Here is a 112,734-nt window from a genome sequence, read left to right as displayed (position 1 = left end):
AGTTTCTCGGATTACTGGTGGCTGTGGTTGCAGGACGCCTCTGCCGAATTCGGCCTGAGTGTTCAAGCCTGAGGAATGACCCATGAGCCGCGCCCCTGATACATGGATTTTGACTGCCGACTGCCCCAGCGTGCTCGGCACGGTGGACGCGGTCACCCGCTACCTGTTCGAGCAGGGTTGCTACGTCACCGAGCACCATTCGTTCGATGATCGCCTCTCGGGCCGGTTTTTTATTCGGGTGGAATTCCGCCAGCCCGACGGCTTCGACGAGCAGGGTTTCCGCGATGGCCTGGCCACTCGCGGTGAAGCCTTTGGCATGATCTTCGAGCTGACGGCGCCGAACTACCGGCCAAAAGTGGTGATCATGGTCTCCAAGGCCGATCACTGCCTCAACGACCTGTTGTACCGCCAGCGCATCGGCCAACTGTCGATGGACGTGGTCGCGGTGGTGTCCAACCACCCCGATCTGAAACCTTTGGCCGACTGGCATCAGATTCCCTACTACCATTTCCCCCTCGACCCCAACGACAAACCGTCCCAGGAGCGTCAAGTGTGGCAAGTGGTGGAAGATACCGGCGCCGAACTGGTGATCCTTGCGCGCTACATGCAAGTGCTGTCGCCGGAGCTGTGCCGCAAGCTGGATGGCAAGGCCATCAATATTCACCACTCGTTGTTGCCGGGGTTCAAGGGCGCCAAGCCTTACCACCAGGCGTACAACAAGGGCGTGAAACTGGTGGGCGCCACGGCGCATTACATCAATAACGATCTGGACGAAGGCCCAATCATCGCCCAAGGCGTGGAAGTGGTGGATCACAGCCACTATCCCGAGGATTTGATTGCCAAGGGGCGGGACATCGAAGGGCTGACATTGGCGCGGGCAGTGGGGTATCACATTGAGCGACGGGTGTTCTTGAATGCCAATAGAACTGTGGTGCTCTGACTGACGCCATCGGGGGCAAGCCCCCTCCCACCTTTTGAATTGTGAATACCTTCAAATGTGGGAGGGGGCTTGCCCCCGATGAGGCCCAACAAACAACACAAGAAACAGCATCTGTACCCGAGCATTTAACGCGCTGCCCCCAAGGGCAACGTAGTTCCATAAAAACAACAGCGAGGTGAAAGCATGTCTGGTAATCGTGGTGTCGTGTATCTCGGCAACGGCAAGGTCGAAGTACAGAAAATCGACTATCCCAAAATGCAGGACCCCCGTGGCAGGAAGATTGAGCACGGCGTCATCCTGCGCGTGGTTTCCACCAACATCTGCGGCTCCGACCAACACATGGTGCGCGGCCGCACCACTGCCCAGACCGGCCTGGTGCTCGGTCACGAGATCACTGGCGAAGTGATCGAAATGGGCAAAGGCGTCGAAAACCTGAAAATCGGCGACCTGGTCTCGGTACCGTTCAACGTCGCCTGCGGCCTGTGCCGCTCCTGCAAGGAACAACACACCGGCGTGTGCCTGAGCGTCAACCCGGCCCGTCCGGGCGGTGCCTACGGCTACGTCGACATGGGTGACTGGACCGGTGGCCAAGCCGAATACGTGCTGGTGCCGTACGCCGACTTCAACCTGCTGAAACTGCCGGACCGCGACAAGGCCATGGAAAAAATCCGCGACCTGACATGCCTTTCCGACATTTTGCCGACCGGCTATCACGGCGCCGTGACCGCTGGCGTTGGCCCGGGCAGCTCCGTCTACATCGCCGGTGCCGGTCCCGTGGGCCTTGCGGCTGCCGCTTCCGCACGCTTGCTCGGTGCGGCCGTGGTGATCATCGGCGACGTCAACCCAATCCGTCTTGCCCACGCCAAGGCGCAGGGTTTTGAAATTGCCGACCTGTCCACCGACACACCGCTGCACGAGCAGATTGCTGCGCTGCTCGGCGAGCCCGAAGTGGACTGCGCCGTCGATGCCGTAGGCTTCGAAGCACGCGGCCACGGCCACGACGGCGTCAAGGCCGAAGCCCCGGCCACCGTGCTCAACTCGCTGATGGGCGTGGTGCGTGTAGCGGGCAAGATCGGTATCCCTGGCCTGTACGTCACTGAAGATCCAGGCGCCGTCGACGCCGCCGCCAAAATGGGCAGCCTGAGCATTCGTTTTGGCCTGGGCTGGGCCAAGTCCCACAGCTTCCACACGGGTCAGACGCCGGTGATGAAGTACAACCGCCAGTTGATGCAGGCGATCATGTGGGACCGGATCAACATCGCCGAGATCGTTGGCGTGCAGGTGATCAGCCTGGATGACGCGCCGCGTGGGTACGGCGAGTTCGATGCGGGTGTGCCGAAGAAGTTTGTGATTGATCCGCATAAGTTGTTTAGTGCGGCGTAAACGATAGATAAGGGCGACCCTCGGGTCGCCCTTGTTTTATACGATTTCAATCCACTATAAGCATCCCAGTGATGGCGATGCCTATAAGGGCGAGGCAAGTAACGAGTGTTGGTATGACCATCCAATACTTGAGGCGAGGTGGTATTTTCTCAACGTCCTCAACAAGTACCATCCCCCTCCATTGAAATATTTTGGGGATGAGAATAACGGTTGCCATAGCGAATACGCGTTGGGGTCTTCCTTCAAAATGCGCATGACGAAAGGTGTGCCTGCATCCGACTATAAAAGTGCTGTATTTCATATAGCGCTCAGCGGCATCAAGTTTTTTGTACATGGCAGAAAATATGATCGGGAAGCTCAATAACAAAAGGGTGAATGAGCCCACCGCAAAGTATTCTTGGTTCATTCAATTCTCCACAGCCTGATAGAGAATGTTACCCACCCATTCTCCACCCGTGCCTCCGAGCGTGCCAAACGCGAGTCCGCCCGCAGTACCGCCGACGATGGCGCAAACCAAAGCTCCGGCGCCAGCCGTTGGTATGCCAAAAACAATCGCGCAGGCGGCGATACCGACAAGAGGTCCAAGTGTTCCACCCGCAGATGCGCCGCCAACACTGCCCACCAACTTTGAGCCTTCAACATATTTCGCCCGTGTACATTCTTGCTCACGCCCGGTGGAACACGCCTCCGCTATCTCTATCGCCGTCGACCCCACATCCAGCGCAAGACCAATATAAGTGCCTTTCTTCAATATCTGCGACGCCCTGGCTACCCGCTTGATCGTCTCCTCGTACCCGCGAATCTCCCCGTAGTGCCAATAACTCTTACTGGAAATTCCCAGCATTTTTTTAATCGAACCTTCGTTTTTCAAGCCCGTCCCCAACCGTGCCAATCCTGAAAGTTGACCATCCAGCTTCGCAAACAAAGCCCTGCGCTTAGCCAGAAATTCATTTCTCGCACTCACGGTACCGCTCCTCAGGTACTGCTTATGCAACTCATCGATTTCCTTGAGCGTCTGCTCGACGTGCGTCAGGTGCTTGCTCCAAGCACTGCTCACGCTGCCGATGCCCAAAGACGCATGGGACATGATGGCCTGTAACTGATCGTAGTTTTTGATCAGGAATTGATCAGTGGCGGAGTGTGCCAACAAAGCATGTTTGATGTTAGCGGCTGACTGCATCAAGCGAGCTTCTTCAGCGGTACAAGCAGCGGTTCGGCTGTCCCCGATAATGACCAATTGCCCAGGCAGCACGACGGTGTTGCGAATGTGCTGGTTGAGGATGTCGAACTTGGTTTGGGTATTGGGGTTGAGCGAGAGGCTCAGTTTGAGTAACGGATAAGGCTGCGGCCGTTCATTGATAAATGCATAGGCTCCCTGCATAACGTGTACCTCCAGGACTGTGGCGCACGACTATAAGAAGGCGCTACAAGCGAGGTAAGACGCATGCAGGGGCGGTTTTAACGTTTCGGAAATGGACTACTTAAGTCCAGGCGCATGCCTACGATCCCATCAGCTGATGAAGATCAAATGTGGGAGGGAGCTTGCTCCCGATGACGGTGGGTCAGCTACACATAGGCTGCCTGACACTCTGTCATCGGGGGCAAGCCCCCTCCCCACACGGGTTTACGCTTTCAGCGGGTAGCCAGTGCGCCCTGGTACACGGTCGGGCCTGTCGGTTGCTTACTCAGCGACCCACCTTTGGTTTCCGCACTCACCATCAATTCCACCGGCTGGCTGATGCTCGCCTGCTGGCGCGGGTTCAAGCCGATGATGCCTTGGCCATCCTCCGGCAACAGCCCCAGCGAAACCGGCTGGCCACCTTCGGGCATGGCCCACAGCTCCAGGCTTTGGTCGGGTGCTGGGGCAGTGGCGGCGATGGGTTCGACTTCGAGGTAATCCTTATGCGCCCTGATTTGCGCAGCCGGTTGCTGGGTGGTGGTCACCAGGGTGGCGGCGGATTGGACGTTGTCTTGAGTGTAGAGTGCGCCGCCGAGGCCGCTGAGGAGGGCCACGCAGACGCCGATAAGCAGGCGGGGGCGGTTCCAGAATGGGGGCTTCTGTTCAATCACTGTGGGACGTGTCGCGCTCATTGAGATTTTCCTGACAGGGCTTTCACACTTGTCATTGACCCCGATGGGCGCGATGGGTTCCTGGCCCCGGTTCAGCTCACAGTGATGCCAATTGGCCTTGATACAGCACCGGCCCGGTTGGTTGACCGGTCGGCGAGCCGCCCCGAGGCTCCAGGCTCACGGCCAGGGTCAGCGGCGCTGTCAGCAGCGCTTGCTGTTCCTTGCTCAACTGGATTCGACCCTTGCCGGCAGCCGGTACCAGCCCCAGTGAGATGGGTTTGCCACCGGGCGGGATGACCCACAGCTCCAGGTCTCGCGTCGGCTCTACCGCAGCCAAGGCCAGCGGTTCGATTTGCAGGTGGTCGCTGAACGCCTGGATGTGCAGCGCCGGTTGCTGGTCGGCGGCGACCAGCGTGGCGTTGTACTCCACGGATGTGTCGCGCTGGTAAAGCAGGCCGACCAGCACCGCGAGGACGATCCCAAAGGCTGCCGCCAACAGGCGCAGGTTCATCCAGAACGGTTTTTGCGCCGGCACATGCAGCACTTGCGGCTCGATCCGCGCGTTGATGGCTGCCCATACATGCTCAGGCACCGGCCGCTCGGGCAGGCCGCCGGTCAGGCTGGCAAGCGTTTGCTGCCAATGACCCAGTTCGACGCGCAATGCGGCATCGTCCAGCAAGAGGGCATCAAAACGCCGACGGGCGGTGGCGGGCATCAGGCCGATGGCGTAGTCGGCGGCCAGGGCGCGGCGCAGGGCTGTGGTTTGGTAGTTCATGATTCGAGGCACCTGCGCAGGCGTTCCATGCCGCGGCGAATCCAGGATTTGACCGAGCCCAGCGGCGCGGCCAAGTGGTCGGCCAACTCCGAGCACGACAGGCCCTGGAAGTACGCCACCGTGATTGATTGACGCTGCATGCCGTCGAGGGTGTCGAGGCAGCGGTTGAGGGCGCGGGCGTCGCGTTCGCTGTCGAGCAGGTCGTGGGCGCTGGGGCCTTCGTCGAGCAAGGCGTCTTCTTGACCGTCGGCCAGGGGCTGTTCGCGGCGTTTACGCAGTTGGTCGATGGCCAGGTTGCGGGTGATGTTGATCATCCAGGTCATCGGCGCAGCCAAGTGGGCTTCGTAACGCGAGGCGTTGTACCAGATGCGTATGAAGGCTTCCTGCAGCACCTCTTCAGCCAGGTCCTGGCGGCCCATGAAGCGCATGGCCACGCCGTGCAGACGTGGCGATACAGTGCGATAGAGCGTTTCGAACGCTTGGCGATTGCCCAAGGCGCATTGGGCCAGCAGGGGCCGCAACGGGTCAGCATCGGTGAGGGTAATAGGGCTTCTCCAGGCTCTCTTTCGAGGGCGACGGGACTGCGCACGGTAGGCAGAGGTTAGTCCAGCTTGGGCATTCATTCCATCCTGCTCCGGGCGGGGTATGAAGCCTATACGTAGGGTAGGGCGATTCGGATGCGGGCATGGGAACAATCCTCCGGAATACCCAGTCAAACGCCTGCTTTCGCACCTATATCCAGAGGTTGTTTCAATGAAGATTTCACGCGGTTTCGCCCTTTCCTGTCTGATGACCCTGGCGGCAACCCCGGTGTTTGCCGCAGGCTTCAGCCTTGGCGACGCGGCCAATGCCATTTCCGGTATGCAGGGCGGCAGCAACAAAGCCGCTGCCGCCGCGCCGTCTTCCGAGACGGCCGGCCTGCTGAGCGCCCTGACCTCGCAACTCAATATCACCCCCGAACAAGCCGTTGGCGGTACTGGCGCCATGCTGGGCCTGGCCAAGAACAAACTGAGCGGCAACGATTACTCGCAGTTGGGCAGCAGCGTGCCTGGCCTGGATCAGCTATCGGGCAACAATGCCCTGGGCAGCCTCGGTGCCTTGAGCGGGATGCTCGGCCAGACCGGCGGCAGCAAGACAAGCGGCCTGGACGGCCTGCTGGGTAATGTGAAGAACACCAACGACCTCAACACTGCGTTCAGCGCGCTGGGCATGGACAGTGGCATGATCGGCCAATTCGCCCCGGTGATCCTGCAGTACCTGGGCGGCCAGGGTGCCAGCAGTTCCGTGCTGGGCAAGCTGGCCGAGGCCTGGGGCACCGGCAGCTAAGTCGATTCCGCGCGCAGTTGCCCGATGCGCGCGTCCTTCTCCTTCCAGAGCTGGTTGACCCAGTTCTGGACGGTCTGGCGAAACGCCGGATCGTTCTCGTAATCCCCCTGCCACAACGCCGGGTCCAGCTCACGGGTACGGATATCAATGATCACCTTCGGCACTGCGCCGCTGATCAAGTCCCAGAACCCCGGAATCTTCTGCTGCGGATAGACCACCGTGACGTCGAGGATCGCGTCCAGTTGTTCACCCATCGCCGCCAGCACAAACGCCACGCCGCCCGCCTTGGGCTTGAGCAACCGCGTGAAGGGTGAACGCTGCTGCGTGCGCTTGGCCTCGGTGAACCGCGTACCTTCCAGGTAATTGACCACCGTCACCGGCTGGCGCTTGAACAGCTCGCAGGCCTCTTTGGTGATTTTAAGATCCTGCCCCGCCAGTTCCGGATGCTTGGCCAGGAATGCCTTGCTGTAGCGCTTCATGAACGGGTAATCCAGCGCCCACCAGGCGAGGCCCAGGAAGGGCACCCAGATCAATTCTTTTTTCAGGAAGAACTTGAAGAACGGCGTACGCCGGTTAAGCGCCTGGATCAGCGCCGGAATATCCACCCAGGATTGGTGGTTGCTGATGACCAGATACGAGGTGTCACTGCGCAAGTCGTCGCCGCCGCGAATGTCCCATTGGGTGGGGATGCAGCGTGCGAAGATCAGTTTGTCGATCTCGGCCCAGGTCTCGGCGATCCACATCACCGCCCACGACATGTAGTCACGCGAGCGCCCCGGAGCCACCAGCTTGAGCAGGGCGAACACCAGCAAGGGGCCGATCAGGATCAGCGTATTGAGTAACAGCAGCAGGGTGACCAGACAGCCGGTGAGCAGGCGGCGCATAAGCAACTCTTGGGATCTTGTGGGCGGGCCATGATAAGAGAGCTGAGTCTAGAGGCCAAATCGCAAAACGCCTGACGAATGTTTCACAAGGCACCGGGTACGGTAGGAAGACTAACTAACAGTCACTTTTGCGGTCTAGAATCCGCCTACTTAATTCAAGGAAACCACCTACGTGAAATCTATCCTTGCCTTGCTTGCCCTCGTTGCGCTGCCCGTCATGGCCGCCGAGCCGACCCTTTACGGTCGCTACGAATACATCCAGTTGCCGGAGATCGGCGAAACCTTCAAGGCCAAGATGGACACCGGCGCGCTGACCGCCTCGCTGTCGGCCCGCGACATCGAAACCTTCACCCGTGATGGCGACGATTGGGTGCGCTTCCGCCTCGGCGGCAAGGACGCTTCCAACAAAGTCTACGAACACAAAGTCTCGCGCATCAGCAAGATCAAGAGCCGCGCCGACGAAGACGACGACAAGGACGAAGCCAGCGTGGCCAAGCGTCCGGTGATCGATCTGGAAATGTGCCTGGGCGACGTCAAGCGCACCGTCGAGGTCAACCTTACCGACCGCAGCAGCTTCAACTACCCGCTGCTGATAGGCGCCAAGGCCCTGCGTGAATTTGGCGCAGCGGTAAACCCGGCCCGTCGGTACACTGCCGACAAACCGGACTGCTGACAGACCCAAATGCCCCACATCCTGATTGTCGAAGACGAAGCGGCGATAGCCGACACGCTGATATTCGCCCTGCAAGGCGAGGGTTTCACCACCACCTGGCTGAGCCTCGGCCAGGAGGCGTTGGCCCATCAGCGCCAGAGCCCCGCCGACCTGATTATCCTCGACATCGGCCTGCCCGACATCAGCGGGTTTGAAACCTGCAAGCAATTGCGCCGCTTCACCGAAGTGCCGGTGATGTTCCTCAGCGCCCGCGATGGCGAAATCGACCGCGTGGTGGGGCTGGAAATCGGCGCTGACGATTATGTGGTCAAGCCGTTCAGCCCTCGGGAAGTGGCGGCGCGGGTCAAGGCAATCCTCAAGCGGGTCGGCCCTGGCGTTGCACCGCCAGTGTTCCAAGTGGATCTGGAACGCATGCAGATCCACTATCGCGGCCAGCCCCTGAACCTCACGCGCCATGAGTTCCGCCTGCTGCAAAGCCTGCTGGAGCAACCCGAGCGGGTGTTCAGCCGCGAGCAGTTGCTCGATGCGGTGGGCGTACCGGCGGATGCCGGCTACGAGCGCAATATCGACAGCCATATCAAAAGCCTGCGCAGCAAACTGCGTAGCGTGGCGGCGCAGGCCGAGCCGATCCAGACCCATCGCGGCCTGGGCTACAGCTACAGCCCGAGCAACAGCTGATGCGCCTGGGGCTGCGGATTTTCCTGGTGTACGCGCTGTTTATCGGCCTTACCGGTTACTTTGTGCTCAGCACCGTCATGAAGGAAATCCGCCCCGGCGTGCGCCAGTCCACCGAAGAAACGCTGGTGGACACCGCCAATCTGTTGGCCGAGATCCTGCGCGACGACGTGAAAAACCGCACCCTTGGCCAAAGCCACTGGCAGGAACTGCTCAAGGCCTACGGCAACCGCCAGCCGGGCGCGACCATCTGGGGCCTGCCGAAAAACCAGGTCAACCACCGCATCTACGTCACCGACGCCAAGGGCATCGTGTTGCTCGACTCGACGGGCCAAGCGGTGGGCCAGGACTACTCCAAATGGAACGATGTCTACCTCACCCTGCGCGGCGAATACGGCGCCCGTTCCACCCGCAGCGATGTGGATGACGCCACGTCATCGGTGATGCACGTGGGCGCGCCGATCCGCGACAACGGGCAGATCATCGGCGTGGTCACCGTGGCCAAACCCAATAGCTCATTGCAGCCTTATGTGGATCGCACCGAGCGGCGCCTGCTGTGGTACGGCGCCGGATTGGTCATCCTGGGCCTGCTGCTGGGCGCGCTGTTGTCGTGGTGGTTGAGCGTCGCGCTACGGCGGCTGACGGCCTATGCCGAGGCGGTCAGTGAAGGGCGGCGCGCCGAGTTGCCTCACTACCGTGGCGGCGAGTTGAAGCAGTTGTCCACCGCCGTGGAGCACATGCGCACGCAACTGGAGGGCAAGGCCTACGTCGAGCATTACGTGCACACCCTGACCCATGAATTGAAAAGCCCGCTGGCGGCGATTCGCGGCGCGGCGGAGCTGTTGCAGGGCGACATGACCCGCGAGCAGCAGCAGCGTTTTGTCGGCAATATCGACAGCGAAAGCGCACGCCTGCAACAGTTGATCGAGCGCCTGCTGAACCTGGCGCAAGTAGAACAACGCCAGGGCCTGGAAGAGCAGGCAAGTATCGCGCTGGCCGCCTTGGTCGACGAAGTGCTCAAGGCCCAATGTGCACGGATCGAAAGCGCCGGCTTGCGAGTGGAGCAGACGATCGCGGCGGATGTGAAGGTGTTCGGCGAGCCCTTTCTGCTGCGCCAGGCGCTGGGCAATCTGCTGGAGAACGCGTTGGATTTCACACCGCCGGGCGGCCTGTTGAAATTCGCGGCGCAGACGCACCACAACGCAGTGCAGGTGAGCCTGTTCAACCAGGCTGCGCCGATTCCCGACTACGCCTTGCCGCGTCTGAGCGAACGCTTTTATTCGCTGCCACGCCCGGCCAGCGGACGCAAAAGCACGGGCCTGGGTCTGAACTTTGTCGAGGAAGTGATGAAGCTCCACGGTGGCGCATTGCAGATCGGTAACGTCCCCGGCGGCGTGCGCGTGGAACTGCATCTCCACACAGTCTCCACATTGCCCACATAAACCCCCCACACGCGCAGCTCACTCTCCCTCCATCAAAACAGGGAGAGACCCATGAACCGCAGCCTGCTTTTCAAACTTGGCGCGATTGCGCTGCTGATTCTGCTGTTGCTGATTCCGTTGCTGATGATCAACGGCATCATCAGCGACCGCCAGCAACTGCGCGACGGCGTATTGATGGACATCGCCCGCAGCTCCAGCTACGCCCAGCGCCTCACCGGCCCGGTGATGGTGGTGCCGTATCGCAAAACCGTGCGCGAGTGGAAGCTCAATGAAAAGCTCAACAAGCGCTACGAAGAAACCCGTGAAGTGCGTGGTCGTTTGTACTTCCTGCCGGAGCGTTTTGAGCTCGATGGCAAGGTGCAGACCGAACTGCGCGCACGGGGCATTTACCAGGCGCGACTGTTCCATGCCGACAACCGCATCAGCGGGCGTTTTGTGCTGCCGGAGCAGTGGGGCATCACCGAGAACTATGCCGATTACCGTTTTGAACCGGCGTTTCTGGCGGTGGGCATCAGCGATATTCGCGGCATCGAAAACGCACTGAAACTGGAACTGGGCAGCCAGCGCCTGGAGTTCTCGCCGGGCAGCCAGGTGGGCTGGCTGGGCGAGGGTGTACACGTCGAACTGCCGGCGCAGGACAACAAGAAACCGGCCGCCATGGACTTCGCCTTTGACCTGCGCCTGCAAGGCACCGAACAACTGCAAGTGGTGCCGGTGGGCAAGACCAGCCAGGTGTCGCTGGCCTCCAATTGGCCGCACCCGAGCTTTATCGGCAACTTCCTGCCGGCTCAGCGCGAGGTTACCGACCAAGGTTTTACCGCCAACTGGCAGACCTCGTTCTTCTCCACCAACCTTGAAGAAGCCCTGCGCGGTTGCCTGTCCGAAAACAGCTGCGAGGACTTCAACAGCCGCAGCTTCGGCGTGAACTTCATCGACCCGGTGGACCAGTACCTCAAGAGCGACCGTGCGATCAAATACGCACTGCTGTTTATCGCCCTGACCTTTGCCGGCTTCTTCCTGTTCGAAGTGCTCAAGAGCCTGGCGGTGCACCCGATTCAATACGCCTTGGTGGGCGTGGCGCTGGCGTTCTTCTACCTGCTGCTGTTGTCGCTGTCCGAGCACTTGGGCTTTGCCCTGGCGTACCTGATCTCGGCGAGTGCCTGTGTGATGTTGATCGGCTTTTATGTGTGCCACGTGCTGCGCAGCGTCGTCCATGGCCTGGGGTTTTCGGCGGGGTTGGCGGCGTTGTATGGCTTGTTGTACGGACTGTTGAGCGCCGAGGATTACGCGCTGCTGATGGGGTCGTTGTTGCTGTTCGGCTTGCTGGGCACGGTGATGGTGCTGACGCGTAAGCTGGACTGGTATGGCGTGGGCAAGCGCAAGGAGGTTGAGCCGTTGGTGTTTGATCTGGAGGCGGTGCAATGATCGGGTTGCGCGAGGATCAGCAAATGAAGGCAACATTGGTGTCACGGATTGACCGGCTATTTTTTGTGGCGAGCGAGCTTGCTCCCGCTGGGGCGCGAAGCGGCCCTCAAGAAGGGGACTGCTGCGCAGCCCAGCGGGAGCAAGCTCCCTCGCCACGAAACCTCACATGGGTGGTTGGGTCTGCTGCATCGACGGCCGCTGGCTGACCTCGGCGTACCACGCAGCTAGCTTGGGATTATCCAACCGCCACTGCATGTCCGGATGGCGAAAGTCCAGATAACCCAAGGCGCAGGCCACGCTGATGGCGGCGATGTCGAAGTGGCTGGTCAGTTCGGCAATCGCGTCCTGCTCCAATTCGGCAAGGGCGCGACGGATCTTGTGGCGCTGCTCGTCGAGCCACGGGGTCCAGTGTTTTTCTACCGGGCGCAGGGTGGTTTCGTAGCGCACCAGCACGGCGGCATCCATGATGCCGTCGGCCATCGACGCCAGGGTCAGGCGGCGCCAGCGGGCCGAGCCATCACGGGGGATCAGCGGGTTGCCTACATGCTGGTAGTCCAGGTAATCGAGGATCACCCGGCTGTCGTGCAATACCGTGCCGTCCGCCAGGCGCAGGGCCGGGATCTTGCCCACGGGGTTGCCTTGCACCACCTGAGCATCCGGGTTAACCGGGGTCGGCATGCACCCTTGCAGGGCGACGCGATCCTGCTGGCCGGTTTCGATCAGCAGCACGCGGACTTTACGCACGAAGGGTGAAGCCGGGTTATGAAACAAGGTCATGCTGGGAGCGGACATGGGCATTCCTCTGAATAGGCTGGGGCTAGCCTAGAGGGTTGCGCGGTGGCTGGCGAGGGGGATTGTGGGGGTTTTTATGGGTCTCATCGGGGCAAGCCCCCTCCCACACTTGAACGTGTTCACAAATCAGAATGTGGGAGGGGGCTTGCCCCCGATGAGGCCCTCAGTCGCGCCGCTTGAACAACCCCCACGCACCTATGGCGGCAGGTATGCCCAGCCCGAGCCAACTCAACGAATCCCACAGCCCATCCCCCAGCAGCGCCGCAAACAACCCGGCGGCGCTGAGCAGGCCAATCCCCAGCGGAATGCCAAACACCTTCCAGAAATTCGACTGACGCGGCTTCATGCCTTGCCTGCCTTGCGTCGCACGATCCACAGGTAAATCCCGCTGATCAGCACCACGATGGTCAACACATCCAGCACCGCCCACAGGATCTTCATCGGCATGCCGCCGTAATCACCGAAGTGCAGCGGCTGGGACATGCCCATGGCGTCCATGTACCACGGGCGTTCGGCGATGGCGGTGACGGCCAGGGTACTGGCGTCGATCAGCACCGGCGTGAGCAGGTGCGAGGTCAGGTGCGTACTGCCCTTCATGAACACCGCGTAATGGTGCTCGCTGGAAAAGCGCGTGCCGGGGAAGGCGATAAAGTCCGGCCGCATGCCCGGCGCGGCCTTGGCGGCGATGGTCAGCAGTTCCGTTGCAGGCGCACGCAGGGTCAGCAGCGGGGCATTTTTGTAGGGTTCGATCAAGGCGTTGAGGCTGTCCTGGCGCCAGGCAGCGATGATCAGGTCGGCGCAGGCGCTGATCACGCCGGTCACGCCCACCACCAGCGCCCAGGTCAGGGTGACCACACCAATCAGGTTGTGCAGGTCGAGCCAGCGCAGGCGGGTGGATTTGTCCTGCCGCACGGTGGCGAACTTCAAGCGACGCATAAACGGCAGGTACAACACCGTGCCGGAGATGATCGCCAGCACAAACAGCACGCCCATGAACGCCAGCAGCAACTTGCCCGGCAGCCCGGCAAACATATCCACATGCAGGCGTAGCAGGAACAGCGTGAAACCGCCATTGGCCGAGGGCATTTCCACCGCATCGCCGGTGCGCGCGTCGAGCATGAAGGTGTGGGACGAATTGGGCTCGGTGCCGGCGGTGGCGGCCATGATCGCGATCACGCCGTTCTGATCGTCCTCGTCCCAGGCCAGGTATTGCATGGCTTCGCCGGGTCGATGGGCCTCTGCTTTGGCGACAAGCTGCTCCAGGTTGAGCTGCGGCGTATCGGCAGGCATCTGTGCCAGCGTGGGCTCGTTGCCCAGCAGATGGTCGATCTCATGGTGAAACACCAGCGGCAGGCCCGTGAGGGCGAGCAGCAGGAGGAATACGGTGCAGATCAGGCTGGTCCAGGTGTGGAGGAAGGACCAGCGGCGGATGTTTTCGCTTTTCATCACGGCTCCAAAAGGCAAAAGGGCCGCGGTTCAGGCGGCCCTTCATCAGCGGTTTTTCACCGTCTTAGAATTTGTAGTTCACGCTGGCGACCACGTTACGCTGGTCACCGTAGTAGCAGTAGAAGCCGTCGCAGGTCGACAGGTAATCCTTGTTGAAGATGTTCTTGGCGTCGACTGCCACGGTCACACCTTTCATGGAGCTGTTTACGCGGCCCAGGTCGTAGTGCACCGAGGCGTCGTATACGGTGTAGGAGCCCACATGACCGAGGTCGGTGTTGGCGGCATTGCCGTAGGTGTCGCCGACGTAGCGCACGCCTGCACCCACACCGAATCCGTCCAGCATGCCGCTGCGCCAGGTGTAGTCGGCCCAGCCGGTGGCTTGGTTGCGAGGCAGCTGGTTCAGACGATTGCCTTTTTCTGCGGCAACACCTTCAGTGATTTCACTGTCGTTATAGGTATAGGAACCCACGAGCTTGAGGCTCTCGGTAACGTCGGCGCTGGCTTCCAATTCAAGTCCACGGACTCGTACCTCACCGACTTGGCGAGTGATGCTGCCTTCGGTGACCGAGGTGTTTTGTTGGGTCAGGTCGAACACCGCAGCGGTGAACAACGCTTTTGTGCCTGGCGGCTGGTATTTGACACCGGCTTCATATTGCTTGCCTTCGGTGGGCTTGAATGCCCCGGTGCTGCCCACTTGTGTACCCGAGCCGGCCTGGAATGATTCAGCGTAGGAGAGGTACGGGGTGATGCCGTTGTCGAAGACATAGCTCAGCGCTGCGTTACCGCTGAAATGCTTGTCACGCTGAGTATTGGTTGCGTCGTTGAGGTTATGGAACGTGGTGCCGGTATGGACCCAGTCTTCACGCCCGCCGAGCGTCAGGCGCCAGTTGTCGAGAGCCATTTGGTCTTGAAGATAGAGACCGGTCTGCTGGGTCTTCTGGTTGTAGTCGTACATGGTGAAGTAGGTGACTTTCGAGAAGTCCTGCCCATACACCGGACGGTTGAAGTTGATGGTCGGCACGCCCGCCGAGCCCCACAGCCAGCGCGCATCGCTGTCGGAGCGCTGGTGGTCGAGGCCCAGCAGCAGGGTGTGATTGATTGCACCAGTCTTGAAGTCAGCCTGGAAGTTGTTGTCGACGGCGAACTGGCCGATGTTTTCATCGACCTTGCCAGCTGAACGACTCACGTTGCCATCGGTATCAACCGCAACTTCAGGGCCATTCGGAAAGAACGCGCCACCGGCGGTAATGCCCTGGAAGGACAGGTCGTTCTTGGTGTAACGCAGGTTTTGATGGAACTGCCAGGTGTCGTTCAGGCGCGTCTCGAAGGCGTAACCCAGCGCGTAGTAAGTGCGGTCGTAGAATTCCCAGTCCGGATCACCCAGGTTTTTGTGGTGGGAAATCTTGCCGGCCGGTGAACTCAACTTGGTGCCTTGCAATGGCAGGAACTGCCCGGTGATACCCGTATCGTCGCGGGTGAACTGGGTCAGTAGCGTGAGCCTGGTGTCGTCGTTGATATTCCACGTCAGGCTGGGTGCGACGTTGTAGCGCTTGTCCGGGATGTGATCGACAGCGGTGTTGCTGTCGCGCACCACACCGCTGACGCGGTAGAGGAACTGGCCTTCATCGTCGACCTTGCCGGTGCTGTCGAAGTTGATCTGTTTGTGGTTATTGCTGCCGGCTTGAACTTCAATTTCATTCGAGCTTTGTGCCTGAGGGCGGCGGCTGACCATGTCCAGCAAACCGCCAGGCGGAGTCTGCCCATAGACCGAAGAGGCCGGGCCCCGCAGGACGGCAATGCGCTCAAGATTCCACGTGTCGATTTTCGGCGTGGCGTAGTTGCCTTTAGGCAGTGGCAGGCCATCAAGGAATTGCGTCGGAACAAAACCGCGTACCAGCAGCCAGTCACTGCGCGAGTCGGAGCCATAGCCGCTGCTCTGCACGCCAGCGGTGTACCGCAGGGCATCGTTAAGGTTGAGAACGGAGCGGTCTTCCATTTGCTGACGAGTGATCACCGTGACCGAGCGAGGCAGTTCGGCGATAGGCGTATCGGTCTTGGTGCCAGCCGCTGTGCGGGTGGCGACGTAACCCTCCACCGGCCCCCAAGCGCTTTCGCTATCGCCCTGCCCAATGATGCTGGTCTCCGGCAACGCCACAACCCCCTCGGGAATCGCCACCAAGGTAAACGTCCCAGCGCTGCTCTGCTCCAACTGCAACCCGGTGCCACGCAACGCTTCGCGCAGTGCGCCTTGCGCATCGAACTGGCCTTTGACCGGAGCCGAGGTCTTGCCCGCCGCCAGCGCCGGGTTGAGGGTCAGCGCGAGGCCGGCCTGGCTGGCGATCTGGTTCAGGGTCGTGGCCAGCGATGCGGCAGGCAGGTTGTAGGCACGCACGCTGGACGCCTGTTCGGCGGCGAACAGCGAGGTGCTGGCCAGCGGGGCGCTGAGGGCAATGGCCACGGCTAACAGGCTGGGGCGCAACAAGGTGTCTAGCGTGCGGGACATGGGCGGCTCCTGAATGGAAATATTTCTCAATTGCCTAGGTGCCGAACGAGAATCGAAAAGTGATAGGGCAGCGCGAAAATATTTTTTTGGGGGGGTTGAGCACCTCATCGGGGGCAAGCCCCTCCCGCAAAAATGTGGGAGGGGGCTTGCCCCCGATAGCGATCGCCCAGCAACCACAGACCCTACGGCTTACTCTTGACCGTCACCCACCATGGCGTGTGCTGCTCGATCCGCACCGGCAGGGTCGGCAGCAGGGCGTTGAGCGCCAGCGTGGTGTCGTGCAGCGGGAAGCTGCCGGTGATGCGCAGGTCCGCCACGTTTTTGTCCACGCCCAGGTAGCCGGTGCGGTAGCGGCTGAGCTCATCCACCACATCGCCCAGGCGGGCGTTGTCCACCACCAGCATGCCGCGGGTCCAGGCGTCGGTGGCGGGGGTGACGGCAAGTGCGGGGCCGAGGCCGTCGCTGCGCATCAGCACTTGCTGGCCTTCCTTGAAAACCTGCTCTTGACGCACTGCTTCCGGCTGCGCCGCGACGGCTGATTGCAAGACGCTCAACCGTGTGGCGTCGTCCTCACGCTTGACGATAAACCGCGTGCCCAGCGCTCGCAGGCTGCCGTCGCGGGTTTGCACGTAGAACGGGCGCGCATCGTTGTGGCCGGTCTCGACGAGGATTTCGCCGTCCTGCAACACGATCAGCCGGCGTTTTTCATCAAAACGCACGTCGATGGCACTGTGGGTATTGAGGTTGATCCGGGTGCCGTCCGCCAGTTTCAGCGTGCGCTGTTCGCCGGTGGCGGTGCGCTGGTCGGCCAGCCAATAGTGGATCGGCACATAGCGCTCGCCGGCAAACAACGCCAGACCGCACACCAGCGCGATACTCGCCAGGCCAGTGCCGAGCTTGCGCACCCGCTGGCGAATGCCTTCGCGCGACTGCAGCAACGCCGCCCGCGCCGGGCCCGAGGCCACGCCGAAGCGTTGGTCGAGCATGCCCAGTTGGCGCCAGGCGCGAGCGTGTTCTTCATGGCTGGCCAGCCATTTGCTGAACTCTTCGCGTTCTACGGCGCTGCCGTCGCCGGAGTCCAGGGACAACTGCCAGGCAATCGCCGCATCCAGCACACGGGCCGACACCGGCTTTGCGCTTATCGCACTCACGTTGGCTCGCCATACAGCGCGATATAGCACTGGCGAATGCCCTGGGCCAGGTACTGGCGCACACGAGGCACCGACACGCCGAGGCGTCGGGCGATCTCTGCGTGACCCAGGCCGTCGAGACGGTTATAGAGGAAGGCGGCGCGGGCCTTGCTCGACAGCTTGCCGAGCAGGCGGTCGATGGCCTTGAGGTCTTCGAGGATCAGTTGCTGTTCTTCCGGGGACGGGTGTTCGCTTTCCGGGATCAGCATCAATTCCGTGAGATAGGCCTGTTCCAGGGCGGCGCGACGGAAGTAGTCGAACAACAAGCCTTTCGCGATCGCTACCAGAAATGCCCGAGGCTCGCGGGGTTCGCGCAACTCGTCACGGCCCAGCAGGCGCATGAAAGTATCCTGGCTCAGGTCTTCGGCGCGGCTCGGGCAGGCCACATTGCGCCGCAGCCAGGCCAGCAGCCAGCCACGATGGTCGCGATACAACGCGCCAACAAGCTCACTGTGTGGGGTCTGGGCCGACGACAAGGCATCACCGAATAAACAAGGGGTTTAAACTAACGAGAATTATTCGCGATTGTGTCAGAGGCGTGGGGTGGGCGCAATTGGCGTCCGTCGGGAGATGACATTAAAACGATGGCGCTCGTTTACGCCGTTTCCATTGGCTCAAACGCTCCTGCAGCGCCTGTGGGGAGTCGATGTGCTGCTGTCGCGCACGGCTGAACAGAATCAGCATCAGTTCCGCCGTGGCCAGGGCATCGGCGCTGGCGTGATGGCGTTCGCCCACGTGCAGCTGGAAATGGTTGATCCAGTCATCCAGCCCGGCTTCGCGGATATGCGCCTCGGGGCACAGCAGCGGGGCAATGTCGGCCACATCCAGAAACGGGTGCGCCAAGCGATAACCCAGGCTGTCCTTGAGTGCGCGGCCCAGCATGTGCTGGTCGAAGGGCGCATGGAAAGCCAGCAATGGGCTGTCGCCGACGAATGCCATGAAGTCCAGCAGCGCTTCTACCGGATCACTGCCGGCGGCGATGGCGCTGGGGCCGAGGCCGTGGATCAACACGCTGGGGCTGAGTTTTGTTTCTGCGCGTTGCAGGGTGCGCTCGAACAGCTGGGAGAAATCCACCGCGCCATCTTCAATCACCACTGCGCCGATGGACAGTACCTGATCACGGTTGAGGTTCAGGCCGCTGGTTTCCAGATCCACCACCACCCAGCGTTGGGCGCGCAATGGGGTGTCGCCCAGCGGCACCGGCTTGGACAGTTGCTCCAGGCGCCGTTGTTGCGCGGCATCGAGTCCGGGCTTTTTCGTACGTAGCCAGTCGAACCAACTCACAGCTGGTACCGCAACGTCAGGCTGCTTTGCAGACGCTGGGCCTGGCGCAGGGATTCACGCAGGATGCGGCGGTCGAGGTGGTTGAGGCTGTCGGGGTCGACGCGATTGGAATACGGCTGGTTCTCGCGGGTCTGCAACTGGTGCTGCTGCATGCGGGTTTGCTGGATAAAGTGGTACGCCTCTTCATACGCGGCGCCGTCCAGCGGCTCGATGACCTCCTTGGCCACCAACTGACGCAGGCGCTCCAGGGTGTTGTTGGCGTGAATACCATTGGCCAGCGCCAGCAGGCGCGCTCCATCGACGAATGGCGTAAGCCCCTGCACTTTGAGGTCGAGTGTGGCCTTTTCACCGCTTTTGCGTGTCAGCACGAATTCACGGAAACGTCCTACAGGTGGCCGTTGGCGCAAGGCATTCTCTGCAAGCATGCGTTGAAACAGCCGGTTATCCGCCACCTGATCCAGAACGCTTTGGCGCAAGTGCTCGCAACCCTGTTCATCGCCCCACACCACCCGCAGATCAAAATAGATGCTCGAACCCAACAGGTTTTCCGGCGTCGCCTCACGAATAAACGCCGCAAACCGCCGCGCCCATTCCGCCCGCGACAGGCACAGCTCGGGGTTGCCGGCCATGATGTTGCCTTTGCACAGGCTGAACCCGCACAGCGCCAGGCTCTGGTTGATCTGCTGCGCCAGGGGCAGCAACCGACCGCGAATCTCGGCGGCTTCCACCGCGTCCCTGGCCTCGAACAGAATGCCGTTGTCCTGGTCGGTGTACAGCGTTTGCTCGCGACGGCCTTCGCTGCCGAAACACAACCAACTGAAGGGCACGCCGGGGTCGCCTTTTTCGGCGAGGGTCAGCTCGATCACCCGGCACACGGTGTGATCGTTGAGCAGGGTAATGATGTGAGTAATCTGGGTGGACGACGCGCCATGGGCGAGCATCCGCTCGACCAACTGGCCGATCTCCCCGCGAATCGCCACCAGATTCTCCACCCTGGGCGCATTGCGGATGGTGCGGGCCAGGTGCACCAGGTCGACCCGTTGCAGGGAAAACAGGTCGCGCTCGGACACCACGCCACACAGGCGCTGGTCCTTGACCAGGCACACATGGGCGATATGCCGCTCGGTCATGGCGATGGCGGCGTCGAAGGCGCTGTGGTCCGGGGTCAGGAAGAACGGCGCCTGGGTCATATGACTGTCGATGGCCTGGCTGAAATTGCTGGTGCCGTCGGCCACCACATGGCGCAGATCGCGCAGGGTAAAAATCCCCAGAGGCGCCTGGTGCGCGTCGACAATCACAATGCTGCCCACTTGTTGCTCGTGCATCAGTGTCACCGCTTCGCGCAGCGGCGTGTCCGGGCTGCACATCACCGGGTGGCGCATGGCCAATTCGCCCAGGCGGGTGTTCAACGAATATTGAGTGCCGAGGGTTTCCACGGCTTTTTGCTGCACCTGCTGGTTGACCTGATCCAACAGGCTGCTGACGCCACGCAGGGCAAAGTCGCGAAACGGGCTGGAGAGGGCGAACAGCTTGATAAAGGCCGGTTTGTTCAATTGCAGGCAGAAGGTGTCTTCGGCGGCTTTATGCTCAGTGCGCGTGGCCCGTTCGCCCAGCAGCGCGGCGAGGGGGAAGCACTCGCCGGTGGTGATTTCAAAGGTGGTTTCTGCCGACTCCGGCCGCTCGCCCACGACGCGGCCTTGCTTGACGATGTAGAAGTGCTCCACCGGCCCGCCCGATGGCTTGAGAATGCTCTCGCCGGGGCCGAAGAAGCGTAATTGACACTGTTCAACCAAAAACGCCAGGTGCGCATTTTCCATTTGATTGAATGGCGGGAAACGTTGCAGGAATTGCAGGGTGCCGTGGATGTTCTGCAACACGGCCGTTTTACCCGCCTGCGTGAAAGCATCAGCTTTACTCATAACAGTGACCGCAGTTTTTTTGTCGTTATCGTCCCTCATGGTCGGCTCCTACGCGGTGGGTGCCCATTGGACGTAAGTCTAGGTCGATACAAACGGCACACACCTAGGGAAAAACCTTACATGAATATCGTCCAAACCCCGTAGAACACCCACTAGGCAAACTTTCCGACGAAGTGCACATTGATCGCCCTTCCGCAGATGTCTGACGAGTGTGCTGGGGATTGATGAAAACTGCTGAGAACCGTATGTCCGACCACGATATTTTGAGTGATGCCGAGCGCGAGGCGCTGAGCGCCGTGATGCTGGAGCCTGATTTACCGCCACAACGCGTGTTGATCGTCGACGACGACAAGGACGCACGCGAACTGCTGGCGGAAATCCTGGGGCTGGACGGTATTCGCTGCATGACCGCCGACAGTGGTGAGGCGGCGTGGGATTTATTGAAGTCGAGCAGTTCCATCGGTTTGCTGATCACCGACCTGCGCATGGCGCCCAGCAATGGCCTGGAGCTGATTCGCCAGGTGCGAGAATCCACCCGTGCGGCGCTGCCGATCATCATCATGTCGGGGGATGCCGAGGCGCCGGACGTGATTGATGCCATGCATTTGAGCGTGGTGGATTTTTTGCTCAAGCCGATTGATAGCGTGAAGTTGGCGAAGCTGGTGAAGCGGGAGTTGGGGATGGCTTCCTGAGCGTGTCGGTAGCTGTGCCGGCCTCATCGGGGGCCAGTCGAATCGTCGCACCGCCCCTCCCACATTTTTGACCGCAGCGCAGTTCAAGTGTGGGAGGGGGCTTGCCCCCGATGAGCATAGGTATCTACACAACTTCCTGTGGATGCTGAATCTATAGCAACTGGGCTGTTGTGGTGAGCGGGCTTGTCCCGCGCTGGGCTGCGAAGCAGCCCCATCAAAGCCACCGCGTTTTTTCAGAAAAACCAAGTTGCCTGGTTTTGGGGCTGCTGCGCAGCCCAGCGCGGGACAAGCCCGCTCACCACAGAGTTATGTATAAGCCTTTGAGAGTTGTGTAGATAGCTATGCCCCGATGAGGCCAGTCTGGTCACTACAGCCCCAAATAAAAAGCCCTGATCTCACGATCAGGGCTTTTTCATTTACAGGCCGTTTTTAGCCTTGAACTCCCGACGCCGACGGTGCAGCACCGGCTCGGTATACCCATTAGGCTGCTTAGTCCCTTCAATCACCAACTCCACCGCTGCCTGGAACGCGATGTTGCTGTCGAAATCCGGAGCCAGTGGGCGGTACAGCGCATCCCCGGCATTCTGACGGTCCACCACCGGCGCCATACGCTTTAGGCTTTCCATGACCTGGTCTTGGTTGACGATGCCGTGGCGCAGCCAGTTGGCGATGTGCTGGCTGGAGATGCGCAGGGTGGCGCGGTCTTCCATCAGGCCCACATCATTGATGTCCGGCACTTTCGAGCAGCCGACGCCCTGGTCGATCCAACGGACCACATAACCCAGGATGCCCTGGGCGTTGTTGTCCAGCTCGTTGCGGATTTCTTCGTCGGACCAATCGGTGTTGCTGGCCAGAGGAATGGTCAGGATGTCGTCTACCGACGCACGCTCGCGCTTGGCAAGCTCGGCCTGGCGGGCGAATACATCAACCTTGTGGTAGTGCAACGCGTGCAGCGCGGCGGCGGTCGGCGAGGGCACCCAGGCGGTGTTGGCGCCGGCCAATGGGTGGGCGATTTTCTGTTCGAGCATCGCCGCCATCAGGTCGGGCATCGCCCACATGCCTTTACCGATCTGCGCACGGCCTTGCAGGCCGGTGCTCAGGCCGATATCAACGTTCCAGTTTTCGTAGGCGCCGATCCATTTTTCGGCCTTCATGGCAGCCTTGCGCACCATCGCGCCCGCTTCCATGGAGGTGTGGATTTCGTCACCGGTACGGTCGAGGAAGCCGGTGTTGATAAACACCACGCGCTCGCTGGCCGCCTTGATGCAGGCCTTGAGGTTGACCGTGGTACGGCGCTCCTCGTCCATGATCCCGACCTTGAGGGTGTTGCGCGGCAGGTTCAGCACGTCTTCGATGCGACCGAAAAGCTCGTTGGTGAACGCAGCTTCTTCCGGGCCGTGCATCTTCGGCTTGACGATGTACACCGAGCCAGTGCGGCTGTTCTTGCGGGTGTTGTTGCCGTTGAGGCTGTGGGTCGCGGCGAGGCTGGTGACCAGGCCGTCGAGGATGCCTTCCGGCACTTCGTTGCCGTCTTTATCGAGGATCGCATCAATGGTCATCAGATGACCCACGTTGCGCACGAACAGCAGCGAACGGCCGTGCAGCGTCACGTCCTGGCCATCCACGCCGGTATAAACGCGGTCGGCGTTCATGGTACGGGTGAAGGTTTTTCCGCCCTTGGCCACTTCTTCGGCCAGGTCGCCCTTCATCAGGCCGAGCCAGTTGCGGTAGATCACCACTTTGTCGTCGGCATCCACCGCGGCGACGGAGTCTTCGCAGTCCATGATGGTGGTCAGCGCGGCTTCCATCAGCACATCTTTGACGCCGGCGGCATCGGTCTGGCCGACGGGCGTGCTGGCGTCGATCTGGATTTCGAAGTGCAGGCCGTTGTGTTTCAGCAGGATCGCAATCGGCTCGGCCGCAGGGCCCTGGAAACCGATCAACTGGGCATCGTCACGCAGACCACTATTGCTGCCGCCCTTGAGGCTGACAATCAGCGTGCCGTCGACGATCTTGTAACCGGTGGAGTCGACGTGGCTGCCGGCGCTGAGCGGCGCGGCTTCGTCAAGGAAGGCGCGGGCGAAGGCGATGACCTTGTCGCCACGCACCTTGTTGTAACCCTTGCCTTTCTCGGCGCCGTCGGCTTCGCTGATGGCGTCGGTGCCGTACAGCGCGTCGTACAGCGAACCCCAGCGCGCATTGGAGGCGTTGAGGGCGAAACGGGCATTCATCACCGGCACCACCAACTGTGGGCCGGCCATGCGCGCGATTTCGTCATCGACGTTTTGGGTCGAGGCCTGGAAGTCTGCGGCTTCTGGCAGCAGGTATCCGATGTCTTGCAGGAAGGCTTTGTAGGCCACCGGGTCGTGGGCCTGGCCGGCGTGGGTCTGGTGCCAGGTGTCGATGCGCGCCTGGAAATCATCGCGTTTGGCGAGTAGGGCTTTGTTCTTCGGTGCCAGGTCGTGGATGACCTTGTCGGCGCCGGCCCAGAACTGGTCGGCAGTGATGCCGGTGCCGGGAATGGCTTCGTTGTTCACGAAGTCGAACAGGACTTTGGCGACCTGCAGGCCACCGACTTGAACGTGTTCAGTCATTGCTTGCCTCACTCTGCACAGCTTAAGCGCTTTTTAGATTTTCATTATGTAGTGCCAAGTTGCGCATACTACATGATGACTTGCGGTTGTGAAAATTAGACTAAATACGTCGTTTAGCGACCCACTTTGGTCGTACGGTCACAGCGGAGAACGGGATGTTCTCAAAAAACTATTGGATTGTTCCAGATAAATATAAAAATGGTACACGATTTGTTTTCGGGGACTCCCGGGTCCACCTTGTAGATTGAATTCAGAGGGCTTCGCCATGGACCATCTTGTACTCACAATTATCGCCGCCGACAAACCCGGCCTGGTCGAGCGCATCGCGCAAAACATTGCCGCCCACGGGGGCAACTGGCTGGAAAGCCGCATGGCCCACATGGCCGGGCAGTTTGCCGGGATCCTGCGGGTCAGCGTACCCGCGGAAAGCCGCCAGGCATTGTTGGGGGCGCTGGAGGACTTATCCACACATGGCATTCGCGTGCTGGTGGGTGAGGGCAGTACCGGGCAGGCCTCGGCGTCCAAGCCGATTGTGATGACATTGGTGGGCAATGACCGCTCGGGCATCGTGCGTGAGATCACGGCCCTGTTGAGCCAGCAAGGCGTGAACCTGGAGCGCTTGAGCACGGATGTGCGCCCGGCCCCCATGAGTGGCGATCCGTTGTTCAGCGCCGAAGCGTTGTTGCAGGTGCCGCCGTCGTTGTCCCTGGAGCGCTTGCAGCTATCCCTGGAAACCTTGGCGGATGACTTGATGGTGGAGCTGCGCAGCGAGGAATAATCTGTCCACAAGGTTATGCATGGAAAACTTGCATGGGCCTGTGGATAACCTTGGGGTGAATGCCTGCAAGCCACGGCGGTTATGGCTTGCAGGATGCTGTACGTTATTTGATCAGCGTTTGCGCACGGTCAGCCAGGCATCGACGCTGTAGACGACCAGGCCAGCCCAGATAAAGGCGAAGGCGAGCAGCGTGCTGGGCGCCAGGTGTTCGCCGAACAGCAGCACGGCTTCGAGCAACACCAGGGTCGGCGCAACATACTGCAAAAAGCCCAGCGCGGTGTAGGGCAGATGCCGTGCGGCGGCGTTGAAGCACACCAGCGGGATCAATGTCACCGGGCCGGCGGCCACCAGCCACCAGGCTTCGGATGTACTCCAGAACTCAAGCTGAGCACTGTGGGCGGTCGGGTTGAACAGCAACCACGCGACTGCAATCGGCACCAGCATCCAGGTTTCCACCACCAGCCCCGGCAGCGCTTTGACTGGCGCCTGTTTGCGGATCAGGCCATAGAAGCCAAAGGTCAGCGCCAACACCAGTGACACCCACGGCAAACTGCCCACCTGCCACACCTGTTGCGCCACACCCACAGCTGCCAGCCCGACCGCTACCCATTGCAAACGACGCAGGCGTTCGCCGAGAAGCAACATGCCGAGCAGCACATTCACCAGCGGGTTGATGTAATAACCCAGGCTCGCCTCAAGCATGCGCCCGGTGTTCACCGACCATACGTAGGTCAGCCAATTGGCCGCAATCAACGCTCCGCTCAAGGCCAGGATCGCCAGGCGCCTGGGGTTGTCGCGCAGTTCGCGGAACCAGCCGGGATGCTTCCACACCATCAACAGCAGGCCGCCGAACAGCGCCGACCACAGCACGCGGTGCACGATGATCTCGGCGGCGGGTACGCTGGCGATGGCTTTGAAGTAGAGCGGGAACAAGCCCCAGATGACATAGGCGCTGAGGCCCAGGATGTACCCCTTGCGGGGGTTGGCGGCGTGCATTGCAGAGTCCTTGTTCTAGCAGTTAAAACAGTTTCAATGGTTCTTCGTTGAGGGCTGATAGTTGCTCGCGCAACGCCAGCACCTGATCGCCCCAATACCGCTCGCTACCGAACCACGGAAAACTGTGGGGGAACGCCGGATCGTCCCAGCGCCGTGCCAGCCATGCGCTGTAGTGCATCAGGCGCAAGGCGCGCAGCGGTTCGATCAGCGCCAATTCACGCGGGTCGAAGTCGTGGAATTCCTGATAGCCGTCCATCAATTCCGACAGTTGGCCCAGGCATTCCTGACGGTCACCGGCGAGCATCATCCACAGGTCCTGCACCGCTGGGCCCATGCGGCAGTCATCCAGGTCGACGATATGGAACATCTCGTCACGGCACATCATGTTGCCGGGGTGGCAATCGCCGTGCATGCGGATGTTCTTGTGCGGCGTGGCCTTGTAGACCTCTTCCACGCGCTTGAGCAGGTCGCGGGCCACAGACTCGTAGGCCGGCAGCAGGCTTTTGGGAATGAAATTGCCTTCAAGCAATGTGTTGAGCGAGTCGTGACCGAAGTTCTTCACGCCCAGGGCTTCGCGGTGTTCGAACGGGCGGGTGGAGCCCACCGCGTGCAAACGGCCGAGCAGTTGCCCGAGGCGATACAGTTGATCAAGGTTACCGGGCTCCGGCGCGCGGCCGCCACGGCGAGGGAACAGGGTGAAGCGGAAACCTTCGTGTTCGAACAGGCTTTCACCGTTGTGGATCAGTGGCGCGACGACCGGCACGTCGCATTCGGCCAGTTCGAAGGTGAAGCGGTGTTCTTCGAGAATCGCATCGTTGGTCCAGCGCTGGGGGCGATAGAACTTCGCAATCAGCGGTTCGCCGTCTTCGATGCCCACCTGATACACACGGTTTTCGTAGCTGTTGAGCGCCAGGACGCGAGCATCACTGAGAAAACCGATGCTTTCGACGGCGTCGAGCACCAGGTCAGGGGTGAGGGTTTCAAACGGATGGGCCATGGGAACTCCTGCGGGCAGCAGGGCGCCGCGTCCGGCCGAGTATGGTAACGCACCGGGCTTGAGATAGGGGGCGACTTGAGTATCGCCACCGGGGGCAAGCCCCCTCCCACATTTGAAATGCGTTCCCATGTGGGAGGGGGCTTGCCCCCGATGGGGCCCTATCAGGCGCCGACGATCCCGCCATCATCCCTGCGAATCGCCATCACCGAAGACCGCGGCTTCCCATTCGGCAGATGCTCCGGCCACGTCGAACCGCCGGTTTCCCCCGGATGCTGGATCCCCACAAACAGCGTTTTCTGATCCGGCGAAAAGCTGATCCCCGTTACCTCGCACGCCACCGGCCCGACCATGAAACGACGGATTTCACCGGTCGCCGGGTCGGCGCAGAGCATCTGGTTATTGCCCATGCCGGCGAAGTCACCCGCGTTGCTGTAGTCGCCGTCGGTGAGGATCCACAGGCGTCCGGCCTTGTCGAAACCCAGGCCGTCGGGGCTGTTGAACATGTTCTGCGGGTTGATGTTGGACGAGCCGCCCTTGGGCTTGCCCGCGTGTACGCCGGGGTTGCCGGCCACCACAAACAAATCCCAGCTGAAATCGGCCGCGCCGTGGTCATCGGCATTGGCTTTCCAGCGCAGGATCTGACCGTAGACGTTTTTCTCCCGCGGGTTGGGGCCGCCCACGGGTTGGCCGTCTTCGCCGCGCTTGGCGTTGTTGGTCAGGGTGCAATAGACCTGGCCATCGGAGGGGCTGACCACGATCCATTCCGGGCGGTCCATGCGCGTGGCTTTGACCACGCTGGCGGCCAGGCGCGCATGAATCAGCACTTCGGCCTGATTGGCAAAACCGGTGCTGGCGTCGATGCCGTTTTTCCCATGGGTCAGCTCAACCCATTGGCCTTTGCCTTTTGGATGGTCGGCATCGCCATCGCCCGCGTCGAAGATCGCCACATACAAGGTGCCGTGGTCGAGCAGGTCTTTGTTGGCCTTGGGGTTCTTGTGGTTGATCTTGTCGCGGCTGACGAACTTGTAGATGAACTCACCGCGCTCATCGTCGCCCATGTACACAACGGCGCGGCCATCGCGGGTTTCGGCGAGGGCGGCGTTTTCGTGTTTGAAGCGGCCCAGGGCCGTGCGTTTGGCCGGGGTGGATTGCGGGTCGAACGGGTCGATTTCCACTACCCAGCCATGGCGGTTGAGTTCGTTGGGGTTCTTGGCCATGTCGAAGCGCGGGTCGTGCAGGTGCCAGTTGATCTCTTTACTGGCGGCCACTACGCCGTAGCGTTTCTGCCCGGCGTCGAAGGTTTGTTGTGGGTTGCTGCTGCCGAAGCAGTCGGTGAAGTTCTCTTCACAGGTCAGATAAGTGCCCCACGGTGTCATGCCGTTGGCGCAGTTCTGGAAGGTGCCGAGGGCATTCTTGCCGGATTTGTCGGCGCTGGTTTTCAGCCAGTCGTGGCCGGCAGCGGGGCCGCTCAGACGGATCGGCGAGTTGCCGTGGATGCGGCGGTTGTAGCGTGAATCCTGGACGAACTGCCAGGTGTCGCCCTTGCGCCGCACTTCGATCACCGACACGCCTTCGCTGGCCTGGGCCTTGCGCACGTCTTCGGCCGATTGCGGCGCGCCGCCGTGGGCGTAGAGGTAGCGGTAGTTGGTGTATTCGTTGTTGATCGCCATCAGCGCGCGGTTGTCGTCGCCAGGGAAGGCGAACAGGCTCATGCCGTCGTTGTTGTCGCCGAATTGTTGCTCCTGGGCCTTGGCCGTGCCGTTGCCGGACGGGTCGAAGGCCGGCGCGCTCTTGTGCAGCGGCTGGCCCCAACTGATCAACACCGAGGCGCTGTAGCCCGGCGGCAAGGTGATGGTGTCGCTGGTCGCGGCGGCGATGCTGGCAAACCCCAGCAGCGGGCTGGCGGAAGCGGCATTCACGGCCAGGGCGCTGCGGCTCAACAGGTTGCCGCCCAGGAACATCGCGGCACCGCACAAGGCGCCGGCGCCGATAAAGCGGCGGCGGGTGAGGCCAACCATCTGCTCAAGGTCGGTGGCTTGGTTTTCTTCTAATAGGCTCATCTCAGGCTCCCTGCGGTTTTTGCAGACACCATAAGGAGCGGGTGTGACGAAGTTGTTGCAGTTTGAAGAACTCTGCGGCTCAGACTGGCGTACCGAGCAATACATGACTGGGGGCGAATTGCACGTGGATCGCCCGGCCTTCGGTGGCGTCCAGGGCCTTGAGTACGTCGGGCTGCGCCAGGGCGCATAAAACCGGGCCATTGGGCAGGGCGATGCGCACTTCGCTGGGGCCGTCCTCGGCGTGGAGAATGGCGTCGACCGTTCCGCTCATGCAATTGTGTCCGAGTGTTGCAGCGCTGTGCGACGCGAGCAATTCCAGCCAGCCGGCCTTGATCAGTGCGACGACTTCGACGCCAATCTCCAGCTCCAGCCGTTGCGTGCTGTCATGGGTGATTTGGGCTGTGAGGGTCAGCCCACCCGCGAGTTGCAAATGAATCAGATCATTGCGGCCGTGGCTTTCAATCGCGCTGACCTGGCCATGCAGCTGGTTGCGTGCACTGGTGCGCAGCATCAGGCGGCCCAACAGATTGAAGTCACTGGCGGCTTCGTCCGAACCCAGCACCTCGGCCTGTAACGCTTGCAGGCGTTGGTAGAGGCGCAACACCCGTTCGCCTTCGGCGGTGAGTTTGGCACCGCCACCGCCTTTGCCGCCGACACTGCGTTCTACCAGGGGTTTTTGCGCGAGGTTGTTCAGTTCATCGATGGCATCCCACGCGGCCTTGTAGCTCAAGCCAGCACTTTTGGCGGCGCGGGTGATGGAGCCCTGTTCGGCGATATGCCCCAGCAGGGCGATGCGCTGGGGGCGGCGGACGATATGTTGGCTAAGCAAAGTCGGGAGAGACATGGGCGTACGCTGTGTTGGGATGAGCGGACGTTGCGGCCGTGCGGCATGAGAGTCAAGTGCCAGGCTTGGGTGTGCGGGCCAGGCAATACACATCCACCTGCCGCGCTCCGGCGCTGATCAACAGCCGCGCCAGGCTGTGGGCGGTAGCGCCGGTGGTGAGTACGTCGTCCACCAGTGCGAAGTGGCGGTCTTGTACCTGCGCGTCAGGGGCCAGGGCAAAGGCGTTGAGCAGGTTGCGTTTGCGGCTCTTGGCGTCGAGGTTCTGTTGCGCCAGGGTTTCATGGGGGCGCAACAACACGTGTTCATTGCAGGGGATAGTCAGGTCGGCGCTGAGCCAGCGCGCCAGCATCAGCGCCTGGTTATAACCGCGCTCGCGCAGGCGCTGGCTCGCCATGGGCACCGGCAGCAGTGCGTCCGGGCGAATGAGTTCGTGGTTGTCGAAGCGATGTTGCAGGTATTTTCCCAGTAAGTGCCCCAGCAGATGCCCGAGTGGCCAGCGTGCCTGGTGCTTGAAGCGGCTGATCAGGGTGTCCACGGGAAAGCTGTAGGTCCAGGGCGCGATGACTTGTTTAAAGGCGGGCGGTTGTTTGAGGCATTGGCCGCAGACCAACCCGTCCATCGCCAGGGGCAGCGCGCAGATTTCGCAATGCTCCATCAGCCAAGGCAGCTCGGTTTCGCAGACGTTGCACACACAATCGGCTGTTTCTGTGGCTTCGTCGCAGAGTAAACAGGTTTGTGTGTTTTTTGACCAGATGTAAACTTGGTGCTTGTGCCCAGGTTGACAGTGCATGAATCTTCCTTAAATATGCCGAGCATCCGTGTCGCGCCTGTGGGTATTACCTTTCCCGCAGCGAGAGCCCAAGCATAATCAAGGAATCGCCCATGAGCGCCAGCATCACCGCCACCTTGCGTCACGATTGGTCCCTGGCCGAAGTCAAAGCACTGTTCGTGCAGCCGTTCAACGACCTCTTGTTCCAGGCGCAGACCGTACACCGTGCGCATTTCGACGCGAACCGTGTACAGGTGTCGACCCTGCTGTCGATCAAGACCGGCGCCTGCCCGGAAGATTGCAAATATTGTCCGCAGTCGGGCCACTACAACACGGGCCTCGAAAAAGAAAAGCTGATGGAGGTGCAGAAGGTCCTCGAAGAGGCCGCTCGCGCCAAGGCCATCGGTTCGACCCGCTTCTGCATGGGCGCCGCCTGGAAACACCCGTCGGCCAAAGACATGCCGTACGTGCTGCAGATGGTCAAGGGCGTGAAAGCCATGGGCCTGGAAACCTGCATGACCCTCGGCCGTCTCGACCAGGACCAGGCCGAAGCCCTGGCCCAGGCCGGCCTCGACTACTACAACCACAACCTGGATACCTCGCCGGAGTTCTACGGCAGCATCATCACGACCCGCACCTACAGCGAGCGCCTGCAAACCCTGGCCTATGTGCGTGACTCGGGGATGAAGATCTGTTCCGGCGGCATCCTCGGCATGGGCGAGTCCCTCGACGACCGCGCCAACCTGCTGATCCAGTTGGCCAACCTGCCGGAGCATCCAGAGTCGGTGCCGATCAACATGCTGGTGAAAGTGGCCGGTACGCCGTTGGAAAACGCCGAAGATATCGACCCGTTCGATTTCATCCGCATGCTCGCCGTGGCGCGCATCCTGATGCCGCAGTCCCACGTGCGCCTGTCGGCCGGTCGTGAAGCCATGAACGAGCAGATGCAGGCCCTGGCGTTTTTCGCCGGCGCCAACTCGATCTTCTACGGCGACAAACTGCTGACCACTGCCAACCCGCAGGCCGACAAGGACATGCAACTGTTCTCGCGCCTGGGCATCCTGCCGGAAGCCCGTGAAGAGCACGCCGATGAAGTGCATCAGGCGGCGATCGAGCAGGCCTTGGTGGAGCAGAAGAGCAGCGAGCAGTTCTACAACGCTGCTGTTTGATTCGGACCCTGTAGGAGCCGGCTTGCTGTGTTGAGCAGGCTTGTCCTGCGCGGGGTTGCGAAGCAGCCCCTCCGACATTCTCGACTGAGTTAATCCTGTTAAACCGAGGCCAGCATGTCTTTCGATCTCTCTGCGCGCCTCGCTGCCCGCCGTGCCGAACACCTTTACCGCCAACGCCCATTGCTGGCGAGCCCTCAAGGCCCTGAAGTGGTGGTCGACGGCCAACCGTTGCTCGCCTTCTGCAATAACGACTACCTGGGCCTGGCCAATCACCCGCAAGTGATCGAAGCCTGGCGCGCCGGTGCTTCCCGTTGGGGCGTGGGCGGTGGCGCGTCGCACCTGGTGGTCGGGCATGCCACGCCGCACCATGAGCTGGAAGAGGCGCTGGCTGACCTGACCGGTCGCCCGCGTGCGCTGCTGTTTACCACCGGCTACATGGCCAATATGGGCGCGGTCACGGCGCTGGTGGGGCAGGGCGACACGGTGCTGCAAGATCGGCTCAATCACGCGTCGTTGCTGGATGCGGGCTTACTGTCCGGGGCGCGCTTCAATCGCTATCTGCACAACGACGCGGCCAGCCTGGCCAAGCGCCTGGAGAAAGCCACCGGCAATACGTTGGTAGTCACCGATGGCGTGTTCAGCATGGACGGCGATTTGGCTGACTTGCCCGCCCTGGCCCGTGAAGCCAAGGCCAAAGGCGCCTGGCTGATGGTCGACGACGCCCATGGGTTCGGCCCGCTGGGCGCCAACGGCGCAGGCATCGTCGAGCATTTCGGCTTGAGCCAGGAAGACGTGCCCGTATTGGTCGGCACCCTGGGCAAAGCCTTCGGTACCGCCGGCGCGTTTGTGGCGGGCAGTGAAGACTTGATCGAAAGCCTGATCCAGTTTGCTCGCCCCTATATCTACACCACCAGCCAACCACCGGCGCTGGCCTGCGCCACGTTGAAAAGCCTGGAACTGCTGCGCACCGAGCATTGGCGGCGTGAACACCTCAGCGGCCTGATCCGTCAGTTCCGCCATGGCGCCGAGCAGCTTGGCCTGGACTTGATGGACAGCTTTACACCGATCCAGCCGATCCTGATCGGCGACAGCGCCAGGGCCGTGCGTTTGTCCCGGATGCTGCGCGAGCGTGGCCTGATGGTCACCGCGATCCGCCCGCCCACCGTGCCCGTCGGCAGCGCCCGTTTGCGCGTGACATTGACGGCGGCACACAGTGAGGCGCAGGTGCAGCTATTGTTAAACGCATTGGAAGAGTGTTTCCGCTTGCCAGGCGCCCTGGAGCCCGACCATGCGTGATCGACTGATATTGCTGCCCGGCTGGGGCCTTGGCGTATCGCCGCTGGAACCATTGGCCACCGCATTGCGTGGGCTGGACGAGCATCTGCACGTACAGATCGAGCCGTTGCCGGCGCTGGGCGCCAGCGATCTCGGCGAATGGTTGGATGAACTCGACGCCACCTTGCCGGACAACACCTGGCTCGGCGGTTGGTCACTGGGCGGCATGCTGGCCTCTGAATTGGCGGCGCGACGCGGTGAACGCTGCTGCGGCTTGCTGACCCTGGCGAGCAACCCGTGTTTTGTCGCCCACGACAGTTGGCCGAGTGCGATGCCCGCCGAGACCTTCGATGCGTTTCTCTCCGGGTGCCACGCGGACTCCCAGGTCACGCTCAAGCGCTTCGGCCTGTTGTGTGCCAAAGGCGCCGCAGACCCTCGCGGGCTCGCGCGGTTGTTGGTCAGTGGCGCGCCGAAGACGCCGTCCGCCGTGTTGATGACCGGTCTTGAACTGCTTGCGCAACTGGACACCCGCGAAGCCTTGCTGGCCTATCGCGGCCCGCAGTTGCATCTGTTTGCCGGTATGGACGGCTTGGTGCCCGCCGAAGCCGCCAGCGGCCTGCTGGCGCTGCTGCCCGATGTTGAAATCGGCCTGATTGAACAGGCCGGTCACGCGTTTCTTCTGGAAGACCCCCACGGTGTAGCGGGGGCCATCCAGGCTTTTTTGCATGAGTGTGTCGATGACTGATCTATCCCACCCCCCTCTGCCGGGTGCCTTGCCAGACAAGCGCCAGGTGGCGGCGTCGTTTTCCCGTGCGGCGGCCAGTTACGACAGCGTCGCCGAGTTGCAGCGTGCTGTGGGGCACGCGTTGCTGTCCCGCCTGCCGTCAGCCTGTGCGCCACGTCGTTGGCTGGATATGGGATGTGGTACGGGGTATTTCAGTCGCGTGCTGGGGGATTTATTGCCCGCCAGTCAGGGCGTGGCCCTGGATATCGCCGAAGGTATGCTCAACCATGCGCGGCCCTTGGGTGGCGCGCAGCACTTCATCGCGGGGGATGCCGAACGCTTGCCGCTGAACGCCGAGCGCTTTGAGCTGATCTTCTCCAGCCTTGCGGTGCAATGGTGTGCGAACTTCGATGCGGTGCTCAGCGAGGCCCATCGCGTGCTGCAACCGGGCGGGGTGTTGGCGTTTGCCAGTTTGTGCGTGGGCACATTGGATGAACTGCGCGAAAGCTGGCGCGCCGCCGATGGCCTGGTGCACGTCAATCGCTTCCGCACCTTCGAGGCTTACCAGCAATTGTGCGCGGCCAGCGGTTTGCGCGTGGTCAGCCTGGAGCGCCAGCCCCACGTGCTGCATTACCCGGATGTACGCAGCCTGACCCATGAATTGAAGGCCCTCGGTGCACACAACCTCAACCCCGGCCGCCCCGGCGGGCTGACCGGCCGGGCGCGGGTTGTGGCACTGGTCGAGGCTTATGAGCGGTTCCGCCAGGCCCAGGGCCTGCCGGCGACTTATCAAGTGGTGTATGCCGTACTGGAGAAACCTCAATGAGCGTCGCTTATTTCATTACGGGCACCGACACCGATGTCGGCAAGACCACCGTCGCCGCCGGCCTCCTGCATGCCGCCCGCCAAGCCGGCAAAAGCACCGCCGCCGGCAAACCCGTGGCCTCCGGTTGTGCCGTGACCCCCAACGGCCTGCGCAATGCCGATGCCCTGGCGCTGCTGGCCGAATGCTCATTGCCGTTGAGTTATGCCGAGGTCAATCCGGTGGCGTTCGAACCGGCTATAGCCCCTCATCTGGCGGCGCGGGAGGCCGGTGTTTCGCTGACGGTGCAATCGCTGCTCAAGCCCATGCAACTGGTTCTGGCGCGGCACGCGGATTTCACCTTGATCGAGGGCGCGGGCGGCTGGCGCGTGCCGCTGGCTGACCAGGCCAATCTGTCGGACCTGGCCATCGCGCTCAAACTGCCGGTGATCCTGGTGGTGGGCGTGCGTCTGGGCTGTATCAGCCATGCCTTGCTCACCGCCGAAGCCATCGCACGGGACGGTTTGGCGCTGGCGGGTTGGGTCGCGAACATCATCGACCCCAAGACCTCCCGCCTGGAGGAAAACCTCGCCACCTTGGCCGAACGGTTGCCCGCACCGTGCCTGGGGCGCGTGCCCAAACTCAAGCATGCCGGCGCCGAAGCCGTGGCGGAATACTTGCAGTTGGACTTGCTTGACTGATTTTGGCTATCGGTAAGGCATTGTGCTATTAGTGTTTTTGACGGGCGTTTTGCCACGTTCTCTGCTTCAATCAGCGTTCACGATTCTCTAAAGGCAGGCTTACGCCATGGAAATCTCTGGAAGCAGCGCGTTTTACTCGGGCCTGAATACCATTCAGTCCGGGCAAAGCCGTGTCGACCAGGCCGCTGGCAAGATCGCCAGTGCAGCCACCAGCCAACCTTCGGATGCCCAGAATGATCGCTTGCAGGCGGTCAACCGTGGCCAGCCGACCAACTCCGCCAGCAATATGGTGGAACTGGCCGAAGGCAAGTTTCAGGTGGAACTGGGCGTCAAAGTCGCCAAGGCTTCCGACGAAATGCTCGGTACTCTGATCGACACCTACGCCTGATCTAAAAGTGTGGGAGGGGGCTTGCCCCCCCGATGGCGGACTGTCAGTCAACATCTAAGTGACTGATCCACCGCTATCGGGGGCAAGCCCCCTCCCACATTTGTCATCCTTCACCATGATCCCTCTCTACACTCTCTTTGATGTGGCATCTCGCCGCAGGCCTTGTTGCGCCTGGGTTGATTCACGTCATGACAAACGGCGCTTGGACGACGCTTGACATCGCCAGGTCGTAAACGTATGTTTCAAACACCTGTTTGACCGCCACAACACATTCCACGCGGTTGTTCATTCCAGCTACATCAGCAGAGGTTTATCGCTATGCCTGACTACAAGGCCCCCTTGCGTGATATTCGCTTCGTTCGTGACGAACTGCTCGGTTATGAAGCGCACTATCAGAGCCTGCCGGCTTGCCAGGACGCTACTCCGGATATGGTTGACGCCATCCTTGAAGAGGGCGCCAAGTTCTGTGAACAAGTGCTGGCACCGCTGAACCGCGTGGGCGACATCGAAGGGTGCACCTGGAGTGAGTCAGGCGTTAAGACGCCGACGGGTTTCAAAGAAGCCTACAAGCAATTCGTCGAAGGCGGCTGGCCTAGCCTGGCCCACGACGTGGAACACGGCGGCCAAGGCCTGCCGGAATCCCTGGGCCTGGCGGTGAGTGAAATGGTTGGCGCCGCCAACTGGTCGTGGGGCATGTACCCAGGCCTGTCCCACGGTGCGATGAACACCATCTCCGAGCACGGCACCCCTGAACAGCAAGACGCTTACCTGACCAAACTGGTATCGGGCGAGTGGACCGGCACCATGTGCCTGACCGAGCCACACTGCGGCACCGACCTGGGCATGCTGCGCACCAAGGCCGAGCCTCAGGCCGACGGTTCCTACAAAGTCTCCGGCACCAAGATCTTCATCTCGGCCGGTGAGCACGACATGGCCGACAACATCGTCCACATCGTACTGGCCCGCCTGCCGGACGCGCCGGCCGGCACCAAAGGTATCTCGCTGTTTATCGTGCCGAAGTTCCTGCCCAACGCCGACGGTTCGGTGGGTGAGCGCAACGCGGTGTCCTGTGGCTCCCTGGAACACAAGATGGGCATCCACGGCAACGCCACCTGCGTGATGAACTTCGATGCGGCCACCGGTTTCCTGATCGGCCCGGCGAACAAAGGCCTGAACTGCATGTTCACCTTTATGAACACCGCGCGCCTGGGCACCGCACTGCAAGGCCTGTCCCACGCCGAGATCGGCTTCCAGGGCGGCCTGAAATACGCTCGCGATCGCCTGCAAATGCGCTCCCTGACCGGCCCGAAAGCACCGGACAAGGCTGCTGACCCGATCATCGTGCATCCCGACGTGCGCCGCATGCTGCTGACCATGAAAGCCTTCGCTGAAGGCAACCGTGCGATGGTGTACTTCACCGCCAAGCAAGTGGACATCGTCAAGTACGGCACCGACGACGAAGCCAAGAAACAGGCCGACGGCCTGCTGGCCTTCATGACCCCAATCGCCAAGGCGTTCATGACCGAAGTCGGCTTTGAAGCGGCTAACCATGGCGTGCAGATCTACGGCGGCCACGGCTTCATCGCCGAGTGGGGCATGGAGCAGAACGTTCGCGACAGCCGCATTTCGATGTTGTACGAAGGCACCACCGGTATCCAGGCGCTGGACCTGCTCGGCCGTAAAGTGCTGATGACCCAGGGCGAAGCGCTCAAGGGTTTCACCAAGATCGTGCATAAGTTCTGCCAGGCCAACGAAGGCAACGCCGCCGTTCAGGAGTTCGTGACACCGCTGGCTGCACTGAACAAAGAGTGGGGCGAGTTGACCATGAAGGTTGGCATGGCCGCGATGAAAGACCGTGAAGAAGTCGGCGCCGCCTCGGTGGATTACCTGATGTACTCCGGTTACGCGTGCCTGGCTTACTTCTGGGCCGACATGGCCCGCCTGGCGGCTGAAAAACTGGCTGCCGGCACCACCGAAGAGGCCTTCTACACCGCCAAGCTACAGACCGCGCGCTTCTACTTCCAGCGCATCCTGCCGCGTACTCTGGCGCACAAGGCAACCATGCTGTCGGGCGCCAACAACCTGATGGACATGAAAGAGGAAGACTTCGGCCTGGCTTACTAAGCCTCACCGGGTTTACCTGAAACCGCCGCTTCCTTTGGGAGCGGCGGTTTTTTTTTGGGGGTAAAAAAAACAGCACAGCGCTCAGGGATTGCCGCCGGCTGCCGTTACAGTGATGGCAATGTGATACATGGCAGGCAGGGTGTGCTTAACTGTTCCGCCCAAGGCATATTGCCATCATTTTTTGCGGGTCGGAGTTTTACCCTTGTCACGCGTGTCCGCTGTACGTTTCAGTCATTTTCTACCTTCGTTGCTGCTCTTGCTGGCCGGGCTCTCGGCTGCGTACGTCAAGGACCTCAACGTCTTCTTCACATCACTGTTCAACGTGTTGCCCACCTTGGTGCTGTTGCTCGGCGGTTCGTACTGCGCGGTGTATCGGCGCCAACGTGAGCTGTTTTTGATGATCACCGTGTACATCGCCTACTTCCTGCTCGATACCCAAACCGATTTCTATCGCGACAACGGCCGCGTGCGCGAAGACGCGGCGGTGGTGTTTCATCTGTGTTGCCTGTTGTTGCCGCTGCTGTTCAGCATCTACGCGCTGTGGCAGGAGAAAACCCATTTGTTCCGCGACTTCGTGGCCCGCTGCGCCGTGTTGCTGGCCATCGGCAGTGTGGCGCTGGCTCTGGAACAGAGTTTTCCGCAGGCGGTGCTGAACTGGCTGGCAGAGATTCGCTGGCCGGCGCTGCACGGCACTTGGATGAGCCTGATCCAGTTGTCGTATCCGATGTTCCTGATCGGTTTTCTCACCCTCGCCGCACAGTACTGGTACCAACCGCGCCCGCTGCATGCGGCGCAATTGGTCGGGCTGCTGGGGCTGTTCTGGATGTTGCCGAAGACCTTCATCCTGCCGTTTACCCTGAACATCATGTGTAGCCAGGTGATGCTGATGATTGCTGCGGGCGTGGCCCACGAGGCTTATCAAATGGCGTTCCGCGATGAACTGACCGGCCTGCCGGGGCGCCGCGCCCTCAACGAGCGCATGCAACGGCTGGGGCGCAACTATGTGCTGGCTATGACCGACGTCGATCACTTCAAACGCTTCAACGATACCCATGGTCACGACGTGGGTGACCAAGTGCTGCGTCTGGTGGCGAGCAAGCTGTCCAAGGTCAACGGCGGCGGGCGTGCCTATCGCTACGGCGGTGAGGAGTTCGCCGTGGTATTTGCCGGCAAGACCCTCGACGAGTGCATGCCGCACCTGGAAGAAATCCGCGAAATTGTCGCCAACTACGACATCAAGCTACGCAACGCGGACCGCCCTCATGACGATCAGCAAGGCCGTCAGCGCCGGGCGGGCAGCGGCGCGACGAGTGTGTCGGTGACCGTCAGCATCGGCGTGGCCGAGCGCCAGGCCGAGCAGCGCACGCCGGAAGAAGTCCTCAAGTCTGCCGACCAGGCACTCTATGCCGCCAAGGGCGCGGGGCGTAACTGCGTGATTGCCGCCGGGCAGACCCGCCGTGGCGCAGTGCGCATGGAAAGCGCTACCGGTTGAGTAATGGCGCTGTATTCAGCGGTTCTACAGTGATTGTTTGCGGCGTTCGCCAGCAGTAGGTTGAGACTATCTGCTGCCGGAGACATGACCATGCCTGAGTACAAAGCTCCCCTGCGCGACATGCGCTTTCTGATTGACAACGTGTTCGATTTCCACGGCCACTACGCCGCGCTGGGCGCAACCGACGCCAGCCCGGACATGGTCAGCGCGATCCTCGAAGAAGGCGCCAGATTCTGCGAGAACGTGCTCTCGCCGCTCAACCGCAGCGGCGATGAAGAGGGCTGCCATTTCGATAATGGCGTCGTTACCACGCCCAAGGGGTTCAAGGAGGCCTTCGCCCAGTACGTCGAAGGCGGCTGGCACGGTGTGGCGGCGGACCCGGCCTACGGTGGTCAAGGCTTGCCGCAATCCCTGGGTCTGGTGCTCAGTGAGATGATCGGCTCCAGCAATACCTCCTGGGGTATGTACCCCGGGCTGACCCACGGCGCCATGTCGGCGATCCACGCGCACGGCACCCCTGAGCAGAAAGACACCTTCCTGAGCAAACTCACGGCCGGCGAATGGACCGGCACCATGTGCCTCACCGAAGCCCATTGCGGCACCGACCTCGGCCTGATCAAGACCCGCGCCGTGCCACAGGCGGACGGCAGTTATGCAGTCACCGGCAGCAAAATCTTCATCTCGGCCGGCGAGCACGACATGAGCGCCAACATCATCCACCTGGTGTTGGCCAAACTGCCGGACGCGCCGGCGGGCACCAAGGGTATCTCGCTGTTTATCGTGCCCAAGTTCCACGCCGATTCCGGCGAGCGCAACGCGGTGCACTGCGGGTCCATCGAGCACAAGATGGGCATCAAGGCCTCGGCCACCTGCGTGCTGAACTTCGACGGTGCCAAGGGCTTTTTGATTGGCGAGGCCAACAAAGGCCTCAACTGCATGTTCACCATGATGAACCACGCGCGGCTGGGCACCGGCATGCAAGGCCTGTGCAACGGCGAGGCGAGCTTCCAGGGCGCGGTCAAATACGCCAACGACCGCCTGCAAATGCGCTCGCTCACCGGCGCCAAGGCTCCGGACAAGGCCGCCGATCCGATCATCGTGCACCCCGATGTGCGCCGCATGCTGCTGACCATGAAAGCCTTCAACGAAGGCAACCGCGCACTGACCTACTTCACCGCGCAATTGCTCGACACTGCGCACATGAGCAGCGACGCCGCTCAACGCCAGGACGCTGAAGACCTGTTGGCGTTTCTCACGCCCATCTGCAAGGCGTTTATGACCGACACGGGGCTGGAAGTGACCAACCACGGCATGCAGGTGTTCGGTGGTCACGGCTACATTCGTGAGTGGGGCATGGAACAACTGGCCCGCGATGCGCGGATTGCGCCGATCTATGAAGGCACCAACGGCATCCAGGCGCTCGACCTGCTGGGCCGCAAGGTATTGGGCAGCCAGGGCAAGTTGTTGCGCGGCTTCACCAAAATTGTGCATAAGTTCTGCGCCGCGAATGCTGAACATCCGCAGTTCAAGGCCTTTGTGGCGCAGCTCAATCAATTGAACGGAGAGTGGGGCGAACTGACCACCCAGGTCGGCATGGCCGCGATGAAAAATCCTGACGAAGTGGGCGCCGCTGCCGTGGATTACTTGATGTACAGCGGTTACATCATCCTCGCCTACCTGTGGCTGCGCATGGCGATCGCGGCGCAGGCCCATGACGATGTCGAGTTTGCCAAGGCCAAGCTGGCCACGTGCGAGTTCTACTTCAAGCGCCTGCTACCGCGTACGGCAACCCACCGCGCAGCGGTGAAAGCGGGCAGCGAATGCCTGATGAGTCTGCCGGCGGAGGCGTTTGCTTTGTAATGACTTAAAAATACCAATCAGTCACAAGTGGACCCTATGTGTCTGAAAAGTTGTTCGGGTACACTCGGAGCCTGTAAAACCGATCCTATCGAATCACTTTTCACGTTCCCACGAGGTTTGCCATGGCTGATTACAAAGCGCCGCTGCGTGATATGCGCTTCGTCCTCAACGAAGTTTTTGAGGTCGCCAGCACCTGGGCCCAATTGCCGGCATTGGCAGGCACCGTCGACGCCGAAACCGTCGAGGCGATCCTCGAAGAAGCCGGCAAGGTCACCGCCAAATCCATTGCCCCGATCAGTCGCAGCGGCGATGAACAAGGCTGCCGCTGGGACAACACAGCGGTGTTCACCCCGGACGGTTACCCACAGGCCTACAAAACCTACGCTGAAGGCGGCTGGGTCGGCGTCGGCGGCGATCCTGCGTTTGGCGGCATGGGCATGCCCAAGGCTGTGTCGGCGCAGGTTGAGGAGATGATCAACTCGTCGAGCCTGGCGTTTGGCCTGTATCCAATGTTGACGTCCGGTGCGTGTGTGTCGATCAACACCCACGCCAGTGAAGAACTCAAGGCGGCCTACCTGCCGAAGATGTATTCCGGCGAGTGGGCCGGGTCCATGTGCCTGACCGAGGCCCATGCCGGCACCGACCTGGGGATTATCCGTACCAAGGCCGAGCCGCAGACGGATGGTTCCTACAAAATCAGCGGCACCAAGATTTTCATTACCGGTGGCGAGCACGACCTCACCGAAAACATCATCCATCTGGTCCTGGCCAAGCTGCCGGATGCGCCGGCCGGGCCTAAAGGCATTTCGCTGTTCCTGGTGCCGAAGTTCATGGTCAACACCGACGGCAGCCTGGGCGCGCGCAACCTGGTGAGCTGTGGCTCCATTGAACACAAGATGGGTATCCAGGCGTCCGCGACCTGCGTGATGAACTTCGACGAAGCCGTGGGTTACCTGGTGGGCGAGCCTAATCGCGGGCTGGCGGCGATGTTCACCATGATGAACTACGAGCGTCTGGGTGTGGGTATCCAGGGCTTGGCGTCCGGCGAGCGTTCCTATCAGAACGCGATTGAATATGCCCGTGACCGCTTGCAAAGCCGTGCGCCGACCGGTGCCCAGGCGAAAGACAAAGTCGCTGACCCGATCATCGTCCACCCGGACGTGCGCCGCATGCTGCTGACCATGAAAGCCGCCAACGAAGGCGGCCGTGCGTTCTCCACCTACGTGGCAACGCAGTTGGACATCGCCAAGTTCAGCGAAGACGCCGCAGCCCGTGAACGAGCGGATAACCTGGTGGCATTGCTGACGCCGGTGGCCAAGGCGTTCCTCAGCGACCTGGGCCTGGAAACCACGGTGCTCGGCCAGCAGGTGTTTGGCGGCCACGGTTACATCCGCGAGTGGGGCCAGGAGCAATTGGTGCGTGATGTGCGCATCACCCAGATCTACGAAGGCACCAACGGCATTCAGGCCCTCGACTTGATGGGCCGCAAGATCGTGGGTAGCGGCGGGGCGTTCTACACCTTGTTCGCTGATGAGATCCGCCAGTTCATCGTTGAGTCAGGCCCTGGGTTGACCGAGTTCACTAAACCGCTGAGCGCGGCAGTGGATAACCTGGATGAACTGACGGCCTGGGTACTGGATCGCGCCAAGACCAACCCGAATGAAATCGGCGCGGCCTCGGTGGAGTATTTGCATGCGTTTGGATACATGGCCTACGCCTACATGTGGGCGCGTATGGCCAAGGCGGCGTTGGGCAAAGAGGCTGAAGAAGACTTCTACGCCAGCAAACTGGGGACGGCGCGCTTCTACTTTGCACGCCTGCTGCCGCGTATTCACTCGTTGAGCGCGTCGGTAAAGGCCGGGAGTGAATCATTGTTTCTGCTGGATGAGGCACTGTTCTAAGGGTTTGGAGGGCGTGTAAGCATTCTCTTACATGACGTGCTGCTATTCGTCCTCTATCGCCAAATTGGATCCACGGATAATCTACTTCACATGGACGTCGCGCAGGAAGCGCAAAGCAACAACACGGACACGTAGGATTCTGCCAGGACGGCGGAGTGAAATGGATGTCAGGGAAACAGTCTGCAAAGCCCCGCTTCGGCGGGGTTTTCTTTTGCCTGCGAAAAAGTCAGGCCGGCGCCTGCGGGGCATTCATCACGTCTTCGAGCAAGGTGCGCAACAACGCCACCGTCGCCTGTTGACGCTGCACATCACGGCAGACCAAGCCTACTTTCAGCGGCACCCGCGGTTCACTCAAGGGTTTCCACAGCAGCATCTGGCTGTTGTGTTCGTCCTGGGAGCGCCCCGGCAGCACGGTTGCCAGTTTGGTATGGGGCAGGCTGTCGAGAATCCCCACCATGGTATTGAGCTCAGCCTGTACTTGCGGTCGTCGCCCAAGATTGGCGAGCTGGCCCTGCCATATCTGCCTGATTTGAAACTCTTCCCCCAATAGCAACATTGGCAACTCGGCCGCTTGTTTCAGCGAGACTTTCTTGAATTCGCGCAGGGGATGATCGTCCGGGATCACCACTTTCAGCTCATCCTCATACAGCAGCACGCCGTGCAACCCCGGCTGACGCGGCGGCAGGTAACTGATGCCAATGTCCAGCGAGCCGTTGAGCAGCCGCCGTTCTATCTCAATCCCGGTGAGTTCATAGATCTGCACCACCAGGTGCGGCTGGGCCTTGCGCACCCGCTCAAGCATCTGCGGCACCAGGCTGGTGTGCACGGTTTGCAGCACGCCGATGGCCAAGGTGCGCAAGGCCTGGCCTTTGAAGTTGCGTAGCGCCTCGACAGCTTGCTGCATGCCATCGATCAACGGCAGCGCATGGTTGTACAGCGTGTGGGCGGCCAGGGTTGGCAGCAGACGCTTGCTGCTGCGCTCGAACAGGCTCACATCCAGGTTCTGCTCCAACTGGCGAATCTGCTGTGACAGCGCCGGTTGAGAGATCGACAGACGTTCGGCGGCACGGCCCACATGGCCTTCTTCATATACCGCGACGAAATAACGCAGTTGCTTGAAATCCATAAGACTTTCTTATCGAAAAAGCTGCAAAATCGAAATGGCCTGTGGCCTGTGAGACGCCTAGTCTAGCGCCTATTCGCAGGGCTTACAGGGCCGGATCGGGCAATGAACAGTGTTTGTGTTGATAGCGTTTACATAGGCAAGTCAAAAAATCCAAAGACAGTGTCGACACCAGGTTTGGTTGCTATCGGGACGGATCTGTGAACTTGTTCTCTATCCGCCGCCCCGCGCCAAGCCTGGACGATTTGGTCCTGGATGCGCCGCGCAATGATCCCTCCAGCGAATCCTTGATGCCCACGGTGGCGCGGCCGCAACACGTCTTTGTGCGTGGCCAGGGTTCCTGGTTGTGGGACAGTGACGACCGCGCCTATCTGGACTTCAGCCAAGGCAATGGCGCCAACAGCCTCGGCCACAGCCCGCAAGTGTTGATCAAAGCCTTGAGCGAACAGACCCACGCGCTGATCAACCCCGGCATGGGCCTGCATAACCGCGCCCAACTCAACCTCGTTGAGCGCTTGTGCCACCGCACCGGCAGCGACCAGGCTTATTTGCTCAACAGCGGCGCAGAAGCCTGTGAAGCGGCGATCAAGCTGGCGCGTAAATGGGGCCAACTGCACCGCGGCGGCGCCTATCGCATCATCAGCGCCAGCAACGGTTGCCATGGCCGCAGTTTCGCGGCGCTGGCGGCATCGGCCGGGACCTTGGAAAACCGTTTCGAGCCGCAACTGCACGGTTTCAGCCATGTGCCTTTCAACGAGCTGCCGGCCCTGCACGCTGCTGTCGATGCGCAAACCGTTGCCATCCTGCTTGAGCCGATCCAGGGCGCCAACGTAACCCCCGCGACCGAACACTACCTCAAGGGCGTGGAGCGCCTGTGCCGTGAACTGGGAATCCTGCTGATCCTCGACGAAGTGCAGACCGGCCTCGGTCGTTGTGGCACGTTGCTGGCCGAACAACAGTACGGCGTACGAGCCGACATCATCACCCTCGGCAAAGGCCTGGGCGGCGGCGTGCCTCTCGCGGCGCTACTGGCGCGTGGTAGCGCGTGTTGTTTCGAAGTGGGCGAACTGGAAGGTACCCATCACGGCAATGCATTGATGGCTACAGCCGGCGCGGCGGTACTCGACGCGGTGCTGGAACATGGTTTTCTTGAGCACGTGCGTGAATCCGGTCTTTATCTGGGCGAAGGCCTTGCCCGCCTGGCCTACCGCTACGAGCACGGCCAACTGCGCGGACAAGGTCTGATGTGGGGCCTGACGTTGTCGGATGATTCTGCCGATGCCGTGGTAAACGCCGCGCTGCAGGAGGGCCTGATCCTCAACGCCCCGCAACCTGACTGTCTGCGCTTTACCCCGGCGTTGACCGTGAGCAGAAGCAACATCGACGAAATGCTCCTGCGCCTGGCCCGCGCCTTCTCCCGCGTACGCACCGCACAACTGCAATGCCGCAAGGGCATCGCTGTTTAACCCCATTTTTCCTGAACCGTCTCGCGGTATACGCGGCGCCTCCAGCCTGATTCTTTTGGCTGGGGGCGTTTTTTTTTGTGTGAAATTTTTGGATTGAAAGCGTTGATTGATCGATTTTGAAAATAGTGGCTTTTTAGCGGGCGTCGGCAAGGACTGCCGATGGGGCGTGACGCTTTTTCGCGTGCTCCATTTCTAATCTGTACCACTGGGTGGTATGTTTTATAGGAAGGGATATCCATGAGGCTCAGGCTGTTTAAAACACGCAATTTCGCTGATGCGGCCAGCAAGGCCTGGATTTGTGATTTGGAGTTGAGTGAGGCATTCGGCGAAATGCTAAGAGGGCAAGCAGACAACCTGGGAGGCGGGGTGTGGAAAAAACGCCTAAACCAGAACAGACATCGGTCTATTGTCTTGGCCAAGGGCAGACATTTTTGGGTTTATCAGCTTCTGTATGCCAAACAGGATCAAAGCAATATCAGCCAGAAGGATTTGGTCGGGTTGCGTGCGATGGCGAAGAAATATGAAGATTTAACTGAATCGGATGTCCAGCAGCTACTGGACTTCAAGGAGTTTGTGGAGATACATCATGACCAGAAAATATGAAAGTGAAGCATTGGAGTCGGTTCATCAATCGGCCAAGGCGTTGTATTCGATTGGTGCGATCAGCAAGACCACCCTTCGAGAGTTCGACGAGATGTGCTTTGCAACTGCCCCCGTGCAAATCCCGGCCGAACAGATCAAACAACTGCGCGAAACCAACCATGTCAGCCAACCCGTATTCGCCCGTTACCTGAACACCAGCGCCTCCACGGTAAAAAAATGGGAGTCGGGTGAGAAACAACCCAGCGGCATGGCGCTCAAGCTTCTGAGCATCGTGCAAAAGCATGGATTGGAAATCCTGGCCTGAGGGTGGCCCAGTGCCAGATTCCACTGAACCCTCACGAGCGCCCAAGGTCGATTAGCTACACGGCTCACACGAGCCGATTTTTTGGAGCTGACCCATGGACATCATTCGTATCATCATCGCCATTCTGCTGCCGCCATTGGGTGTGTTCCTGCAAGTAGGCTTCGGCGGCGCGTTCTGGTTGAACATTCTGCTGACCTTGTGCGGTTACTTCCCAGGCATCATCCACGCGGTGTACATCATCGCCAAGCGCTGAGGCCGTTAGCCTTTGGCGATGAGCCGTGAGTTGCGCTCATTGCGAAAGGCCAGTTGCTCGATGGTCTGGGTGGCGTGTTCGGCTTCTTCCCGTGCCTGAAGGATGATGCCGTGCTGCTCGGACTTGCTGCACACCGGGTCGGCATTGCTCGCATCCCCCGTGAGCATGAAGGCCTGGCAACGGCAGCCGCCGAAGTCCTTTTCCTTTTCATCACATGACTTGCACGGCTCGGGCATCCAGTCGTAGCCGCGAAAGCGGTTGAAGCCAAACGAGTCGTACCAGATGTGTTGCATGCTGTGGTCGCGCACATTCGGAAACTGCACCGGCATCTGTCGGGCGCCGTGGCAGGGCAGGGCGGTTCCGTCTGGCGTCACGGTAAGAAAGATACTGCCCCAGCCATTCATGCAGGCTTTCGGGCGTTCCTCGTAGTAATCCGGCGTGACGAATATCAGCTTGCACGGATGGCCTTCGGCTTCGAGCTTGGCGCGGTATTCGTTGGTGATGCGCTCGGCGCGCACCAACTGCTCCTTGGTGGGCAACAACCCCACACGATTGAGCTGCGCCCAGCCGTAGAACTGGCAGGTGGCGAGTTCGACAAAGTCGGCTTCCAGCGCAATGCACAGCTCGATGATGCGGTCGATCTTGTCGATATTGTGCCGATGGGTGACGAAGTTCAGCACCATCGGATAGCCGTGGGCTTTCACTGCCCGAGCCATTTCCAGTTTTTGCGCGAAGGCTTTTTTCGAGCCGGCCAGCAGGTTGTTCACCTGTTCGTCGCTGGCCTGGAAGCTGATCTGGATATGGTCCAGGCCGGCCTTCTTGAAGTCGCTGATTTTCTGCTCGGTCAGGCCGATACCGGAGGTGATCAGGTTGGTGTAGAACCCCAACTTGCGCGCCTCGGCGATCAACTCCGCCAAGTCCTGGCGCACCAGCGGTTCACCGCCGGAAAAGCCCAACTGCGCGGCACCCATTTCCCGGGCCTCGCGAAACACCTTGATCCACTGTTCGGTGCTCAGCTCCTTGCCCTGCTCGGCGAAATCCAGCGGGTTGGAGCAGTACGGGCACTGCAACGGGCAGCGGTAGGTCAGTTCGGCCAACAGCCACAGCGGCAAACCGACAGCCGGTTTTTCAGGCAAGGGTGATCCAGTGCTCAGCACGGGCGACCTCCATGAATTGCTCAATGTCGTCACCCAGCTCAGGCACGCCGGGGAATTGCTGATCCAGCTCGGCGATGATCGCCGCCACGTCGCGCTCGCCGTCGATCAAACCGCCGATCAATGCGGCGCTGTCATTGAGCTTGATCATGCCCTCTGGGTAGAGCAGCACATGGCCCTTTTGCGCGGGCTCGTACTGGTAGCGATAGCCCTGGCGCCAGGTCGGTATTCTGCTGCGATCAAAGCTCATAAGGTGATCCCTTTATGCCAGACCCGCTGCTCGGTCACGCTGTGATACGGCGGGCGTTTGAGTTCGTAGGCCATGCTCATGGCGTCCAGCATGCTCCACAGGATGTCCAGTTTGAACTGCAGGATTTCCAGCATGCGCTCCTGGCCTTCTCGGGTGGTGTAGTGCTGCAGGGTGATCGCCAGGCCGTGCTCCACATCGCGGCGGGCCTGGCCCAGGCGGGTGCGGAAATATTCGTAACCGGCCGGGTCGATCCACGGGTAATGCTGCGGCCAGCTGTCCAGGCGCGACTGGTGGATCTGCGGCGCGAACAGTTCGGTCAGCGAACTGCTGGCGGCTTCCTGCCAGCTGGCGCGACGCGCGAAGTTGACGTAGGCGTCCACCGCAAAGCGTACGCCGGGCAGTACCAATTCCTGGGAACGCAATTGATCCGGGTCGAGGCCGACCGCCTGGCCCAGGCGCAGCCAAGCTTCGATGCCGCCGTCTTCACCGGGTGCACCATCGTGGTCGAGCAAGCGCTGGATCCATTCGCGACGAATCTCGCGGTCCGGGCAGTTGGCCAGGATCGCGGCGTCCTTCAGCGGAATATTGACTTGGTAGTAGAAGCGGTTGGCGACCCAGCCCTGGATTTGTTCGCGGCTGGCGCGGCCTTCGTACATCGCCACGTGGTACGGGTGATGGATATGGTAGAAGGCACCCTTGGCGCGCAAGGCGGCTTCGAATTCGGCGGTCGTCAACGGTGTGTCAGTCATATCGTCTGCTCCTACAATTCAATGCTCATGCCGTCGTAAGCCACTTCGACATTACGTCGCACCAACTCCGCGCGCTCGGGAGAGTCTTCATCGAGGATCGGATTGGTGTTGTTGATATGGATAAGCACCTTGCGCTGCTCGGGCAACTGCTCCAGCACTTCGAGCATGCCGCCGGGGCCGTTTTGCGCCAGGTGGCCCATCTCGCGCCCAGTTCGGGTGCCGACGCCACGGCGCTGCATTTCATCGTCATCCCACATCGTGCCGTCTACCAGCAGACAGTCGCTGCCGGCCATGATCTCCAGCAGCGGCGCGTCGACCTTGCCCAGGCCCGGGGCGTAGAACAGTTTGCCGCCGGTGCGCAGGTCTTCGACGATCAGGCCGATATTGTCGCCGGGGTGCGGGTCGAAGCGGTGCGGCGAGTAGGGCGGCGCAGCGCTGCGCAGCGGCAGTGGAGTGAAGCGCAGGTTGGGGCAGGCCGGGATGGTGAAACTGGCGTCCAGCTCGATGCGGTTCCAGGCCAGGCCGCCGTTCCAGTGGGTGAGCATGGTGAACAGCGGGAAGCCGGTGCTCAGGTCTTCATGGACCATGTCGGTGCACCACACCTGGTGCGGGCAGCCTTCGCGCAGGCTCAACAGGCCCGTGGTGTGGTCGATCTGGCTGTCCATCAGGATGATCGCGCTGATGCCGGTGTCGCGCAGGGCGCGGCCGGGTTGCATCGGCGCAAAGCCTTGCAGCTGTGCGCGGATATCCGGCGAGGCGTTGCACAGCACCCAATTCACGCCATCGTCGGAAATCGCGATGGACGACTGGGTACGTGCGTGGGCCCGCAGGCTGCCATCACGAAAGCCTGCGCAGTTCACGCAGTTGCAATTCCACTGCGGAAAACCACCGCCGGCGGCGGAACCTAGAATCTGGACAAACATGATTGCTCCATCACGCAAAGCTCAAAACAAAAACGCCCCGGGCGAACCGAGGCGTTGTATTACCCAGCGGATTAGCGGCTGGCGAAGTACATGGTGACTTCGAAGCCGATGCGCAGATCAGTGTAAGCAGGTTTGGACCAAGTCATATTCATACTCCTACGAAGGGATGGGACGTTTACTACCAAGTAATACATATAGTCCACCTCCAGTCGGAGATGTTCAGATGTGTGCGTAGGAATGTTACTCAATTCTTGGCAAGTTAGCGCTGTCTTGGTGGAAAAAGCCTGTTGCAGAGTTGGCAATGATCGACCTGCCGGCCTTCACACGTTCGAGGTTTGCGGGCCGTTGGCCACATAGCGCCAGCCTCCTTGGGCGTCGTTCAGTTGCTGGGCGGCCAGCAGCAGGTCCTCACGGCTGCGGCCTTGGATCAACTGTTGAAGATGAGTGAGATAAGCCGACGGATGGCCGGCCAGGTGTGCGTGCCACAGCAGTTCGGCGGCTTGGGCGACCGGCAACGCTTGAGGTGAAAACTGTTGGGCAAGGGCAATATTGTCCAGGTCTTCGCTGGTGCCGACCAATGCCGGCAGTTGGCCCAGGAAGGTGTTCAAGTGTTCAACGATGCCTTCCAGGGACACGCTGGGAGACTGCACGCCAAATAACAGGCCGGTCTGTCCGTTTATCTGTCGGACACCGCTGAGGACCGCGTAGCCCAACTGCAACTCGACCCGCAGGCGTTGGTAGAACGGCCCTTGGAGCAGGTGTCCCAGCAGTCGCCACGACGCTTCGTCGGCCAGGGACGGGCTCGGTGTCGGGCAAAACAGCAGCAAGGCGGCTTCAGGGGAATCGGTTTTTATCGCATGCCACACGCGTTGACCGCTGAAGGTTTGCTGAGGTGGTTCGAGGTGGGCAGGTTGGCCTGGCAGACGAGCGGCGGCGGCCTTGATCAGCGTTTCAGTCGCGGCGGGCAAACCCAGGCCCAGGCCATGCCAGCGTGCGGTGGCCCAGGATGCAGGCTGCTCACGTGTCTCGACATTGCCGTTGGCGCAGCACGAGGGCAGCGCCTTGAGCAACGCCCGGATTGGAATCATTGGCGCAGGGGCAATGACCGCCTCTTGCGGCAGGTTCAGGCTTTGCGCCAAGGCCTCCAGCACGGCTGGCATGGGCTCGTGCAGTCCGGTCATCGTCACCCGCCAGTCAGTGCCGGTGGTTTCGAAGGACACTTCAACGCCCGCCTGACGTGCACTCTCACGCAATGGCTGCAAGGTGTTTTCCAGCGCGGCAGCAACTGGCGCGTCGAACCGCCATTGCAGGTACAGCGCGCCTTCGTCGCTGTCATCCGCCAAGGCCTGGCTGAAGGCCAGCGCCGATACCTCGCGGCGACCCCGCGAGCGGTCCTGGGCAAAGGTGCGCAGGCCCCGGTGGGCGCTGGTTTGGCCGCGGATCAGGCCGGCGCGCTCTTCCTTGGCCGGTGGGCGCAGGAACGGGTTGGGCGGGGGAAGTTGCCAAATGTGCTCGGCGGGCGGCAGGTGCAGTGATTCAAGCAGGGCCTTGAGCGCGGCGATGTCTTGTTCACACAGATCTTCGCTGTCGTTTCGGGCCAATGCCAATGCGCCCTGGATCTGTTGTCGGCGGGCGTTCAGCAGCGCGGACTCTTCGCGAAGTGGCGTCCAGTCGCTGCGTGAGAAAAAGCTCAGCCAGTCGTGCAACAGCGCCTCAATCTGTGTCGTCGGTTTATCTGCGGTACCGAGCGTGAAGTCGATATCCAGCACGGCTTGTCCGGCGAAGTGATACAGCACGGACGCCTGCAGTGCACAGGCCAGTTGTTGTGCTTTCAACTCGGCGAGCAGCCCGCCCGGCGCAGAGGCGTTGAGCCAGGTGCAAAGGAAGTCCAGTGCTGCGCGGGGCGCGTCACAGGTGATGACGTGGTGCAGGTGGCCGTCTTCGGTGTGCTGATAACGCCGGGCCGCGCCTTGCATCAAGGCGGGTGGCGCAGCCTGTGGATGCTGCGGGCCAGAGATCAGATGCTCGCTGAATTGCTGCGCCATGGTTTCCAGCGTTTGCAACGACTGCGGGCCGGCGAGACTCAAGGTCATCTGCCCGCTCTGATAGAACTGCGCGTGGAATTCCCGCAAGGCTTGCTGAAACGCCTCACGCTCCACCGGCAGGCTGTCGCGGTTGCCTGCGTGAAAGCCACGCAACGGATGATCTGCCGCCAAACCTTCGACCAACGCCACCTGCTGTTGAGCCTTGGCGTCCTGGGTCCAGGCGACAAACTCGGCGTGCAGCACTTCGCGCTCGCGCAGTTGATCTTCCAGCGCAAGGCGCGGATGGGTGAGCATGTCTGCCAGCCGCTCCAGCCCATCCGTAAAGGTCGAAACCGGCAGCTCGAAGAAGAAGTCCGTGGTGCGTTCGCGGGTGCTCGCGTTCACCTGGCCACCATGGCGTTGTACGTAGGCCATCAACCCTTCGCCGGTGGGAAAACGCTCGGTGCCAAGAAACAACAAATGCTCAAGGAAATGCGCCAGTCCAGGCCAATCCAGCGGCACATCATGACTACCGGCAGCCACCCTTAACGCTGCGGCGCAACGCTTCAAACGTGGCGCATGGCGCAGGGAAACACGCAGGCCATTGGCCAGGGTCAAATGAACGGGATAAGGGTGGGCCGGGGCAGGCATGGGCACTTCCAGAACGGGGCAAGTGCCTATGCTAACAAACCCGTTGGGTCAGGGCTTGTGCAGCGGGCCGTAAAGCTCGGGGCGACGGTCTTGCAGGTAGTGATTGGCGGCGCGGGCATTAAGGATCGATTGGTGATCCAGCGTGCCAACAATCAAGGCTTCATCCAGCCCCGCCTGGGCGATTCGCTGGCCATCCGGCGCGGCGATGCTGCTTTGCCCGCAATACTGAATCTCGCCTTCGTGCCCGCAATAGTTGGCGTAGGCCACGTAGCACTGGTTTTCAAAGGCCCGCGCCCGCACGGTGACGTCGGCAACAAAATCGAACGGCACCATGTTGGCGGTGGGTACCAGGATCACCTCTGCCCCGGCCAGGGCCAGGCGTCGGGTGTTTTCCGGGAACTCCAGGTCGTAGCAGATCAGGAATCCCAGCTTCCACCCATTGAGCTCCACCAGTGGGAAGTCATCGTCGCCGGCGCTGAACATCGAATGGTCCAGATCCCCGAACAGATGGGTCTTGCGGTAGTTGCACAGGCGCTGGCCGTGGGCGTCGATCAATTGCACGGCGTTGTAGATCTGCCCATTCTCGGCCCGCTCCGGATAACCGTACAAAATGGCCAGCCCGGCAATTTTCGCGATGTCTGCGATGATCTCGGCAGACTCGCCATCCTGTGCTTCGGCCAAGGCCCCGACGGCTTCTGCGCCGATGTTGTAGCCGGTGAGGAACATCTCCGGCAGCACCAGCACATCGGCGTCGGTCGCTTCGTGTGCAAGCCGACGCAGGCGCTTGAGGTTGCCCGCTACGTCCAACGGCAGCGGCGGGCATTGGTACAGGGCGACACGCATGGCGTAACTCCTTACTCGGCCAGGGCGATTGGCCCGATTTCATCGAACACATCACCGGGGCCGGGGTTCTCGGCGTGAGTGCTGCCGCCGAAGTGGGTCATGATGCCCCACACTGCGTTCAGCGAGGTTTGTACGGCGCCTTCCACCCACGCAGGGGTCCAGGAAACGTCGTCGCCCGCGATAAAAATCCCACGCTGTTCGGCGGGCATGTCCTTCTGCATAAAGTGCGCGTACATCCGCTGGTTATAGCGGTAGTGGCCAGGCAATGCGCCTTTGAAGGCACCGAGGAAATGCGGATCCGCCTCCCAGGACACGGTGATCGGATCACCAATGATGCGCGCCTTGATATCGACTTTCGGGTAGATCTTGTTCAAGGCATCCAGGGCCAGTTTTACCCGCTTGTCGATGGGCTGCGGAAGCATTTTCAGCGCGTCGCTCATCCACGAGTACGACAGGCAGATCACCCCTGGTTTGTCGTCGCCGTTGTCGAACAGGTAGGTGCCGCGAGTGAGGCGATCGGTGAGGGTCATGCTCATCAGGTCGCGGCCGGTTTCCGGATCTTTGTCTTTCCAGAAGGGGCGGTCGACCATCACGAAGGTTTTCGACGATTGCATGTAGCGCGTGCGGTCCAGGGCCATCCACATCTTTTGCGAGAACAGGGTTTCATCGCATTCGATCTGGGTGGTCAGCAGCCAGCTTTGGCAGGTGGTGAGCACGGCGGCGTATTCACGGGTGTCGCCATAGTTGTCGGTCACCGCGAAACGGCCATCTGCGGCGTGGGCAATTCGCTTTACCCCTGCGCGAGGTGCGCCGCAGTGCAGTGAGCTGAGGCTGGTACCGGCCGGCCAGTGGGCGCAGCGCTCTGGCACATGGCGCCAGATGCCCATGGGCACCTGGGCCACGCCGCCGACCACCAGGTGTTGGTGGTCGTCGCAGTTGGTCATCACCACCCGGAAGATTTCCAGCATCGAGTTGGGGAAATCCGAGTCCCAGCCTCCGGTGCCGAAACCGACTTGGCCAAACACTTCACGGTGATGGAACGACAGCTTGGCGAAGGCCTTGGAGGTGGCGACGAAGTCGTAGAAGGTGCGGTCGTCCCACAGCGGTACCAGCTTGTTCCACAGTGCTTTGAGGCGCGGCACGTCGCGGTCGCGAATGGCTTGCTGGATATCGCCGAACTGCGAGCCGGCTTCCAGCGCGTCGGCCCAGGCGTCGGCCACTTCCTGGAACAGGGCAGGCAAGTCAGACAGCTTTTGTGCGTAGTGGGTCTGGCCTTCGAGGTCGATCACGGTACTGCCGGAGGCCGGCGTCAGCGGGTTGGGGAACGGTTTGGTGTCCAGGCCCAGCTTATCCACATAGTGGTAGAAGGCGGTGGATGACACAGGAAAGCGCATGCCGCCCAGCTCGGCGATGATGCCTTCGGCGCCTTCGAAGGCCTGGGAGCGCAACCGGCCGCCCATCTTCGAGGCTTCGTACACCACGGGTTTGAGGCCCAGCTTCATCAGTTCGTAGGCGGCGACCAGACCGGCGATGCCGGCGCCGACGATGGCAACTTCGGCGCCATGGTTGGCGGCGGGGATACTGCCCAGGCCGGCGGGGTGCTCGATCCAGTCATCAAAGGCAAACGGAAAGTCCGGGCCAAAGATGGTGATGGGTTTTTTACCGTCTGCCGGATGGCGATTGGTCTTGCTGAGGGTGCTGGACGGAATGCTCATGGCTGACCTTACTGGCGACTAGGCGGAAGGAACCCGCTGAGTATAGGAAAAGATGGCAGCCAGTTTAGGGAGCGTTGCGCTCGTTAATAAGACGCAATGTGTCGTCAAAATGGACTGTTTTCAGTCGAAGTGACGAGTTTGACGGTCAGATTGGTTGGCCGCGATCCAATTTGTTACTTAGGATGATCGAGGTGGTGGTTTTTTCCACACCATCGACACTGCCGATCTGGTCCAGCAACTGATCAAGCTGCTCCGGGGAGTCCGTGCGCAGCCAGGCCACGTAATCAAACTCGCCGCTCACCGCGCACAACTGCTGCACTTGAGCCATGGCACTCAGCCTGCGCAGCACTTCTTTGCCTGAGCGTGGTTGCACGGTGATGCCCACGTAGGCCTGCAAACCACCGTCTGCCACACGTTGCCCCAGGCGCACGCCGTAACCGGTGATCACCTGGGTTTTCTCCAGGCGTGCGAGGCGCGAAGTCACGGTGGTGCGTGCGATCCCCAACTGCCGGGCAAGCATGGCCACGCTTTCGCGGGCGTTGATCTGCAGCGCGGCGATCAACTGGCGGTCGATTTCATCTAGGACAGGCAAGAGAGGCTCCATTTCGGGCGGCAACAGCCACGCATGTTACAGGCTTGTATCGGCCAGCAGGCAGCGGGCGAACAGCTGCGGGACCGGCAGATGCCGTTGGCTGTAGCGACTGAGCAGGATGATCTCACGGTAAAACGTCAGGCTGCCCAGGGGGATTGTTCTTATTTCAGGCGAACGCTCCAGCCACAGGCCCGCCTGGGGGATCAGCGATACGCCAAGGCCACATTCCACCATCTTGACGATGGCCTCCAGCTCGTCCAGTTCCAGTGCGACCTGTACATCAATTTTCTGCTCGCGCAGGAACCGGCTCACCAACCGACCGCCAAACGATGCGCGGTCATAGCGGACATGGGGGTGGCTGCTGAGCAACTGCACAGGATCATCGCCAGTCATTGTGTGCGGCACGACCAGCACGAACGGTTCCTTGCGCAGCACCTGCACGTGCAATTCCTTGGGCAGATCGAACGGCGGGCGAATGATGATCGCCGAATCCAACTCGCCGGCATCTACCTGGCTCAACAACTCCAGGGACACTCCAGGGACCAACTTGCACTCGACCGTTGGCGCAGCCTGGCGCAAACGCACCAACGCCTGTGGCAGCAAGCCGGTCTGGGCGGTGGTGATGGCACCGACTTTCAACTCGCCCCGATATTCATCGGCGTCCACCGGCACCGCCATGCGGTTGAACGTTTCAATGATTTCCTTGGCCAATGGCAATGCGCGCAAACCCGCCGCATTCAGCGTGGCCTGACGCCCGGTGCGATCGAACAACTGCACCCCCAGCGTCTGCTCCAACTGCCGAATCTGCGCGCTGACCGCCGACTGTGTCAGGCCGCCATGCATGCCCGCCGCCGCGAACGTGCCATGGCGGGTTACGGCAATAAAGGTCTTCAATTCACGCAGCATAGGGCCTCGATTCATCGAAATAATTTGAGCTCGGCGCAAAAACTATCGTCTTTTCATCGGCTGAAGCAAGGCTAAACTCGGGGGACTTAATGCCCACAGAGGTTTGACCTGATGACACTCGCGCCTTTTCACCTGGCAATTCCGGTATACGACCTCGCCGCTGCGCGGCATTTCTACGGTGAAGTCTTTGGTCTTGAAGAGGGGCGTTCCAGCGAACACTGGGTAGATTTCAACTTTTTCGGGCATCAGTTGGTCATTCACGAACACCCGAAAACCGCCTCCCAGGAATCAGCCCACACCAACGCGGTAGACGGCCACGACGTGCCCGTGCCGCATTTTGGCGTGGTGTTGGGCTGGGAAGACTGGCATGCCTTGGCGGACCGTCTGCAGGCCAGGAAAACTCGTTTTGTGCTGGAACCGCACATTCGCTTCAAAGGGCAGGTGGGGGAGCAGGCGACGTTGTTTCTGTTTGATCCGTGCGGGAACGCGCTGGAGTTCAAGGCATTCCGGGATATTGGGCAGTTGTTTGCGAAGTGAGACTGCCAGACACACAAAAGCCGCGCAATGCGCGGCTTTGAAGTTGGTGGGCCCACACGGACTTGAACCGTGGACCAAAGGATTATGAGTCCTCTGCTCTGACCAACTGAGCTATAGGCCCTGTAACAGGTCGCGGATTATAACGATGGTTTCCCCGCTGTGCCATCCGAAAAATCCTCAATGTGCATGCGAAGGAAGGTCGCGGCAAAAAGCTCCGGCGGCAGCGGCAGGCTGACGATGTAGCCTTGCATCTGTTCGCAGCCTTCAGCGGCCAGGAAGGCTTGCTGGGCGGGGTTCTCCACGCCTTCGGCGATGATGGTGAATTGCATGCTATGCCCCAGGGCGATGATGGCGCGCACGATGGCGGCATCGTGGGGGTCATCGGGCAGGCCACGGACGAAGGATTGGTCGATCTTCAGGAAATCCAGCGGCAGGCGTTTAAGGTAGCTGAGGGATGAGTAGCCGGTGCCGAAGTCATCAATCGCCAGTTGCACGCCCAACTGCTTGAGTTGGTACAGCACCTCCAGTGCTTCCTCGGCCTGGCTCATGATGAAGTTTTCCGTGATCTCCAATTGCAGGTGGCCGGGGTCGAGGTGGTAGTCGCGCAACAGTTGTTCGATGCGACTCAGCAAGCCGGGATGGCGCAACTGCGCGCCGGCGAGGTTGACCGACAGCGGGCCGAAATCTTCGAAGGTGCCCTGCCAGGCGTACAGTTGTTGGCAGGCCTGTTCCAATACCCAATCGCCAATTTGCAGGATCGTGCCGTTCTCTTCGGCCAGGGCAATGAAGTGTTCGGGGGGTACTTCGCCAAAGGCGGGGTGGTGCCAGCGAATCAGGGCTTCGGCGCCGATCAGTTCGTGTGTCACCAGGCTCAGCTTTGGCTGGTAATACAGGCTTAGCTCTTTACGTTCGATGGCTCGCCGCAGTTCGTGTTCCAGTGCCACACGTTCGTTGGCCTGGGCCGTGAGGTCGCGGGTGTAGCTTTCGACCCGGTTACGCCCCTTGGCTTTGGAGCGGTACATCGCGGCGTCGGCATTCTTGACCAGGGTGGCGACGTCCGTACCGTCCTGCGGATAGAGGCTTGTGCCGATGCTGGCGCTGATGAAGAACTCGTGCTCGCCAGCCTGGAAGGGCGGGGTGAAGCAGGCCAGCAGCTTATTGGCCAGGTGCTCGGCGTCGCTGGCGTGTTGCAGGCCGGGCAACAGGATGATGAACTCGTCGCCGCCCAGGCGCGCGACGGTGTCGATGTCTCGCAGTTGATCCTTGAGGCGCACGGCGATGTCTTTGAGCAGCAGGTCGCCGATCGGGTGGCCGAGGCTGTCGTTGATGTGTTTGAAGCGGTCCAGGTCGAGGAACAGCACGGCGCCCTGTTTACCGGTTTCCTGATGACCGTTGAGGGCGGCCTGCAACCGATTTTCAAACAGCGTGCGGTTGGGCAGGCCGGTCAGTGGGTCGTGGTGCGCCTGATAGTCGAGGCGTGCCTGGGCCAGTTTGAGGCTGGAGATGTCGGCAAACACCGCCACAAAGTGGGTGATTAGTTGATCGCGGTTACGCACGGCGCTGATGGTCAGCCAACTGGGATACAACTCACCGTTCTTGCGGCGGTTGGAGATCTCGCCTTGCCAATGGCCATGGGCCGTCAACTGGTGCCACATGGCGGCGTAGAAAGCGCTGTCATGCTGGCCCGAGGCGAGCAGGCGAGGTGTCTGGCCAAGCGCTTCGGCTTCACTGTAGCCGGTGATTTCGCTGAAGGCGCGGTTGACGGCACTGATGTTCTGCCGGGTGTCGGTGATCAACACGCCTTCGGCAGTGCTTTCGAAGACGGTGGCAGCCTGTTGCAGTTTTTCCTGCATCTGCTGGCGCTCAGTGATGTCGCGGGCGATGGTGAGCATGCAGTCTTCATCGCCGATAGGCAGTGGGCGACTGGACAATTCACAGAGACGTATCAGGCCATCGACGCGACGGATATGGCAGACAAAGTCGCGGACAAACCCATCACGCTGCATCAACTCCAGCATGTGTTTGCGCTCGTTAAGGTCCACCCAGATGCCAAGGTCCAGGCTCGATTGGTCAACCGATGTGGCGCTGGTGTGGCCGGTCAGGCGGCTGAAGCCTTCGTTGACCTCAATCAGCAGACCGTCGCGTTGGCGGCTCAGCAGCAAACCGTCGGGCGAGGCGTGGAAGGCTTTGGCGAACTTCTCTTCGGAGGTTTGCAGCAGTTGCTGGGTTTCCTTGAGTTGGGTGATATCGCGCACCACCACCACGATGGCTTCAGTCGTATCCAACTGGAAGGGTTCTGCCGAGATAAGACCGGTAAAGGCTTGGCCGTTGCTGCGCAGGAACGGCATTTCAAGGTTGCGGATACTGGTGGTCTGGACACGTTGCAGCAGCTCGGGGCCGATGCCCGGGATGCCCCATATTTCCAGCTCTGTACCGGTTTTGCCGATCACCTCCTCAGCAGTCAGGCCGATTTGATCTTCGAAGGCTTTATTGACCTCCAGCAAGCAGCCATCGGATAGCCGTGCAATCACCAGAATGTCCGGGCATTGCTGGAACACCGAGGCAAATTTCTGTTCGGACAATTGCAGCGCTTCCTCGGTGCGCTTGGCCTCGCTGATATCAATCATCAGGCCGCGCAGCACAGGCTCATGACCGTGTTCGATCAGGCTGACAATGTCGCGTACCCACAGGCAGCGGCCGTCGGCGGTAATCACTCGGTAATCAACACTGTGGTCGCGGCTGGCACGGGTTTCGCGGTGGCAATAAGCTTCGGCACGTATGAGGTCGGCCGGGTGAATGATGTTGCGCCAGAAGCCCGGAATCAGCCAATGAGCGCGTGGGTAGCCGAGCAAGTCTTCCGCGTGGGGCGACACGTAGCTGTAGGTGAAATCGGTGACATTGGCTTCCCAGGCGATGGCGGACAAGCTCTCTACCAGGCCGCGATAGTGGTATTCGCTGCTGCGCAATTCTTGTTCGAGAGCGACGCGGCGGGAAATTTCCGAACTCAGCCGACGATTGATCCGAATCACGATGGCCAATACGCTGCACAGCAGCAGTACGGCGGGCAGGCCGTACATCAGCAGGTCGTTCCAGAAGGTGCGGTTATCCGTGAACTTCCCCACCCAATGCTGCTGGATCGCGTCGGTTTCCTCCGGGCTGAGGTCGGCCAGGACTTTATCCAGGATGCCCACCAGCATTTTATCGTCCCGTGGTACGCCCATCGCCAATTGATAGCGGTAAGGGGTTTCGCCGCTGACGTAAAGGCCATCGAGTTTGAGTTCGCGCAGGCTCCAGACGCTGGACGCCAGGTCGCTGACCACGGCATCCACTTCGCCGGTCGCCAGGGCTTGCAGTGTGGAACTGACGTTGGGCAGTGCGACCAGGTTAAGGTCGGGATGGTGGGTACGCAGCAACTCGTGAGGGGCGTAGTTTTCCACCACCGCAACCTTCAGGCCGTAAAGATCCTTGAGGTTGCGCGGTCGTGCTCCGCCTTCGTGGGCAAGAATCACCATCGGGAAGTCGATGTAAGGCCGGGTAAAAGCCAGATAGCCCTGGCGTTCCGGGGTCGACATGATGCTGGCGATAAGATCGAGTTGGTTGTTTCGCGCCATCTCCAATACAGCGCCCCAGCTCGGCGGTTCGATTATCTTGACCCTGACGCCCAGGCGGTCCTGGATCAGGCGCACGTAATCTGCCGACAAGCCTTGGTATCGGCCACTGTCATCACGGTATTCGAAGGGTGGCCACGAGGCGTCCACGCCAAGTCTCAGCTCCTGATGGTCCGCCAGCCAGCCACGCTCATCATCAGTAAGAGTCAACGCGCCAGCCGTTGCGGTCCAGTTCAGCAGCGACAGCAGTATCACGGTCGGCAATCTGGGCATAACGGTCTCGTTATGGCACGGGGAATGTGTCGAGTGTAGACGGGCATTGCGGGGGGAGGAGGGGCAGTACAGGATTTTATCTATGCAAAACAAAACCCCCGGCCTGGGCCGGGGGTTCTGGTATCACTCGTCGAGGAAGGAGCGCAGATGCTCGCTTCGCGTCGGGTGGCGCAACTTGCGCAGCGCCTTGGCTTCGATCTGACGGATCCGCTCGCGGGTCACGTCAAACTGCTTACCGACTTCCTCAAGGGTGTGGTCGGTATTCATGTCGATGCCGAAACGCATGCGCAGTACCTTGGCTTCACGGGCAGTGAGGCCGGACAGTACGTCGCGAGTCGCTTCTTTCAAGCTCTCAACAGTGGCGACATCGATTGGCGACTGCATGGTCGAGTCTTCGATGAAGTCACCCAGATGGGAGTCTTCGTCATCACCGATCGGGGTTTCCATGGAGATCGGCTCTTTAGCGATCTTCAATACTTTGCGGATTTTATCCTCAGGCATTTCCATGCGTTCGCCCAGCTCTTCCGGGGTCGGTTCGCGACCCATTTCCTGCAACATCTGCCGGGAAATACGGTTGAGCTTGTTGATGGTCTCGATCATGTGCACCGGAATACGGATGGTGCGGGCCTGGTCGGCGATCGAGCGAGTGATCGCCTGACGGATCCACCAGGTGGCATAAGTCGAGAACTTGTAGCCGCGACGGTATTCGAACTTGTCCACAGCCTTCATCAAGCCGATGTTGCCTTCCTGGATCAGATCGAGGAATTGCAGGCCACGGTTGGTGTACTTCTTGGCGATGGAGATCACCAGACGCAAGTTCGCTTCTACCATCTCTTTCTTCGCGCGGCGGGCCTTGGCCTCACCGATCGACATGCGACGGTTGATGTCCTTGATCTCGGCAATCGTCAGACCGGTTTCGGTCTCAAGTGCAGTCAGCTTCTGCTGGCAACGGATGATATCCGGCTGCAGGCGGCCAATGGCTTCGGCGTACTTCGCCTTGCCTTTGGCCAGGGCGTCGCTCCAGCTTTCGTCAACTTCGTTGCCCGGGAACTGGCGCAGGAAGTCGGTACGCGGCATGCGCGCATCACGGACACAGAGCTGCATGATCGCACGCTCTTGTGCACGCAGACGCTCAAGGGCGCTACGAACGCGTTCAACCAGGCCTTCGAATTGCTTCGGTACCAGCTTGATCGGCATGAACAGCTCAGCCAGCGCCAGCAGCTCGGCAATCGCCAGCTTGTTGGAGCGACCGTGCTTTTTCAGGGCCTTGCGGGTGATTTCCATTTGATCGGAAACCGCACCGAAACGCTGGGCAGCGATGATCGGGTCTGGACCGCTTTCGACTTCTTCTTCGTCGTCGGTGCTGGCTTCAGCCTCGTCGTCTTCGGAATCGTCATCCGCTTTCGCGGCTTTCGGATCGACAGGCGGCGGTACTTCGGCAGCAGGCGGCGCAATGCCGTCGTCCGGGTCGATATAACCGCTCAGGACGTCGGACAGGCGGCCACCTTCGGTGGTGACGCGAGTGTACTCGGAGAGAATGTGGTCAACCGTGCCAGGGAAGTGCGCGATTGCGCCCATCACTTCACGGATGCCCTCTTCGATACGCTTGGCGATTTCGATCTCGCCTTCGCGTGTCAGCAACTCGACGGTACCCATTTCACGCATATACATGCGCACAGGGTCAGTCGTGCGACCGATGTCGGTCTCCACCGCGGCCAACGCAGCAGCGGCTTCTTCAGCGGCTGCCTCGTCGGTATCGGCGTCGGCCAACATAAGGGCGTCCGCATCCGGAGCACTCTCGTGTACGGGGATCCCCATGTCATTAATCATGCGGATGATGTCTTCCACCTGCTCAGGATCTGAAATATCCTCAGGCAGGTGGTCGTTGACCTCTGCGTAAGTCAGATACTTCTGCTCACGACCAAGGGTGATCAACTCTTTGATACGAGACTGCTGTTGCGCTTTTCCGGACATAACACCCTATCCACTGAAGGTCTTGGCGGGCAAAAAACAAGCCGAGGATTATACCCGAGCTATGACCTCACACGCCAGCTGAGGTCGGGTTTGATGCGGAAACATTCTGTTTTAAGAGGTCACGCATCTGTTTTGCTATCTGAATTTGCTCTTCAGCCGATAATCCCGGCTGTCTTGCTCTCATGATGAGTTCATCGAGGGTCTGCGTATGCTGACCCGCGGATAACCTAGTAATGGTGTCTAAAAACTGTTGTTCAAGGTTATCGCCGTCAATTAGCCACTCCTTTTCCGCAAGTGCTTTCAACAAGCGTCCCTGTTCTGTGCCGTGCCAGCGCGCCATCAACTGAATTGAGTTTAGCTTAGGATTTTTCTGCACAGCTTCGATCAGTGCGATCAGGACTTGAGCGTAGGTATTGCTCGCGTTGGCAAAATGGTCGGCACTTTCGACCTTGCCCGCCAATTGCGGGTGGTGAATGAGCGTGCGCAGGGCGATCAGCGTGGGCGCTTCTACGGCAACTGGCGTGCGCGGGGCGTAGGCCTCGTCGCGATCACCGCGCTTACCGTTCTTGCTCCAGGGCTTTTTGTCCCATTTCTTGCCGCCGGCACCGGGTTTCTTCGGGGTCCATTCCTGCTGGGGCGCGTAGGCATCCTGCGGTTGGAAGTCGGAATAGTCCGGCATGGCGTCGTAATCCATGCCCGGATCGTAGGCGGGCGGCGCGTCCTGCGGTGCGCTGTGCACCAGCTGGCTGACGGCTTCGCCACTCAATCCGGTAATTTCCAGCAGGCGCTGGCGCATCAGGGTGCGCAGGTTGGCGCCTGGCACCTTGTCGATCAGCGGCGCTGCGAGGGTGGCCATATGGGCCTTGCCTTCGAGGGAGCGCGGATCGGCTTCTTCGGTCAGTTGCTGGAAGAAATAGTCCGCCAGCGGCTGCGCATGTTGGTTGATGCGTGCGCGGAACGCGTCGGTGCCTTCGGAGCGCACCAGGGTATCCGGGTCTTCGCCTTCAGGCAGGAACAGGAAGCGTGCGCGGCGCCCGTCTTGCAGGCTCGGCAGCGTGGCTTCGAGTGCTCGCCAGGCGGCGTTGCGGCCGGCCTGGTCGCCGTCGAAACAGAACAGCACGCTGGGCACTACGCGAAACAGGCGTTTCAAGTGCTCTTCGCTGGTGGCGGTGCCGAGGGTAGCTACGGCGTTGCGCAAGCCTTGCTGGGCCAGGGCGATCACGTCCATATAGCCTTCAACCACGATGATTTCATCGAGGTTGCGATTGTTTTTGCGCGCTTCGAACAGGCCGTAGAGCTCCTGGCCTTTGTGGAATACCGGGGTTTCCGGCGAGTTCAGATACTTGGGCTTGTCGTCCCCCAATACCCGGCCACCAAAGGCGATGATGCGGCCGCGGCTGTCGCGGATCGGGAACATCACGCGGTCGCGAAAACGGTCGTAGCGCTTGCCGGTCTCGGCGTTTTCCACCAGGAGACCGGCGTCGATCATGGCTTTTTGCTGCAGGGTGTCACTGCTCAGGTGCTTGTACAGGTTATCCCAGCCGGGCGGCGCGAAGCCGAGGCCGAAGTCGCGAGCGATTTCGCCGGTAAGGCCGCGGCCCTTGAGGTAGTCGACGGCGGCCTTGCGCTGCGGATGGCTCTTGAGTGCCTGTCGGTAAAAGTCGGCGGCGGCGGTGAGCAGTGGGTACAGCGGCGAATCGGTGGGTTGCCGCGGTTTGTGCGGGCGACCGCTTTCTTCGCGGGGGACTTCCATGCCGGCGGCTTTCGCCAGGTCCTCGATTGCCTGGGGGAAATCCAGGTTGTCGTGGTCCATCAGGAAGCCGAGGGCGTTGCCGCCTGCGCCGCAGCCGAAGCAGTAGTAGAACTGCTTGTCGGGGCTGACACTGAACGACGGGGTTTTTTCTTTGTGGAACGGGCAGCAGGCGGTGTAGTTCTTGCCGGCTTTCTTCAGTTGCACGCGCGAGCTGACAACATCGACGATGTCGGTGCGGTTCAGAAGGTCGTCAATAAAGCTCTGGGGAATTAGCCCGGCCATGGCGTTCTCGTCATCACTGCGTGTAAATGAGGGCCCGTGAAGTGCTCAAGCGCTTGGGTCGAGTGGCTCGACCATCAATCGTCTGCTTGGGCTGTATGGAAGTGTATCTGCCGAGCATTCACTGACGTTAATTTCCAATCAGTCTTCGGCGAAGAAATGTTGCCCCGGGCTCCGGTTTTGGCCAATGGTGGCCTCGGTAGCTCATCGATGGGCACAGTCGACCGTTGATCGCCTGTTTACAGAATAAGTGTGCTCGTCAGTAGCCTTGTTAGGCTCGTCAGAAGAGACGTGCACCGCTGGCAAAAGAGCCAGTCCTGACGTGTGAAGCAGTTGTCTCAGTCGCGTGTGCGGCGTCGACGGTAAAGCATCAAGCGATATCTGCAAATGCCAATAGCCCGGCTGAGGGCCGGGCTTGGCAGAAGCGTGCTACGAACGTCTGTGTATTAGTACAGACGAACGGCGCGGCGCTGCTCGCGCTGAACTTTCTTGGCGTGACGCTTAACAGCGGCTGCTGCTTTACGCTTACGCTCAGAAGTTGGCTTCTCGTAAAATTCGCGGCTACGAACTTCGGCCAGTACACCGGCTTTTTCGCAGGAGCGCTTGAAACGACGCAGAGCTACGTCGAAGGGTTCGTTCTCTTTAACTTTGACGGCTGGCATCCAGAGCTACCTTCTTTCATTACCGGGATCAACGTTCTCGTCGCAAAAAATTCGCGGCTGAGGTCGTCGGTTTTTAAGGGTTGCGGATGTTAACCCCTCATTGACCGGAATGCAAAGCCTCTGATCGAAAACCGCTAGTCGGGAGGGGGAGTGGCGACTATTATGCGCGCCTTCGAATTTAGCCTCTACAAGGCGCAAACCCATGCTAGTACTGGGACTTGAAACCTCCTGCGACGAAACCGGTGTCGCACTTTACGACAGTGAGCGCGGGCTTTTGGCCGATGCACTGTTCAGTCAGATCGACCTGCATCGCGCCTATGGCGGCGTGGTGCCGGAGCTGGCCAGCCGTGATCACGTCAAGCGTATGTTGCCGTTGATTCGTCAGGTGTTGGACGAGGCCGGTTGCGTGCCGACCGAGATCGACGCGATTGCCTATACCGCAGGCCCTGGATTGGTCGGAGCCCTTCTGGTTGGGGCCTCTTGCGCCCAGGCGCTGGCGTTTGCCTGGGGCATTCCGGCCCTCGGTGTGCACCACATGGAAGGCCATTTACTGGCGCCAATGCTGGAAGAAAACCCGCCGCAGTTCCCGTTCGTCGCTTTGTTGGTTTCAGGGGGGCATACGCAGCTGGTTCAGGTCGACGCAATCGGTCAATACACGCTGTTGGGCGAGTCGCTGGATGACGCCGCCGGCGAAGCGTTCGACAAGACCGCGAAGATGATGGGCCTCAATTACCCCGGCGGACCGGAGATCGCCCGCCTCGCCGAAAAAGGCGTTGCTGGTCGTTATACCTTCCCGCGTCCGATGTGCGATCGCCCTGGTTTGATGTTCAGTTTCAGCGGCTTGAAAACCTCTGCGCTCAATACCTGGCAGCACAGTGTCAGCGCCGGGGACGACAGTCAGCAAGCCCGTTGCGACATCGCGCTGGCGTTCCAGCAGGCCGTGGTGGAGACTTTGACCATCAAGTGCAAGCGTGCCCTGAAACAGGCAGGCATGAAGCGACTGGTGATCGCTGGCGGCGTCAGCGCCAACAAGGCGCTGCGCAGTTCACTGGAAAAAATGCTCGGCGATATGAAGGGCGATGTGTTCTACGCCCGCCCTGAGTTCTGTACCGACAATGGCGCGATGATCGCCTATGCCGGTTGCCAGCGCTTGCAGGCGGGGCAGCACGAAAGTCTGGCGATCAGCGTGCAGGCGCGCTGGCCGATGGAGCAACTGCCGCCTTTGTAGGCTGTGTAGGGCTGCAACGTGAGAAGTGCTCATCGACGGTATTTAAAAATGCCGTTCGCGCCCGGCAAACAGGTCGCGTAGATTGCCCCGGTGACGCCAGACGATCAGCAGTGTCAGCACGCTCATCGGCAACAGCGCCGCGGGTTCCTGCCAGGCCAGTAAGGGCAGAGTGAGCGGCGTGGCGATCAGAGCCGCCAGTGAGCTGGTGCGGGTCAGGTAGAACGTCAGCAGCCAGGCGAGTACGGCCAGCAATGCTGCCGGTGGGTAGATCCCCAGCAGCATGCCGGCTGCCGTAGCGACACCTTTGCCGCCGCGAAAGCGGAAGTACAGTGGAAACAGATGGCCGAGGACGGCGCACACGCCCACCCAGGCCTGCTGTTGCAGGGTCAGGCCGACGAGGCTGGCGATCAGCACGGGCAGCAAACCCTTGCACAGATCGCCCAGCAGTGTCAGGACGGCGAGCTTCTTGCCGGCCAGGCGCAACATATTGGTGGCGCCGGCATTGCCTGAGCCACTCATTCGCGGGTCGGGGTTTCCCGTCAGGCGGCTGAGCAAAATGGCGAAGGACAGCGAGCCGAGCAGGTAGGCGAGAATCGCCAGTGACCAAAACATGCTAACTATTCCGGGCGAGGACGCCCTGATTCTAACGGGGCATCGCGCCCTTGTCGTGCTGCGGAGAAGAGCTTGGACAGAGTGTTTATCGAAGGCCTGGAAGTCGACACCGTGATCGGGGCCTACGACTGGGAGCGCGGAATCCGCCAATGCCTGCGCCTGGACCTGAGCTTCGCATGGGATAACCGCCCGGCGGCTGCGGGTGACGACCTGAGCCTGGCGCTGGATTACGCCAGCGTGTCCGCGCGTATCCAGGCCTTTGCCGAGCAGTCCCAGTACCAACTGGTGGAAACCTTTGCCGAGCGCCTGGCCGAAGTGCTGATGAGTGAATTCCAGATTCCCTGGCTGCACCTCAAGTTGACCAAGCCCGGCGCCGTACCGGCCGCAACGGGCGTGGGCGTGGAGATCGAGCGCGGATGTCGCTAACGCAGATTTACCTTGGCCTCGGCAGCAATATCGAGCGCGAGCCCCATTTGTGCGCCGGACTCGATGCGCTGGCGAGCTTTCTGACCGACGTGCGCTGCTCGGCGGTGTTCGAAAGCCAACCAGTGGGCATCAAGAGTGGGCCGTTTTTCAATTTAGTAGTGTCGGCCTATACCGACCTGCCGTTGAGGGAGCTGGATCGTCGTCTCAAGCTCATCGAAGCCGACAATGGTCGTTATGCGCCAGGTCGCAAGGGCTTGCCGTTGGATATCGACGTGCTGCTGTACGGCGAAATGGTGGGTGATTTCGACGGTTTGATCCTGCCCCGCGCAGAGATCCTGAAAAACGCCTTCGTGTTGTGGCCGCTGTCGATGATGGCGCCGGACCGGGTGCACCCTGAGGTGGGCAAAACCATGGCTGAGCTGTGGCGCGATGCGCACATCGACCAAGTGCTGGCGCCTGTTGCATTTGAGTGGCAGGGCCAGCAATTGACATCGAGCGCGCTCCTAATTCGATAGGGCGCGTTCTGCCTTGTAGGCTTGCAGCGCCTTGAGCCGTTCGCGCTTCAAGGCCTCGCCCAGCTCAGGGCCTTTGAAACCTCTCTCCAGCAGTGGCGCTACGGCCACTTCGCGCGCTGTCGTTGCTGCGCCGCGCAAATAATCTGCCTGTGGATAACTGCGTTGCTCAAGGCCCTTGCGGCCCCGAGCATCCATTTCACAGCTCACCACAAACTCCTCAAAGCGCTGCGGTCGGCGATAGACGTCAAAACTTTGCAGCAACTCCAGCAGTGTCGAGGCTTTCAGCTCCAGCGCTCGATGGCCGTGGGTGTGATATTGACCCACCAACAGCGCCAGTTCCTGGCAATCCCTTGGCACTTTGAAGCGCTCGTTGACCGCCTTGATCAGCTTCAAACCCCGATGCTCGTGGGCGATGTGCTGCGGCAACTTATCCACAGGCGTCAGGCCTTTGCCCAGGTCATGCAGCAGGCAGGCCCAGCGCACGGTGAGTGGCTGCTTGTGCAGTGCGGACTGCTCCAGCACGCTCAACGTGTGCACGCCGGTGTCGATTTCGGGGTGATGGGCTTCGGGCTGCGGTACTCCAAAAAGGGCATCCACTTCCGGCATCAGGGTTTTCAGTGCGTCACAGTCGCGCAGTATCTGAATAAACACCTGGGGCTGATCTTCCATCAGCGCCCGGGAGATTTCTTTCCAGCTGCGCTCCGGCGTCAGGGCTTCCAACTCTCCTGACTCGCTGAGTTGACGCATCAGTTCCAGGGTCTGCGGTGCCACCGTAAAACCCAGGTGTGCATAGCGCGCAGCAAAACGTGCAACGCGCAGAACTCGCAGGGGATCTTCGGCAAACGCGGGTGAAACGTGGCGAAGAATGCGCGCTTCGAGATCGCGCTGGCCGTGATAAGGGTCGGTCAGGTTGCCGTCATCGTCTTCTGCCATTGCATTGATGGTCAGGTCGCGACGGATCAGGTCTTCTTCCAGCGTAACCTCGGGGCTGGCGTGAAACACAAAGCCACCGTAACCCCGGCCACTCTTGCGCTCGGTACGGGCCAGGGCGTATTCGTCGCCGTTTTTGGGGTCGAGGAAGACCGGGAAGTCGGAGCCCACCGGCTTGAAGCCTTTGGCCAGCATCTCTTCGGTGGTGGCGCCGACGACCACGCGGTCGATATCGGTAACCTTGATGCCCAGTAAACGGTCACGCACGGCGCCGCCGACTTTGTAGATTTTCATGAAAAAGCCTCCATTAGCGGCACAGGATACCGCCTGTGCCGGACCAATGGAGGCTTTGCCGTTTCAGAGATGCACGACGGCCAGGTCCAGGCGGCCGTAGTCGTTGTCGTTGTGATCGCTGCGCGGTGGCACATGGTGAGTCTTCATCACCTGATCGCCCTGCAGGGTTTCCAGATGGATGTCGAAGCCCCACAGCCGGTGCAGATGCTTGAGTACTTCCTCGGTGGATTCGCCCAGCGGCTTGCGGTCATGTTGCTGGTGACGCAAGGTCAGCGAGCGGTCGCCACGCACATCGATGCTGTAGATCTGCACGTTGGGCTCGCGGTTGCCCAGGTTGTACTGCGCGGCCAAGGTTTCACGGATGATGCGGTAGCCAGGCTCATCGTGGATGGCCGGGACGACCAAGTCATCCTTGAGGTCGTCATCAAGGATGCTGAACAGCTTGAGGTCCCGGATCACTTGGGGTGACAGGTACTGCAGGATGAAGCTCTCGTCCTTGAAGCTGCTCATGGCGAACTTGATGGTAGACAGCCAGTCAGTGCCGGCGATTTCCGGGAACCAGCGGCGGTCTTCCTCGGTGGGGTGTTCGCACATGCGCCGGATGTCGCGGTACATGGCAAAGCCCAAGGCATAAGGGTTGATGCCGCTGTAATACGGGCTGTCGAAGCCGGGTTGGAACACCACGCTGGTGTGAGACGTGAGGAACTCCATCATGAAGCCGTCGGTGACCAGGCCTTCGTCGTACAGGTCGTTCATCAGCGTGTAGTGCCAGAACGTCGCCCAGCCTTCGTTCATCACCTGGGTTTGGCGTTGTGGATAAAAGTACTGGGCGATCTTGCGCACGATGCGCACGATTTCCCGTTGCCATGGCTCCAGCAGCGGCGCGTGTTTTTCCAGGAAATACAGGATGTTTTCCTGAGGTTCGGCGGGGAAGCGTGCGTTGTCCTTGTCGCTGTTCTTACCGGCTTTTTTAGGAATGGTGCGCCACAGGTCGTTGATCTGCTTTTGCAGATGCTCCTCGCGCTCCTTCTGGCGCAGGCGTTCTTCCTCGGCGGAAATCGGGTAGGGGCGTTTGTAGCGGTCGACCCCGTAGTTCATCAGGGCATGACAGGAGTCGAGCAAGTCTTCTACCGCATCGATGCCGTGGCGCTCCTCGCACTGCATGATGTACTGCTTGGCGAATACCAGGTAGTCGATGATCGAGCTGGCATCGGTCCAGGTGCGGAACAGGTAGTTGCCCTTGAAAAAGCTGTTATGCCCATAGCAGGCGTGAGCCACTACCAAAGCCTGCATGCAGATGGTGTTTTCTTCCATCAGGTAGGCAATGCACGGGTCGGAGTTGATCACGATCTCGTAGGCCAGGCCCATCTGGCCTCGGGTGTAGGATTTCTCGGTGCTGAGGAAGTGTTTGCCGTAGGACCAATGGTGATAACCCAGCGGCATGCCGACGGACGCGTAGGCATCCATCATCTGCTCGGCGGTAATCACTTCGATCTGGTTGGGGTATGTGTCCAGGGCATAACCCGCCGCGATCCGGCTGATTTCCCGGTCATAGGCCTGGATCAGTTCAAAGGTCCACTCGGAGCCGGTGGAAATGGGTTGGCGCTTAGTCTCTTTTTTGGCGGTCATGTCACTAACCTGCGCTGGAAGAGTTCACGGAAGACCGGGTAGATATCGCCGGCCGAGACCAGTTGCTGCTGGGCGAACGTGTCGGCAAAGGCTTCGCCGATGCGCTCGTATTCGAACCACAGGGCCTGGTGCTCACGGGGGGTGATTTCGACGTAGGTGTAATACTGCACGAACGGCATGATCTGGTTGATCAGGATGTCGCGGCAAATGGGGGAATCATCGTTCCAGTTGTCGCCGTCCGAGGCTTGGGCGGCGTAGATGTTCCACTCGTTGGCCGGATAGCGCTCGGCCATGATCTCCTGCATCAGCTTCAGGGCACTGGACACGATGGTGCCGCCGGTTTCCCGCGAGTAGAAGAACTCTTCTTCGTCGACTTCCCGGGCGCTGGTGTGATGGCGGATGAACACGACGTCGATCTTGTCGTAATTGCGCTTGAGGAACAGGTACAGCAGGATAAAGAACCGCTTGGCGATGTCCTTGGTGGCCTGGGTCATGGAGCCGGAGACGTCCATGAGACAAAACATCACCGCCTTGGAACTGGGATTGGGTTGTTTGACCAGCAGGTTGTATTTCAAGTCGAAGGTGTCGAGGAAGGGCACGCGGTGAATACGCGCGCTGAGTTTCTCGATTTCCCCCTCGATTTCCTGGATATCGCCGAAGTTGTCCGGTTCTTCGCGCTTCAAACGCGCCAATTTTTCCTTGGCTTCCTTCAGTTTGGCGCGGCTGCTCCCCGACAGGGCGATGCGCCGCGCATGGGCCGAACGCAGGGTACGGATGATATTGATCCGTGACGGGTTGCCCTCGTTGCTGATACCCGCTCGCACGGTCTTGAAGGTGTCGGTACCCGTCAGGTTGCGTTTGACCAGGTTGGGCAGTTCCAGGTCCTCGAACATGAATTCAAGGAATTCTTCCTGGGTGATCTGGAACACGAACTCATCCATGCCTTCGCCGGAGTTGCCGGCCTTGCCCGGACCTTTGCCGCCCGCACCGCCTTGGGGCCGCTGGATATGTTCGCCGGTGGTGAATTCCTTGTTGCCTGGATGCACGACGGTCTGTTTGCCGCCGCGACCGTGGTGCAGCACCGGTTCGTCGATGTCCCGTCCGGGGATGCTGATTTGCTCGCCATGTTCCATATCGGTAATGGAACGGCGGCTGACGGCCTCTTCAACGGCCTTTTTGATGTGGTCACGGTAACGCCGCAGGAAACGCTGGCGGTTTACCGTGCTCTTGTTCTTGCCATTGAGGCGTCGGTCGATCACATAGCTCATGGGGAGCCCTCCGGGCAGCTTCACGTTACAAGCTTCAAGCCGCGAGCTGGAAGCTTAGAGACAAGCGGTCAGCTGCCAGGCCAACTGCCTGGCAGTGAACGCTTGCCGCTGCCTTACTGTGATTTACGAACCCGCAGGTACCACTCGGAGAGCAGCCGTACCTGTTTGTCGGTGTAGCCACGCTCGACCATTCGTGTGACGAAGTCGTTGTGTTTTTGCTGATCCTCCTTGCTGGCCTTGGCGTTGAAGCTGATGACCGGCAGCAGGTCTTCGGTGTTCGAGAACATTTTCTTCTCGATGACCACCCGCAGCTTCTCGTAGCTGAGCCAGGTCGGGTTCTTGCCGTTGTTGTTGGCGCGGGCGCGCAGGACGAAGTTGACGATTTCGTTGCGGAAATCCTTCGGATTGCTGATGCCGGCCGGTTTCTCGATTTTCTCCAGTTCCTCGTTGAGGGCGACGCGGTTGAGAATCTCGCCGGTTTCCGGGTCGCGGTATTCCTGGTCCTGGATCCAGAAGTCGGCGTACAGCACGTAGCGGTCGAAGATGTTCTGGCCGTACTCGCTGTAGGACTCCAGGTACGCAGTCTGGATTTCCTTGCCGATAAACTCGATGTAGCGCGGTGCCAGGTATTCCTTGAGGAAGCGCAGGTAGCGTTCGCGGGTTTCCGCCTGGAACTGTTCCTGTTCGATCTGCTGTTCCAGTACATAGAGCAGGTGCACCGGGTTGGCGGCGATCTCGTGCGGGTCGAAGTTGAAGACTTTGGACAGGATCTTGAACGCAAAGCGTGTCGACAGGCCGTTCATGCCCTCATCCACGCCCGCCGTGTCGCGGTATTCCTGGATCGACTTGGCTTTAGGATCGGTGTCCTTGAGGTTCTCACCGTCGTACACGCGCATCTTCGAGTAAATGTTTGAGTTCTCCGGCTCCTTGAGGCGCGACAGCACGGTGAACTGGGCAAGCATCTTCAGGGTGTCGGGTGCGCAATGGGCCTTGGCCAGGGAACTGTTGAACAGCAGTTTGTCGTAGATCTTGATCTCATCGCTGACCCGCAGGCAGTACGGCACCTTGACGATATAAATCCGGTCGATGAAGGCTTCGTTGTTCTTGTTGTTGCGAAAGGTGTGCCATTCCGATTCGTTGGAGTGGGCCAGCAGAATCCCGGTGAACGGAATCGCGCCCAGGCCTTCGGTGCTGTTGTAGTTACCTTCCTGGGTCGCGGTCAGCAGTGGGTGCAGCACCTTGATCGGTGCCTTGAACATCTCCACGAACTCCATCAGGCCCTGGTTGGCCCGGCACAGTGCGCCAGAGTAGCTATAAGCGTCGGCGTCGTTCTGCGGGAATTCTTCGAGTTTGCGGATATCGACCTTGCCCACCAGCGCGGAAATATCCTGGTTGTTTTCGTCACCCGGCTCGGTCTTGGCCACGCCGATCTGGTTGAGGATCGACGGGTAGAGTTTCACCACACGGAACTGGCTGATGTCGCCGCCAAATTCAGCCAGGCGCTTGGTGGCCCAAGGCGACATGATGGTGTTGAGGTAGCGTCGTGGGATGCCGAAGTCTTCTTCGAGGATCGCGCCATCTTCCGTGGCGTTGAACAGGCCCAGTGGCGACTCGAAGACCGGCGAGCCCTTGATCGCGTAAAAGGGCACTTTCTCGATCAGCTGTTTGAGCTTTTCGGCCAGGGACGACTTGCCACCGCCGACGGGACCGAGCAGGTAAAGGATCTGTTTCTTCTCTTCCAGGCCTTGGGCGGCATGGCGGAAATAGGAGACGATCTGGTCAATGCATTCTTCCATTCCGTGGAAGTCTTCAAAGGCCGGGTAGCGGCGGATCACCTTGTTGGAAAATATTCGCGACAGTCGCGAATTGTTCGAGGTGTCCACCAGCTCCGGCTCGCCAATTGCCAGCAGCAGGCGTTCGGCGGCAGACGCGTAGGTGCTGCGGTCCTTTTTGCACAGCTCTAGATACTCTTGAAGCGTGAGTTCTTCCTGCTGTGTGGACTCGAAGCGTTGTTGGAAGTGGCTAAAAATACTCATGACGTCGTCACCTCGCTCGATACGTGGAGCCGACGCCGGATCAATCAGTCGATGCTGGCAGCCATTGGCAATCGCCAACGGCTGTTTTCCCCCCAGAACACCCTAAACCCTACCGATGACCCGCACGCCGGTGTACCGGCTCTCCCCTGATTCGGATGGCCTGCGCTTAAGGATAGTTCGGAATCCGGGAGGTCAAGGCGCGATACGCAATTAGTTTGCCTGCGCCGTTCGTCAGAAACGGCGCGAGCCCAAGCGTCACGCGGGGTAGCGGGGTTTGAAAAAAATTATTGCGAATCGCCCGAGGAAATTTCCTTAGGATAGGTCGTACGCCACAGCTCAAAACCACCGTCCAGGCTGTAGACGTCGGAGAAACCCTGGCTGATCAGGTAGGCGGCGGCGCTCTGGCTGGAGTTGCCGTGGTAGCAGGCCACGATCAGCGGCGCGTCGAGGTCGGCCGCACGGATGAAGTCGGCGATATTGACGTTGTCCAGGTGCTGGGCGCCGGTGATGTGAGCAGCCGCGTAGGTCGGCTGGTCACGAATGTCGACGACTACCGCACCTTGCTCGCGCAAGGCCTGGGCTTGTTCGGGAGGGATACGTTTGAATTCGCTCATGGCGGGCTCCTATGGCTTTATGGCGGCCGGCTGTGTAGTGGGAGGGGAGGACTGGCATTGGCAGCTGTGGCGCTCGCCCGTGTCGATGTTCATCAGGGTCATGGCGCCACCCCACACGCAACCGGTGTCGAGGGCGAACACGCCGGGTTCATTGCACTTGCCTTCCAGGGCGGCCCAGTGCCCGAAGATGATCTTGGTGTCACGGGTCTTGCGTTCCTTGTGGGCGAACCAGGGCTTGTAGCCGGGCAGGGCGGTGTCGGCGCCTTCCTTGCTCTTGAGGTCCAGCTTGCCCTCGGCGGTGCAGAAACGCATGCGCGTGAAGTAGTTGGTGATCACCCGCAGGCGGGCGACGCCGGTCAGGTCGTTGTCCCATTTCACCGGTTCGTTGCCGTACATGCCGTCGAGGTAGGCGGTGTACAGGCTGTCGTCGGCCAGGGCGCTTTCAACTTCAGCGGCGCACTTGAGGGCCTTCTTCAGTGTCCACTGCGGCGGGATACCCGCATGCACCAGGGCCATGTTGCGGCCTTCGTCGTAATGCATGATCTTTTGCCGGCGCAGCCAGTCGAGTAACTCGGCCCGGTCGGGAGCTTCGAGGATTTCCCGTAGCGTGTCGCCCTTTTTCAGGCGCTCGATATTGTTGCCGGCCGCCAGTAGATGCAGGTCGTGGTTGCCGAGTACGCATACCAGGGAATCACGCAGGCTATATAAGTAGCGCAGGGTATCCAGTGACTCGGGGCCGCGATTGACCAGGTCACCGACCAACCAAAGCCGATTGTTGGCCGGATCGAAGGCCACGCGCTCAAGCAGGCACTTGAGCGGTTCCAGGCAGCCCTGCAGGTCACCGACCGCGTAGGTCGCCATCAGTGCAGGGCTCCCGGTACGGCAAGGCGAAACGGCTTGATGATGGCGTCGAACAGTTGGCCGTCAGTGGCTTTCATCTGATACGAGCCTTGCATGGTGCCGACCTTGGAGGTCATCACCGTGCCGCTGCTGTAGGTGTGGCTGGCGCCAATGTCGATCAACGGCTGCTGGCCAACCACGCCTGCGCCGCGTACTTCTTCGACCTGGCCGTCACCGTCGGTGATCACCCAGTGGCGTGACAGCAACTTGGCCGGCACGAGCCCGTTGTTCTTCACCGTGATGGTGTAGGCAAAGGCAAAGCGGTTGTGTTCAGGTTGCGATTGGTCCGCCAGGAAGCGGGTGACGACGCTGACGTCGATCTGGTAGCGAGGATCGGACATGCAAGAGGCCTTAAAAGCAAAAGCGGAGGACAGCAGATGCGGATCAGTCTAGGCCAAGAGGTGGGCACTAGGCCAGACATGTGTCTGGCCATGCCTGGGTGCTTCAGTCGGCGGCTGGCGCAGGCTGGATGGCAAGCTGGTCGGCCAGGCGCACAAACGCGGCGAGGTCCAGTTGCTCGGGGCGCAGGCTGCCGTCGACGCCGGCGGCTTCGATTTCGGCGTTGCTCAGCAGGGCTTTGAGCGTGTTGCGCAGGGTTTTGCGGCGCTGGTTGAACGCCTCGCGCACCACGCGCTCCAGCAACTTGTGATCCTTGGCCGGGTGCGGCAGAACGGCATGTGGCACCAGGCGGACGATGGCCGAGTCGACCTTAGGTGGCGGATTGAATGCACCTGGACCTACGTTAAACAGGTGTTCAACACGGCAGTGGTACTGAACCATGATCGACAGACGGCCCCAGTCACCACCGCCAGGGCCTGCGGCCAGGCGCTCCACCACTTCTTTCTGCAGCATGAAGTGCATGTCGCGGATAATCCCGGCGTTGTTCAGCAGGTGGAAAATCAGCGGCGTAGAGATGTTGTACGGCAGGTTACCGACCACGCGCAGGCTGTTGGGCGCGGCGTTGAGGGAGTTGAAGTCGAACTTCAGTGCATCGCCCTGGTGCAGGTTGAAGTTGGATTTGCCGGCAAACTGCTGGTTGAGGATCGGGATCAGGTCCTTGTCCAGTTCAACCACGTCCAATTGGCCACCGCTGGCCAGCAGGCCTTGGGTCAATGCGCCCTGGCCTGGGCCGATTTCCAGCAGGCGGTCTTCGGGCTTGGCATGGATGGAGCGCAGGATGCGGTCGATCACGCCGGCGTCGTGCAGGAAGTTTTGCCCGAAACGCTTGCGCGCCCGGTGTTGGTAATGCTCAGTCATATACGGGTCTCGGCCATCTGATAGGCGGTTTCCAGGGCCACGTGCAGGCTGCCGGTATCGATCTTGCCGCTGCCCGCCAGGTCCAGGGCAGTGCCATGGTCGACGGACGTGCGGATGATCGGCAGGCCCAGTGTCACGTTGACGGCGGCGCCGAAGCCTTTGTATTTCAGCACCGGCAGCCCCTGGTCATGGTACATCGCCAGCACTGCGTCGCAGTGCTCCAGATATTTGGGGGTAAACAGAGTGTCCGCTGGCAGTGGGCCACGCAGGTCCATGCCTTCTTGGCGCAGACGCTCCAGGGTTGGTTCGATGATGTCGATTTCTTCATGGCCCAAATGACCGCCTTCACCGGCATGGGGGTTGAGCCCGCAGACCAGGATGCGCGGTTGGGCGATGCCGAATTTTTTCTGCAGATCGGCGTGCAGGATGCGCGTGACGCGCTCCACGCGTTCAGCGGTGATGGCGTCGGCAATCTCACGCAGCGGCAGGTGCGTGGTCACCAGTGCGACCCGCAGGCCGTGCGTTGCCAGCATCATCACGACTTGTTCGGTGTGGGTCAGTTCAGCGAGGAATTCGGTGTGGCCGGAAAAGGCGATGCCGGATTCGTTGATCACACCCTTGTGTACCGGGCCGGTAATCATGCCTGCGAAGTCGCCGTCGATGCAGCCTTGCCCGGCTCGGGTCAGGGTTTGCAGCACAAATGCCGCATTGGCTTTGTCCAGTTGCCCGGCAATCACCTTGGCTGCAAGTGGGGTATCCCACACATACAGGCTACCGGCTGGCGCCGGCAGGTCGGGCCAGTTGCCCGGTGCCACGTCCAGCACGTTGACGGCCACACCCAGTTGCGCGGCCCGCTCAATGAGCAGGTCGCGGCTGGTGATGGCAATCAGGGGGTGTGGCTGGGGCTGCGAGGCGAGCAGCAGGCACAGGTCTGGACCTATACCGGCCGGCTCGCCGGGTGTTACCGCGAAACGCTGGGGTTTCACTGTACTGCCTGGTCGGTGCCTGTTTGCTCGGCGCCTGGCAGCTTGTTTTCCACGTAGGCTTCGTCACGGATCTGACGCAACCACGTTTGCAGCTCTTCGTCGTATTTGCGGTTACGCAGTACGTTCAGTGCTTGTTGCTCGCGGGCCTGGCTGGTGTTGTCGGTGGCGCGACGGCCAAGGACTTCCAGTACATGCCAGCCATATTGGGTCTTGAACGGTTTGGACAGCACGCCCTGTGGCGTATCGGCCATCACCTGTTGGAACTCCGGCACCAGGGCTTTCGGGTCGATCCAGTTCAGGTCGCCGCCGTTGAGGGCCGAACCAGGGTCTTCCGAAAAGCTTTTGGCCAGGGTGGCGAAGTCTTCACCGCCTTCGATGCGGTCATAGATCTTCTGGGCCAGTTCCTTGGTTTGTGCTTCGGTGCGGATCTCGCTTGGTTTGACCAGGATATGCCGAACATGCACTTCGTCTTTCAGCGAGGTCTCGCCACCGCGACGTTCCAGCAACTTCAGGATGATGAAACCGCCTGGGGTGCGCGCTGGCTGGGTGATACCACCCACTTCCATGGCGCTCAGCTCGCGGTCAAACGGAGGTGGCAACTGAGCAGCTTTACGCCAGCCCATGTCGCCGCCTTCAAGAGCGTTGTCGCTGCCGGACTGGGCAATTGCCATCTGGGCAAAATCTGCACCCGCCTTCAGGCGCTCATAAATGGCCTGGGTCTTGGCGGCGGCGGCATTGAGCTGCTCGGAGTTGGCACTGTCCGGGGTCGGGATCAGGATATTGGCCAGGTGCAGTTCTTCGGAAAGCTGCATCTTGCCCAGGTCCGACGCCAGGAAGTTCTTCACTTCCTGTTCGGACACCTGAACCCGCTCGGCCACCCGGCGCTGACGCACACGGCTGATGATCATCTCGCGGCGGATCTGGTCACGGGCGTCTTCATAGGAGAGACCGTCGTGAGCCAGGGCGGCGCGGAACTGATCGATGCTCATGTTGTTGCGTTGCGCAATGGTGCCAACGGCCTGGTTCAGCTCTTCGTCCGAAATGCGGATGCCGGAGCGATCGCCGATCTGCAGTTGCAGGTTTTCAACGATCAGACGTTCCAATACCTGTTGGTCCAAGACGCTGGTAGGCGGCACACCACCGCCACGCTTGGCGATGGTTTGCTGAACTTCCTTGACGCGTTGGTCCAGTTGGCTCTGCATGATCACGTCGTTATCGACGATGGCCACAACCTTGTCCAGCTGTTGAACCGCAGCGTGTGCCGATGCGGTCCCCAGGAACAGTGCGCCCAGCACTAGCGGGCGCAGACAATCAGAAAGCTTGGTCTTCACGTTCACGATAACCTTCAATGCCTTTGTCGAGGAAGCTCTCTACCTTGGCGCCGGTCAGGCCGCCGAGTCCTTTGAGGACGATTTGCAGGAAGAGCCCGTGGTCACCCTTTTCGTTCAGCGGGGCGATCTGGCTGTATTCGTCGTTGGAAACCCAGTAACGGTTGATGACGCGCAGTTTCCAGCAGCAGTTGTCGTACTCGAAACCACCGAAGGCTTCCAGGGTACGGTTGCGTGCGTAGTCATACTGCCAGCGGGTGATCAGGTTCCACTGAGGAATGATCGGCCACATCATCGAGAAATCGTGTTGTTGGATTTTGTAGTAATCCTTCACGTAGTTCGCCGAGCCTGGTGTGCCGTAGTCGCCACCGAACTGCCATTTACCGGTCAGCTGGTTGTAGACGACCTGGTCGTTACGATAGCGATAACCGACGTTGATGATCTTGTTCGGGTTGTCTTCCGGCTGGTAATGAAGCATCGCGCTGCCGGAGCGAGGGCTGTGCTCCTCGGTGTCCCAGTTGTAATTGGCAGTGGCGCGCCAGTCACGGTTGAAGCGGAACTCGTAGTCCAGGGCAACCGGCGATACGTCGGACTGTGCATCGGCACGGTCGGCGGCCAGGATGCCTGGCAGTTGCACTTCACGGTCCTTGAAATACAGCGCCTGGCCCACGGCCACACGTTGACGCTCGAAGCCGTTTTCTTCGATCCAGCGGCTGGTCAAGCCCAGGGACAGCTTGTTTTCATCGCCGATACGGTCGGAGCCGCTGAAGCGGTTGTCACGGAACAGCGACGCGTAGCTGAACGAGGTTTCGCTGGTGTCGAACACCGGAATATCGCTTTGGTCCTTGTTCGGCACGTACAGATAGAACGCGCGCGGCTCAAGGGTCTGGCGATAGTCTTTGCCGAACCAGTTGGTATTGCGGTCGAAATACAGGCCGCTGTCTACGCTGGCTACAGGAATTGCACGGTCCTGGGAGCTTTTGAACGTGCCACCGGCATATTGGGTGCCAGCTGTCGCCGCTGCAGCTTGTGCAGCGATGATGTCGTTCTTGCCTTTGTTGTCCAAGTCAAGATCGTACTTGGTGTAGACGTACTTGAGCTTCGGCGTCACAAAGCCGTAGGTCCAGTTCATCGGGTAGGAGACGGCTGGCGCCACGTTCAGGCGTGTACCGTTTGCACGGGTCAGGCCGTTGACGTAGGTGTCCAGGCGACGCTCGGAGCTACCATTTTCATTGATGAAGTTGCCGCTTTCCAGGCTGCGTTCAAACCGAACTGCTTCGGTCTCGTAGCTGAAATTCAAGCCGCCTGGGTGGTAGGGCAACTGACCATTGAAAGTGATCTGAGGCAGCCGGTCATAAGGCGTGACCTGGGAGATCGTGGCCAGCTGATAAGCCTGGACATTCAAGCGCGCCTGGAAGGAGTCGCCGCGATAACTCACGGAACCCTGCTGGTTGACGTAGTCCTGGCTCTCGACACCTTCCTGGTAGGACTTGAGATCCTGAAAGTAATAAGGGTCGCTGATCTTTGTGTAGTCGACCTGGGTCAGTACACGCGAATCCAGCCCGCCTTTATGCTGCCAATTGAGCATATAGCGGGTTTTTTCGTAATCGGTCTGCAGCTTGCGTTCGTCGTTGTCGTCGTTGAGGTACGCGCCGCCGAACTGGCCTTCGCTGGACTTGGTGAGGTAGCGGAATTCGCCTTCCATCATCATGCCGCGCTTGGTCATGTATTGCGGGTACAACGTGGCGTCGTAGTTCGGCGCCAGGTTGAAGTAATACGGCGTGACCAGGGTGAAGCCGGTTTCGCTGCCGGTGCTGAAGCTCGGCGGCAGGAAGCCGGACTGACGACGATCGTCGATCGGGAAATAGATATACGGGGTATACAGGATCGGGATGTTCTTGATCCGCAACGTCGCGTTGGTGGCGGTACCGAAACCGGTGGCCGGGTTCAGCGTGATGTTGTTGCCCCTGAGTTGCCAGGCGTTGCTGTCCGGCTCGCAGGTGGTGTACGTACCGTCCTTGAGACGGATGATCGCGTTTTCGGCACGCTTGGCGTACAGCGCGTTACCGCGGATACGTGACTTGTGCATTACGTATTCGGCGTTGTCGATCTGCGCCGCACCCGTGTCCAGCTGAACCTGGGCGTGGTCGCCGACGATCAGTGCACCGTTGTCGCGCAGTCGTACGTTGCCGTTCAGCTCGCCGCGGCTTTCCGCCTGGTACAGGCTGGCTTCTTCGGCTTCAAGCTGCATGCTGCCCTGGCGCATGACAACGTCACCGGCCAGGGTTGCGACTTGTTGTTCCTGCTCGTAACGAGAGGCCTTGGCACCGATGAAGGTGGGCGCATCGCTCTTGTTCGTCTTGTCGTTCATGCCAGGACGATTCGGCTCGATGTACGCACCGCCGCAATAAGGACCGGTTTCGGCCAGCTGGGCTGCGGTCAACTTTTCGCGAGGTACCCAGTCCAAGTGGCTGTAATCGGCGCTGCGCGAGCGCAGGCCACGGCCCTTGGATTCGGTGACCAGTGCAGTCTTGGGTTCGGCCGCGGCACTGCCACCAGCATCGGCCTGCGCCGTGCTGTTGGCCGAGCTGACGGCAGCGCCGTCATGCACCGGGCGCGGTGGCAACGGGGCAGCGGCGGTTTTCGGCGCGCAATCCCAGGCACCCGAAGCAGAGACTGAGCAGTCATACTGTTCCGCGGCGACCACGAATGAGGTGGCGAAGGGTTGCATGGCCAGCAGACTGCCGGTTACCAGCAACGGAAATTTTCTACGAAACGCGGGGGATTTCAATGCCATCTTATTAGTCCGGGCTTCCTGCGTGCCATCTGCCCGCGGTTTGGGCCGCACGCCTCTCGATGGTCTGAAAAAGATGCGTGATAATAAAGCATGCCCCGCTTGACGGCTAGCGCCGTCGGAGACCCTTGTAATGCCCGAGCAAGATCTACGTTTACTACAGCTGGAAGTCTGGCTGGATGAGCAGTTGCCGATCCTTTTCAACGCTCAGGACTGGGGCCCCGTACCCCCGGCCACATTGACTGCGGCCAGCAGCGACGCGAGTTTCAGGCGTTACTTCCGTTGGGAAGGCGGCGGCCGGACTTTCGTGGTAATGGACGCGCCGCCCCCCCAGGAAAACTGCAAACCCTTCGTCGATATCGCCCATTTACTGGCGAAGTCGGGCGTAAATGTTCCAAAAATTTATGCAGAAGATCTGCCGCGCGGCTTTCTTTTGCTCAATGACCTTGGCAGAAAAACCTACCTGGACGTGATTGACGAGCAAAACGCCGATCAACTCTTTGCCGACGCCATCGATGCCTTGCTGGCGTTCCAACAGTTGCCGATGGATGCGCCGCTGCCCAGTTATGACGTCGCCTTGTTGCGCCGCGAGCTGGAACTCTTCCCCGAGTGGTACATACGCCGCCATCTGGGCGTCGAGTTGGATGCACAACAACAAGACCTTTGGCAGCGTGTCAGCGACCGCCTGATCGAGAGCGCCCTGGCGCAGCCCAAAGTGCTGGTGCACCGCGACTACATGCCGCGCAACCTGATGATCAGCGAGCCGAACCCCGGCGTGCTGGATTTCCAGGACGCGGTCTACGGCCCAGTCACCTACGACATTACCTGCCTGTTCAAGGACGCCTTCCTCAGCTGGCCCCAGGGGCGCGTGCGTGAATGGCAGCGCGGCTATTGGGAGCGTGCAGGCCAGGCTGGCATCCCGGTGCACCGGGATTTCGATGACTTCCTGCGTGCCAGCGACCTGATGGGCGTGCAGCGCCACCTCAAGGTCATCGGCATCTTCGCGCGCATTTGCCATCGCGACGGCAAGCCGCGCTACCTGGCCGACGTGCCGCGTTTCTTTGCTTATATAGAAGCAGTGATCGCGGATCGTCCGGAGTTGAGCGAATTGGCTGAGTTGCTCACCAGCCTGCGCCAACCCGCTGAGGCAATGGTATGAAGGCCATGATCCTGGCCGCCGGCAAAGGCGAGCGGATGCGTCCGCTCACCTTGCACACGCCCAAGCCGCTGGTGCAGGCCGGCGGCAAGCGGCTGATCGAATATCACCTGGAGGCGCTGGCCAAGGCTGGTTTCACCGATATCGTGATCAACCACGCCTGGCTCGGTCAGCAGATCGAGAGCTACCTGGGGGATGGCGCACAGTTTGGCTTGCGCATCCGCTACTCCCCGGAGGGCGAACCGCTGGAAACCGGCGGCGGGATTTTCCAGGCGTTGCCGTTGCTGGGGGATGAGCCTTTCCTGGTGGTCAATGGCGATATCTGGACCGATTACGACTTCACCCAACTCAAGCGGCCGCTCGAGGGCCTGGCCCACTTGGTGATGGTCGACAACCCGGCGCATCACCCTTCGGGCGGCGATTTCTACCTGGATCAGGGTCTGCTTCATGATGCGGCGCCCGGTGCCGATAACCTGACCTTCAGTGGCATTTCAGTGCTCGACCCCCAGTTGTTCGCGGGTTGCAGTGCCGGTGCCTTCAAGCTGGCGCCTCTGTTGCGCGAGGCTATGGCTAAAGGTTTGGTAACGGGGGAACACATGGCGGGACGCTGGATTGATGTCGGCACGCTGGAGCGCCTGGCGCAAGTCGAAACCCTGCTGACAGCGGGGCAGTAGCATGTTGTGGCCAGGGACGCTGATCGGCGCCGGGGCTGGCTTCGCCATTGCCAGTATTCCGGGGGCCTTGTTGGGTGCATTGCTGGGCCAGGCCCTGGACCGTCGAATGCAACTGCACAGCTGGGCTCAGCTGCGCGAGCGCATGGGTGGTCGTCCGGTGCTGCGCAATGATGAGTTGTTGTTTGTATTGCTCGGGCGCCTGGCCAAAAGCAACGGGCGCGTGGTGGACGGGCATATTCAGCAGGCGCGACAGGAGATGCGTTCGCTGGACATGACCGAGTCCGCGCAGCGCCGCGCGATTGCCGCGTTCAATCGGGGTAAGTCCGGCTCAGACCGTGTGCGCAGTTATCTGCGTGTGCTCAAGGCCCAGCCCCATGCAGCGGAAGGTGTGTTGCGCGCCTGTTGGCGGATGGTCTGGGCGGACGGCAGGGCGGATGACGCCGAGCGCGACCTGATCGACTTGTGGGGCAAGTGGTTGGGCTGGACACCGCAGCAGCTCAAGGCCTTGGCGGCGGACTACACACCCGAGCGCAAGACACTGGTCAATCGCGGCGGCAGTTATCAGGACGCGCTGCGCTTGCTCGGTGTAACCGCCACCACCGAACCGTCGGTCATCAAGCGTGCCTACCGTCGGCTGCTCAGCCGCCACCACCCGGATAAAGTCGCCGGCGGTGGCGCCACCCCTACGCAAGTGCATGAGGCCACCGAGCGCACTCGCGAGCTGCATAACGCCTATGCGCTGATTCGTGAGCGCCGGGATTTTCGTTAGATTCACGGATAACCATAAACCAATGTGGGAGGGGGCAAGTCCCTTCCCTCATTGGGTATGTACTGTTCCTCAGTCGGTGCTGGCCTGCGGGCTCAACCATCCGCGAATCCTGCGATACAACTGCTCCTGTTCCGCAGCGCTGTTGCCGGGCAAGGTCTTCAGTGACACCTGCTTGTAGCCATCGTTCTTCAATCGCTTGGCTGCCTGGGCACGGGCCTGGGCGTTTTTGCGTGCCTGTGCGTTGTCCTGATAGTAAACATCGGCAGTCGGCAGTTTCAGTCCGGGCGCCAGTTGCTGCACATCCGGATGGCGCCCGTTAGGCGTCTGCGCCGCGACCATCACAAACTTTTGCACTTGAGACGGCTGTTTCTCGCTCAGGTAACGTGCAGCCCACCAGGCGCCAGTGCCATGGCCCACCAGCACCACACTGCGTGCGCTTTGGGTCTGGGCAAAGGCCACGGCCGCGTCAATGCGGTCAAAGATGCGCGAGGCGTCGGTCTTGTCTTGCTCGTCGACACCCGGCACCACTGACGGATCGGTGCCTTCCGCTTCGGCGCTGGCGGCTTGTTCGATCGGTTTGTCGGCGGTGCTCGCATCCTTGCTGCTGGTGTCGACGGTGGCCTTGGGCGCTTCCATCACGCGCGGCGGCAGGGTGTCGACGCTCACATCCGGCAACGACAGGCTGAGACTGCCCCAATTGGCGTCCGGCAATTTGCGTCGCAACGGGCCGATTGCTTGCGGCCAGTCAGCACTTTCACCGCTGCCGGGTACGATAATCACCACGCCTTCGGGTTCGGCGCTGTTGGCCGGTTTCCACAGGGCGAGGAATGAGTCGCTGCCGGCCTGCAGCTGTTGCTGTTCCTGCTGCGGTATCGTGCGCTCCAGCGCGCTGGCGTCTTCCTGGCTGCGCTCAAGCAGGGGTTGGCGCTCGACAGGTTTTTCGGCAGCCGGCGCGGGGGCGTCAGCAGCCTGTACAGAAAAGGCACTGGTAAACAGCAGCGACAGGCACAATGCTGGCAGTGCCGAACGGTTTCGATAGGGCATCGTTGATTTCCGGCCAGAAGAGATTCCAGCAGCCTAAAGGGTTGGTCAGTTTTTGTCAGTGATGTGAGACGTGGATCATGGGTTTTCGCTGTCTGCTGGTTATCGGCTGTTTGTGCGTCGCCTTGATCGCAAACGCCTCCCCCGCGCCTGCCGCCCCGCAGGCGCAGCTCACTGCGCAGCAGCGCGAATGGCTGGCCCGGCACCCGGAGTTGCGGGTGGGCGTGGTGCTGCAAGTGCCCTACGCGCAGTACGACCGGCGCCTGCAGCGCTTGTCCGGGGCCAATGTGGAGTTGATGCAGGCGCTGGCCAAGGCGCTGAATATCGAGCTGACCTGGCGCAACTTCCCTAACCAGGAGCAACTGGAAGCCGCCGTCCGCGATGACGAAGTGGACATCGCCCCCGGCCTGCAACAAACCCCGGCTGGTTTGCGCCTGTGGTTATTCAGCGACCCCTATATGCGCGTGCCCCAGCATATCGTCGGCGTCCGCGAGGGCGGCGGTGCGGTGGAGCTGGAAAAACTCGACGATCAGTCCCGCGTTGCCGTGCGCATGCCCAGCGCGGTGGCCGATTACCTGCGCAGCACTTATCCGAGCCTCAACCTGCAGGGCGTGCCCATTGAGCGCCAGGCCTTGCAGTTGTTGGTCAGCCAGCAGGCACGTTATGCCGTGGTGGATGAAGCGCAATTGAGCCGACTGTCTGGCGAGGCCGAGTTCGCCGGCCTGGCGGTGGTGGGGGACATCGGTCTGCCGCAATTGCTGCGGGTGGCCACGCGCAGGGATTGGCCCGAACTGGCGGGCATCATGGAAAGTGCCCTGGCCGCTATCCCGGCCCGCGACCTGGATCAACTGCACAGCCGTTGGCTGCAACCCAAATACCCACGGTTATCGGAGTCGCCTGGGCTGTGGCAGAACCTCAGCCTGTTGCTGAGCCTGCTGCTGCTCGCCAGTCTGGCGACCGTGTTCTGGCAGCGCCGCCAGCAACGCGTGCTCGAACATGGACTGCTGGCTGCGCGGGAAGAAAGCGCCGCCCGCGCCGCGGGTGCGCAAGCGCTGCGGTTGACGCAGTTTTCCATCGACCAAAGCACCGTCGGCATCCTATGGGTCAATTGGGACAGCCATGTGCGCTACGCCAACCACGCCGCCGAAAGCATGCTCGGTTACGCCCCGGGTGCGCTGATCGAGCGCCCGCTCGTCGACCTCGATCCGACCCTGGACATGGACCGTTGGCTCAACCTGTGGAAGCGCGCACGGGCCAGCGAAGAGGGGCCGCAGAACTTCGCCACCGATTGTTTACGCGCCGACGGCAGCATCCTGCCGGCCAACGTGTCCTTGAGCTTTCTGCGGTTTGCCGAGGCCGAGTACTTGGTGGTCTACCTGAACGATGTCACCGAGTTGCGCCGCACGCTGGCCGCGTTGATGCAAAGTGAAGCGCAACTGCGCGAACTCTCGGCCCACCTGGAAACCGTGCGCGAAGAAGAAAAAGCCCGCATCGCCCGGGAAGTTCACGATGAGCTCGGGCAGATGCTCACCGTGCTCAAGCTGGAAACCTCCATGTGCGAGTTGGCCTATGCGCAACTGGACCCCGGCCTGCACGAGCGCTTGAACAGCATGAAGCGCCTGATCGCTCAACTGTTCCAACTGGTGCGGGACGTCGCGACGGCGCTGCGCCCACCGATCCTCGACGCCGGCATCGCCTCCGCGATTGAATGGCAGGCCCGACGCTTCGAAGCGCGCACGCAGATTCCCTGCCTGGTTCAGGTGCCGGATAACCTGCCGGCCCTGAGCGACGCCAAGGCCATCGGCCTGTTTCGTATCCTGCAGGAAGCGCTGACCAACGTGATGCGCCATGCCCAGGCGCATACTGTGGAGCTGACCCTGGCCATAGAAGGCACGGATTTGCGGCTGACCATCAGCGACGACGGGGTCGGTTTCGTCCAGCCTGAAGGCCGTGCGGTATCGTTTGGCTTGGTCGGTATGCGCGAGCGCGTGCTGATCATGGGCGGGCAATTGAGCCTGCACAGCGAGTTGGGGGAGGGCACTACCCTGAGTGTGACGGTGCCGCTGGATGCATAACACCAAGAGGAAATTCCTGTGATCCGTGTACTGGTAGCCGAAGACCACACCATCGTTCGTGAAGGCATCAAGCAACTGATCGGCCTGGCCAAAGACCTGCTGGTGGTGGGGGAGGCGAGCAATGGCGAGCAGTTGCTGGAGACCTTACGCCACGTGCCGTGCGAGGTGGTGTTGCTGGATATCTCGATGCCCGGCGTCAACGGCCTGGAAGCCATTGCCCGGATCCGTGCATTGAGTAACCCGCCGGCGATCCTGGTGCTGTCGATGCACGATGAAGCGCAAATGGCTGCCCGCGCCCTGAAGGTCGGCGCCGCTGGTTACGCGACCAAGGACAGCGACCCGGCGCTGTTGCTCACGGCGATTCGCAAGGTCGCGGCGGGCGGGCGCTACATCGATCCGGATTTGGCGGACCGTATGGTCTTCGAAGTCGGCCTCACCGATGCCCGGCCGTTGCACTCGCTGCTCTCGGAGCGTGAGTTTTCGGTGTTCGAGCGCCTGGCTCAAGGCGCCAACGTCAATGACATCGCCCAGCAGCTGGCGCTGAGCAGCAAGACCATCAGCACCCACAAGGCGCGCTTGATGCAAAAGCTCAATATCACCTCCCTGGCTGATCTGGTGAAGTACGCCATGGAACACAAGCTGTTGTGACGACATGCCTGTTTGCGACCTGCTTTAAACCGCGCTGACGCGATGCCCGGCGCTTCGCACCACGGCACTGTTCCATTCCCGCCATCCGTGTAGGGCAATCCCTACCCCCAACCTTCCATCCGGCTGATGCAATTCTCTCCTGGCCCCCGATTTCCGGGGCCTCGCGCCTGGACTACGCTTGTGCCACAGCAGTCCAAAACACAAAGGTGCGGGTATGAGCGAGGTGGATTCAAATGATGTGCTGGTCAGCTTTCGTGGCGTGCAGAAGAGCTACGACGGCGAGAACCTGATCGTCAAAGACCTCAACCTGGAAATTCGCAAGGGCGAGTTCCTCACCTTGCTCGGGCCTTCCGGTTCGGGCAAGACCACCAGCCTGATGATGCTCGCGGGCTTTGAAACGCCGACCGCCGGTGAAATCCAGCTGGCCGGGCGTTCCATCAACAACGTGCCGCCGCACAAGCGCGACATCGGCATGGTGTTCCAGAACTATGCGCTGTTCCCGCACATGACCGTGGCCGAGAACCTGGCGTTTCCCTTGTCTGTACGCGGCTTGAGCAAGACCGACGTCAGCGAGCGGGTCAAGCGTGTGTTGAGCATGGTCCAGCTCGACGCCTTCGCCCAGCGTTACCCGGCACAACTGTCTGGCGGCCAGCAACAGCGTGTGGCCCTGGCCCGTGCGCTGGTGTTCGAACCGCAATTGGTGCTGATGGATGAACCCCTCGGCGCCCTCGACAAACAACTGCGCGAACACATGCAGATGGAGATCAAGCACCTGCACCAACGCCTCGGCGTGACCGTGGTGTACGTGACCCACGACCAGGGTGAAGCCCTGACCATGTCCGACCGAGTGGCGGTGTTCCACCAGGGCGAGATCCAGCAGATCGCCCCGCCGCGCACCCTGTATGAAGAGCCGAAGAACACTTTTGTCGCCAATTTCATCGGCGAGAACAACCGCCTCAATGGTCGTCTGCACAGCCATACCGGTGACCGCTGCGTGGTCGAGTTGGCGCGGGGCGAGAAGGTCGAAGCGCTGGCGATCAACGTCGGCCAGATCGGTGGCCCGGTCACGCTGTCGGTACGTCCGGAACGGGTCAGTCTCAATGGCTCCAGCGAAAGCTGCGTCAACCGCTTCTCCGGGCGGGTGGCGGAATTCATCTACCTGGGCGACCACGTGCGTGTGCGCCTGGAAGTCTGCGGAAAGGCCGATTTTTTTGTGAAACAACCGATTGCCGAGCTGGACCCAGCCCTGGCGGTCGGCGACGTGGTACCGATTGGCTGGCAAGTCGAGCACGTTCGCGCACTCGACCCACTTCTAGAGGCGAATTGATCGCCCCCATGGCTTCACCAACCCTGCACGTGGAGAGAACAACAATGTTGAGTTCCTTGAAGTATTCCGTTCTGGCATTGAGCTTGATGGGCGCGACACAGGCCATGGCGGGCCCCGACCTGACGGTCGTGTCCTTCGGCGGCGCGAATAAGGCGGCTCAGGTCAAGGCCTTCTACGCACCGTGGGAAAGCGCGGGCAACGGCAAGATCGTCGCCGGTGAGTACAACGGTGAAATGGCCAAGGTCAAAGCCATGGTCGACACCAAGAGCGTGTCCTGGGACCTGGTCGAAGTGGAATCGCCGGAACTGTCCCGCGGTTGCGACGAAGACATGTTCGAGCCGCTCGACCCGAAACTGTTCGGCGACAGCGCCAACTACGTGAAGGGCGCGATCCAGCCGTGCGGCGTGGGTTTCTTCGTGTGGTCGACGGTGCTGGCGTACAACGCCGACAAACTGGCTTCTGCGCCAACCAGCTGGGCGGATTTCTGGGACACCAAGAAATTCCCGGGCAAGCGCGGCCTGCGTAAAGGCGCCAAGTACACCCTGGAATTCGCGTTGATGGCCGACGGCGTAGCGCCGAAGGATGTGTACAAAGTGCTGGCCGGCAAAGATGGCCAGGACCGTGCCTTCAAGAAACTCGACGAACTCAAGCCGTCGATCCAGTGGTGGGAAGCCGGCGCACAACCGCCGCAGTACCTCGCCTCGGGTGACGTAGTGATGAGCTCGGCCTACAACGGCCGCATCGCTGCCGTGCAGAAAGAAAGCAACCTGAAAGTGGTGTGGAACGGCGGTATCTACGACTTCGACGCGTGGGCCATTCCAAAAGGCCTGGCCAAGGATCGTGCCGAAGCGGCGAAGAAATTCATCGCCTTCTCGGTAGCGCCGCAGCAGCAGAAGACCTACTCGGAAAACATCGCCTACGGCCCGGCCAACACCCAAGCCGTACCGTTGCTGGCCAAAGACATCCTCAAGGACATGCCGACCACGCCAGAGAACATCGCCAACCAGGTGCAGATCGACGTGAGCTTCTGGGCGGATAACGGTGAGCAACTGGAGCAGCGCTTCAATTCCTGGGCTGCTAAATAACACCGCCTAACCTCTGTGGGGGGGGGTAAGCCCCCTCCCACAGGAGATCTGCATTTATCTTCAAGATCCGGAGTCTGCCATGGCCATCGCCATCCCCACCCTCAAGCAGCGCCTGGCGCGTGCCGAGCGGCTCAATCGCTGGAAGGCCCAGGCCTTGATTGCGCCGCTGGTGCTGTTTTTGCTGCTGGTGTTCCTGGTGCCGATCGTCGCGCTGTTGTTTAAAAGCGTCGGCAACCCGGAAGTGGTGGGCGGTTTGCCGCGTACCGTGGTGGCGGTGACTGCCTGGGACGGCCGTGGCCTGCCCGGCGAGCCGGTGTACCAGGCCCTCAGTGAGGACTTGGGCGAGGCGCGTAAAAACCAGACCCTGGGCGATCTGTCCAAACGCTTGAACATGGAACTGGCCGGCTATCGCAGCCTGCTGACCAAAACCGCGCGGGCGCTGCCGTTTACCGAAGCGCCGGCCTCTTATAAAGAAGCGCTGGAAACCCTCGACGAACGCTGGGGCGACCCGGCGTACTGGCAGGCGATCCGGCGCAATACCAGCAGCCTGACGCCGTTCTATCTGCTGGCGGCCGTGGATCACCGTATCGACGACCTCGGCGAAGTGGCTCCGGCCACACCGGACCAAGCGATCTACCTGGACATCTTCGCCCGCACCTTCTGGATGGGCCTGGTGATCACCGTGATCTGCCTGTTGCTGGCCTATCCTCTGGCGTATCTGCTGGCCAACCTGCCGGCGCGTAAAAGCAACCTGCTGATGATCCTGGTGTTGCTGCCGTTCTGGACCTCGATCCTGGTGCGAGTGGCGGCGTGGATCGTGCTGTTGCAGTCCGGCGGCCTGATCAACAGCGCGCTGATGGGCATGGGATTGATCGATAAGCCCCTGGAGTTGGTGTTCAACCGCACCGGGGTCTACATCTCCATGGTGCACATTCTGTTGCCGTTCATGATCCTGCCGATCTACAGCGTGATGAAAGGCATCTCGCCGACCTACATGCGTGCCGCTATTTCCCTGGGCTGCCACCCGTTTGCCAGTTTCTGGCGGGTGTACTTCCCGCAGACCTACGCCGGTGTGGGCGCCGGTTGCCTGTTGGTGTTCATCCTGGCGATTGGTTACTACATCACCCCGGCCTTGCTGGGCAGCCCGAACGACCAGATGGTCAGCTACTTCGTGGCCTTCTACACCAACACCAGCATCAACTGGGGCATGGCGACGGCGTTGGGCGGCTTGCTGCTGCTGGCGACCGTGGTGCTGTACCTGATCTACAACCGTCTGGTCGGCGCCAGCCGCCTGCGCCTGAGCTGAGGAGACCTTGCGATGCTGAGCCCTTACATGTCGCCCGTTGAGCGGGTTTGGTTCTACAGCTTGCGGATCCTCTGCGGCTTGATCCTGCTGTTCCTGATCCTGCCGGTGCTGGTCATCATCCCGCTGTCGTTCAACAGCGGCAGTTTCCTGGTGTACCCGTTGCAGGGCTTCTCGCTGCACTGGTACCAGGATTTCTTCGCCTCGGCCGAGTGGATGCGTGCGCTGAAGAACAGCATCATCGTCGCCCCGGCAGCCACGGTATTGGCGATGGTGTTCGGTACCCTGGCGGCAATTGGCCTGACCCGTGGCAATTTCCCCGGTAAGGCACTGGTGATGGCCCTGGTGATTTCGCCGATGGTGGTGCCGGTGGTGATCATCGGCGTGGCCAGCTACCTGTTCTTTGCGCCGCTGGGTTTGGGTAACAGTTTCTTCTCGCTGATCGTGGTGCACGCGGTGTTGGGCGTGCCGTTTGTGATCATCACGGTGTCGGCGACATTGCAGGGGTTCAACCACAATCTGGTGCGTGCGGCGGCCAGTCTGGGGGCTTCGCCACTCACCGCATTTCGTCGGGTGACCTTGCCGTTGATTGCACCGGGGGTGATATCCGGGGCGCTGTTTGCGTTCGCGACCTCGTTCGACGAGGTGGTGGTGACGCTGTTCCTTGCCGGCCCGGAGCAAGCGACCCTGCCACGGCAGATGTTCAGCGGTATCCGCGAAAACCTCAGCCCCACCATTGCCGCAGCGGCGACCTTGTTGATTGCGTTCTCGGTGTTGCTGTTGCTGACTCTGGAATGGCTGCGCGGCCGTAGCGAGAAACTGCGTACTGCCCAGGTCTAAAGCGCAGCGCAGATCACAATGTGGGAGCGGGTTTGCCCCTCCCACAAGGGTTGTGTGTTGAACCACAAAGACCATTCAGCTGCTGAATGGAAGACAACCTGTTTCGGTCAGCTACTCTTGTGCCAGCCCATTTCCGAATAAGAGGCCGCGCATATGAGTATTTCCTCATTCAAGATCGCCCACAAACTCCTGACCGGCGCTGGCGCCATCGAACAACTGGCCTTTGAACTCACGCGCCTGGACGTGGATAACCCGCTGATCGTGACCGACGCCGTGCTGGTCAAATCCGGCACCGTGGCGTTGGCGCTCGAACATTTGGGCGACCGCCCCTATGAGATTTTCGACCGCGTGCTGCCCGACCCGGAAATCTCCATTGTCGAAGACTGCATGCAGGCCTACCGCGAAGGCGGCCACGATGGCTTGATCGGGTTGGGTGGCGGCAGCGCCATCGACATCGCCAAAAGCGTGGCCGCCTACGCCGGTTACCACGGCGCCCTGGCTGACTTGTTTGGTGTCGACCAGGTACCGCGCAAGGGCCCGCCGCTGATCGCCATCCCGACTACGGCCGGCACCGGCTCGGAGGTGACCAATGTAGCGATCCTCTCCGACAAGGCCGCGCAGCTCAAGAAGGGCATCGTCAGCGACTACTTGTTGCCGGACGTGGCGCTGATCAGCCCGCAAATGACCCTGACCTGCCCGCGTAGCGTCACCGCTGCCAGTGGTGTGGATGCGCTGGTGCATGCAGTCGAGTCCTATCTGTCGCTGAATGCTTCGCCGATCACCGACGCCTTGGCCATCGGCGCCATCAAGCTGATCGCCAAGGCGCTGCCCAAGGCCTACGCCAACCCGGCCAACTTGCAGGCCCGCGACGACATGGCCACTGCCAGCCTGATGGCCGGCATGGCTTTCGGCAACGCCGGGGTGGGCGCGGTACATGCGTTGGCGTATCCGCTGGGTGGGCGCTTCAACATTGCCCATGGCGTAAGTAACGCGCTGTTGCTGCCCTATGTGATGCACTGGAACAAGCTCGCGTGTGTCGAGCGTATGCAGGACATTGCCCAGGCCATGGGCGTGAACATCACGGGGTTGAGTGCCAATGACGCGGCCGACCAGGCGGTCGAGGCGATGACGCGACTGTGTGCTGCGGTCGAGATCCCGGCCGGGCTTCACAGTTTCGGGATTCCCGAAAGCGCAATTGCGACCATGGCGGCGGAAGCCGTCGGGATCGAACGGCTGATGCGCAACAACCCGCGCAAGCTCAGCGTGGCGGATATCGAGAAAATCTACCGGGCCGCGTACTAGCCATTGAGCTAGGTCACGGTGCGCGCAGCAAAGCATGAGGTATACAATGCGCGCCATCGTGATTTAGCTCAGAAAAGGTGCGTCATGCAGCCCTTCGTTATTGCCCCATCGATTCTCTCCGCCGATTTCGCCCGACTGGGTGAGGAAGTGGACAACGTGTTGGCCGCCGGTGCCGACTTCGTGCACTTCGATGTCATGGACAACCATTACGTGCCCAACCTGACCATCGGCCCGATGGTCTGCGCGGCGTTGCGCAAATACGGCGTCACCGCGCCGATCGATGCGCACCTGATGGTCAGCCCGGTGGATCGCATCATCGGCGACTTCATTGAGGCCGGCGCGACCTACATCACCTTTCATCCGGAAGCCTCGCTGCACGTCGACCGCACCCTGCAATTGATCCGCGAAGGTGGCTGCAAGGCGGGCCTGGTGTTCAACCCGGCGACCCCGCTGGATGTACTCAAGTACGTGATGGACAAGGTCGACATGGTGCTGCTGATGAGCGTCAACCCAGGCTTTGGCGGGCAGAAGTTCATTCCCGGCACCCTCGACAAACTGCGCGAAGCCCGCGCGCTGATCGATGCCTCGGGCCGTGATATCCGCCTGGAAATCGACGGTGGGGTCAACGTCAACAATATCCGTGAAATCGCAGCGGCCGGTGCCGACACGTTCGTGGCCGGTTCGGCGATCTTCAACGCGCCGAACTACCAGGAAGTGATCGACAAGATGCGTGCAGAACTGGCGCTGGCACGTCCATGAGCGGCTTTGAGCAGCTGTTCCCCGGCAAACTGCCACGGTTGGTGATGTTCGATCTGGACGGTACGTTGATCGATTCGGTGCCTGACTTGGCGGCGGCGGTGGACCAGATGCTGCTCAAACTCGGGCGCCCGCCTGCGGGTCTGGGATCCGTGCGTAACTGGGTAGGTAACGGCGTGCATATGCTGGTACGCCGGGCCCTGGCCAACAACATCGACCCCGAAGGCGTCGATGAGGTGGAGGCCGAGCATGCCCTGGAACTGTTCAATGCTGCCTATGAAGACGGCCATGAACTGACCGTGGTTTATCCCGGCGTGCGCGACACCCTCAAATGGCTGCACAAGCAGGGCGTGGAAATGGCCCTGATCACCAACAAGCCGGAGCGTTTCGTCGCGCCGCTGTTGGACCAGATGAAAATCGGCCGGTATTTCCGCTGGATCATCGGTGGCGATACCTTGCCGCAGAAGAAACCTGACCCGGCGGCGCTGTTTTTCGTGATGAAAATGGCCAATATCCCGGCGTCCCAGTCGTTGTTTGTCGGCGATTCGCGCACGGATGTGCAGGCGGCAAAAGCTGCGGGCGTGCAGTGTGTCGCCCTGAGCTACGGCTATAACCATGGCCGGCCGATTGCCGAAGAGTCGCCGGCGCTGGTGATTGATGACCTGCGACTGCTAATCCCCGGTTGCTTGGGAGCGGGCGCTGAGATAACGTTGCCCGATATCGATCCGTCCCCTTCTGGAAATCCCATCGTGGTGGTCACTCGCAAACTCTGGATGAAAGTCATCAAGGCCCTGGCCCGCTGGCGTTGGCGCGCCTGACTGATCCTGGCCGCGCCCTGCGGCACGTTTGCATACCTGACTGTTAGACCCTCACACCACGAGGCACCTCATGAATCGCGAAGAATTCCTGCGTTTGGCCGCTGCCGGCTATAACCGTATTCCCCTGGCCTGCGAAACCCTGGCCGACTTCGACACGCCGCTGTCGATCTACCTGAAACTGGCCGACGAGCCCAATTCCTATCTGTTGGAATCGGTACAGGGCGGTGAGAAATGGGGCCGTTATTCGATCATCGGCCTGCCGTGCCGCACCGTGATGCGGGTACACGATCATCATGTGAGCATCACCCATGATGGCGTCGAGATCGAAAGCCATGACGTGGAAGACCCGCTGGCCTTTGTCGAAACCTTCAAGGCGCGCTACAACGTGCCGACCATTGCTGGCCTGCCGCGCTTCAATGGCGGGTTGGTCGGGGATTTCGGCTACGACTGCGTGCGCTATGTGGAAAAACGCCTGGGCAAATGCCCGAACCCGGATCCGCTGGGCGTGCCGGATATTCTGCTGATGGTGTCTGACGCGGTGGTGGTGTTCGACAACCTCGCCGGCAAGATGCACGCCATCGTCCTGGCCGATCCGTCCCGCGAAGAGGCGTTCGAACAAGGCCAGGCCAGCCTGCAAGCCCTGCTGGAAAAACTGCGCCAGCCGATCACCCCGCGTCGCGGCCTGGACCTCAGCCGCCCGCCGGCGAGCGATCCGTTGTTCCGCTCAAGTTTTACCCAGGATGACTACGAGCGCGCCGTCGACACCATCAAGGAATACATCCTCGCCGGTGACTGCATGCAGGTGGTGCCGTCGCAGCGCATGTCCATCGACTTCAAGGCTGCACCCATCGACCTGTACCGTGCGCTGCGCTGCTTCAACCCGACGCCATACATGTACTTCTTCAACTTTGGCGACTTCCACGTTGTAGGCAGTTCGCCCGAAGTGCTGGTGCGCGTCGAAGACAACCTGATCACCGTGCGCCCGATCGCCGGTACGCGCCCACGTGGCGCGACCGAAGAAGCCGATCTGGCGCTGGAAGAAGACCTGCTCAGCGACGACAAGGAAATCGCCGAGCATTTGATGCTGATCGACCTGGGCCGCAACGACACCGGGCGCGTCTCGGAAATCGGCTCGGTGAAGCTCACCGAGAAGATGGTCATCGAGCGTTACTCCAACGTTATGCACATCGTGTCCAACGTCACGGGCGAGCTGAAGGCTGGCTTGACTGCAATGGATGCGTTGCGAGCGATTCTGCCGGCGGGCACCTTGTCGGGCGCGCCGAAGATTCGCGCGATGGAAATCATCGACGAACTGGAACCGGTCAAGCGGGGTGTCTACGGCGGCGCCGTGGGGTATTTCGCCTGGAACGGCAACATGGACACTGCCATTGCGATCCGCACGGCAGTGATCAAGGACGGGGAGTTGCACGTGCAGGCCGGTGGCGGAATTGTCGCCGACTCGGTGCCGGCCCTCGAATGGGAAGAAACCCTGAACAAGCGCCGTGCGATGTTCCGCGCTGTTGCGCTGGCTGAACAGACCCCCAATTCCTGAGGTTTGCCCCATGTTGCTGATGATTGATAACTACGATTCCTTTACTTACAACGTTGTGCAGTACCTGGGCGAGTTGGGTGCCGAGGTCAAGGTGGTGCGCAACGACGAACTGACCGTGGCCGAGATCGCGGCGCTGAACCCCGAGCGCATCGTGGTTTCGCCAGGCCCGTGCACGCCGACGGAGGCGGGCATCTCCCTTGAAGCCATCCAATATTTCGCCGGCAAACTGCCGATCCTGGGCGTATGCCTGGGCCATCAATCCATCGGCCAGGCTTTTGGCGGTGATGTGGTGCGTGCGCGCCAGGTGATGCACGGCAAGACCAGCCCGGTGTTCCACAAAGAGCTGGGCGTATTCCAGGCCCTGAACAATCCCTTGACGGTGACCCGCTACCACTCGCTGGTGGTCAAGCGTGAAACCCTGCCCGAATGCCTGGAACTGACCGCCTGGACCCAACTGGAAGACGGCTCGGTCGATGAGATCATGGGCCTGCGTCACAAGACACTGAACATCGAAGGGGTGCAATTTCACCCTGAATCGATCCTGACCGAGCAGGGCCACGAGCTGTTCGCCAACTTTCTCAAGCAGAGCGGCGGCACGCGCTAAGGACTTTCCATGGATATCAAGACTGCCCTGAGCCGTATCGTCGGCCATCTGGACCTGAGCACCGCTGAAATGAGCGATGTGATGCGCGAGATCATGACCGGCCAATGCACCGACGCGCAGATCGGCGCGTTCATGATGGCGATGCGCATGAAGAGCGAAAGCATCGACGAGATCGTCGGCGCCGTCTCGGTGATGCGCGAGCTGGCGGACAAGGTTGAGCTCAAGACCCTCGATGGCGTGGTCGACGTGGTCGGCACCGGCGGCGATGGTGCAAATATTTTCAACGTGTCGACCGCGTCCTCCTTTGTGGTGGCGGCGGCCGGTTGCACCGTGGCCAAACACGGTAACCGCGCGGTGTCCGGCAAGAGCGGCAGTGCCGACCTGCTGGAAGCGGCCGGGATCTACCTGAACCTGACGCCGGTGCAAGTGGCGCGTTGCATCGACAACGTCGGCATCGGCTTTATGTTTGCCCAGTCCCACCACGGCGCGATGAAACACGCCGCCGGCCCGCGTAAAGACCTGGGCCTGCGCACCCTGTTCAACATGCTCGGCCCGCTTACGAATCCGGCCGGTGTGAAGCACCAGGTGGTGGGCGTGTTCAGCCAGGCGCTGTGCAAACCATTGGCTGAAGTACTGCAACGCATGGGCAGCAAACATGTGCTGGTGGTGCATTCCAAAGATGGCCTGGATGAATTCAGCCTCGCCGCGCCGACCTTTGTGGCGGAACTGAAGAATGACCAGATCACCGAATACTGGGTCGAGCCTGAAGACCTGGGCATGAAGAGCCAGAGCCTGCACGGCCTGGCGGTGGAAAGCCCGGCGGCGTCGCTGGAGCTGATCCGTGATGCCCTGGGGCGGCGCAAGACTGAGAACGGTCAAAAAGCTGCGGAAATGATTGTTCTGAATGCTGGCGCGGCACTTTACGCAGCCGACCACGCCTATAGTCTTAAGGAAGGTGTCGAATTGGCCCACGATGCGCTGCACACCGGTCTGGCTCGCGAGAAGCTTGAAGAACTGGGAGCATTCACCGCCGTATTCAAGATGGAGAATGAAGGATGAGTGTTCCGACTGTTCTGGAAAAAATCCTCGCCCGCAAGGCCGAAGAAGTCGCCGAGCGCCGTGCCCGCGTGAGCCTGGCTGAGCTGGAAGCCCAAGCGAAAGCCGCTGACGCACCACGTGGATTTGCCGATGCGCTGATCGCCCAGGCCAAGCTCAAGCACCCGGCGGTGATCGCCGAGATCAAGAAGGCTTCGCCGAGCAAAGGCGTGATTCGCGAGCACTTCGTGCCAGCGGAAATCGCGGTCAGCTATGAAAAGGGCGGGGCGACATGCCTGTCCGTACTGACCGACATTGATTATTTCCAGGGTTCCGATTTGTTCCTGCAACAGGCCCGGGCGGCGTGCAAGTTGCCGGTGATCCGCAAGGACTTCATGGTCGACCCGTACCAGATCGTCGAAGCCCGTGCCTTGGGCGCCGACTGCGTGCTGCTGATCGTTTCCGCACTGGATGACGTGAAGATGGCCGAACTCGCGGCTGTAGCCAAAAGCGTCGGCCTGGATGTGCTGGTGGAAGTGCACGACGGCGACGAGCTGGAGCGGGCGTTGAAAACCCTCGACACGCCGCTGGTCGGGGTCAACAACCGTAACCTGCATACCTTCGAAGTCAGCCTGGAAAACACCCTCGACCTGCTGCCGCGTATCCCGCGTGACCGCCTGGTGATTACCGAGAGTGGCATCGTCAACCGCGCCGATGTGGAGCTGATGGAAATCAGCGGCGTGTACTCGTTCCTGGTGGGCGAAACCTTCATGCGTGCCGAGAACCCGGGCGCAGAGCTGCAACGCCTGTTCTTCCCGGAACGTGGCGTGGCGGTCAGCGGTTCCACGCTCGATTGATGTGAAATGCGATCACAATGTGGGAGGGGGCTTGCCCCCGATGGCATTCTGTCAGTTGATGAACCAGTCGGCTGACACTCCGCTATCGGGGCAAGCCCCCTCCCACATTGGGTTTTGTGTTTATGCAGAGAGGTAGGTGTTTGATGACTCAGCCCGTGATGATGACCGTCGAAGCAGGGCTTGCTGCTGAGCAAGACTTGTTGGGTGCGGTTTGCGCCGGTGAGCTGGAATATGGGCTGCTGTTCTGGCAACCCAGCGATCAGGCATTGGTGATGCCACGTCGCTTGAGTCGACTGCCCGCTTTCGATGTCGCCAGTCGCGTGTCCGCGGATGCTGGTTGGCCCGTGCTACTGCGCGAAACCGGCGGAGAGCCGGTGCCGCAGTCGAGTGCTACGGTCAATATTGCGCTGGTGTACGCGCCGCCCCGCAGCGAAGGTGATCAAGGCCGCATCGAAACCGGTTATCAGCGTCTGTGCCAGCCGATCTGTGATGTGCTGACCGAGCTGGGCGGCAATGCTTCCGTGGGTGAGATCGACGGGGCATTCTGCGACGGTCGCTACAACGTCAATCTCGATGGCCGCAAAATGGTCGGCACTGCCCAGCGCTGGCGGCAAAGCGGTGGCCGCCCGGTGGGGTTGGTACACGGCGCTTTGCTGCTGGATAACCATCGCGAAGCGTTGATCGCGGCGGTCAACCGCTTCAACCAAGCGTGCGGCCTCGACCAGCGGGTTCGTGCCGACAGCCATATCGCCTTGCACGAAGCGTTCCCCGCGCCGGATGCCATCAGCCGGTTGGATACCTTGTACCGTCAGATGCTGGCCAGCTTCCTGCCGGTTTAGCGGGTACCGAACACCACCATTGTCTTGCCTTTGACGTGCACCAGGTTGCGCTCTTCCAGATCCTTGAGCACGCGGCCGACCATCTCCCGTGAACAGCCGACAATGCGCCCGATTTCCTGGCGTGTAACTTTGATCTGCATGCCGTCCGGGTGTGTCATTGCATCGGGCTGTTTGCACAGCTCCAGCAGGCAACGGGCCACGCGACCGGTGACGTCGAAGAATGCCAAGTCGCCGACTTTGCGCGTCGTGTCGCGCAGGCGTTGGGCGATCTGGCCGCTGAGGGCGTACAGAATGTCGGGATCGTGTTGGGCCAGCTCGCGAAATTTGGTGTAACTGATCTCGGCCACTTCGCACTCGACCTTGGCCCGCACCCAGGCGCTGCGCTCCTGTTCCTTGCCCGCTTGTTCAAACAGCCCCAGCTCCCCGAAGAAATCCCCGGTGTTCAGGTAGGCGATGATCATCTCGCGGCCGTCTTCATCCTCGATCAGGATGGTGACGGAGCCTTTGATAATGAAGAACAGCGTTTCGGAGCGCTCGCCGGCGCAGATGATGTTGTGCTTGGCCGGGTAGCGCCGGCGCTGGCAGTGCATCAGCAGCTTGTCGAGATTCTTGATCTTGGGTATGGGCGTCAGAGCAACCATGGTTGTATCCCGAAAGGCAGCGCGAGGTGGTTGGAGTTGTTGTACTCAGCGGTATCGGCATTGATACACGCTGTATAAAGGGTGGCAATACGCCACTCATTTGGCGCCAGCTTAACAGACACATTCTGACTCGATTAGCCAATTTACCGAGTAAGCCCCGTTATTGATCACATTGACGGGAAACGCTGCCGCGCTCGGGCCCTGTGCTAAGCTGGCGACCCTTTTTTAGCAGTGGAGTCTGGGCGATGAAGGCACGCATCCAATGGGCGGGCGAAGCCATGTTCCTCGGTGAGTCGGGCAGTGGCCATGTAGTGGTCATGGATGGCCCGCCGGAAGCCGGTGGCCGCAACCTGGGCGTACGTCCGATGGAAATGCTCCTGCTGGGCGTGGGCGGTTGCAGCAATTTCGACGTGGTCAGCATCCTGAAAAAATCCCGCCAGGCCGTGGAAAGCTGCGAAGCGTTCCTGGAAGCCGAGCGCGCCACTGAAGATCCCAAGGTGTTCACCAAGATCCATATGCACTTCGTGGTGAAGGGCCGGGGGCTGAAGGAGGCCCAGGTCAAACGTGCTATCGAACTGTCGGCAGAGAAGTACTGCTCGGCGTCGATCATGCTCGGCGCGGCTGGTGTGGCCATTACCCACGACTACGAGATTGTCGAGTTGGGTTGATCGCCAATGGCAAAAGAAAAGGGCGCTTTGAAAGCGCCCTTTTTTTTCGGCTGCAGGTTGGGTCAGATACGGTAGGTGCTTTTTGTCATGACCTTGGCCAGCACGCTCATGCCGAACCGCACCGGCGCCGGGAAGCGGAAACCGCCGGCATCCAGGGCGCTTTCAGCGTGGTGTTCTTCATCGATACGCATCTGCTCAAGAATGGCCCGGGACTTTTCGTCTTCGGCCGGCAGTTGTTCCAGGTGTTCATCCAGGTGCTTGCACACTTGATGTTCGGTCGCGGCGACAAAGCCCAGGCTGACCTTGTCGCTGATCAACCCGGCAGCAGCGCCGATGCCGAACGACAAACCGTAAAACAGTGGGTTGAGCACGCTGGGGTGGCTGCCCAGTTGGCGAATGCGTTGCTCGCACCAGGCCAGGTGGTCGATTTCTTCCTCGGCCGCATGCTCCATGGCTGCGCGTACCTGCGGCAGCTTGGCGGTCAGGGCCTGGCCTTGGTACAACGCCTGGGCACAGACTTCGCCGGTATGGTTGATGCGCATCAAGCCGGCGACATGACGCGTGTCTGTCTCACTCATCTGCGCGTCGGGCTGCACAATGGCGGGCGACGGACGGTACGGTTGGCCGCTGAAAGGCAGCAGCGTGCGCATCGCCATATCGGCTTGCAGCAACAGGCGATCAATCGGCGAGTAGTGACGTTGGGTAGTCATGCTGACCTCCGGGAAGAATCTCGGCGGCCAGTTTACCGCAAGAGAGGGCGAAGCGTTTGCGCTGAGTCAAGGGCATGGGGTCGCAGCACCGTGCTGCGATCCGTTTCAGAGGCCTGTCAGCCCGGCGGCCAGTTCATCTGGCGCTGACCCAGCACATGCATATGGATGTGATAGACGGTCTGGCCGCCCTTTTCATTGCAGTTCATGACGACGCGGAAACCATCCTCGCAGCCAAGTTCAAGGGCCAGGCGCTGGGCGGTGAACAGGATGTGCCCGGCCAGTGCCTTGTCGTCTTGCGTGAGGTCATTGAGCGTACGGATCGGCTTCTTCGGGATCACCAGAAAATGCACAGGTGCCTGCGGGGCAATATCGTGGAAGGCGAGGACCTGATCATCTTCGTAGATGATCTTCGCGGGTATTTCTCTGTTGATGATCTTGGTGAACAGAGTATCCACAGCTGTTTCTCCATTATGAAAGTGCAGGGGGAGTGTACTCAGCCGGTCAGCGTGGGCAATAGGCTTTGTTGATTGCACCGGCGATCTTGCGAGTCAGCCAGCGCGGGCTGAAACGTGGGCTGAACGCCAGCCAGCGATTGCGGCGGCCAGGGATGATGATGGCTTTGTTCTTTTCCAATGCGCGCACGGTGTAGAGAGCGAGCTCTTCCGGGCTCATCAGTTGTTCGCTGCGATCGAGTTTGGCGATGTCCATTTGCGCCGTGCCGAAAAATGCGGTGCGCGTAGGGCCGGGGCAAAGGACCGAGACCTTGATGCCACAGTTCTTCAGTTCTTCACGTAACCCCTCGGAGAAGTGCAGCACATAGGCTTTACTGGCGTAGTAGCTGCTCATCCACGGGCCGGGTTGGAAGGCGGCAATCGATGCGACGTTGAGAATCTGCCCGCCGCCTTGCAACGCCATGGTATTGCCCAGGGCGTGACACATGCGGGTGAGGGCGAGGATGTTGACTTCAATCAGGTCTTGCTCGGTCATCCAGTCCTGGGCCAGGAATGGCCCGCTGGTGCCGATGCCGGCACAGTTGACCAGCAAATCGATCTGCCGCTCGCCTTCTTCAAGCTCCAGCAGGAACCCGGACAAGCGCAGCGGCTCGCCCAGGTCACAGGCACGAAACAGCACCTCGACGCCGAAGCGTTGAGTCAATTCGAGTGCAATGCTTTCCAACTGATCACGCTGGCGGGCCACCAGAATCAAGCTGCGGCCGCGACGGGCCAGTGCTTCGGCCAAGGCCAGGCCAATGCCGCTGGAGGCACCGGTGATCAGAGCGTAACGGGTCATGCCTTTCTCCATCGCAACGCCCCCATCGATGATGGAGGCATCACGGATGGGGGCGTTTCTTTACTGTTCTTCAGCAGAGTCTACAGGTTCGGCCGCTTCGTCAGCACTTTGGGCGTCTTCTTCATCAACGATGACACTTTGATCCGCGTCTTCATCGGACGTGATGGAGCTGCTTTCGTAGCTGCTGTCCACGTTCGTTTCGAGTTGGTCCAGGTAGCCGTTCATGCCCAGCGACACCACGATGATGAGCATCAGCGGAATGAATGCCAGCCACAGGGACGCCAGGACCTTCACCGCAGTGGAGTTGCGCGGTGGCGGCGCGCCGTACTGGTTGGCCCCCGAGTTACCTGGCACGACCAGCAGCAACAGCGGGAAAATGCTGTTGACCAGCGGCACGAGGTTAAGCAGGTACAGCCAGCCAGACCAGCCGAGGTCGTGCAGGCGCTGCACGCCGATTTGCACACTCACGACCATAACCGCAACGAACAGTGCGAAACCGAGCAGCGAGCCAACAATGATGGCTATCGTCGGCGACGCGGTCGCGATGGCGAAGCCCACAGTACTGAGGATGCCTGCTGCGACGAGCATTGCGACGGTCAGTACCAGCGTCCAGGCCAGATACCGCAGGCGGCCAATACGGCCATTGATCGTGAAAATCTTCAGCGTGGCGTATTCCGGGAGGCTGTCACCCACGGCAGAACGCGGAGGCGCGTACGGTGAAGCGGCTGGGCTAGCGAAGTCTGTCGCACCAGAGCTTGTCTCGTGGGTTTCGGCGAGGCTGAAGGCCACGGGCTGTTCAGCTTCGATGCGTGCATCCACGCCGGCATTTTTCAGCGCGGTGAGGTAGGTTTCGGCATCGGGGCGTGACAGGTCACGTTTGAGTGCGACCGGGCGACCGGTGAAGAGTTTCTCGATGTCCTCGACGGTGCTCTTGAACAGCTCAGCCAGGTTCAGCTTGGCCGTGGTGCTTTCGACGCCCGGGAGCAAGGCTCCATCAAACACAATCTTGAAGCGGTTGTCGCTCATGCAGGCTTCCTTGTCACTTATTCAGGTAGGAGATGCAGGCCCGCTCAATCGGCAGGCCTGTCGGTTGGGTCAGCGTGGCCAGCGCAATTGTGCGGCCTGCTCGCGCGCCTTGCGGTATTCGGCATCCAGGCGGGCAACGAGTTCATCGACGCTGGGCAAATCATCAATCTCACCGACGCCTTGGCCGGCGGACCATACGGTCTTCCACGCCTTGGCTTCGTCGCCCAGCGGCTTGAGCTTGGAACCGAAGTTGACTTCGCCTTTGCCTTGCAGGGCAGCGAGGTCGAACCCGGCATTTTCCAGGCTTTGGCGCATAAAGCTAGCGGGAACGCCGGAGACTGCGGGAGTGTGCACGATGTCGGCGGCGCGCGATGTGAGCAGCATCTCTTTATAGGCATCTGGGGCGTGGCTTTCGGTGGTACCGATAAAACGCGTGCCGAAATACGCCAGGTCCGCACCCAGCAATTGTGCGGCGAGGATCTGGTGCCCGTGATTGAGGCACCCAGCCAGCAGCAGGGTTTTGTCGAAGAACTGGCGAATCTCGGCAATCAGTGAGAACGGGCTCCAGGTACCGGCATGGCCGCCGGCACCCGCAGCCACGGCAATCAGGCCATCTACACCCGCCTCAGCGGCTTTTTCGGCATGGCGACGGGTAGTGACATCGTGAAACACCAGGCCGCCATAGCTGTGCACGGCATCTACCAGCTCTTTTACCGCGCCCAAACTGGTGATCACAATCGGCACCTTGTGCTCGACGCAGATTGCCAGGTCCGCCTCCAGGCGCGGGTTGCTGTTGTGCACGATCAGGTTGACGGCATACGGAGCGGGGTCATCCAGTTGCGCCAGGCCCGCTTCAATTTCCTCCAGCCAGGCCTTGAAGCCACTGCTCTCGCGCTGGTTAAGCGCGGGAAAGCTCCCGACCACACCATTGCGACAGCAGGCCAGGACCAGTTGCGGGTTGGAAATCAGGAACATCGGCGCCACCACCACGGGCAGGCGCAGACGTTGTTCAAGCAGAGCGGGCAGCGACATTGGAGGTACCCCGAGTAATTGAAGTTAGAACGGTTTGACCACGACCAAAATTACGATAGCCAGCAATATCAGAACCGGTACTTCATTGAACCAGCGATAAAAGACATGGCTGCGGGTGTTTTCGCCACGGGCGAAGCGTTTTACCTGCGCGCCGCACATGTGGTGATAGCCGATCAACAGCACGACCAGGGTCAGCTTGGCGTGGATCCAGCCGCCGGACTGAAAGATGCTTGGGTTGAGGTAGATCAGCCAGCCACCGAATACCAGGCTGGCGATCATCGCCGGCCCCATGATGCCGCGGTACAGCTTGCGCTCCATGATGCTGAAACGTTCCTTGCTCACCGTGTCTTCGCTTTGGGCGTGGTAGACAAACAGGCGCGGCAGGTAGAACAGCGCTGCAAACCAGCAGACGATGCTGACGATGTGGAGGGCTTTGATCCATAGATAGAGCATTTCTAGTTATTCCCAGGTTCACGGTAGCCGAGATAGTAGTGGCTCATACGTCCATACGTCACGTTGACGGTTGTCGCAGGACGATACGGCCCCTATTATCGACGGCTTTCCAGTGGTTCGTTGAGGGCAGGTTTATGGTCAAGGTCGGTATCGTCGGCGGCACGGGTTACACCGGTGTCGAATTGCTGCGTCTGTTGGCTCAGCATCCGCAAGCTGAGGTGGTGGTCATTACCTCCCGATCCGAGGCCGGCCTGGCCGTGGCCGATATGTACCCGAACCTGCGAGGCCACTACGACGGCCTGGCGTTCAGCGTTCCGGACATCAAGACCCTTGGCGCCTGCGACGTGGTGTTCTTTGCCACGCCTCATGGTGTTGCCCATGCGCTGGCAGGTGAGTTGCTGGCGGCTGGCACCAAGGTGATCGACCTGTCGGCGGACTTCCGTCTGCAGGATGCCGATGAATGGGCCAAATGGTATGGTCAGCCACACGGCGCGCCTCAGTTGTTGGAAGAGGCGGTGTACGGCCTGCCGGAAGTCAATCGTGAGCAGATCAAGCAGGCGCGCCTGATTGCGGTGCCGGGTTGCTACCCAACCGCGACGCAACTGGGCTTCCTGCCTTTGCTGGAAGCTGGGCTGGCGGATGCTTCGCGCCTGATCGCAGACTGCAAGTCCGGCGTCAGCGGTGCAGGCCGTGGTGCGGCGGTAGGTTCTTTGTACTCCGAGACGTCGGAAAGCATGAAGGCCTACGCGGTAAAAGGGCATCGTCATTTGCCGGAAATCCGCCAGGGCCTGCGTCGTGCTGCCGGTAAGGACGTGGGCCTGACCTTCGTGCCGCACCTGACGCCGATGATCCGTGGTATTCACTCCACGCTTTACGCAACCGTGGTTGACCGTTCGGTAGACCTGCAGGCGTTGTTCGAAAAGCGATACGCCAATGAGCCGTTCGTCGACGTAATGCCAGCGGGCAGCCACCCGGAAACCCGCAGCGTGCGCGGCGCCAATGTGTGCCGGATTGCGGTGCATCGTCCGCAGGATGGTGATCTCGTCGTGGTGCTGTCGGTGATCGATAACTTGGTCAAAGGCGCGTCGGGCCAGGCGGTGCAGAACATGAACATCCTGTTCGGACTGGACGAGAAGTTGGGTTTGTCCCACGCAGGCATGCTGCCTTAAGGCGGTTTAGCGGCTAGGCAAAAGGCCCGTCGAACGGGCCTTTTGTGTTTCTAATGGCGGCGAAGCACATTGATATACCGTAACAATAGTTGACCGATTTTCTAGGAGAAGCGGATAATACCCGCCATTACGCATATGGCGGCGCTACGCCGGGAGATTATCAGCATGAGCGTTGAATCCTTCACCCCCACGGCTTTGCAATTCACCCACGGTGCTGCGCACAAGGTGAAGAGCCTGGTCGATGAAGAGGGTAATGATCGCTTGAAGCTGCGCGTATTCGTTACGGGCGGCGGTTGTTCAGGGTTTCAGTACGGCTTTACCTTCGATGAAGATGTGGCTGACGATGACACCATCGTTGAGCGCGAGGGCGTGAGCCTGGTTGTCGACCCGATGAGTTTCCAGTACTTGGCAGGCGCCGAGGTGGATTATCAGGAAGGTCTGGAGGGTTCGCGTTTCGTGATCAAGAACCCTAATGCCACCACTACCTGCGGTTGTGGGTCTTCGTTCTCGATCTGATCGAGAGTGGATGCAAAAAAACGCCGCTTGGCTTTCATGGGCCAAGCGGCGTTTTGCTGTCTGGGATTCAGGCGGGATAGATCGCGCCCAACACCCGCAATCCGCGTGCGCCAGTGACGCTGGGTCGGTTGGCGGCAATGCTTTCCAGGCAGCAATGGGCCAGCCAGGCGAAGGCCATGGCTTCGACCCAGTCAGGGTCTACGCCGTAAGTGGCGGTGCTGCTGACCTGAGTAGATGGCAGCAGGGCAGCCAGTCGCTTCATCATGGCGGTGTTATGTGCGCCGCCACCACAGATCAAGAGCGTTTCTGTCTGCGGTTGTGCCGATTGCAGGGACTCGACGATGGTCAGAGCGGTCAATTCCAGCAGGCTCGCCTGTACATCTTGTGGGGCGAAGGCTGGTAGGCGGCTCAGGTGCTGTTGCAGCCATCCCAGGTTGAACACTTCGCGGCCGGTGCTTTTTGGGCCTTTGGTCAGGAAGAAGGGATCGCTGAGCAGTGCGTTGAGCAACTGAGGTTCTACTTTGCCGCTGGCTGCCCACTGGCCGTCGCGATCAAAGTGTTCGCCGCGTTGTAGATGAATCCAGGCATCAAGCAAGACATTGCCCGGGCCGCAGTCGAAGCCGGCTACGGGCTTGCCGGTCTCAATCAGGCTGAGGTTGCTGAAACCGCCTACGTTCAGTACCGCACGATTGCCGGTGCTTTCGCCAAACAATGCTTCATGAAACGCGGGTACGAGCGGCGCGCCCTGGCCACCGGCGGCGACATCGCGGCTGCGGAAGTCGCTTACCACGGTGATGCCCGTCAGCTCGGTGAGCAGGGCTGGGTTGCCGATCTGCACGGTAAAGCCCCGGGCGGGTTCGTGGCGGATGGTCTGGCCATGGCTGCCGATCGCGCGGATGTCCCGAGGCTTGAGGTTTTGCTGTTCGAGCAGCGTACGAATGCCTTGGGCTGCGAGGGTAACCCAGTGCTGCTGGGCGATCGCTGAGCGGGCAATCTCATCCGGGCCGCTGGCGCACAGGCTCAGCAGCTCTGCGCGCAGGGCGTCAGGCATCGGTGTGTAGTGCGTGGCGATCAGATTGACTGCCGCGCCCTGTTCAACCAGAGCGATGTCCAGGCCATCCAGGCTGGTCCCGGACATCACGCCTATATAGAGCGGCATGGCTTAACGCTTCGCCGAAGCCAGCAGGGTGGACCGCTCTTGGTCCATGCGTGCCATCAGCGGCTGGCTTTGTTGCATGAAGCGCGCACGCTCTGCTTTGGCAATTGGGTCGGCCATCGGTAGTTTCTGACCCAATGGATCGACGTGTACGCCGTTGACCTGGAACTCGTAGTGCAAGTGCGGTCCGGTAGAGAGGCCAGTGGTGCCGATATAACCGATCACTTGGCCCTGCTTCACGTTGCCGCCCGTCTTCACGCCCTTGGCGAAGCCTTGCATGTGGCCATACAAGGTACGGTAAGTGTTGCCGTGCTGGATGATCACGGTGTTGCCGTAACCACCGCGACGGCCGGCCAGCAGGACCTTGCCATCACCCGCAGCCTTGATCGGCGTACCGCGTGGGGCGGCATAGTCGACGCCTTTGTGGGCGCGGATTTTGTTCAGAATTGGATGCTTGCGACCCATCGAGAAACGCGAGCTAATGCGAGCGAAGTCCACCGGGGTGCGGATGAAGGCCTTGCGCATGCTATTGCCATCGGCGGTGTAGTAGCTGCTGTTGCCTTGTTTATTGGTGTAACGCACGGCGGTGTAGGTCTTGCCGCGGTTGGTGAAGCGTGCGGAGAGGATGTTGCCTGTGCCGACCACTTTGCCGTTGGCGACTTTTTGCTCGTAGATTACGTCGAATTCGTCACCCTGGCGGATGTCTTGAGCGAAGTCGATGTCGTAGCCAAATACGCTGGCCATGTCCATGGTCATGCTATGGGACAACCCGGCGCGGGCAGCGGATTGCGACAGTGAACTGTTGATCACGCCGTGAACGTAGGCGGAGCGCATCACCGGTTTGGTGGTGATGCGATTGAAGGCGAAGCCTTTGGCGCCTTTGGTCAGGGAAATGCTTTCGAGGTCGCTGACATTACTGTGCAGGTTGTTCAACTGGCCGTCGGGCGTCAGTTCGAACTCAAGCTTCTGGCCGTGTTTCAGTTGGGTGAACTGCTTGGCTTGTTTGTCGCTCGCCAGCACGTCGTTTACGGCGGCAGCGGGAAGGCCAACTTTCTCGAAAAGGGTCGAAAGCGTATCGCCTTTTGCGACGATCACTTCGCGGTGCTGAGGATTCTTGGCAGCGTCTGCGAGGGGCTTTTGCGTTTCCTTAGCGGCCTGTTGGGTTTCTTCGGGTGTGTTTTCTATCTGCGCGAACGGCGATTCAGACTTGGCATTTGTGGCTTGTTGAGCGTCGGAAGCGTCTTGATCTTGTGTCAGTTGTTCAACTGGACTCTCCAAGTCAAGGCTCAGGGATGTTCGTTTGGCTTCTACGTCACTGGAAGGAAATACCAGGAGTGCCAGGCTAAGAAGGGCGGCGATACCACTTGCAGCGAGCAGGTGGGTCTTCGGGTAAAGCGGCGGCGCTTTAGACGGTTCAGTGGTCATAGGTAATTTTGACTTTGAAGATGAAATGGAAAAGATGAATGACATGATGAAGATGAAATAACTGTATAAAATATAACCAAATCATCTGTGGCGCAAGCTCGCGAACGCTGGGCTTGCTGAACGGTGTCCGTGCGCAGGGCAAAACTTGTAATTAGTCCCTGATCTTGTATGGTTGGTTCCCTTTTGAATCTGAGCCTTGCGGGTCTGTTATGAAGTCGGTTGAAGAGCAGCTAGCGCTGATAAAACGTGGTGCGGAAGAACTGTTGGTCGAGTCCGAGCTGATCGAAAAGCTCAAGCGTGGCCAGCCCCTGCGTATTAAGGCTGGCTTCGATCCGACGGCGCCGGATCTGCACCTTGGTCACACCGTGCTTATTAATAAGCTGCGTCAGTTCCAGGAGCTGGGGCATCAGGTCATCTTCCTTATAGGTGACTTCACCGGGATGATCGGCGATCCGAGTGGCAAGAGTGCGACGCGCCCGCCGCTGACCCGCGAGCAGGTTCTCGACAATGCCGAGACCTACAAGACTCAGGTGTTCAAGATCCTTGATCCGGCCAAGACCGAAGTAGCGTTCAACTCCACCTGGATGGACCAGATGGGGCCTGCGGACTTCATTCGCCTGACCTCCCAGTACACTGTTGCGCGGATGCTTGAGCGCGACGACTTCGATAAGCGCTACTCCACCAATCAGCCGATCGCTATTCATGAGTTCCTGTATCCGCTGGTCCAGGGCTATGACTCGGTGGCATTGCGTGCCGACGTGGAGCTGGGTGGGACCGATCAGAAGTTCAATCTGCTGATGGGGCGTGAGCTTCAGCGTGCGTATGGGCAGGAGGCGCAGTGCATTCTGACCATGCCGCTGCTGGAAGGGTTGGACGGCGTCAAGAAGATGTCCAAGTCCCTGGGTAACTATGTGGGTATCCAGGAGGCGCCGGGTGTGATGTACGGCAAGCTGGTCTCCATTCCTGATGCGCTGATGTGGCGTTACTTCGAGCTACTGAGCTTCCGCTCCATGGATGAGATCAATGCGTTGCGTACAGATGTCGAGGCTGGCGCCAACCCGCGTGACGTGAAGATCAAGCTGGCTGAAGAGATTGTTGCGCGTTTCCATGGTGAGGAGGCTGCGGCCAGTGCTCACCGCGCAGCGGGTAATCGTATGAAGGATGGCGAACTGCCGGATGATTTGCCTGAGGTCGAGCTGACTGCTGGCGAGGCTATGCCTATTGCTGCTGTCCTTAATAAGGCAGGCCTGGTCAAGAACTCGGCCGTAGCGCGCGACCTTCTGAATTCTGGTGGTGTGCGTATAGATGGTGAAGTGGTAGATCGCACCTTTATATACGAGCTGGGCGCGACCCATGTTTGCCAGGCGGGGAAGAAGGCGTTTGCGCGTATTACGCTCAAATCCGAATAAGGTTGAAGTTAAGGGTTGACGGCGAATTATATCTGTCTATAATTCGCCCCACTTCCGGCGCAGTCGAAACGGAAAACTCCTTGGTAAACAATGAGTTACGCAGTTTTCGGCAGCAAGTTGCTTCAGTTCATCGAAGCCAAAAGGAAGTTGAAAAAGAGGTGTTGACAGCAGCGTGTAACGCTGTAGAATTCGCCTCCCGCTGATGA

The 112,734-nt window shown here is 60.6% G+C and carries 106 protein-coding genes and 1 tRNA gene (1 of these 107 only partly in view); 49 read left to right on the top strand and 58 right to left on the bottom strand.

The window, feature by feature from the left end; genetic code table 11:
* The 3 genes from AOA60_RS18940 to fdhA form a co-directional block, all read left to right on the top strand.
* Window positions 1-72, top strand: partial view of a sarcosine oxidase subunit gamma gene (locus AOA60_RS18940; protein WP_099585733.1) — the 3' end only. The gene continues 561 nt to the left of window position 1, outside the view; 72 of the gene's 633 nt are visible here — the last part of the coding sequence; its start codon lies beyond the left edge, outside the window; the stop codon is at window positions 70-72.
* A 10-nt stretch (window positions 73-82) separates the two neighbouring features.
* Window positions 83-940, top strand: a complete 858-nt coding sequence (gene purU, locus AOA60_RS18935) for a formyltetrahydrofolate deformylase (protein ID WP_016977808.1) — start codon at window positions 83-85, stop codon at window positions 938-940.
* 183 nt (window positions 941-1,123) lie between these two features.
* Window positions 1,124-2,323 (top strand): formaldehyde dehydrogenase, glutathione-independent, encoded by a 1,200-nt coding sequence (gene fdhA, locus AOA60_RS18930; protein ID WP_099585732.1) that lies wholly within the window; start codon window positions 1,124-1,126, stop codon window positions 2,321-2,323.
* A gap of 46 nt (window positions 2,324-2,369) precedes the next feature.
* On the opposite strand, the gene AOA60_RS18925 is transcribed toward fdhA, so the two are convergent.
* From AOA60_RS18925 to AOA60_RS18905, 5 genes are all read right to left on the bottom strand, one after another.
* Window positions 2,370-2,729: a hypothetical protein gene (locus AOA60_RS18925; RefSeq protein WP_099585731.1), complete on the bottom strand. Its 360-nt coding sequence runs from the start codon at window positions 2,727-2,729 to the stop codon at window positions 2,370-2,372.
* Complete coding sequence (locus tag AOA60_RS18920) at window positions 2,730-3,704, bottom strand: hypothetical protein (RefSeq protein ID WP_099585730.1); 975 nt, start codon at window positions 3,702-3,704, stop codon at window positions 2,730-2,732. It lies immediately after the preceding gene.
* Window positions 3,705-3,955: 251 nt separating this feature from the next.
* On the bottom strand, window positions 3,956-4,414 hold the full coding sequence (locus AOA60_RS18915) for an anti-sigma factor (RefSeq protein ID WP_099585729.1): 459 nt from the start codon (window positions 4,412-4,414) through the stop codon (window positions 3,956-3,958).
* A 76-nt stretch (window positions 4,415-4,490) separates the two neighbouring features.
* Complete coding sequence (locus tag AOA60_RS18910; RefSeq protein ID WP_099585728.1) at window positions 4,491-5,168, bottom strand: anti-sigma factor; 678 nt, start codon at window positions 5,166-5,168, stop codon at window positions 4,491-4,493.
* A complete protein-coding gene (locus AOA60_RS18905; protein ID WP_099585727.1) occupies window positions 5,165-5,791 on the bottom strand; it encodes a sigma-70 family RNA polymerase sigma factor in 627 nt (208 codons plus the stop codon). The genes AOA60_RS18910 and AOA60_RS18905 overlap by 4 nt, the downstream gene beginning before the upstream one ends.
* Window positions 5,792-5,921: 130 nt before the next feature.
* Here AOA60_RS18905 and AOA60_RS18900 point away from each other — a divergent pair, with 130 nt between their 5' ends.
* The gene (locus AOA60_RS18900; RefSeq protein ID WP_099585726.1) at window positions 5,922-6,494 is read left to right on the top strand and encodes a DUF2780 domain-containing protein; all 573 of its coding nucleotides are present in this window, start codon (window positions 5,922-5,924) and stop codon (window positions 6,492-6,494) included.
* Here the strand turns inward: AOA60_RS18900 and AOA60_RS18895 are convergent.
* A complete protein-coding gene (locus tag AOA60_RS18895; RefSeq protein WP_099585725.1) occupies window positions 6,491-7,378 on the bottom strand; it encodes an acyltransferase in 888 nt (295 codons plus the stop codon). The two genes, AOA60_RS18900 and AOA60_RS18895, sit on opposite strands and share 4 nt — an antisense overlap.
* Window positions 7,379-7,550: 172 nt before the next feature.
* Between AOA60_RS18895 and AOA60_RS18890 the strand changes: the two genes are divergently transcribed.
* Genes AOA60_RS18890 through creD form a run of 4 tightly spaced genes read left to right on the top strand, consistent with a single transcriptional unit; the run spans window position 7,551 to window position 11,593 of the window.
* Window positions 7,551-8,051 carry an ATP-dependent zinc protease gene (locus AOA60_RS18890; protein WP_099585724.1) on the top strand — a complete coding sequence of 167 codons (501 nt, stop codon included), beginning with the start codon at window positions 7,551-7,553 and terminating at the stop codon, window positions 8,049-8,051.
* A gap of 9 nt (window positions 8,052-8,060) precedes the next feature.
* On the top strand, window positions 8,061-8,729 hold the full coding sequence (gene creB, locus AOA60_RS18885; RefSeq protein ID WP_099585723.1) for a two-component system response regulator CreB: 669 nt from the start codon (window positions 8,061-8,063) through the stop codon (window positions 8,727-8,729).
* Window positions 8,729-10,168, top strand: coding sequence for a two-component system sensor histidine kinase CreC (gene creC, locus AOA60_RS18880; RefSeq protein ID WP_099585722.1), 1,440 nt, complete (start codon window positions 8,729-8,731; stop codon window positions 10,166-10,168). Before creB ends, creC begins: the two co-directional genes overlap by 1 nt.
* Window positions 10,169-10,219: 51 nt before the next feature.
* Window positions 10,220-11,593: a cell envelope integrity protein CreD gene (gene creD, locus AOA60_RS18875; RefSeq protein ID WP_099585721.1), complete on the top strand. Its 1,374-nt coding sequence runs from the start codon at window positions 10,220-10,222 to the stop codon at window positions 11,591-11,593.
* 162 nt (window positions 11,594-11,755) lie between these two features.
* Here the strand turns inward: creD and AOA60_RS18870 are convergent, their stop codons facing one another.
* The 8 genes from AOA60_RS18870 to AOA60_RS18835 form a co-directional block, all read right to left on the bottom strand.
* Window positions 11,756-12,385 carry a glutathione S-transferase gene (locus tag AOA60_RS18870; protein WP_099585720.1) on the bottom strand — a complete coding sequence of 210 codons (630 nt, stop codon included), beginning with the start codon at window positions 12,383-12,385 and terminating at the stop codon, window positions 11,756-11,758.
* 163 nt (window positions 12,386-12,548) lie between these two features.
* The gene (locus AOA60_RS18865) at window positions 12,549-12,731 is read right to left on the bottom strand and encodes a hypothetical protein (RefSeq protein WP_099585719.1); all 183 of its coding nucleotides are present in this window, start codon (window positions 12,729-12,731) and stop codon (window positions 12,549-12,551) included.
* Window positions 12,728-13,831: a PepSY domain-containing protein gene (locus AOA60_RS18860; protein WP_099585718.1), complete on the bottom strand. Its 1,104-nt coding sequence runs from the start codon at window positions 13,829-13,831 to the stop codon at window positions 12,728-12,730. The genes AOA60_RS18865 and AOA60_RS18860 overlap by 4 nt, the downstream gene beginning before the upstream one ends.
* Window positions 13,832-13,895: 64 nt before the next feature.
* On the bottom strand, window positions 13,896-16,334 hold the full coding sequence (locus AOA60_RS18855; RefSeq protein ID WP_099585717.1) for a TonB-dependent siderophore receptor: 2,439 nt from the start codon (window positions 16,332-16,334) through the stop codon (window positions 13,896-13,898).
* Window positions 16,335-16,516: 182 nt separating this feature from the next.
* A complete protein-coding gene (locus AOA60_RS18850; protein ID WP_099585716.1) occupies window positions 16,517-17,485 on the bottom strand; it encodes a FecR domain-containing protein in 969 nt (322 codons plus the stop codon).
* Window positions 17,482-18,000: an RNA polymerase sigma factor gene (locus AOA60_RS18845; protein ID WP_099585715.1), complete on the bottom strand. Its 519-nt coding sequence runs from the start codon at window positions 17,998-18,000 to the stop codon at window positions 17,482-17,484. Before AOA60_RS18845 ends, AOA60_RS18850 begins: the two co-directional genes overlap by 4 nt.
* 100 nt (window positions 18,001-18,100) lie before the next feature.
* Window positions 18,101-18,808 (bottom strand): PolC-type DNA polymerase III, encoded by a 708-nt coding sequence (locus AOA60_RS18840; RefSeq protein WP_099585714.1) that lies wholly within the window; start codon window positions 18,806-18,808, stop codon window positions 18,101-18,103.
* A complete protein-coding gene (locus AOA60_RS18835; RefSeq protein ID WP_178075381.1) occupies window positions 18,805-20,727 on the bottom strand; it encodes a putative nucleotidyltransferase substrate binding domain-containing protein in 1,923 nt (640 codons plus the stop codon). Before AOA60_RS18835 ends, AOA60_RS18840 begins: the two co-directional genes overlap by 4 nt.
* A 245-nt stretch (window positions 20,728-20,972) precedes the next feature.
* Between AOA60_RS18835 and AOA60_RS18830 the strand changes: the two genes are divergently transcribed.
* A complete protein-coding gene (locus AOA60_RS18830; protein WP_090401770.1) occupies window positions 20,973-21,419 on the top strand; it encodes a response regulator in 447 nt (148 codons plus the stop codon).
* 416 nt (window positions 21,420-21,835) lie between these two features.
* Here AOA60_RS18830 and AOA60_RS18820 read toward each other — a convergent pair whose 3' ends face one another.
* Complete coding sequence (locus AOA60_RS18820; protein ID WP_099585712.1) at window positions 21,836-24,013, bottom strand: malate synthase G; 2,178 nt, start codon at window positions 24,011-24,013, stop codon at window positions 21,836-21,838.
* Between the two features lie 265 nt (window positions 24,014-24,278).
* Between AOA60_RS18820 and AOA60_RS18815 the strand changes: the two genes are divergently transcribed.
* Window positions 24,279-24,791, top strand: coding sequence for a glycine cleavage system protein R (locus AOA60_RS18815; RefSeq protein ID WP_099585711.1), 513 nt, complete (start codon window positions 24,279-24,281; stop codon window positions 24,789-24,791).
* Between the two features lie 111 nt (window positions 24,792-24,902).
* On the opposite strand, the gene rarD is transcribed toward AOA60_RS18815, so the two are convergent.
* The 5 genes from rarD to AOA60_RS18790 form a co-directional block, all read right to left on the bottom strand.
* Window positions 24,903-25,787 carry an EamA family transporter RarD gene (gene rarD / locus AOA60_RS18810; protein WP_099585710.1) on the bottom strand — a complete coding sequence of 295 codons (885 nt, stop codon included), beginning with the start codon at window positions 25,785-25,787 and terminating at the stop codon, window positions 24,903-24,905.
* 22 nt (window positions 25,788-25,809) lie between these two features.
* Complete coding sequence (locus tag AOA60_RS18805; protein WP_099585709.1) at window positions 25,810-26,784, bottom strand: serine/threonine protein kinase; 975 nt, start codon at window positions 26,782-26,784, stop codon at window positions 25,810-25,812.
* A 161-nt stretch (window positions 26,785-26,945) separates the two neighbouring features.
* Window positions 26,946-28,844, bottom strand: a complete 1,899-nt coding sequence (locus AOA60_RS18800) for a PhoX family phosphatase (RefSeq protein ID WP_099585708.1) — start codon at window positions 28,842-28,844, stop codon at window positions 26,946-26,948.
* Between the two features lie 79 nt (window positions 28,845-28,923).
* Window positions 28,924-29,688, bottom strand: coding sequence for a TOBE domain-containing protein (locus AOA60_RS18795; protein ID WP_099585707.1), 765 nt, complete (start codon window positions 29,686-29,688; stop codon window positions 28,924-28,926).
* Window positions 29,689-29,740: 52 nt separating this feature from the next.
* Window positions 29,741-30,478 carry a ComF family protein gene (locus AOA60_RS18790; RefSeq protein ID WP_099585706.1) on the bottom strand — a complete coding sequence of 246 codons (738 nt, stop codon included), beginning with the start codon at window positions 30,476-30,478 and terminating at the stop codon, window positions 29,741-29,743.
* Window positions 30,479-30,570: 92 nt separating this feature from the next.
* Here AOA60_RS18790 and bioB point away from each other — a divergent pair, with 92 nt between their 5' ends.
* The 10 genes from bioB to AOA60_RS18740 all read left to right on the top strand — a co-directional run bounded on the left by bioB (window position 30,571) and on the right by AOA60_RS18740 (window position 42,893).
* On the top strand, window positions 30,571-31,626 hold the full coding sequence (gene bioB / locus AOA60_RS18785; RefSeq protein ID WP_099585705.1) for a biotin synthase BioB: 1,056 nt from the start codon (window positions 30,571-30,573) through the stop codon (window positions 31,624-31,626).
* Between the two features lie 114 nt (window positions 31,627-31,740).
* The gene (bioF, locus tag AOA60_RS18780) at window positions 31,741-32,922 is read left to right on the top strand and encodes an 8-amino-7-oxononanoate synthase (RefSeq protein WP_099585704.1); all 1,182 of its coding nucleotides are present in this window, start codon (window positions 31,741-31,743) and stop codon (window positions 32,920-32,922) included.
* Window positions 32,915-33,646 carry an alpha/beta fold hydrolase gene (locus tag AOA60_RS18775; protein WP_099585703.1) on the top strand — a complete coding sequence of 244 codons (732 nt, stop codon included), beginning with the start codon at window positions 32,915-32,917 and terminating at the stop codon, window positions 33,644-33,646. Before bioF ends, AOA60_RS18775 begins: the two co-directional genes overlap by 8 nt.
* On the top strand, window positions 33,639-34,451 hold the full coding sequence (bioC, locus tag AOA60_RS18770; protein ID WP_099585702.1) for a malonyl-ACP O-methyltransferase BioC: 813 nt from the start codon (window positions 33,639-33,641) through the stop codon (window positions 34,449-34,451). The genes AOA60_RS18775 and bioC overlap by 8 nt, the downstream gene beginning before the upstream one ends.
* A complete protein-coding gene (gene bioD / locus AOA60_RS18765) occupies window positions 34,448-35,128 on the top strand; it encodes a dethiobiotin synthase (protein WP_099585701.1) in 681 nt (226 codons plus the stop codon). Before bioC ends, bioD begins: the two co-directional genes overlap by 4 nt.
* Before the next feature lie 106 nt (window positions 35,129-35,234).
* A complete protein-coding gene (locus AOA60_RS18760) occupies window positions 35,235-35,516 on the top strand; it encodes a pyrroloquinoline quinone biosynthesis protein PqqE (protein WP_099585700.1) in 282 nt (93 codons plus the stop codon).
* A 318-nt stretch (window positions 35,517-35,834) separates the two neighbouring features.
* Entirely contained in the window at window positions 35,835-37,640 is a 1,806-nt protein-coding gene (locus AOA60_RS18755) for a phenylacyl-CoA dehydrogenase (RefSeq protein ID WP_099585699.1), read from the top strand.
* Between the two features lie 202 nt (window positions 37,641-37,842).
* Window positions 37,843-39,132 (top strand): diguanylate cyclase, encoded by a 1,290-nt coding sequence (locus tag AOA60_RS18750; protein ID WP_099585698.1) that lies wholly within the window; start codon window positions 37,843-37,845, stop codon window positions 39,130-39,132.
* 90 nt (window positions 39,133-39,222) lie between these two features.
* Window positions 39,223-40,992 carry an acyl-CoA dehydrogenase C-terminal domain-containing protein gene (locus AOA60_RS18745; RefSeq protein WP_099585697.1) on the top strand — a complete coding sequence of 590 codons (1,770 nt, stop codon included), beginning with the start codon at window positions 39,223-39,225 and terminating at the stop codon, window positions 40,990-40,992.
* 122 nt (window positions 40,993-41,114) lie between these two features.
* Window positions 41,115-42,893: an acyl-CoA dehydrogenase C-terminal domain-containing protein gene (locus AOA60_RS18740; protein ID WP_099585696.1), complete on the top strand. Its 1,779-nt coding sequence runs from the start codon at window positions 41,115-41,117 to the stop codon at window positions 42,891-42,893.
* A 226-nt stretch (window positions 42,894-43,119) separates the two neighbouring features.
* On the opposite strand, the gene AOA60_RS18735 is transcribed toward AOA60_RS18740, so the two are convergent.
* Complete coding sequence (locus AOA60_RS18735; protein WP_099585695.1) at window positions 43,120-44,019, bottom strand: LysR family transcriptional regulator; 900 nt, start codon at window positions 44,017-44,019, stop codon at window positions 43,120-43,122.
* 197 nt (window positions 44,020-44,216) lie between these two features.
* On the opposite strand from AOA60_RS18735, the gene AOA60_RS18730 reads away from it, so the two are divergent.
* The 4 genes from AOA60_RS18730 to AOA60_RS18715 all read left to right on the top strand — a co-directional run bounded on the left by AOA60_RS18730 (window position 44,217) and on the right by AOA60_RS18715 (window position 46,642).
* Window positions 44,217-45,482, top strand: coding sequence for an aspartate aminotransferase family protein (locus AOA60_RS18730; protein WP_099585694.1), 1,266 nt, complete (start codon window positions 44,217-44,219; stop codon window positions 45,480-45,482).
* Between the two features lie 237 nt (window positions 45,483-45,719).
* Window positions 45,720-46,085, top strand: coding sequence for a type II toxin-antitoxin system RelE/ParE family toxin (locus tag AOA60_RS18725; RefSeq protein ID WP_099585693.1), 366 nt, complete (start codon window positions 45,720-45,722; stop codon window positions 46,083-46,085).
* Window positions 46,069-46,389: a DNA-binding transcriptional regulator gene (locus AOA60_RS18720; RefSeq protein ID WP_099585692.1), complete on the top strand. Its 321-nt coding sequence runs from the start codon at window positions 46,069-46,071 to the stop codon at window positions 46,387-46,389. The genes AOA60_RS18725 and AOA60_RS18720 overlap by 17 nt, the downstream gene beginning before the upstream one ends.
* A gap of 94 nt (window positions 46,390-46,483) precedes the next feature.
* Window positions 46,484-46,642, top strand: a complete 159-nt coding sequence (locus AOA60_RS18715; RefSeq protein ID WP_003194776.1) for a YqaE/Pmp3 family membrane protein — start codon at window positions 46,484-46,486, stop codon at window positions 46,640-46,642.
* Between the two features lie 5 nt (window positions 46,643-46,647).
* On the opposite strand, the gene pqqE is transcribed toward AOA60_RS18715, so the two are convergent.
* The 10 genes from pqqE to AOA60_RS18665 form a co-directional block, all read right to left on the bottom strand.
* Window positions 46,648-47,799: a pyrroloquinoline quinone biosynthesis protein PqqE gene (gene pqqE, locus AOA60_RS18710; RefSeq protein WP_162633356.1), complete on the bottom strand. Its 1,152-nt coding sequence runs from the start codon at window positions 47,797-47,799 to the stop codon at window positions 46,648-46,650.
* On the bottom strand, window positions 47,771-48,046 hold the full coding sequence (gene pqqD / locus AOA60_RS18705; RefSeq protein ID WP_099585690.1) for a pyrroloquinoline quinone biosynthesis peptide chaperone PqqD: 276 nt from the start codon (window positions 48,044-48,046) through the stop codon (window positions 47,771-47,773). Before pqqD ends, pqqE begins: the two co-directional genes overlap by 29 nt.
* Window positions 48,043-48,795 carry a pyrroloquinoline-quinone synthase PqqC gene (gene pqqC / locus AOA60_RS18700; RefSeq protein ID WP_099585689.1) on the bottom strand — a complete coding sequence of 251 codons (753 nt, stop codon included), beginning with the start codon at window positions 48,793-48,795 and terminating at the stop codon, window positions 48,043-48,045. The genes pqqD and pqqC overlap by 4 nt, the downstream gene beginning before the upstream one ends.
* A gap of 11 nt (window positions 48,796-48,806) precedes the next feature.
* Window positions 48,807-49,718 carry a pyrroloquinoline quinone biosynthesis protein PqqB gene (gene pqqB / locus AOA60_RS18695; protein WP_099585688.1) on the bottom strand — a complete coding sequence of 304 codons (912 nt, stop codon included), beginning with the start codon at window positions 49,716-49,718 and terminating at the stop codon, window positions 48,807-48,809.
* Between the two features lie 71 nt (window positions 49,719-49,789).
* Window positions 49,790-49,864, bottom strand: a complete 75-nt coding sequence (gene pqqA / locus AOA60_RS18690; protein ID WP_003194766.1) for a pyrroloquinoline quinone precursor peptide PqqA — start codon at window positions 49,862-49,864, stop codon at window positions 49,790-49,792.
* A gap of 174 nt (window positions 49,865-50,038) precedes the next feature.
* Window positions 50,039-52,393, bottom strand: coding sequence for a pyrroloquinoline quinone biosynthesis protein PqqF (pqqF, locus tag AOA60_RS18685; protein WP_099585687.1), 2,355 nt, complete (start codon window positions 52,391-52,393; stop codon window positions 50,039-50,041).
* Between the two features lie 48 nt (window positions 52,394-52,441).
* Window positions 52,442-53,236 (bottom strand): carbon-nitrogen hydrolase family protein, encoded by a 795-nt coding sequence (locus AOA60_RS18680; protein WP_099585686.1) that lies wholly within the window; start codon window positions 53,234-53,236, stop codon window positions 52,442-52,444.
* Between the two features lie 11 nt (window positions 53,237-53,247).
* The gene (locus AOA60_RS18675; protein ID WP_099585685.1) at window positions 53,248-54,951 is read right to left on the bottom strand and encodes an NAD(P)/FAD-dependent oxidoreductase; all 1,704 of its coding nucleotides are present in this window, start codon (window positions 54,949-54,951) and stop codon (window positions 53,248-53,250) included.
* Between the two features lie 145 nt (window positions 54,952-55,096).
* Window positions 55,097-55,543 (bottom strand): Lrp/AsnC family transcriptional regulator, encoded by a 447-nt coding sequence (locus AOA60_RS18670; RefSeq protein ID WP_032883895.1) that lies wholly within the window; start codon window positions 55,541-55,543, stop codon window positions 55,097-55,099.
* Between the two features lie 36 nt (window positions 55,544-55,579).
* Window positions 55,580-56,449 carry a LysR family transcriptional regulator gene (locus tag AOA60_RS18665; RefSeq protein ID WP_099585684.1) on the bottom strand — a complete coding sequence of 290 codons (870 nt, stop codon included), beginning with the start codon at window positions 56,447-56,449 and terminating at the stop codon, window positions 55,580-55,582.
* Between the two features lie 111 nt (window positions 56,450-56,560).
* On the opposite strand from AOA60_RS18665, the gene AOA60_RS18660 reads away from it, so the two are divergent.
* The gene (locus tag AOA60_RS18660; RefSeq protein ID WP_099585683.1) at window positions 56,561-56,986 is read left to right on the top strand and encodes a VOC family protein; all 426 of its coding nucleotides are present in this window, start codon (window positions 56,561-56,563) and stop codon (window positions 56,984-56,986) included.
* A gap of 44 nt (window positions 56,987-57,030) precedes the next feature.
* Here the strand turns inward: AOA60_RS18660 and AOA60_RS18655 are convergent.
* The 5 genes from AOA60_RS18655 to rpsU all read right to left on the bottom strand — a co-directional run bounded on the left by AOA60_RS18655 (window position 57,031) and on the right by rpsU (window position 65,535).
* Window positions 57,031-57,107 (bottom strand) — tRNA-Ile (locus AOA60_RS18655).
* Window positions 57,108-57,123: 16 nt separating this feature from the next.
* Window positions 57,124-60,867: a bifunctional diguanylate cyclase/phosphodiesterase gene (locus tag AOA60_RS18650; protein WP_099585682.1), complete on the bottom strand. Its 3,744-nt coding sequence runs from the start codon at window positions 60,865-60,867 to the stop codon at window positions 57,124-57,126.
* 123 nt (window positions 60,868-60,990) lie between these two features.
* Window positions 60,991-62,841, bottom strand: a complete 1,851-nt coding sequence (gene rpoD, locus AOA60_RS18645; protein ID WP_099585681.1) for an RNA polymerase sigma factor RpoD — start codon at window positions 62,839-62,841, stop codon at window positions 60,991-60,993.
* A 67-nt stretch (window positions 62,842-62,908) separates the two neighbouring features.
* Window positions 62,909-64,876 (bottom strand): DNA primase, encoded by a 1,968-nt coding sequence (gene dnaG / locus AOA60_RS18640; RefSeq protein ID WP_099585680.1) that lies wholly within the window; start codon window positions 64,874-64,876, stop codon window positions 62,909-62,911.
* Window positions 64,877-65,319: 443 nt separating this feature from the next.
* A complete protein-coding gene (rpsU, locus tag AOA60_RS18635; protein ID WP_002551877.1) occupies window positions 65,320-65,535 on the bottom strand; it encodes a 30S ribosomal protein S21 in 216 nt (71 codons plus the stop codon).
* A gap of 202 nt (window positions 65,536-65,737) precedes the next feature.
* Between rpsU and tsaD the strand changes: the two genes are divergently transcribed.
* Entirely contained in the window at window positions 65,738-66,763 is a 1,026-nt protein-coding gene (gene tsaD / locus AOA60_RS18630; RefSeq protein WP_099585679.1) for a tRNA (adenosine(37)-N6)-threonylcarbamoyltransferase complex transferase subunit TsaD, read from the top strand.
* 42 nt (window positions 66,764-66,805) lie between these two features.
* Here the strand turns inward: tsaD and plsY are convergent, their stop codons facing one another.
* The gene (gene plsY / locus AOA60_RS18625) at window positions 66,806-67,375 is read right to left on the bottom strand and encodes a glycerol-3-phosphate 1-O-acyltransferase PlsY (RefSeq protein ID WP_099585678.1); all 570 of its coding nucleotides are present in this window, start codon (window positions 67,373-67,375) and stop codon (window positions 66,806-66,808) included.
* A gap of 72 nt (window positions 67,376-67,447) precedes the next feature.
* Here plsY and folB point away from each other — a divergent pair, with 72 nt between their 5' ends.
* Both folB and folK read left to right on the top strand, forming a co-directional pair.
* Window positions 67,448-67,801, top strand: a complete 354-nt coding sequence (folB, locus tag AOA60_RS18620) for a dihydroneopterin aldolase (protein ID WP_099585677.1) — start codon at window positions 67,448-67,450, stop codon at window positions 67,799-67,801.
* Entirely contained in the window at window positions 67,792-68,316 is a 525-nt protein-coding gene (gene folK, locus AOA60_RS18615; RefSeq protein ID WP_099585676.1) for a 2-amino-4-hydroxy-6-hydroxymethyldihydropteridine diphosphokinase, read from the top strand. Before folB ends, folK begins: the two co-directional genes overlap by 10 nt.
* Here the strand turns inward: folK and AOA60_RS18610 are convergent.
* The 11 genes from AOA60_RS18610 to AOA60_RS18560 form a co-directional block, all read right to left on the bottom strand.
* Window positions 68,305-69,540 (bottom strand): multifunctional CCA addition/repair protein, encoded by a 1,236-nt coding sequence (locus tag AOA60_RS18610; protein ID WP_099585675.1) that lies wholly within the window; start codon window positions 69,538-69,540, stop codon window positions 68,305-68,307. The genes folK and AOA60_RS18610 overlap by 12 nt on opposite strands.
* Before the next feature lie 63 nt (window positions 69,541-69,603).
* Window positions 69,604-71,169, bottom strand: a complete 1,566-nt coding sequence (locus tag AOA60_RS18605) for a SpoVR family protein (protein ID WP_099585674.1) — start codon at window positions 71,167-71,169, stop codon at window positions 69,604-69,606.
* Window positions 71,166-72,437, bottom strand: coding sequence for a YeaH/YhbH family protein (locus AOA60_RS18600; protein ID WP_099585673.1), 1,272 nt, complete (start codon window positions 72,435-72,437; stop codon window positions 71,166-71,168). The genes AOA60_RS18605 and AOA60_RS18600 overlap by 4 nt, the downstream gene beginning before the upstream one ends.
* A 113-nt stretch (window positions 72,438-72,550) precedes the next feature.
* On the bottom strand, window positions 72,551-74,473 hold the full coding sequence (locus AOA60_RS18595) for a PrkA family serine protein kinase (RefSeq protein WP_017739508.1): 1,923 nt from the start codon (window positions 74,471-74,473) through the stop codon (window positions 72,551-72,553).
* A gap of 284 nt (window positions 74,474-74,757) precedes the next feature.
* Window positions 74,758-75,087, bottom strand: a complete 330-nt coding sequence (gene glpE / locus AOA60_RS18590; protein ID WP_099585672.1) for a thiosulfate sulfurtransferase GlpE — start codon at window positions 75,085-75,087, stop codon at window positions 74,758-74,760.
* A gap of 9 nt (window positions 75,088-75,096) precedes the next feature.
* Window positions 75,097-75,948, bottom strand: a complete 852-nt coding sequence (locus AOA60_RS18585; RefSeq protein WP_099585671.1) for a symmetrical bis(5'-nucleosyl)-tetraphosphatase — start codon at window positions 75,946-75,948, stop codon at window positions 75,097-75,099.
* On the bottom strand, window positions 75,948-76,328 hold the full coding sequence (gene apaG / locus AOA60_RS18580; protein ID WP_099585670.1) for a Co2+/Mg2+ efflux protein ApaG: 381 nt from the start codon (window positions 76,326-76,328) through the stop codon (window positions 75,948-75,950). Before apaG ends, AOA60_RS18585 begins: the two co-directional genes overlap by 1 nt.
* A 103-nt stretch (window positions 76,329-76,431) precedes the next feature.
* Entirely contained in the window at window positions 76,432-77,244 is an 813-nt protein-coding gene (rsmA, locus tag AOA60_RS18575; RefSeq protein WP_099585669.1) for a 16S rRNA (adenine(1518)-N(6)/adenine(1519)-N(6))-dimethyltransferase RsmA, read from the bottom strand.
* Complete coding sequence (gene pdxA, locus AOA60_RS18570) at window positions 77,241-78,230, bottom strand: 4-hydroxythreonine-4-phosphate dehydrogenase PdxA (RefSeq protein WP_099585668.1); 990 nt, start codon at window positions 78,228-78,230, stop codon at window positions 77,241-77,243. Before pdxA ends, rsmA begins: the two co-directional genes overlap by 4 nt.
* Window positions 78,227-79,567 (bottom strand): peptidylprolyl isomerase, encoded by a 1,341-nt coding sequence (locus AOA60_RS18565; RefSeq protein WP_099585667.1) that lies wholly within the window; start codon window positions 79,565-79,567, stop codon window positions 78,227-78,229. Before AOA60_RS18565 ends, pdxA begins: the two co-directional genes overlap by 4 nt.
* Entirely contained in the window at window positions 79,542-82,355 is a 2,814-nt protein-coding gene (locus tag AOA60_RS18560; protein ID WP_099585666.1) for an LPS-assembly protein LptD, read from the bottom strand. Before AOA60_RS18560 ends, AOA60_RS18565 begins: the two co-directional genes overlap by 26 nt.
* Window positions 82,356-82,485: 130 nt before the next feature.
* Here AOA60_RS18560 and AOA60_RS18555 point away from each other — a divergent pair, with 130 nt between their 5' ends.
* Genes AOA60_RS18555 through AOA60_RS18545 form a run of 3 tightly spaced genes read left to right on the top strand, consistent with a single transcriptional unit; the run spans window position 82,486 to window position 84,951 of the window.
* Entirely contained in the window at window positions 82,486-83,511 is a 1,026-nt protein-coding gene (locus AOA60_RS18555; protein ID WP_099585665.1) for an aminoglycoside phosphotransferase family protein, read from the top strand.
* Window positions 83,508-84,182, top strand: coding sequence for an N-acetylmuramate alpha-1-phosphate uridylyltransferase MurU (gene murU, locus AOA60_RS18550; RefSeq protein WP_099585664.1), 675 nt, complete (start codon window positions 83,508-83,510; stop codon window positions 84,180-84,182). Before AOA60_RS18555 ends, murU begins: the two co-directional genes overlap by 4 nt.
* A gap of 1 nt (window position 84,183) precedes the next feature.
* Window positions 84,184-84,951 carry a TerB family tellurite resistance protein gene (locus AOA60_RS18545; RefSeq protein ID WP_099585663.1) on the top strand — a complete coding sequence of 256 codons (768 nt, stop codon included), beginning with the start codon at window positions 84,184-84,186 and terminating at the stop codon, window positions 84,949-84,951.
* Window positions 84,952-85,020: 69 nt separating this feature from the next.
* Here the strand turns inward: AOA60_RS18545 and AOA60_RS18540 are convergent, their stop codons facing one another.
* The gene (locus AOA60_RS18540; protein ID WP_099585662.1) at window positions 85,021-85,995 is read right to left on the bottom strand and encodes an alpha/beta hydrolase family protein; all 975 of its coding nucleotides are present in this window, start codon (window positions 85,993-85,995) and stop codon (window positions 85,021-85,023) included.
* A 77-nt stretch (window positions 85,996-86,072) separates the two neighbouring features.
* On the opposite strand from AOA60_RS18540, the gene AOA60_RS18535 reads away from it, so the two are divergent.
* From AOA60_RS18535 to AOA60_RS18470, 14 genes are all read left to right on the top strand, one after another.
* A complete protein-coding gene (locus AOA60_RS18535; RefSeq protein ID WP_099585661.1) occupies window positions 86,073-88,067 on the top strand; it encodes a transporter substrate-binding domain-containing protein in 1,995 nt (664 codons plus the stop codon).
* 18 nt (window positions 88,068-88,085) lie between these two features.
* Window positions 88,086-88,715: a response regulator transcription factor gene (locus AOA60_RS18530; RefSeq protein ID WP_099585660.1), complete on the top strand. Its 630-nt coding sequence runs from the start codon at window positions 88,086-88,088 to the stop codon at window positions 88,713-88,715.
* Between the two features lie 214 nt (window positions 88,716-88,929).
* The gene (locus tag AOA60_RS18525; RefSeq protein WP_099585659.1) at window positions 88,930-90,042 is read left to right on the top strand and encodes an ABC transporter ATP-binding protein; all 1,113 of its coding nucleotides are present in this window, start codon (window positions 88,930-88,932) and stop codon (window positions 90,040-90,042) included.
* A gap of 44 nt (window positions 90,043-90,086) precedes the next feature.
* Window positions 90,087-91,127, top strand: coding sequence for an ABC transporter substrate-binding protein (locus AOA60_RS18520; protein WP_099585658.1), 1,041 nt, complete (start codon window positions 90,087-90,089; stop codon window positions 91,125-91,127).
* A 79-nt stretch (window positions 91,128-91,206) separates the two neighbouring features.
* Window positions 91,207-92,433 carry an ABC transporter permease gene (locus tag AOA60_RS18515; RefSeq protein WP_099585657.1) on the top strand — a complete coding sequence of 409 codons (1,227 nt, stop codon included), beginning with the start codon at window positions 91,207-91,209 and terminating at the stop codon, window positions 92,431-92,433.
* 12 nt (window positions 92,434-92,445) lie between these two features.
* Window positions 92,446-93,270, top strand: a complete 825-nt coding sequence (locus AOA60_RS18510) for an ABC transporter permease (protein WP_017739612.1) — start codon at window positions 92,446-92,448, stop codon at window positions 93,268-93,270.
* Between the two features lie 153 nt (window positions 93,271-93,423).
* A complete protein-coding gene (locus AOA60_RS18505) occupies window positions 93,424-94,572 on the top strand; it encodes an iron-containing alcohol dehydrogenase (protein WP_099585656.1) in 1,149 nt (382 codons plus the stop codon).
* Window positions 94,573-94,656: 84 nt separating this feature from the next.
* On the top strand, window positions 94,657-95,331 hold the full coding sequence (gene rpe, locus AOA60_RS18500; protein WP_032883842.1) for a ribulose-phosphate 3-epimerase: 675 nt from the start codon (window positions 94,657-94,659) through the stop codon (window positions 95,329-95,331).
* Window positions 95,328-96,146: a phosphoglycolate phosphatase gene (locus tag AOA60_RS18495; RefSeq protein WP_099585655.1), complete on the top strand. Its 819-nt coding sequence runs from the start codon at window positions 95,328-95,330 to the stop codon at window positions 96,144-96,146. Before rpe ends, AOA60_RS18495 begins: the two co-directional genes overlap by 4 nt.
* Before the next feature lie 70 nt (window positions 96,147-96,216).
* The gene (trpE, locus tag AOA60_RS18490; protein ID WP_099585654.1) at window positions 96,217-97,698 is read left to right on the top strand and encodes an anthranilate synthase component I; all 1,482 of its coding nucleotides are present in this window, start codon (window positions 96,217-96,219) and stop codon (window positions 97,696-97,698) included.
* 10 nt (window positions 97,699-97,708) lie between these two features.
* Window positions 97,709-98,302 carry an aminodeoxychorismate/anthranilate synthase component II gene (locus AOA60_RS18485; protein ID WP_099585653.1) on the top strand — a complete coding sequence of 198 codons (594 nt, stop codon included), beginning with the start codon at window positions 97,709-97,711 and terminating at the stop codon, window positions 98,300-98,302.
* A 9-nt stretch (window positions 98,303-98,311) separates the two neighbouring features.
* Window positions 98,312-99,361 carry an anthranilate phosphoribosyltransferase gene (gene trpD / locus AOA60_RS18480; protein ID WP_099585652.1) on the top strand — a complete coding sequence of 350 codons (1,050 nt, stop codon included), beginning with the start codon at window positions 98,312-98,314 and terminating at the stop codon, window positions 99,359-99,361.
* Window positions 99,358-100,194 carry an indole-3-glycerol phosphate synthase TrpC gene (gene trpC, locus AOA60_RS18475; protein WP_099585651.1) on the top strand — a complete coding sequence of 279 codons (837 nt, stop codon included), beginning with the start codon at window positions 99,358-99,360 and terminating at the stop codon, window positions 100,192-100,194. Before trpD ends, trpC begins: the two co-directional genes overlap by 4 nt.
* A 143-nt stretch (window positions 100,195-100,337) precedes the next feature.
* Entirely contained in the window at window positions 100,338-101,033 is a 696-nt protein-coding gene (locus tag AOA60_RS18470; protein WP_099585650.1) for a lipoate--protein ligase family protein, read from the top strand.
* Here the strand turns inward: AOA60_RS18470 and crp are convergent.
* Window positions 101,030-101,674, bottom strand: a complete 645-nt coding sequence (gene crp, locus AOA60_RS18465; RefSeq protein ID WP_099585649.1) for a cAMP-activated global transcriptional regulator CRP — start codon at window positions 101,672-101,674, stop codon at window positions 101,030-101,032. The two genes, AOA60_RS18470 and crp, sit on opposite strands and share 4 nt — an antisense overlap.
* Window positions 101,675-101,919: 245 nt before the next feature.
* Between crp and AOA60_RS18460 the strand changes: the two genes are divergently transcribed.
* Window positions 101,920-102,342 carry an OsmC family protein gene (locus AOA60_RS18460; RefSeq protein ID WP_020295492.1) on the top strand — a complete coding sequence of 141 codons (423 nt, stop codon included), beginning with the start codon at window positions 101,920-101,922 and terminating at the stop codon, window positions 102,340-102,342.
* Window positions 102,343-102,404: 62 nt separating this feature from the next.
* Here AOA60_RS18460 and coq7 read toward each other — a convergent pair whose 3' ends face one another.
* The 6 genes from coq7 to hemJ all read right to left on the bottom strand — a co-directional run bounded on the left by coq7 (window position 102,405) and on the right by hemJ (window position 106,853).
* Window positions 102,405-103,052 (bottom strand): 2-polyprenyl-3-methyl-6-methoxy-1,4-benzoquinone monooxygenase, encoded by a 648-nt coding sequence (coq7, locus tag AOA60_RS18455; protein ID WP_017138087.1) that lies wholly within the window; start codon window positions 103,050-103,052, stop codon window positions 102,405-102,407.
* 116 nt (window positions 103,053-103,168) lie between these two features.
* Window positions 103,169-103,507: a histidine triad nucleotide-binding protein gene (locus tag AOA60_RS18450; RefSeq protein ID WP_099585648.1), complete on the bottom strand. Its 339-nt coding sequence runs from the start codon at window positions 103,505-103,507 to the stop codon at window positions 103,169-103,171.
* A 46-nt stretch (window positions 103,508-103,553) separates the two neighbouring features.
* Entirely contained in the window at window positions 103,554-104,342 is a 789-nt protein-coding gene (locus tag AOA60_RS18445) for an SDR family oxidoreductase (RefSeq protein ID WP_099585647.1), read from the bottom strand.
* Between the two features lie 60 nt (window positions 104,343-104,402).
* Complete coding sequence (locus AOA60_RS18440) at window positions 104,403-105,368, bottom strand: DUF805 domain-containing protein (protein WP_099585646.1); 966 nt, start codon at window positions 105,366-105,368, stop codon at window positions 104,403-104,405.
* A 69-nt stretch (window positions 105,369-105,437) separates the two neighbouring features.
* Window positions 105,438-106,400, bottom strand: coding sequence for a nitronate monooxygenase family protein (locus tag AOA60_RS18435; RefSeq protein WP_099585645.1), 963 nt, complete (start codon window positions 106,398-106,400; stop codon window positions 105,438-105,440).
* Between the two features lie 24 nt (window positions 106,401-106,424).
* Window positions 106,425-106,853, bottom strand: a complete 429-nt coding sequence (gene hemJ, locus AOA60_RS18430) for a protoporphyrinogen oxidase HemJ (protein WP_099585644.1) — start codon at window positions 106,851-106,853, stop codon at window positions 106,425-106,427.
* 134 nt (window positions 106,854-106,987) lie between these two features.
* Here hemJ and argC point away from each other — a divergent pair, with 134 nt between their 5' ends.
* Complete coding sequence (gene argC, locus AOA60_RS18425) at window positions 106,988-108,022, top strand: N-acetyl-gamma-glutamyl-phosphate reductase (RefSeq protein WP_003210935.1); 1,035 nt, start codon at window positions 106,988-106,990, stop codon at window positions 108,020-108,022.
* Window positions 108,023-108,187: 165 nt separating this feature from the next.
* A complete protein-coding gene (gene erpA / locus AOA60_RS18420; protein WP_003176443.1) occupies window positions 108,188-108,538 on the top strand; it encodes an iron-sulfur cluster insertion protein ErpA in 351 nt (116 codons plus the stop codon).
* A gap of 67 nt (window positions 108,539-108,605) precedes the next feature.
* Here the strand turns inward: erpA and AOA60_RS18415 are convergent, their stop codons facing one another.
* Together AOA60_RS18415 and AOA60_RS18410 are read right to left on the bottom strand one after the other, a co-directional pair.
* Window positions 108,606-109,697 carry an anhydro-N-acetylmuramic acid kinase gene (locus AOA60_RS18415; RefSeq protein ID WP_099585643.1) on the bottom strand — a complete coding sequence of 364 codons (1,092 nt, stop codon included), beginning with the start codon at window positions 109,695-109,697 and terminating at the stop codon, window positions 108,606-108,608.
* 3 nt (window positions 109,698-109,700) lie between these two features.
* Window positions 109,701-111,119 (bottom strand): peptidoglycan DD-metalloendopeptidase family protein, encoded by a 1,419-nt coding sequence (locus AOA60_RS18410; RefSeq protein ID WP_099585642.1) that lies wholly within the window; start codon window positions 111,117-111,119, stop codon window positions 109,701-109,703.
* 209 nt (window positions 111,120-111,328) lie between these two features.
* On the opposite strand from AOA60_RS18410, the gene tyrS reads away from it, so the two are divergent.
* Window positions 111,329-112,528 carry a tyrosine--tRNA ligase gene (tyrS, locus tag AOA60_RS18405; RefSeq protein ID WP_099585641.1) on the top strand — a complete coding sequence of 400 codons (1,200 nt, stop codon included), beginning with the start codon at window positions 111,329-111,331 and terminating at the stop codon, window positions 112,526-112,528.
* The last annotated feature ends 206 nt before the right edge of the window (window positions 112,529-112,734 follow it).

Source organism: Pseudomonas sp. 2822-17 (assembly GCF_002742485.1).
Classification (GTDB): domain Bacteria; phylum Pseudomonadota; class Gammaproteobacteria; order Pseudomonadales; family Pseudomonadaceae; genus Aquipseudomonas; species Aquipseudomonas cyclaminis.
The sequence above is the reverse complement of the archived record's forward strand: the minus strand, read 5'-3'. Positions and strand labels throughout refer to the sequence as shown.

What these genes read in the sequence shown, in the direction of transcription:
- purU (WP_016977808.1), top strand. Translation starts at nt 83, where the DNA reads ATGAGCCGCGCCCCTGATACATGGATTTTGACTGCCGACTGCCCCAGC.
- fdhA (WP_099585732.1), top strand. Translation starts at nt 1,124, where the DNA reads ATGTCTGGTAATCGTGGTGTCGTGTATCTCGGCAACGGCAAGGTCGAA.
- AOA60_RS18925 (WP_099585731.1), bottom strand. Translation starts at nt 2,729, where the DNA reads ATGAACCAAGAATACTTTGCGGTGGGCTCATTCACCCTTTTGTTATTG.
- AOA60_RS18920 (WP_099585730.1), bottom strand. Translation starts at nt 3,704, where the DNA reads ATGCAGGGAGCCTATGCATTTATCAATGAACGGCCGCAGCCTTATCCG.
- AOA60_RS18915 (WP_099585729.1), bottom strand. Translation starts at nt 4,414, where the DNA reads ATGAGCGCGACACGTCCCACAGTGATTGAACAGAAGCCCCCATTCTGG.
- AOA60_RS18910 (WP_099585728.1), bottom strand. Translation starts at nt 5,168, where the DNA reads ATGAACTACCAAACCACAGCCCTGCGCCGCGCCCTGGCCGCCGACTAC.
- AOA60_RS18905 (WP_099585727.1), bottom strand. Translation starts at nt 5,791, where the DNA reads ATGAATGCCCAAGCTGGACTAACCTCTGCCTACCGTGCGCAGTCCCGT.
- AOA60_RS18900 (WP_099585726.1), top strand. Translation starts at nt 5,922, where the DNA reads ATGAAGATTTCACGCGGTTTCGCCCTTTCCTGTCTGATGACCCTGGCG.
- AOA60_RS18895 (WP_099585725.1), bottom strand. Translation starts at nt 7,378, where the DNA reads ATGCGCCGCCTGCTCACCGGCTGTCTGGTCACCCTGCTGCTGTTACTC.
- creB (WP_099585723.1), top strand. Translation starts at nt 8,061, where the DNA reads ATGCCCCACATCCTGATTGTCGAAGACGAAGCGGCGATAGCCGACACG.
- creC (WP_099585722.1), top strand. Translation starts at nt 8,729, where the DNA reads ATGCGCCTGGGGCTGCGGATTTTCCTGGTGTACGCGCTGTTTATCGGC.
- creD (WP_099585721.1), top strand. Translation starts at nt 10,220, where the DNA reads ATGAACCGCAGCCTGCTTTTCAAACTTGGCGCGATTGCGCTGCTGATT.
- AOA60_RS18870 (WP_099585720.1), bottom strand. Translation starts at nt 12,385, where the DNA reads ATGTCCGCTCCCAGCATGACCTTGTTTCATAACCCGGCTTCACCCTTC.
- AOA60_RS18865 (WP_099585719.1), bottom strand. Translation starts at nt 12,731, where the DNA reads ATGAAGCCGCGTCAGTCGAATTTCTGGAAGGTGTTTGGCATTCCGCTG.
- AOA60_RS18860 (WP_099585718.1), bottom strand. Translation starts at nt 13,831, where the DNA reads ATGAAAAGCGAAAACATCCGCCGCTGGTCCTTCCTCCACACCTGGACC.
- AOA60_RS18855 (WP_099585717.1), bottom strand. Translation starts at nt 16,334, where the DNA reads ATGTCCCGCACGCTAGACACCTTGTTGCGCCCCAGCCTGTTAGCCGTG.
- AOA60_RS18835 (WP_178075381.1), bottom strand. Translation starts at nt 20,727, where the DNA reads ATGAGTAAAGCTGATGCTTTCACGCAGGCGGGTAAAACGGCCGTGTTG.
- AOA60_RS18830 (WP_090401770.1), top strand. Translation starts at nt 20,973, where the DNA reads ATGTCCGACCACGATATTTTGAGTGATGCCGAGCGCGAGGCGCTGAGC.
- AOA60_RS18820 (WP_099585712.1), bottom strand. Translation starts at nt 24,013, where the DNA reads ATGACTGAACACGTTCAAGTCGGTGGCCTGCAGGTCGCCAAAGTCCTG.
- AOA60_RS18815 (WP_099585711.1), top strand. Translation starts at nt 24,279, where the DNA reads ATGGACCATCTTGTACTCACAATTATCGCCGCCGACAAACCCGGCCTG.
- rarD (WP_099585710.1), bottom strand. Translation starts at nt 25,787, where the DNA reads ATGCACGCCGCCAACCCCCGCAAGGGGTACATCCTGGGCCTCAGCGCC.
- AOA60_RS18805 (WP_099585709.1), bottom strand. Translation starts at nt 26,784, where the DNA reads ATGGCCCATCCGTTTGAAACCCTCACCCCTGACCTGGTGCTCGACGCC.
- AOA60_RS18800 (WP_099585708.1), bottom strand. Translation starts at nt 28,844, where the DNA reads ATGAGCCTATTAGAAGAAAACCAAGCCACCGACCTTGAGCAGATGGTT.
- AOA60_RS18795 (WP_099585707.1), bottom strand. Translation starts at nt 29,688, where the DNA reads ATGTCTCTCCCGACTTTGCTTAGCCAACATATCGTCCGCCGCCCCCAG.
- AOA60_RS18790 (WP_099585706.1), bottom strand. Translation starts at nt 30,478, where the DNA reads ATGCACTGTCAACCTGGGCACAAGCACCAAGTTTACATCTGGTCAAAA.
- bioB (WP_099585705.1), top strand. Translation starts at nt 30,571, where the DNA reads ATGAGCGCCAGCATCACCGCCACCTTGCGTCACGATTGGTCCCTGGCC.
- bioF (WP_099585704.1), top strand. Translation starts at nt 31,741, where the DNA reads ATGTCTTTCGATCTCTCTGCGCGCCTCGCTGCCCGCCGTGCCGAACAC.
- AOA60_RS18775 (WP_099585703.1), top strand. Translation starts at nt 32,915, where the DNA reads ATGCGTGATCGACTGATATTGCTGCCCGGCTGGGGCCTTGGCGTATCG.
- bioC (WP_099585702.1), top strand. Translation starts at nt 33,639, where the DNA reads ATGACTGATCTATCCCACCCCCCTCTGCCGGGTGCCTTGCCAGACAAG.
- bioD (WP_099585701.1), top strand. Translation starts at nt 34,448, where the DNA reads ATGAGCGTCGCTTATTTCATTACGGGCACCGACACCGATGTCGGCAAG.
- AOA60_RS18760 (WP_099585700.1), top strand. Translation starts at nt 35,235, where the DNA reads ATGGAAATCTCTGGAAGCAGCGCGTTTTACTCGGGCCTGAATACCATT.
- AOA60_RS18755 (WP_099585699.1), top strand. Translation starts at nt 35,835, where the DNA reads ATGCCTGACTACAAGGCCCCCTTGCGTGATATTCGCTTCGTTCGTGAC.
- AOA60_RS18745 (WP_099585697.1), top strand. Translation starts at nt 39,223, where the DNA reads ATGCCTGAGTACAAAGCTCCCCTGCGCGACATGCGCTTTCTGATTGAC.
- AOA60_RS18740 (WP_099585696.1), top strand. Translation starts at nt 41,115, where the DNA reads ATGGCTGATTACAAAGCGCCGCTGCGTGATATGCGCTTCGTCCTCAAC.
- AOA60_RS18735 (WP_099585695.1), bottom strand. Translation starts at nt 44,019, where the DNA reads ATGGATTTCAAGCAACTGCGTTATTTCGTCGCGGTATATGAAGAAGGC.
- AOA60_RS18725 (WP_099585693.1), top strand. Translation starts at nt 45,720, where the DNA reads ATGAGGCTCAGGCTGTTTAAAACACGCAATTTCGCTGATGCGGCCAGC.
- AOA60_RS18720 (WP_099585692.1), top strand. Translation starts at nt 46,069, where the DNA reads ATGACCAGAAAATATGAAAGTGAAGCATTGGAGTCGGTTCATCAATCG.
- AOA60_RS18715 (WP_003194776.1), top strand. Translation starts at nt 46,484, where the DNA reads ATGGACATCATTCGTATCATCATCGCCATTCTGCTGCCGCCATTGGGT.
- pqqD (WP_099585690.1), bottom strand. Translation starts at nt 48,046, where the DNA reads ATGAGCTTTGATCGCAGCAGAATACCGACCTGGCGCCAGGGCTATCGC.
- pqqC (WP_099585689.1), bottom strand. Translation starts at nt 48,795, where the DNA reads ATGACTGACACACCGTTGACGACCGCCGAATTCGAAGCCGCCTTGCGC.
- pqqB (WP_099585688.1), bottom strand. Translation starts at nt 49,718, where the DNA reads ATGTTTGTCCAGATTCTAGGTTCCGCCGCCGGCGGTGGTTTTCCGCAG.
- pqqF (WP_099585687.1), bottom strand. Translation starts at nt 52,393, where the DNA reads ATGCCTGCCCCGGCCCACCCTTATCCCGTTCATTTGACCCTGGCCAAT.
- AOA60_RS18680 (WP_099585686.1), bottom strand. Translation starts at nt 53,236, where the DNA reads ATGCGTGTCGCCCTGTACCAATGCCCGCCGCTGCCGTTGGACGTAGCG.
- AOA60_RS18675 (WP_099585685.1), bottom strand. Translation starts at nt 54,951, where the DNA reads ATGAGCATTCCGTCCAGCACCCTCAGCAAGACCAATCGCCATCCGGCA.
- AOA60_RS18665 (WP_099585684.1), bottom strand. Translation starts at nt 56,449, where the DNA reads ATGCTGCGTGAATTGAAGACCTTTATTGCCGTAACCCGCCATGGCACG.
- AOA60_RS18660 (WP_099585683.1), top strand. Translation starts at nt 56,561, where the DNA reads ATGACACTCGCGCCTTTTCACCTGGCAATTCCGGTATACGACCTCGCC.
- AOA60_RS18650 (WP_099585682.1), bottom strand. Translation starts at nt 60,867, where the DNA reads ATGCCCAGATTGCCGACCGTGATACTGCTGTCGCTGCTGAACTGGACC.
- rpoD (WP_099585681.1), bottom strand. Translation starts at nt 62,841, where the DNA reads ATGTCCGGAAAAGCGCAACAGCAGTCTCGTATCAAAGAGTTGATCACC.
- dnaG (WP_099585680.1), bottom strand. Translation starts at nt 64,876, where the DNA reads ATGGCCGGGCTAATTCCCCAGAGCTTTATTGACGACCTTCTGAACCGC.
- rpsU (WP_002551877.1), bottom strand. Translation starts at nt 65,535, where the DNA reads ATGCCAGCCGTCAAAGTTAAAGAGAACGAACCCTTCGACGTAGCTCTG.
- tsaD (WP_099585679.1), top strand. Translation starts at nt 65,738, where the DNA reads ATGCTAGTACTGGGACTTGAAACCTCCTGCGACGAAACCGGTGTCGCA.
- plsY (WP_099585678.1), bottom strand. Translation starts at nt 67,375, where the DNA reads ATGTTTTGGTCACTGGCGATTCTCGCCTACCTGCTCGGCTCGCTGTCC.
- folK (WP_099585676.1), top strand. Translation starts at nt 67,792, where the DNA reads ATGTCGCTAACGCAGATTTACCTTGGCCTCGGCAGCAATATCGAGCGC.
- AOA60_RS18610 (WP_099585675.1), bottom strand. Translation starts at nt 69,540, where the DNA reads ATGAAAATCTACAAAGTCGGCGGCGCCGTGCGTGACCGTTTACTGGGC.
- AOA60_RS18605 (WP_099585674.1), bottom strand. Translation starts at nt 71,169, where the DNA reads ATGACCGCCAAAAAAGAGACTAAGCGCCAACCCATTTCCACCGGCTCC.
- AOA60_RS18600 (WP_099585673.1), bottom strand. Translation starts at nt 72,437, where the DNA reads ATGAGCTATGTGATCGACCGACGCCTCAATGGCAAGAACAAGAGCACG.
- AOA60_RS18595 (WP_017739508.1), bottom strand. Translation starts at nt 74,473, where the DNA reads ATGAGTATTTTTAGCCACTTCCAACAACGCTTCGAGTCCACACAGCAG.
- glpE (WP_099585672.1), bottom strand. Translation starts at nt 75,087, where the DNA reads ATGAGCGAATTCAAACGTATCCCTCCCGAACAAGCCCAGGCCTTGCGC.
- AOA60_RS18585 (WP_099585671.1), bottom strand. Translation starts at nt 75,948, where the DNA reads ATGGCGACCTACGCGGTCGGTGACCTGCAGGGCTGCCTGGAACCGCTC.
- apaG (WP_099585670.1), bottom strand. Translation starts at nt 76,328, where the DNA reads ATGTCCGATCCTCGCTACCAGATCGACGTCAGCGTCGTCACCCGCTTC.
- rsmA (WP_099585669.1), bottom strand. Translation starts at nt 77,244, where the DNA reads ATGACTGAGCATTACCAACACCGGGCGCGCAAGCGTTTCGGGCAAAAC.
- AOA60_RS18560 (WP_099585666.1), bottom strand. Translation starts at nt 82,355, where the DNA reads ATGGCATTGAAATCCCCCGCGTTTCGTAGAAAATTTCCGTTGCTGGTA.
- AOA60_RS18555 (WP_099585665.1), top strand. Translation starts at nt 82,486, where the DNA reads ATGCCCGAGCAAGATCTACGTTTACTACAGCTGGAAGTCTGGCTGGAT.
- murU (WP_099585664.1), top strand. Translation starts at nt 83,508, where the DNA reads ATGAAGGCCATGATCCTGGCCGCCGGCAAAGGCGAGCGGATGCGTCCG.
- AOA60_RS18545 (WP_099585663.1), top strand. Translation starts at nt 84,184, where the DNA reads ATGTTGTGGCCAGGGACGCTGATCGGCGCCGGGGCTGGCTTCGCCATT.
- AOA60_RS18540 (WP_099585662.1), bottom strand. Translation starts at nt 85,995, where the DNA reads ATGCCCTATCGAAACCGTTCGGCACTGCCAGCATTGTGCCTGTCGCTG.
- AOA60_RS18535 (WP_099585661.1), top strand. Translation starts at nt 86,073, where the DNA reads ATGGGTTTTCGCTGTCTGCTGGTTATCGGCTGTTTGTGCGTCGCCTTG.
- AOA60_RS18525 (WP_099585659.1), top strand. Translation starts at nt 88,930, where the DNA reads ATGAGCGAGGTGGATTCAAATGATGTGCTGGTCAGCTTTCGTGGCGTG.
- AOA60_RS18520 (WP_099585658.1), top strand. Translation starts at nt 90,087, where the DNA reads ATGTTGAGTTCCTTGAAGTATTCCGTTCTGGCATTGAGCTTGATGGGC.
- AOA60_RS18515 (WP_099585657.1), top strand. Translation starts at nt 91,207, where the DNA reads ATGGCCATCGCCATCCCCACCCTCAAGCAGCGCCTGGCGCGTGCCGAG.
- AOA60_RS18510 (WP_017739612.1), top strand. Translation starts at nt 92,446, where the DNA reads ATGCTGAGCCCTTACATGTCGCCCGTTGAGCGGGTTTGGTTCTACAGC.
- AOA60_RS18505 (WP_099585656.1), top strand. Translation starts at nt 93,424, where the DNA reads ATGAGTATTTCCTCATTCAAGATCGCCCACAAACTCCTGACCGGCGCT.
- rpe (WP_032883842.1), top strand. Translation starts at nt 94,657, where the DNA reads ATGCAGCCCTTCGTTATTGCCCCATCGATTCTCTCCGCCGATTTCGCC.
- AOA60_RS18495 (WP_099585655.1), top strand. Translation starts at nt 95,328, where the DNA reads ATGAGCGGCTTTGAGCAGCTGTTCCCCGGCAAACTGCCACGGTTGGTG.
- trpE (WP_099585654.1), top strand. Translation starts at nt 96,217, where the DNA reads ATGAATCGCGAAGAATTCCTGCGTTTGGCCGCTGCCGGCTATAACCGT.
- AOA60_RS18485 (WP_099585653.1), top strand. Translation starts at nt 97,709, where the DNA reads ATGTTGCTGATGATTGATAACTACGATTCCTTTACTTACAACGTTGTG.
- trpD (WP_099585652.1), top strand. Translation starts at nt 98,312, where the DNA reads ATGGATATCAAGACTGCCCTGAGCCGTATCGTCGGCCATCTGGACCTG.
- trpC (WP_099585651.1), top strand. Translation starts at nt 99,358, where the DNA reads ATGAGTGTTCCGACTGTTCTGGAAAAAATCCTCGCCCGCAAGGCCGAA.
- AOA60_RS18470 (WP_099585650.1), top strand. Translation starts at nt 100,338, where the DNA reads ATGACTCAGCCCGTGATGATGACCGTCGAAGCAGGGCTTGCTGCTGAG.
- crp (WP_099585649.1), bottom strand. Translation starts at nt 101,674, where the DNA reads ATGGTTGCTCTGACGCCCATACCCAAGATCAAGAATCTCGACAAGCTG.
- AOA60_RS18460 (WP_020295492.1), top strand. Translation starts at nt 101,920, where the DNA reads ATGAAGGCACGCATCCAATGGGCGGGCGAAGCCATGTTCCTCGGTGAG.
- coq7 (WP_017138087.1), bottom strand. Translation starts at nt 103,052, where the DNA reads ATGACTACCCAACGTCACTACTCGCCGATTGATCGCCTGTTGCTGCAA.
- AOA60_RS18445 (WP_099585647.1), bottom strand. Translation starts at nt 104,342, where the DNA reads ATGACCCGTTACGCTCTGATCACCGGTGCCTCCAGCGGCATTGGCCTG.
- AOA60_RS18440 (WP_099585646.1), bottom strand. Translation starts at nt 105,368, where the DNA reads ATGAGCGACAACCGCTTCAAGATTGTGTTTGATGGAGCCTTGCTCCCG.
- AOA60_RS18435 (WP_099585645.1), bottom strand. Translation starts at nt 106,400, where the DNA reads ATGTCGCTGCCCGCTCTGCTTGAACAACGTCTGCGCCTGCCCGTGGTG.
- hemJ (WP_099585644.1), bottom strand. Translation starts at nt 106,853, where the DNA reads ATGCTCTATCTATGGATCAAAGCCCTCCACATCGTCAGCATCGTCTGC.
- argC (WP_003210935.1), top strand. Translation starts at nt 106,988, where the DNA reads ATGGTCAAGGTCGGTATCGTCGGCGGCACGGGTTACACCGGTGTCGAA.
- erpA (WP_003176443.1), top strand. Translation starts at nt 108,188, where the DNA reads ATGAGCGTTGAATCCTTCACCCCCACGGCTTTGCAATTCACCCACGGT.
- AOA60_RS18415 (WP_099585643.1), bottom strand. Translation starts at nt 109,697, where the DNA reads ATGCCGCTCTATATAGGCGTGATGTCCGGGACCAGCCTGGATGGCCTG.
- AOA60_RS18410 (WP_099585642.1), bottom strand. Translation starts at nt 111,119, where the DNA reads ATGACCACTGAACCGTCTAAAGCGCCGCCGCTTTACCCGAAGACCCAC.
- tyrS (WP_099585641.1), top strand. Translation starts at nt 111,329, where the DNA reads ATGAAGTCGGTTGAAGAGCAGCTAGCGCTGATAAAACGTGGTGCGGAA.